Below are 115,343 nucleotides of genomic sequence, written 5' to 3'. Positions count from 1 at the left end.
ACCGCCTTGAGCGTCATGCCGTAGGTGCACAGGCCGTGCAGGATGGGCCGGTCGAACCCGGCGCGGGCGGCGAAGTCGGGGTCGGCGTGCAGCGGGTTCCAGTCGCCGGAGAGCCGGTAGAGCAGCGCCTGGTCGTCGCGGACGGTCCGCTCGACGACCTTCGCGGGCTCGGTGTCGGGCGCCGGGAGCCGGTTCGAAGGGCCCCGGTCACCTCCCCATCCGCCCTCTCCGCGGATGAAGATCTGCGCGTCACTCGTCCACAACGGCCCCTCGGCGTCGGCGACTTCGGTGCGCATGACGAGGATCGCCGCGTTGCCCTTGTCGTACACGGCGGCGATGCTCCCGGTGGCGCGCGCTCTGCCCTCGACCGGGATCGGGCGGTGCAGCTCGATGCTCTGGCCGCCGTGCAGGACATGGGCGAGGTCGACGTCGACACCGGGCATGGAGAGGCCGCTGATCACGTCCGGGGAGTCGTTGCCGGCGACGGTGGCGAAGCTGGGCAGGACGTGCAGCCGGGATTCGAGGGTGTAGCGCAGCTCGCCGGGGTCGGTCGCTGGGACGCCGGCGCCGATGCCGAGGTGGTAGAGCTGGACGTCCTTGCGGCCCCAGGCGATCTCGGTGGACCGGGGTTCGGCGGCGACGGCCTTGGCGGCGTCAATGGGCATGGGGCTCCTGATCAGCTGGCAGTACGGACGACTGGCGGTAGGAACGACTGGCGGCAATCTCGCGGGACTGAGACCTCGGTACGACCGTCCGCACCGTCGGCCGCACCGAGGTCGATACGGGCCGATCTAGAACGCGTTCCAGTCCGGCGCCCCCTGTTGTATAGCCGAGCGGTCCCGAGTTGTGAATACTCCTGACGATGCGTCAGCTGTGCGATCCCGGGTTGGACGGCACGCCGGGCCGGGACATTTGTCCTGCCGGAGTCCGTACATCGGCATCTGCCCGGGGTGCCCCTCGCTTCGTACGCTGTGGTGCATGTTCTGGATGCGAGAGACCGCCTGCCAGGTGGGCGAGTGGCGGGCCGAGCGGGCGCGCTGGCGGGCGGACATGGCGCGGTACAAGGCCGCCCGGCGGGCCGCCCGGAAGTCGGGCGGCCGGATGCCGGAGCCGGAGAACCCGGGCCCGCCGCCCACCGGATTCGCCCTGCTGCCCTGGCTGCTGATGGGCCTGGGCTCCTTCTCCAACCTCCTCCAGGGCCGGACCCCGTTGCCCTGGATCGGCGCCCTGGGCCTGCTCACCTTCAACTCCCTCTACATCTACGTCACGTTCCGCGCCTTCTCGAAGAAGACGCGGGACGCCAGGTCGACGCGGGTGGCACTCGTCGTGATGGGTGCGGTGACCTGCGCGCTGGCGATCGTCTACGGCGGCAGCTGGCTGTACTTCTTCCCGCTGCTCGGGCTGGCCACGGGCGCGGTGATGCGGGGCCCGTGGCTGGGCAGCACCGGGCTCGCGCTCACCGCCCTCGCGGCGACGGTCTCCTCGGTCCGGGAAGGCTGGGACGCGCTGAACGTGGCGTACGGGACCTTCCTGTCGACGATGGTGACGGCGGCGATCCTGTCCCTGACCGAGGCTGTACGTGAACTGCGGGCGGCGCGTGAGGAGTTGGCGCGCCGCGCGGTCGAGGAGGAACGGCTGCGTTTCTCCCGCGACCTGCACGATCTGCTGGGCCACACCCTGTCGGTGATCGTGGTGAAGTCGGAGGCGGCCCGACGGCTGGCGCCCCGGGACATGGACGCGGCCCTGCTGCAGATCACGGACATCGAGTCGGTGGGCCGCCAGGCCCTGACGGAGATCCGCGAGGCGGTCACCGGCTACCGGCAGGGCAGTCTGGCCACGGAGCTGGACCGGGCGGACTCGGTCCTGACGGCGGCGGCCGTCACCACGGTGATCCACAGCTCGGGCCCGCCCCTGCCGTCGCCGACGGAGGCGCTGTTGGGCTGGGTGGTACGGGAGGCGGTCACGAACGTCCTGCGGCACAGCGGTGCCACCCGCTGCGAGATCACGGTGAAGGGCACGGGTGTGGAGGGCACCGAGGCCGGGGGGCCGCGAGCGGAGGGCACGGGCGGGCGGGTGCGGCTGACCGTCGCGGACAACGGGACGGGCGTGACGCCGCCCACCGGGGCCACGCAGAGGGGTGTCGGCGGTACGGGGCTCAAGGGGCTGACGGAGCGCCTGGCGGCGGCTGGAGGCTCGCTGTCGGCGGGTCCGATGCCGCGGGGCGGGTTCCTGGTGACGGCCGAACTGCCCGGCCTGGCGACCGAAACACCTTCCCCCGCATCTCCTTCAACACCTCCTTCCTCCCCCTCCCCCTCTCTCCCTCCCTCTCCTTCGACCGGTTCTTCCCAGGTCAGCCCCCGCATCCGTCCTACTCTTACCCCGTGAACGAGATGCCCCGGGAACACCGTCCCTCGAAGTCCATCAGGGTCCTCCTCGCCGAGGACCAGCAGATGATGCGAGGTGCCCTCGCCCTGTTGCTCGGGATGGAGCCGGACATCACCGTCGTCGCCCAGGTCGCGGCCGGTGACGCGATCGTCGACGCGGCACTGCTGCATCGCCCGGACGTGGCGCTCCTCGACATCGAGCTGCCCGGCATGAGCGGGCTGGACGCCGCGGCCCAACTCCGCGACGAGGCCCCGGACTGCCGGGTGCTGATCCTGACCACCTTCGGCCGCCCCGGCTATCTGCGCCGGGCCATGGAGGCGGGGGCCGCCGGTTTCCTCGTCAAGGACGGACCCGTGGAGGAACTGGCGGCGGCGATCCGCCGCGTGCTCACCGGGGAGACGGTCATCGACCCGGCCCTCGCCGCCGCCGCGCTCAGCGCCGGGCCCAATCCGCTCACGGCTCGCGAGTGCGAGGTCCTGAAGGCGTCGGTGGACGGGGCGACGGTCGCCGATGTCGCCGGCAGGCTTCACCTCTCCGAGTCGACGGTCCGTAACTACCTCTCGGCGGCCATCGGGAAGACCGGGACCCGCAACCGGATGGAGGCGGTGCGGGAGGCTCGGCAGCAGGGGTGGCTGTAGGGGGGCGGTCCGACGGTTTTCGCCCCCGGAACGCCCAGCGGCCGTCGGCCCTGGCGATGCGGTCGCCGGTGCCGGGCAGCTCCTCACGCGTGACGGAAGATCAGATTCCCATGGGCAGGTCAAGGATTAGTTAGTACGCCAAAACATCGGAATAGTTGCCCAGGCACACGGGTTCATCTCACACGTACCCCCGTCCGGACCCGCCTGGAGGCCCCACCCCATGACGCACACGACGACCGACCGGCTCGCCGGTGGAACCGGCAGAACGGGCGGGGCCATCGTCCCGGTGCTCGCCTTCGCGGGCATTGTTGTCGCGGTCATGCAGACCCTGCTCGTCCCCGTCATCAAGGATCTGCCCCAACTGCTGAGCACCTCGCCCAGCAACGCCACCTGGGTGCTGACCTCGACGCTCCTCTCCGGAGCCGTGGCCACGCCGATCATGGGGCGGCTCGGTGACCTGTACGGCAAGCGGCGTCTGCTGATCGCGAGCCTCTCCATCATGGTGGTCGGCGCCCTCGTCAGCGCGCTCACCAGCGACCTGCTGACCATGATCGCGGGCCGTACGCTCCAGGGCTTCGCCATGGGCGCCATCCCCCTCGGCATCGGTCTGATGCGCGACCTGCTGCCCCGCGAGAAGCTTCCCTCGGCGATGGCCCTGATGAGCTCCTCCATCGGCGTCGGCGGCGGCCTCGCCCTCCCCCTCGCCGCGCTGATCGCCCAGCACTCCGACTGGCACGCCCTCTTCTACGGCGCGGCCGGCGTCGGCGCCCTCGCCATCGTCCTCACCCTGCTCGTCGTACCCGAGTCCGACATGCGCGCCGAGGGCACCTTCGACGTCCTCGGAGCCATCGGGCTCTCCGTCGGCCTCGTGCTCTTCCTGCTGCCGATCACCAAGGGCAGCGACTGGGGCTGGACCTCCGGCACCACGCTCGGCCTGTTCGGCGCGTCCGCCCTCGTACTCCTCCTGTGGGGCGTGCTGGAGCTGCGGCTGAAGGCCCCGCTGGTGGACCTGCGGACCACCGCCCGGCCCGCCGTCCTCTTCACCAACCTCGCCTCGATCATGGTCGGCGTCTCCTTCTTCGTCGTCTCGCTCGTCCTGCCCCAGCTCCTCCAGCTGCCCACCTCGACCGGCTACGGCCTCGGCCAGTCGATGGTCATGGCAGGCCTGATCGTGGCGCCCCTCGGCCTGACGATGATGTTCACGGCGCCCGTCTACGCCCGCCTCTCCGCCAGGTACGGGCCCAAGGTCACCCTCATCCTCGGCCTGCTGATCATCGCGATCGGCTACGGCGCCGGCCTCGGCCTGATGAGCGCCGCGTGGCAGTCCGTGGTCATCGCGGTGGTGCTGGGCGCCGGTATCGGCCTCGCCTACTCCTCGCTCCCCGCCCTGATCGTCGGCGCGGTCCCGGCCTCCGAGACCGGCGCGGCCAACGGCCTGAACACCCTCATGCGCTCCATCGGTACGTCCGTGTCCAGCGCCGTCATCGGCATGGTGCTCGCCAACACCGCGGACCATGTGGGCGGCGTCGCGATCCCGACGATGCACGGCTTCCGCGTCTCCTTCCTGATCGCCACGGGCGCGGTGCTGGTCGGCCTGCTGCTGGCCCTGTTCCTGCCGGGGCGTCGCCCGGTGAACAAGCCGCAACTGCGGGCGAGCAGCGAGGAGGTCGCCACGCTCGGCTCCGGGTTCCGTGGACGGGTGCTGGGTGCCGACGGCAGCCCGGTCGCGCGCGCCAAGGTCACGCTGATCGACCGGCGCGGGCGTCAGGCGGGCGCGACCCTGTCGGGGGACGACGGCAGCTACGCGCTCGCCGTCCCCACGCAGGGTGCGTACGTCCTGGCCGCGCGGGCCACCGGCCATGGGCCGCTCGCGTCGTCCGCGACCCATGCGGGTGAGGCGGGGACGGTCGATCTCGACCTGTCCCTGCCGGGGGAGACCGTCAGCGCGTAGGCGCTGCGCTCGCCGGGGCGTGGGTTGCGTTTTGGCTGCGGGCCGGCTGCGGCTCGCGCGGTTCCCCGCGCCCCTGAAAGGGACAATGCCAGGCGCTGCGCGCCGGGCGCGGGGGTTGTGTTCTGGCTGCGGGCCCGCCGTGGCTGGTCGCGCGGTTCCCCGCGCGCCCCTACAGGGCGCCCCCCGTTGTCAATATCACCGGGGTTGTACGGCAGCATGAGGCTCCCGCACGCTCGTACGACCGAAAGGACCCCCATGACCGCGGCAGCGCCCAAGCCCGAGATTCTGGCCGCTTTCGAGGCGGCCAAGGGGTTCATGCCCGTCGGCGAGGGGCTCGCGCTGTACGGGGCCGCCGTCGAGGCGGGGGCGCTCGGGCTGCCGTTGCTGGAGGTCGGGACGTACTGCGGGCGTTCCACGATCCTGCTCGCCGACGCGGCCCGCGCGGCCGGGGTCACGGCGGTCACCGTCGATCATCACCGGGGCAGCGAGGAGCAGCAGCCGGGGTGGGACTACCACGACCCGGAGACCGTCGACCCGGAACTCGGTGTCATGGACACCCTTCCGCTCTTCCGGCGCACCCTCCACACCGCGGACCTGGAGGACCACGTGATCGCGGTCGTCGGGCGTTCGCCGCAGGTGGCGCGGATCTGGAACTCGCCGCTCGGCCTCGTCTTCATCGACGGCGGACACACCGACGAGCACGCCACCGCCGACTACGAGGGCTGGGCCCCGCACGTCGCCGAGGGCGGCCTCCTCCTCATCCACGACGTGTATCCCGACCCCGAGGACGAGTTCACCGGCCAGGCGCCCTACCGCGTCTACCTCCGCGCCCTCGCCTCCGGCGCCTTCACCGAGGTCTCCGCGACCGACTCGCTGCGCGTCCTGCGGCGAACGGAAGCCGGAGTCCGAGCCCACGATTAGAGTCGCTCCCGTGTCCTACGCAGGCCCCGGCTTCGAGCCGCCCCCGCCCCCTCGTCCCTTTCTGCGCCGTCCACTGGCCGTCGCCCTCGCCGTGCTGGTGCTGGGCGGGACAGGCGGGTGGTTCGTCTGGGGGGCCGTCGCCGACGACGGGGGCGACGGCAAGGGCCGGGCCGAGTCCGGCGGCGTGTATCCGTCCCTGTCGCCGATCGAACCGCCCGACTTCTCCACCGCCGGCCAGCCCGCGACTCCCCTTGAGGGCAAGGTCGTCGTCATCGACCCCGGCCACAATCCCGGCAACTTCAAGCACACCGCCGAGATCGCCCGCAAGGTGAACATCGGTACGAACTCGAAGGAGTGCGACACCACCGGTACCGCCACCAACAGCGGCTACACGGAGGCCGAGTTCACCCTCGATGTCGCGCGGCGGCTGCGGACGGTCCTCGAACGGGAGGGCGCCACCGTGAAGTTCACCCAGGACGGCGACCGGTCCGACTACGCCTTCGGGCCCTGCGTGGACGACCGCGCCCGGATCGGGAACGCCGCGCACGCCGACGCCGTCGTCTCCATCCATGCCGACGGGAGCGCGCAGGGCGACCGCGGGTTCCATGTGATCCTTCCGGGGGCGGTGCACGAAGGGGCCGCGGACACCCGGCCGATCGTCGCCTCCTCCCGGGTGCTCGGCGAGGACGTCAAGGCCGGGTTCCACCGCGTGACGGGCTCAGCGCCCTCCAACTACATCGGTGGCGGTACCGGTCTGGACACCCGCACGGACCTCGGCGGTCTCAATCTGTCAACGGTTCCGAAGGTGTTCATCGAGTGCGGCAACATGCGCGACAGCAAGGACGCGGCCCTGCTGACCAGCGGAACCTGGCGTCAGGAGGCCGCACAGGGGATCTCTGAGGGAATAGTGAGTTTTCTGCGCGGGTCGTGATCAACGTGTGCATCCCGGCGGACAGTCCACACGGACGGACGATAATGTCGTGCCCCTACGCACGATCGATCGACGGCCGCCCGAACCCGGATGGCCGGCCGACCGAATGATGATGACGACGACGACACGACCTACGAAGGACCTGAGGACCTGAAGTGAATATCCGCTCCCTCACTCGAGGCGACGGCGTGGTGATCGGAGCAGCGGTATTGCTGTTCATCGCGTCGTTCCTCGACATCTACTCCGCCGACGGCGCCACGGGCGTCGACATGCCGAGCGCCTGGGCCAGCGGACCGCTCCTGATGGGCGTCGTCCTGGCGGGCCTCATCGGTGCCGCGCTCGTCGTGGTGTCGCACGGTCTGCCGCAGGTGCCCAAGGTCGCGGGCATCGAGCTCGGCCAGTTCGGTGTCGCCTTCACCGTCTTCGCCGCCTGGAGCGCGCTGGGCAACGTCTTCGACCCGGCGGGCGGCATCGACAACGTCGGCAGCAACGCCGGTTCGGGCCCGGACGCCGGCACCGGCCTGATCCTCTCCCTCGTCGCGACGGTCGTCATGGCCGCCGCCGCCGTCGCCACCCCGCTGGTCCCGGCCCTGAAGGGCGCCCTGGTCGGCGCCCCCAAGCCGGCCGCCCCGCAGCCGTACGGCGGCGGCCAGCCCTTCCCCGGCGGCCAGCCCCAGGGCAGCTACGGCTACCCGGGCGCCGACGCCCAGCAGCCGCCGTACGGCGGTCAGCCGCAGACCGGTCAGCCCTTCGGCGCCGGCCCGGGTGCGGGTGCGGGTCAGCCGCAGCAGCAGGCGCAGCCGCCGGCCCCGGAGTTCTCCCCGTTCTGGTTCGCCGTGCCGGTGCCGCGTGCGCTGTTCGCGGAGGACGGCTCCGCGACGGCGATCGCCGAACTGGCCCCCGGTACCTGGTACCTGGCCGTCGAGCAGCGCGGCCAGGGCCTCATCGCCCAGACACAGGACGGCCGCCGGGGCGTCCTCCAGGACACCTCCGGCATCCAGCGCGGATAGCACCGACTGCGGGATACGCGGGCTGCGGCCCCTTGCCCTTCCGGGCGAGGGGCCGTTGTCGTACAGTCACGGCCGGCGCTCTCGGAACTGACGTCCCGTCAGGAGGCAGGCATGCGGCTCGGTCTCGCGCTCGGCTACTGGGGTCGTGGCCCCTCCCCGGATCATGTACCGCTCGCCCAGGAGGCCGAACGGCTCGGCTACGACTCCGTGTGGACCGCCGAGTCCTGGGGCTCGGACGCGTTCACCCCACTGACGTGGATCGCGGCGCAGACGTCAAGGATCAAGCTGGGTACGGCGGTTGCCCAGATGGCGGCCCGCTCGCCGACGACCACCGCGATGCACGCCCTCACCCTCGACCACCTCTCCGGTGGACGCGTCATGCTCGGGCTCGGCCTGTCCGGCCCGCAGGTCGTCGAGGGCTGGTACGGGCGCCCGTTCCCGAGGTCGCCGCTCACCGCGACCCGGGAGTACGTGGATGTCGTACGCCAAGTCCTCAGGCGCGAGGCCCCCGCCCAGCTGGAGGGGCGCTTCCACCCTCTGCCGTACACCGGGCAGGACGGCACGGGCATCGGCAAGCCGCTGAAGTCGATCACCCATCCCCTGCGCGCCGAACTCCCCATCCTGCTCGGGGCCGAGGGGCCGAAGAACATCGCCCAGACGGCCCGGATCGCCGACGGCTGGCTGCCCCTGTACTGGTCCCCGCTGCGGGCCGGGGTGTACGAGGAGCCGCTGCGCGGCGCGCCAGAGAGGTTCCTCGTCGCGCCGATGGCGCAGGCCCGCGTCTGCGCCGACGTCTCGGAGGGGCTGCTGCCCGTCAAGACGATGCTCGGCTTCTACATCGGCGGGATGGGGCACGCGGCCCGTAACTTCCACGCCGATCTGATGGCGCGCATGGGGTACGAGGAGGAGGCCCGGCGGATCCAGGAGCTGTTCCTCGCCGGGCGGCGGGAGGAGGCCGTGCTCGCCGTGCCGGACGCCTTCGCGGACGAGATCTCCCTCGTCGGACCGCGTGAACGCATCGCGGAGCGGCTGGAGTTGTGGCGCAAGGGGCCGGTGACCGACCTCCTCGTCCTCTCCCCCGACCCGCACACTTTGCGTGTACTGGCGGAGCTGAACTCCTGACGGGGCCGAGCTCCTGACGGAAAGCTGCCGGAAGTTGGTTTCATCCGGGATTCCCGGGCAATCCGCAGGACATGTCCCCTGCATATCGCCGTGGTAGCAATCAGGCCGGGTCTATCGTCGCGATCATCGCCGACATCATGGCCTTCATTCTCGGCCTCTGGATCCTGATGTACTTGCTGGACGCCAACCGTGCGAACGACTTCGTGCAGTTCGTCCATAACGCGGCCACCTGGCTGGCGGGCTGGTCGCACGACCTGTTCACGTTCGACGAGCAGTGGGCGCGGGTCGTCGCCGGGTACGGACTGGCCGCCATCGTCTATCTGTTCGTTGGCCACGCGATCGCCAACCGCATCAACCGTCACTGAACACCGGCCAACCGCTGGACCCCGGCTACCGCATCCGCTATCGGCAGCAGTCGGGGTCCAGCCCTGTCGGCAGCAGTTCGCCGCCGAACACCGCGCAGGTCGCCTCGTGGCCGCCGAGTGCGGCGACCGCGAGGAGCAGTGAGCCCGCCGTCCAGGTGGTGAGTTCGCGCGGCCAGATCGCCTTGGCGTCGAACACGTACCCCGTCCAGTAGAGGCCGCTCTCCGCGTCGCGCAGATGCCGGATCGACTGGAGGATCTCCAGGGCCCGGTCGGACTCCCCAACAGCCCAGAGTGCCAAGGCGAGTTCAGCCGACTCGCCGCCCGTCACCCACGGGTTGGGCACGACACAGCGCACCCCGAGTCCGGGGACGACGAAGCGCTCCCAGCCCTCCTCGATACGGGACTTGGCCTCCGTACCCGTCAACGCGCCGCCCAGGACCGGGTAGTACCAGTCCATCGAGTAGCGGCCCTTGTCGAGGAACCGCTCCGGGTGCCGACGGATCGCGTGCCGCAGCGCGCCCACCGCCAACTCCCAGTCGGGCTGCGGCTCTTCGCGTGCCTCGGCGATGGCGAGCGCGCAGCGCAGCGCGTGGTGGACCGACGAACTGCCGGTCAGCAGCGCGTCCTTGATCTCCGTGCCGTCGTCCTCGCGCTTCCACCCGATCTCACCGCCGGGCTGCTGCAACCGGAGGACGAACTCGACGGCCGCGAAGACCGTCGGCCACATCCGGTCCAGGAAGGCGTCGTCGCCCGTGGACAGGTAGTGGTGCCAGACGCCGACGGCTATGTAGGCGACGAAGTTGGTCTCCCGGCCCCGGTCGGTGACGGCGGCGGCGTCCCCGTCGGCGTACGCGGCGTACCAGGAGCCGTCCTGGAGCTGGTGGGCGGCCAGCCACAGGTACGCGCGCTCGGCGGCCTCGTGCTCTCCTGCCGCGTCCAGGGCCATCGCGGACTCGGTGTGGTCCCACGGGTCGAGATGGTGCCCCCGGAACCACGGAATCGCCCCGTCCTCCCGCTGCTCCAGGAGGATCCCGTGGACGGTGACGGCGGCCTGCTCGGCGGTGAGGACCCCGGGCAGGACGAGGTGTTCTGTCCGGGGGGTCGTCACTTCGCGGCCACCTCGGCTTCGGACTTGACGTCGGACTTCGAAAGGCTCGGGAGGTGCGGCTTGGTCGCGTACGCCACGAAGCTCTTTCCGATCAACGGGTTCAGCGCCTGCTCGGCGACCCGGGTGACCAGCGGCTTCTTCATGATGTCCCAGACCAGCAGCTGGTGGTAGGCGCGCACCGGCAGCACCTTGTCGTTGTCCACGCCGAACGCGCACTTCAGCCACCAGTACGGGGAGTGCAGGGCGTGGGCGTGGTGCGTGCCGTAGGGCTTCAGTCCCGCTTCCCTGATCTTCGCGAGCAACTCGTCCGCCTTGTAGATGCGGATGTGGCCGCCCTCGACCTCGTGGTAGGCGTCGGACAGGGACCAGCAGACCTTCTCGGGCCCGTAGCGCGGCACGGTGATCGCGATCCGGCCGCCGGGCTTCAACACCCGCACCATCTCCGCGAGTACGCCCTTGTCGTCCGGAATGTGCTCCATGACCTCGGAGATGATCACGACGTCGAAGGACTCGTCGGGGAACGGCAGCGCCAGGGCGTTGCCCTCCATCGCCGTCGCGGTCGCCCCCGCGGGTGCCTCGCCCGCCTCCTTCATCGCCGCGAACCACTTGGCGACCTCGCGGATCTCCTCACCGTTCTGGTCGAGCGCCACGACCTGGGCGCCGCGCCGGTAGCACTCGAACGCGTGCCGGCCGGCTCCGCAGCCGAGGTCCAGGACGCGGTCGCCCGGGGCGAGCGGGAACCGGGTGAAGTCGACGGTCAGCACGAAGTCCTGCTTTCGCGGTCGGGGGTCACGTGGGGGGCGGGCATGGACGTGGGTGCGGACGCGGGCGCGGAGCGGGCGATCGCCTCCCGGTAGTGGGCCGCCGTGCCCGCCGCGGCCCGGGCCCAGGTGAAGCGGGTCAGCACGCGCTCGCGGCCGGCCCGGCCCAGTCGCGCCCTCAGTTCCGGGTCGGCGAGGAGGGTGGCCAGGGCCGCGCCCAGGGCTCCCGGGTCGCCCGGTGGGACCGCCAGGCAGGTTTCGCCGTCGGGGCCCGCCACCTCCGGGATCGCTCCGCCGGTGGTGGCGACCAGGGGCGTGCCGGTGGCCATCGCCTCCGCCGCCGGGAGGGAGAAGCCCTCGTACAGGGACGGTACGCAGGCGATCTCCGCCGAGCGGACCAGGTCGACGAGTTCCGCGTCCGAGATGCCCTTCACGAACTCGACGGCACCTTCGAGGCCGTACCGCTCGATCGCCTGCGCGACGGGCCCGTCCTCGGCGCGCTTGCCGACGACCACGAGGTGGGCGGCGGGATGTTCCGTACGTACCTTCGCCAGCGCCTCCACGAGGAACACCAGCCCCTTGAGGGGAACGTCCGCACTGGACGTGGTCACGATGCGGCCCGGTATCCGGCGGACCGCCGGGTCGGGTGAGAAGAGGTCGGTGTCCGCTCCGATGTGCACGACGTGGATGCGCTCGTCCCGTACGCCGAGATGGTCGACGATCTCCTGGCGCGACGTGCCCGAGACGGTGAGCACCGAGGGCAGGCGGCGTGCCACGCGCCTCTGCATGCGCGTGAAGCCGTACCAGCGCCGTACGGATATCCGGCGGCGCATGCCCTCGGCAGCGTCCAGCTCCAACTGCCGGTCCACGGTGATGGGGTGGTGGATGGTGGTGACGAGCGGGGCGCCGATGTCGCCCAACAGGCCGTATCCGAGCGTCTGGTTGTCGTGCACGACGTCGAACTCGCCGCTCCGGGCGCGCAGTTGGCGGCGGGCACGGAGGGAGAAGGTGAGCGGTTCGGGGAAGCCGCCGGTCCACATGGTGGCGACTTCGAGCGCGTCGATCCAGTCGCGGTACTCGGCACGCCCCGGAGTGCGGAAGGGGTCCGGGTGGCGGTACAGGTCGAGGCTGGGCAGCTCGGTGAGGACGGGGTCGGGACCGAGGCCGGAACCGGCTTCGAACCCGGCTTCGGAACCGTCGCGGCCGTCGAGGACGTCCAGCACGGGGTACGGCTGGGAGCCGATGACCTCGACGCGGTGACCGAGCCGGGCGAGTTCGCGCGACAGATGGCGTACGTAGACGCCCTGGCCGCCGCAGAACGGGTTCCCCTTGTAGGTCAGAAGTGCGATGTTGAGCGGTCGCTCGCCGTCCGCTGCAGGTTCCCCCGGAGGGCCTGCCTCGCTGGCCTCGGCCGTCACTCCTGGCCCCCTTCTCCCCACGGTTTCCCGCGAGACTACGACGGGACGCTAATCTAGAACAAGTTTCAGACTTGATCGTTCAGGAGGCTCCGAATCTACCGGCAGGTACCTCGGCTGTGAGCGGTGGATCAGGTGATTCGCGCCACGGCGGCCGCACGACGCTGGCGTGCCATGCTGACTGTTCGCTGACATATGACTGCCAGATCGCTGTCTGATCGCCGCCTGATCTCCGCCCGATCGTCACGCGATCACCGACTGTCACGGAACGGGACCCATGCCTGCCGACGCGAAGGTGGAAGCACATACGGCGCGACCGAGTTCGCCGTCCGGTTCGACGTCGCGTTCGGCGTCCGGTTCGGCGTCCGGTTCGGCGGCGTCCGGTTCGGCGGCGTCCGGTTCGCTGCCGGCCGCGGTGCCGCCGTCCGCTCCGCTCACCGAGCGGCAGCAGGCCCGGCGGCGGCGGATCCTGCACGCGAGCGCGCAGTTGGCGAGCCGGGGCGGTTTCGACGCGGTGCAGATGCGGGAGGTCGCGGAGTCCTCGCAGGTCGCGCTCGGCACGCTCTACCGGTACTTCCCGTCCAAGATCCATCTGCTGGTCGCCACCATGCAGGACCAGTTGGAACACATGCACGGCACGCTGCGCAAGAAGCCGCCCACGAGTGAGACGGCCGCGGAGCGGGTGGCGGAGACCCTGATGCGCGCCTTCCGCGCGCTCCAGCGTGAGCCGCATCTGGCGGATGCGATGGTGCGGGCGCTGACGTTCGCGGACCGCAGCGTTTCGCCGGAGGTCGACCAGGTCTCCCGTCAGACGACGGCGATCATCCTGGACTCGATGGGGCTGGGCGAGCCGGGGCAGGGGCACCCGACGCCCGAGCAGCTTTCGGCGGTTCGTGTCATCGAGCACACGTGGCACTCGGCGCTGATCACGTGGCTGTCGGGCCGGGCCTCGATCGCGCAGGTGAAGATCGACATCGAGACGGTGTGCCGGTTGATCGACCTGACGGACCCCTCCGGGGAGGAGCGGTAGGTTTCTCGCCCCCGCCGCCCCTACCCGTCCCGTCCCTGGGGGCGCCGCCCCCAGACCCCCGCTGTCGGCCCTGAACGGGCCTCGTCCTCAAACTCCCCCAGAGGGGGGACCCCCCAGACGGGCTGGAGAAGCGGGCCGGTGCTGGAGGGGCGCGAGACCGCGCGGGAGAGGTGCCGGACAGTGCTGGAGGAGTACGGACCCGCGGAGGAGGCGCCGGGCGGCATCGAGTAGTTCAACGGCGCCCGGTGATCATGCCGAGACGGGCGGGTGGGTGGGAAACAGGGCCCGGGCCGCACCCACCCCACCCGCACTACTCCTCCGGCGGAAACACCACCTCCCCACCCCCCACCAACGTGATCATGATCGCCTCCACCGGACAGTTCTCCGCCGCCGCCAACACCTTCTCGTTCGCGTCCGTGTCCGGTAGGACCGGGTGGGACTGCATCCCGGTGTCGAGGCGGAAACCGTCCGGGGCCCGGTGGACGCACTGGGCCGAGCCGATGCACAGCGAGCGGTCGACCTCCACGTGCCAGCGGTCACCCATGGCCCCTACCCCTCCCAGCCGGCCGGCAGGTGGATCATCTTGTGCTCCAGGTACTCACTGAACCCCTCCGGCCCGAACTCCCGCCCCAGCCCCGAGTTCTTGTAACCGCCGAACGGGCCGAGCATGTCGAGGCTGAAGGTGTTCACCGAGTACGTGCCGGTACGGACCTGCCGGGCGACCTCGATGCCACGGGCGACGTCGGCCGTCCACACGCTGCCGGAGAGCCCGTAGTCGGAGTCGTTCGCGATCTTCACCGCCTCGGACTCGTCGCCGTACGGGATCAGGCAGATGACCGGGCCGAAGATCTCCTCGCGGGCGATGCGCATCGAGTTGTCGACATCGCCGAAGAGGGTCGGTTCGACGTACCAGCCGCGGTCGAGGCCGGCGGGACGTCCGCCGCCGGTGAGGATCTTCGCGCCCTCCTCCTGGCCGATGCGGATGTAGTCGAGGTTGCGCTGCTGCTGCCGCCGCGCGACCAACGGGCCGACCTGGGTCGCCGGGTCGAGCGGGTCGCCGACCACCAGCGCGCTCGCGGCCTGGGTGAAGGCGTCCGCGAACTCGTCGTAGCGGGAGCGTGGGAGGAGGATGCGGGTCTGGGCCACGCACGCCTGACCGTTGTTCATCCAGGCGGCGGAGACGATGCCGGGCACGGCGGTGTCGAGGTCGGCGTCGGGGAGGACGACCGCCGCCGACTTTCCTCCCAACTCCAGCGTAACGCGGGTGAGTTGACGGGAGGCGACCTCCATCACGCGTTTGCCCGCCGCGACCGAGCCGGTGAAGGAGACCTTGTCGACGCCGGGGTGTCCGACGAGGTACTCGCTGACCTCGCGGTCGGCCGGGAGGATGGAGAGAACGCCGGGCGGCAGTCCGGCCTCCTTCGTGATCTCCCCGAGGATGTACGCGTCGAGGGGCGACTCGGGCGACGGCTTCAGGACCACCGTGCAGCCGGTGAGCAGCGCGGGCGCGAGCTTGGCCGCCGCGACGAACTGCGGGACGTTCCAGGGGGCTATGGCCGCGACCACGCCCACCGGCTCGCGCCTGACGAGGATGCGGCCGAGGGCTCCGTCGCGTGTCTCCTCGTACGTGAAGCCGCGGGCGACCGTGATCGCCGCGTCCCACACCATCATCGCGCCGAGGGCCTGGGCGAGGACGCTCCAGGAGTACGGGGAGCCGTTCTCGGAGGAGATGACGCGGCCGATCTCCTCGTACCGTGCGGCGATCCCGTCCTTGATGCGGGTGACGACGGCGATCCGCTCGTCGAGGGTCAGCCGCGGCCAGGGTCCCTCGTCGAAGGCGGTGCGCGCGGAGGCGACGGCCCGGTCGACGTCGGCCGTCGAGGCGTGCGGCACGCGGCCGATGACCTCTTCGGTGTGCGGGGAGATGACCTCGATGACGTCCTTGCCGAGGGGGTCGGTCAACTCCCCGCCGATGAACAGCTGTCCGTGTTCCACGAGCTCGGTCATGGCCGACTGCCTCTCGCCGACTGCCTTTCCGGGTACCGTCTCTGACGGATCGTCAGATAGATACGGAGACAGTTACCAGTTCCCTCCGGAGGAGTCCACAGCTCTGGCACCACTACGCGGTAAGTGACTTGGGCTCCCATTGAAACCGGTTCTAGTTATAGTTGCTGGCAGCCCAGCCACAGGGGAGCCCATGACACAGGTGTCGACGCAGGTGACCGATCATGGCGGGGGCGTACGGTCCCTGCGGGTCCCCATTCCGAACAACCCCCTCGGATACACGCTGGTGTACGTCGTCGACACCGACAGCGGACCCGTGCTCGTCGACACCGGCTGGGACGACCCGCTGTCCTGGGACGCGCTCGCCGAGGGCCTGTTGGCGTGCGGCACGTCGGCAGGCGAGATCCACGGCATGGTGATCACCCACCACCACCCGGACCACCACGGCCTGTCGGGCCAGGTCCGCGAGGCGTCCGGGGCGTGGATCGCGATGCACGAGGCCGACATCGCGCTCGTACGGCGCACGCGCGACAACCGTGCCGAGCGCTGGTACACGTACATGGTCGCGAAGCTGGCGGCGGCCGGTGCGCCCGCCGACCACGTGGCGACCCTGACCAGGACCCCCGTCGGCATGCTGCCCGGCTTCTCGCCGGCGCTCCCCGACCGCGAGATCGTCCCCGGCGAACTCCTCGACCTCCCGGGCCGCCGCCTGCGCGCGATCTGGACGCCGGGCCACACCCCGGGCCACGTCTGCCTCCACCTGGAGGAGGCCCACCCGGCCCAACTCCCGGGCAACGGCCGCCTGTTCTCCGGCGACCACCTGCTCCCCGGGATCACCCCGCACATCGGCCTGTACGAGGACCCGGACGATACGACGGTCGCCGACCCCCTCGGCGACTACCTCGACTCCCTGGAGCGCATCGGCCGCCTGGCCCCGGCGGAGGTGCTCCCGGCCCACCGCCACGCCTTCCCCGACGCGACCCTCCGCGTACAGGAACTCCTCGACCACCACGACGACCGCCTCGTCGGCCTCCGCACCCTCCTCACCACTCCCCTCACCGCCTGGCAACTGGCGGAACGCATGGAGTGGAACCGCCCCTGGTCCGAAATCCCCCCGGGCTCACGGAACATCGCGGTCTCGGAGGCGGAGGCCCATGTACGCCGCCTGGTCAAACTGGGCCAGGCGGAGGCGGTGACCGGCAGCGAGCCGGTGACGTACGTGGCAGTGTGACGCGTGGCCCGGATCGACCCGACGGGCCGCCTTCACGGAAGTAGCGTACGGATCAACTCCTCTGCTGCTCGCAGCAGTTCGACCTCGTCCGGACTCATCGTCGGGTTCGCCGCCCGTCGCCGGCGGGCCTCCGGCAGCCCCTCCGCCGTCCGGCCCGCCTCCGGCACGGCGGACGGGGCTGTCAGCATGGCGGTCAGCATCGCGCGGGCCGGTTCGGCCAAGGGCTCGGCGGATACCGCGACCTGGGCCAGGATCACGGCGGACATCGCCCGGTCCAGGCCCGGCGGCCCCTCCTCCGCGTTGGCCCAGTCGATGACCCGGGGGCCGTCGGGAGTGAGCATCACGTTCTCCGGATGCAGGTCGAGGTGGAGGACGCGGGTCCCGGGGGCAGGAGCCAAATCTCGGGGCGGGATGGCGTGCAGACTGTGCAGGAGCGCCGCCAACATCTCGCCGCTCGCTCGCGCGTCCAGCAGCCCTGCCACGAACGCCTCCAGCATCGTCGGACCGGACAGCCGCTCCAGGACCAGGTCGGTCCGGGTCGCCGCGCGCACCTCGGGCACCGGGTAACCGTGACCTCGTACGTGCTCCATCACAGCGGCCTCCGCCGCCGGGTCCCCGTATCCGTCACGGTAGCGGCGCAGCGCCCATGCCGGCTCGTCGAGTTCGTAGATGTCAGCCGTGCGTCCCGAGCCAAGCAGCCTCCCCATTCGCATGCGGTGAAGTTACAGGGGGTCTCCTGATCGCCGCCAAGATGGTGCGCCGGGCCGCCTTCGAGAGCCAGGTCACTTTCGACGCGCCCGGCGCGTGAAGCGGCCCACAGGACGCAGATCACCTACGAGGCGGATTAGTAGATCGAACTCCGTGTCATGCCCACACAGAAACCACTCCTGACCTGCACGTTGAGAGCCACGTCACACAGTGCACTGACCACCCACATACGAACACAACTAGCAAAAGGGGTGATTGCGGACGACCGTCGGGTTTGTTTCTCTGGAGCAGTCGCACGGCGCCGACGAACCCTCACGGGTCGCGGCGCCGCCGCATGTCACCGCCACACACGCAGCAAGCGCAGGACGTGGCACCGGCTTGCCCGCGACCGCCCTGACCCCGAAGAAAAGGTTCTCCGTGTTCGTCTCCCGTATCGCCCGCACCATCGCCTCCCCCAAGAAGGCCCTCACCACCGCCGCCGTGGCCGCCGCCACCGCCGGTATGGTGCTGGCCGCGGCTCCCGCGGAGGCGGCGACCACCGCCTCCGCGTCCAACGCCAAGGCGATCGCGCAGAAGCTGATCCCGAACGACGCGCAGTACAACGCCTTCAGCAAGATCGTCGAGCACGAGAGCGGCTGGGACGTCGACGCCACCAACGCCTCCTCCGGCGCGTACGGCCTGGTCCAGGCTCTCCCCGGCTCGAAGATGGCCTCGGCCGGCTCCGACTGGAAGACCAGCGCGGCCACCCAGATCAAGTGGGGCCTGGACTACATGAACGACCGCTACGGCAGCCCGGTCGGAGCCTGGAACTTCTGGCAGGCCCACCACTGGTACTGAGCCGGCCCAGCAGGACACGGCCACGAAGGCGCCGGCCCCCGATCACTTCGGGAGCCGGCGCCTTCGTACATATGTCCCCGGACATTCATGGTGGACTGACCCGATGAGCACAGGGGCAACCGACCCGGTCCAGTCGTCGTCGCACGATCCCGAATCGCGCGGTCTGCGTCTGGTGGCCGTGCTGCTGGTGCTGACGGTGGTCAGCGGGTTGATCGACGCCGTCAGCTATCTCGGACTCGGCCATGTGTTCACCGCGAACATGACCGGAAACGTCGTCGTGCTGGGCTTCGCCGCCGCCGGGGCACCGGGGTTCTCCGTACCGCACACCCTGGTGTCGCTGTGTTCGTTCCTGGTGGGCGCGGTGGCCGGCGGGCGCGTCGCGGGGCGGCTGGGCGGCGGCTCACGCCGGCGGTGGGCCCGGATCACCCTCGCCGTCGAGGCGGTGTTCCTGGGCGTGTCCTCGGCGGTCGCCTTCGCGGCGCCGGACGCGCCGGCCACCGTCTACACGCTGATCGCGGTCACGGCCTTCGCGATGGGTCTGCGCAACGCCACCGTACGCAGGCTGGGCGTCGCCGACCTGACGACCACCGTCCTGACGATGACCCTCACCGGTCTCGCCGCCGACTCCCGCGCGGCCGGGGGCACGGGCAGGCACTCTCCGCGCCGCTCGGCGTCGGTCGCGGCGATGGCGGTGGGCGCGCTGCTCGGCGCGTGGCTGGTGATCCATCACGGCCTGGGAATTCCGCTCCTCGTCGCGGCTGTCGTGGTGGCCGTGTTGGCGGTGAGTACGTCGGGGAGGGAGTGATCGGGGCTCGCGGCATGCCGTTCGGGTGCTGTTCGGGACCGCGAAAGTGGCTACCGATTCATAACTCTTCGCGATCATGCTGCCTGTGGCCGGACCGTCCGACGGGCCTCCGCAGGGGCTCGTTCCGGCCCTCCAAACCCCGCGTGACCTGCACGATCCGCTTCGGCGAGGGGGCTTTCCCCGGTCCCCGCGCGCGTATACGCGGACCGGGCGCGGGTGTGGCCCGCGAGAGTCGGGGGTACCCATCGGGCCCACGACGGGCCCGCGCGGAGCATACTGGAGTCAATGACAAAGACAGCGGTAACGCGGGCCCATCTGGCCACCAGCCCCTTCAAAGCCCCTGTGGCACCTCCTACCAAGCTGTTCGCGGTAGGCGACCGAGTCACTCACGACGTCTTCGGCCTCGGCCGGGTGACCACCGTGGAGGACGGCATCGCAGTACTCGTCGACTTCGGCGGGCGTCAGGAACGGATCATCAGTCCCTACGCCAAGCTGACTGTTCTCTGAGTTCCGCAGCGCCGTCTCGAGGATCAGGAGACCTTCCATCGAGCTGACATCTCTGTTCTCCGCGCCGGAACCGACAGCGTTCCAAGCGAGGACCGATTCGCCGACCCCGGATATCGACCCCTTCCAGGCGCCGGCCTTCCGGGAGGGCACTCCCGGCGCCTCCGCCACCCTGGCCGAGGACTCCGCCAGCTGGGAGCAGCTCTGAGCCGCGCCAGCACGTCCGTGTGACCGCCGACCGAATCGCCCAGTAGCGGGTCGCGGGCTCCCGGGTGCCTTCAGGACCGAGGCACCGGAAGCGCGTACACCCTGTCGAAGTGCTGGGCGATCAGCGGATGATCCGTGCCGCCGTCGGCGTCACAGGAGAGCTGCCAGTCGTTGATGCCCGTGTCCCGGCCGTCGGTGAAGTTCCACAGCAGCTCGCCCCGCCGGGCGTCGATCGCGTAGAAGCCGTCCTTGTTGGCCTCGGCCGTGACGAACACCGCGCCGCCGCCCGCGACAAGGGGGTTCCCCAGGTTCAGCCGGGGGGTTTCGCAGAACCAGCGCCGGGACCCGTCGGTGGCGTCGAACGCCTCGACGCCGTGCGGGCTGCTCGTCGTGCAGTACACCGTGCCGTCCGCCACCGCGACAGAGGCGAAGCCGCTCTTCTCCCCCCTCACCCGCCAGCGCAGCGCCCCGGTCTCCAGATCCACGGCGACGAGCTCGCCGTCGGCGGCGAACACGGTCCCGTCCACCACCACCGGGGCCGACCGGCTTTCCGAGTCGGACGCCATGCGCCGGCTCCACAGCACGTCGCTGCGGCCGTCGGTGCCCCGGGCCGTGAGACGGTGCAGCCCGTCCAGGTAGACGAAGTGGCTGGAATCGATGAACGGTTTCAGTTCGAGGCCGATGTCCTGCGGGCTGATGGGGATGACCTGGGCCAGACGCGCCCCCAGATTCGTACCGAGGACGACGTTCGTCGAGGTGGCCGAACCCCGTGACCCGTCCGGGTTGTCCGGGCGGTCGAACCGCAGTCCGACGATGGTGACCGTGCCGGTGGCCCCGCTGCCGAGCAGCGTGTCGAACCGGAAGTCCTCCCCGAAGTCCAGCGAGTACCGCTCCGCGCCCGTGACCGGGTCGACGCCCAGTACGGTCGCGCCGGTGCCGAGGGCGACGACGACGTCCGAGACGATCAGGGGCGGGGTGGGCGACTGACTGATGCCCCGGTAGGTCCACCGGGGACTGGCGCCGTCGGCGAGGCCGAGGCAGAACAGGGTGCCGGACTGGGTCTTCAGCAGGGTCGTGCCGTTGTAGAAGACCGCCGGTGCCTGGACGAGCGGGTCGCTGCGGTACGTCCACAGGGGTTCCGGCGCCGGGCCGGCCGGCGTCGCCGCACCGCTCTGCCCGGCGTCCTTCGCTCCGTGGAGCAGCGCGGCGCCCCCGGTACCGAGGGCGAGCGCGGCGATCGTGAGGATCCCTCGGCGGGAGGGGGCCGGCCGCGACGAGCGCCGGGCGCGGTGGGTGCCCCGGTCGGGCGACGGCTCGGGCGGCTGCTGTTGCGGGGACCACGCGCGCGTCGGGCCGGGCTCCGGCCGGCCGGGGAGTACGTCGAGTTCGCCGAGTTCGCCGGATTCGGGGGTTTCGGGGGTTTCGGGGAGTTCCGGGAAGACGACGCGGTGGGGGCTGCTCGGGCGTCCCGTGACCAGTCTTCGGGTGGCCGCCAGGCGCGGGTCGACTCGGAGAACGCCGGAGCCGGGGGCGGCTGCCACGGCGGCAGGGGCGGGCTTCCGCCCGAGGACGTCCGCCTTCGCGTCGGCGGCGAGGTCCAGATCCATGAGGTCGGCGGCCTGGCGCCCTATCGCGGAGAGAACGGCTTCGGGCAGCCAGCCGTCCCAGTCCAGCGCGTCGACGCCCCCGGGCGCGCACGCCGCCGACACCCGGTCCGGGCTGGGCCGGGCCGCCGGGGACTTCTCGAGACACAACCGCATGATCGTGTCCAGCGGTTCCTGGACGCCCGTCAGGTCCGGCGTGCCGTGCACCACCTGGTACAGCAGGGTGGCCGCCGACGCGCCGTCGAAGGGCGCCTTCCCGGTGGCCGCGTAGGCCAGGACCGAGCCGAGGCAGAACACGTCGCCGGCCGGGCCCATCGGGTCCCCGGTGGCGTGCTCCGGGCACATGTACCGCGGTGATCCCAACAGCACGCCGGACAGGGTGAGTTCGTAGCCGTCGGTGGCGCGGACGATGCCGAAGTCGATGACACGCGGGCCCTCGGCGGAGAGCAGCACGTTGGAGGGTTTGAGGTCGCGGTGCACCAGCCCCGCGGAGTGCACGGCGATCAGCGCCTCGGCGAGTCCGGCGCCGAGGGCCAGTACGGATCTCGGCGGCAGCGGCCCGTACGCCTCGATCGCGTCGGCCAGCGTCGGACCGAGGATGTGCGTGGTGGCCAGCCAGGGGACGGGACCGTCCGGGTCGGCGTCCACGACGGACGCCGTGTAGGTGCCGCTGACCGCCCGCGCCGCGTCCACCTCACGGCGGAACCGGTCGCGGAAGGCCCGGCCCGAGGCAAGCTCCGGACGGATGACTTTGACCGCCACGGTCCGTTGCCGGTCGTCCTTGGCGAGGAAGACCTCGCCCATCCCTCCGGCCCCGAGTCGCGCGACAGGACGGTACGGCCCCAACCGCTCCGGATCTGTGGGACGAAGTGGCTCCATGGTCCTCAGCTCGCCTGTTCCCCGTCTGTCCCCCGTCGAATGGTTTTGGAGGGAGGTTAGGTGCTGGAGGGACGGATGGCGTACGCAATCGAGCAACTCGTGGCCAATACTTGAGACTTCAGGCAGGGATGCTCCGGACGTTACTCGTGACGACAGGGCGAATCGGACACGTGTACGACCCTCACTTTGTTGTCGCGTACACGATGAGGTTGTCGACCGGGTGCCCCTGCGCGTCGAAGTCGCCGTCGCACGTGATGAGCCGTAGAGCACGCTCCTTGGTCGGCCCGTAGACCTTCTCCGTCGGGAAGGCGGTCTTGCTGACGCTCTCCGTGGCCGTGACGGTGAAGTGGCGGGCCTTTCCCGTCGCGTCGGTGACGGTGATGTCCGCACCCACCTCGATCTTCCTGAGGTCGTGGAAGACGGCCTTGCCGAAGCGGGTGTCGTTGTGGCCGATGATGACGGCCGCGCCGACCGCACCGGGCACGGCACCGCCCGTGTACCAGCCGGCGGTCATCCCCTTCTCGGCCGGCGGGACCTCGACCGTCCCGTCCGTGTCGAGGCCCAGCTCCATCAGCGGACTGGTGATCCCCACGGAGGGGACGGCGACCTCGGCAGGGGCGGCCGGAGCCGCCGGAGCGTCGGGGGCCGCGGGCTGCTCGGACTTCGGGGCGCCGGGTGCGGCGGCGGAGGCGGTGGGGACGACCCGCACCGTCGGGTCGGGGCTTGACGAACAGCCGGTGAGCAGCGTGACGAGGGTCAGCAGGGTGAGGGTCGCGAGGCGGGCCCGGGACAGGGCCGGACGGTGTGCAGGGGGCAACGCGGGCTCCAGAACAGGGTGCGGGGGTTCACCGGAACGCACAGGGCGCCGCCTGGTGAAGGGCGGCGCCGCCGTTCGTACGAGAGGTGGTGCTGCCGGGTCAGCCCTCGCGGCGGGCGGTGGTGCGGCGGCGCAGTACGTAGGTGCCGGCGCCCGCGAGCAGCAGCGCGCCCGTGGCCGAGCCGATGAGCGTGCCGGTGTTGTCGTCCTGGGCGGGGGCCTCGCCCGCGGCGACACCGCCACGCGGGTAGCCTTTGCCTCCGGTCTTCTGGGCTTCGGCGGCCTTCCGGGCCTCGGCCTCCTTGAGCGTCCTGGCGTCCTCGGCCTTCTTCTTCGCCAGGGCCTCCTTGTCGGCCGGGGTCGAGTCGGTCGCGCCCGGCGTCGGAGTCGAGTCGGCGAAGGCCGCGGTGGCCGGGACGAGCAGTGCGCCGGCCGCGACGCCGGTCAGGACGGCGAGACGCAGCGGGCGCAGGGTGAGACGGCGGGACATGTAAGGGCTCCAGTTCCAGCCCGGCTTGGTCGTTCCCGGTGCGGATCCGCACCAGGTTCCGGGCATGGCCCCACCCTGACGGCCACTTGTGAGGAACCTGTCAGAGCGCTGTCGTCATCCCATCAGGGTCGGTGGCGGACCTCACCGGCAGCCGCAGGGTGAAGGTGGCCCCCTCCCCCTCCGTGCTCGTCACGTCCACCGTGCCGCCGTGGGCCTCCGCGAGCTTGAGGACGATCGCCAGGCCCAGGCCGCTGCCGCCGGTGCTGCGGTTGCGGGACTTCTCCGCCCGCCAGAAACGGTCGAACACGTACGGGAGATCGCCCGCCGGGATGCCGCTGCCGGTGTCGGACACCTCGACGGCGAGCTCGTCCCCCGCGTCGGTGACGTACGAGCGCAGGGTCACCGTGCCGCCGGCCGGGGTGTGCCGTACCGCGTTGGAGAGCAGGTTGCTGACGGTCTGGCGCAGCCGTACGGGGTCGGCGTCGAGGAGCGGTGGGCGAGGGGTGCCCGGCGGGGCCGGCAGGACGGTGAGGGTGACGCCCGCAGTCTCGGCCGGCACCTGGTGTGCGGAGGCGACCTGGCCGAGCAGCTCGTCGATCCGTACCGGCTTGCGGTGCAGCCGCAGGGCGCCCGCGTCGGCCGCGCCGAGGTCCTGGAGGTCGTTGATGAGGTGCTGGAGCTGCACCGCCTCCTCCAGGAGCGAGGAGACGAACGCCGGGTCCGGCACGGCCAGTCCGTCGTGGGCCGCCTCCAGCCAGCCCCGGATGTTGCTCAGTGGTGTCCGCAGCTCATGGGCGACATCGCTGACCATCACCTTGCGCTGCTCCTCCAAGCGGGCCCGGTGCGCGGCCATGTCGTTGAAGGCCGCCGTCAGCCGCCCGATCTCGTTGTCGGAGACGACGGGCACGGGCACCGGAGTCGCGTCCAGGCCCTCCCGCATCCGCTGGGCGGCGCCGGTGAGCGCTTGCAGCGGGCGTACGAGCCTGGCTCCCGCGAGTACCGAGGCGCCGACGGTGAGGGCGAGGACCAGGGCGGTGACGCCGGCGATGCGTGCGGTGTTGGCCCGGGAGAGGTCGAAGCCGGGTACGCCGGCGGCGCCGGGGCCGTCGATGAACAGCAGTGCGCGCGCGGCGACATAGCCCGTGAGCTGTTCCCGGCGGGCGCTGCCGACACAGTCGGCCACGGCCCGGTCGTAGGCGCTGTCGCGGATCTCGGCGGGGGTGTAGTCGAGTGCGCCGCCGGAGGCCGCCTTGCGTTGGGCCGTCGCGGCGTCCTCCGCCTTCTTGGCGGCCAGGGCCTTCGCCTCCCGAGCGCTGAGGCCTTTCTCGGCGTAGTCGAGCGCGTCGTCCCGCCCGTACACGTAACTCCGGTCCCAGGACAGGTCCAGGTTCAGTTTCACGGCGGTGCGGCCCTGCCGTTTCAGGCAGGCGTCGGCCAGTTGGTTGAGGGCGCTCAGGGCCTTCCGCTCGGTCGCGGTGGGACCGACCGAGTAGGACGCCAGGCACTTGGCCTCCAGGTCACGGTCGGTCACGCTGTCGGTCCCACCCTCTGTCTCGTCGCTCACGAACCGGACGCGAGGCCGTCCGCCCGGGCTCTCGACGACGTCGGCGGCGATACCCATCTGGCTGAGGCACTTCACCCTCCCCTCGGAGGCCTTCCGCAGTGCGGTGCGTTCCTTCGCGGGCAGCCGGAAGGGCCCCACGGCCCGTGGATCGACGCTGTCCGAGCCGGCCTTGGCCGCGTCGGGCACCAGCACGGTGTCGACGGCGAGGGGGTCCACGACCGCCGAGGGCTGCGGTGCGAGCGCAGCCGACGTGGAACTGCCGCCCGCCGAGCGCGAGTCGGCCGAGGCGGCCGAGTCCACGAACGGGCGCCGGTCCCGCGTGGTCAGCACGATCCGGCGCCCGGACTTACCGGCCAGTTCTCGCACGGTGGTGTCGACGCCCCCCCAGTTGGGGTGGGTGGCCGCGTATCCGAGGAGGGTGTCGTAGATCTTCGCGTCGGACTTGAGGGTCTGCCCCTGCTCCTGGCGGATCGCGACGGAGGTCGTCTGCACGGCCAGCCAGGCGGTCGCGGCGACCGAGCACGAGGCGACCAGCGCCGACACGGTCAGCAGCCGCCCCGCCAGGCTCTTGCGGAGCGGCAGCCTGGCCCCCGCCGGGCCCCTCCTGTCAGGACGACGCATGGCGTACGTTCCTCGCCGGGTCCGTCAGTTTGTAGCCGACGCCGAAGACGGTGATGAGACGGGCCGGCCGTCGTGGGGCGCGCTCGATCTTCTTGCGCAGGTTCATGACGTGCACGTCGACGGTCCGGCCGCTGATGTACTTGTCGAAGCCGTGCAGTTCGTCCAGAAGCCGCGCCCTGGTGAAGACCCGGCCGGGCTCGGCCGCCATCGCCGCGAGGATACGGAACTCACCGGGCGTGCACTCGACGGGCGTACCGGCGACCGACACCTCGTGCCGGGCGGGATCGACCCTGAGCGCGCCGACCGCCAACACCTTCCCGTCCGGGGTCACTTCGGGCTCCGGGGCGGGAGCGGGGACAGGGACGGGGAGGGACACGGTCGCGGGAGCCGGGTCGGCGCCGCGCCGGTTGCGGCGCAGCAACGTCCTTACCCGGGCCGTCAGTTCGCGCGGGCTGAACGGCTTGGTCATGTAGTCGTCGGCGCCGAGGTCGAGGCCGAGCAGCATGTCGTCCTCGGTGCTGCGGGCCGTCAGCATCAGCACCGGCACCTCCCGGCGTTCGGCGCGCAGGATCCGTACGACGTCGAGGCCGTCGGCTCTCGGCATCATCACGTCGAGGACGACCAGGTCGGGTTCCTGGTGCCGGACCGTCTCCAGAGCCGTCCGGCCGTCCTCGACGACCGTGACGGTGTGACCCTCGTGCTCCAGGTAGCGGCGCACCAGTTCGGCCTGCTTCGCGTCGTCTTCGGCGACCACAATGTTTGCGCACACGCCGCAGATCGTAGCGACCGCCGGCGCCGGGAGAGCGGAAGTGCCCTTACTGTGAAGGCGGTTCGGTGATGGACAGGCGTGGGTGCAGGCGCGCCGTCGAGCGTCCCGTGAGGTCGAGGAGCAGCTCGGCGAAGAGGGCGTCGCCCCAGCCGAACCAGGGGCGGGTGAAGGTCGCGGGGTCGTCGACGTGGAAGCTCTCGTGCACGGACCCGGTGCCCCCGTCGGTGCGCAGCAGCAGCTCGGCGAGGCGGGTCCGCTCGGCCTCGTCGTCGCTGGTCAGGGCCTGCATGGTGAGGGAGAGCGGCCAGACGTGGTCGGGCGGGGTGTGCGGGCTGCCGATGCCGGCGGCCGAACCGCCCGCGTAGTAGAAGGGGTTGGCGTCGCTGAGGACGAACTCGCGGGTGCGCAGGTAGAGCTGGTCGCCCGGGTCGCACCAGCCGAGGTAGGGCAGTGAGAGCAGGCTCGGGATGTTGGCGTCGTCCATCAGCAACTGCCCGCCGAGACCGTCGACTTCGTACGCGTACACCCCAGGGTCTGCCCCTGCGGTCACCCCGTGCGTACGCACCCCGGTGGCGATCTCGCCGGACAGCGCGGTGGCGTCGGCGGCCAGGGCGGGGTCGCCGATCGCCGCCGCCAGTTCGGCGAGGCCGGCGAGGGCGACGGCCGCCATGGCGTTGGCCGAGACCAGATAGCCGTACTGGCAGCGGTCGTCGCTGGGGCGGAAGCCGGACCAGGTCATGCCGGTGGGCGCGGTGGGCGCGCCCCGGCCGCCGCGCGGCAGCGTGTCGTACTCGTAGTCGCCGAGGCGCCGGAACCCGTACGGCGAGCGGTTCTCGTGGTCCTGCTCGATCCGCCACAGGGCGATGACGCGGCGGGCGGCGCGGACGAAGCGGTCGTCGGCGGTGAGGTGGCCGAGGCTGCCGGTGGCCCGCCAGATGCCGTAGGCCAGCTGGAGCGGGGCGCAGAGCGAGTCGATCTCGTACTTCTGCTCCCAGACCAGCGGGTCGGGGGTCGGCTCGTCGATGTGACCGGCGCCGGAGCCGTCGGGTTCGGCGTTGAAGGCGTTGGCGTACGGGTCGGCGAGGACGTACCGCAGCTGGCGGCGCAGGACGCCGGTGAGCGCGGTGGCGACGGCGGGGTCGTCGGCGGCGAGGAGGTAGGGGCGGACCTGGGCGGTGCTGTCGCGCAGCCACATCGCGGGGATGTCGCCGGTGAGGACGAAGACCTCGCCGTCGGGGAGCGGGCGCATGGCCCTGCCCCAGGTGTCGGTCAGCAGCCGGGTGAAGCGGTCGGCGGCGCGCGGGTCGAGGGAGCGCAGCTCGCGGTGCACGTCGGCGCGCAGGGCGCGGAGGCCTTCCGGCAGCCCGGCCTCCGGGTCACTGACAGGCAGCATGATCATCCTCCCGCGTACTTCTCACAGCACTTCTCAACACTTCTTCACAGCACTTCTCAACGCTTCTCAACGCTGCCGGTCCACCGAGACAACGTTGTTCCGAAACAACGTTGTCGGAGCGTACGTACCGACCCCCGCACCGCGCAAGGGCAAGCAAAATCCCTGTTCCAATCCATTGACAACGTTGTTTCACGGAGGTTTGCTGTGCGGCACGCAGCGACACCCAAGTGACCCTTTTCGGAGTGATGCCGGACATGCGAACGCCCACCATGCGGGAGGTCGCCGCCCTTGCCGGGGTGTCGATCAAGACCGTCTCCCGGTTCGTCAACGGTGACGAGACGGTCTCCTCCGCGATCGCGGAGCGGGTGCGCGCTGCCATAGACGAGACCGGCTACCGCCGTAACGACCTCGCCCGGAGCCTGCGCCCCGGCCAGCGCAGCACCACGCTCGCGCTGCTGGTCGGCGACCTGACCAACCCGTTCTACGGCTCGATCGCCAACGGTGTCATGGGCGTGGCCCGCGCCCACGGCCACAACGTGGTGCTGGCCAGCTCGGACGAGGACCCCGAGGCCGAGCGCCGGGGCATCGACGACCTGCTCGGGCAGCGCGTCGCCGGGCTGCTGATCGTGCCGGGAGCGATGGACTACGGCTATCTCGGCCGTGAGGTAGCCCAGGGCACCCCGGTGGTCTTCCTGGACCGGCCCGCGCTGGGCCTGGACGCGGACACCGTGCTGCTGGACAACCGCGGGGGCGCCCGCAAGGCCACCGAGCATCTGATCGCCGCCGGTCACCGGCGGATCGGCGTCCTGGTGGCGGCCAGCTACTACACGACCGGACGCCGTCTCGACGGCTACGTGGACGCCGTACGCGCCGCCTTCGGCGAGGTCGACGAGACCCTGGTCGCGAGGCTGGAGCACGGCACCCGGGCGGAGGCCGAGCAGGCCGCCGCCGAGCTGCTGGCGCTGCCCCCGGACCGGCGCCCCACGGCGCTGTTCACCACCACCAACTTCCTGACCCACGGCGCCCTGCGCGCCATGGGCCCGGGGCAGGGCCTGGCCCTGGTCGGCTTCGACGACTTCCCGTTCGCCGACCTGCTGCCGACTCCCGTGACGGTGGTGTCCGGGGACGCCTACGAGATGGGCCGCGAGGCCGCCCGACTGCTGCTGGCCCGGATCGCGGGCGAGAGCGGACCACCCCGCCGGGTCGAGCTCGGCACCGTACTGACCCCCCGTGGAAGCGGAGAGCAGAAGCCATGAGCATCCCCACTCCGGCCACCCCGACTCCGGGGTACGCCGGCCCGACACCGCACGGGGCCACCGCCGCCGCCACCCCGGTCCTCGAACTGTCCGGCATCGTCAAGAGCTACGGCCAGGTGCAGGCGCTGCGCGGTGCCGCGCTCACCGTCTACCCGGGCGAGGTGGTCGCGCTGGTCGGCGACAACGGCGCGGGCAAGAGCACCACGATCAAGGTCATCTCCGGGGTGATCCAGCCCGACGCGGGGGAGATCAGGGTCGACGGCAAGCCGGTGAGCATCCCGGACCCGATCGCCGCCCGCCGCCTGGGCATCGAGACCGTCTACCAGGACCTGGCCCTCGCGCCCGACCTGGACCCCGCCGAGAACCTGTTCCTGGGCCGCGAGATCATGCGCCCCGGTCTGCTCGGCAGGCTCGGCTTCCTGGACCGGAAGGCCATGCGGACCAAGGCCGACGAGGCGTTCGGCTCGCTCGGGGTCGGCATCCAGGACACCGCCGCGCAGGTCGTCACGATGTCCGGCGGCCAGCGCCAGGGCATCGCGGTCGGCCGGGCAGTGAACTGGGCGGACCGGGTGCTGCTGATGGACGAACCCACGGCCGCGCTGGGCGTCGTCCAGACGGAACGGGTCGGACAGCTGATCCAGCGGGTCCGGTCCTCAGGCGTGGCGGTGGTCCTGATCAGCCACAACCTGCCGTTCGTCTTCGAGTACGCGGACCGTATCGAGGTGCTGCGGCTCGGCCAGCGGGTGGCCCGGCTGTCGGGCGCGACGGCCACCAGCGAGAACGTCCTCGGCGCCATGACGGGCGCGCTCACCTTCGAGGACGCCTCGGATCCCGCCCTCAATCCGTCGGACAGCGAGGACCAGTCATGACCCCCACCACCGAGGTGAAGTCCGCCGCCGCCGGACCGGACGAGGACGCCCCCCGTTCCCTGCGCTCGGCGGCCCTCGCCGCCGCCTGGCGCAACATGAAGGGCACCCGGAGCCTGGCCCTGGTGGTTCTGCTGGTGCTGGTGGCGGTGTTCGGCGCCATGTACCCCGACAACTTCCTCACCGCGTACAACCTGCGCAGCGTCGCCATCGAGGCCGCCTCCTACTGTGTGCTGGCCATCGGGATGACGTTCGTGATGACCACCGGGGGCATCGACCTGTCGGTCGGCTCGGTGCTGATCTTCTCCGGGGTCGTGGGCGTGAAGGTGATGTCGGCACTGGGCGGCGACGGCCCGCTGACCCTGCTGGCGGGCCTGGTGACAACGATGGCGACGGGCCTCGCCTGGGGCGTCCTGAACGGTCTCCTGGTCACCAAGGCCAAACTCCCGCCGCTGATCGCCACGCTGGCCACCCTCTCGGCGGCGGGCGGCGGCGCCCTGGTCCTCACCAACGGCCTGGACCTGCGCGGAGTCCCCGACTCCCTGGTCAGCGGCCTCGGCTTCGGCCGCTTCCTGGGCATCCCGTACACGGTGTGGCTGGCCATCGGCCTGACCATCGGCGGCGCGATCGTCCTCGGCCTGACCCGCTTCGGCACCTACACCCGCACGATCGGCTCCAATGTCGAGGCCGCCCGCCGCGCCGGAGTCGCCGTCGACCGCCACCTCATCAAGGTGTACGCGCTCTGCGGGCTCCTCGCGGGAATCGCCGCGTACGTCAACCTGGCCCGCTTCTCCACCACCACCGTCGGTGGCCACACCGGGGACAACCTCCAGGCGATCGTCGCCACCGTGCTCGGCGGCACCAGCCTCTTCGGTGGTGTGGGCAGCGTCCTGGGCACCGCCTTCGGCTCCCTCATCCCGGCCGTGCTCAGCAACGGCCTGGTCATCATCGGCCTCCAGCCGTTCTGGCAGCAGGTCGCGGTCGGCGCGGTTTTGGCGGGGGTCGTGTACGTCGACCACGTCAACCGGCGCCGCCGCACGCTCCGTTAGGACCGCCTCCGCCCTCTCGAACGCCCCCCGCTCAACGCCCCGTCGCACCAATGGAGTTGCACCATGAAGACCGCCCACCTCACCCTCAGAGGCGCTGCCCTCGCCACCGTCATCGTCCTCGGGGCCACCGCCTGCGGGTCCGGCGATTCCTCCTCCACCTCGAATCCCAAGGTGACCGTCATCCTCGGCACCGCCTCCGACTCCTTCTACAACACCCTCGGTTGCGGGGCGAAGGCCGAGGGCAAGAAGCTCGGCGCCACCGTGGACGTCCAGGGTGCGACGACCTTCGACCCGGCCACCCAGACGCCGATCCTGACCAGCACGGTGGCCAAGAAGCCGAACGCCATCGTCATCGCGCCGACGGACTCGAAGGCGCTGGGTACGCCGTTGAAGCAGGCCAACGAGGCCGGCATCAAGATCGTGACGGCGGACACGGGCCTCGACGACACGAGCTTCGTGTCCTCCGCGGTCTCCTCCAACAACGTGGAGGGCGGCGCCGAGGCGGCCCGCACGCTGGCCAAGCTCGTCGGCGAGAAGGGCAAGGTCGTCATCATCGGCGGCACCCCGGGTGTCACCACGGCCGACCAGCGGATCAAGGGCTTCGAGGACGAGATCAAGAAGTACCCGAACATCTCCTTCGTCGGCGTCCAGCCCTCCACGCCCAGCGGCGGCGTCGTCGAGGCCGCCCGCCTCACCGCCGCGTCCCTCTCCAAGGACCCCGATTTGGCGGGCATCTTCTCCATCAGCACCCCGGCCAGCGACGGCGCCAACAACGCCATCAAGGACGCCGGCAAGGTCGGCAAGATCAAGGTCGTCGGCTTCGACGCGGGCCCCGCGCAGGTCGAGCAGCTGAAGAAGGGCACGGTCCAGGCGCTGATCGCCCAGAAGGCGGAGGAGATCGGCGCGCAGGCGGTGCGGGAGGCGGTGAACGCGATCCAGGGGAAGAAGGTGACGAAGTCGATCGGCACGTCGTTCGTGTCGATCACGGCGGCCAACCTGGGCGACGCGAACGTGAGCAAGTACGTGTACAGGTCGACCTGCTGACGCCTCGTCAGGGTCGTTCGTACGCTGTTCCGGCGCCAACCGCCGGGTGACTCCGTCCCGTTACCCGGGCGGAGTCACTTGGACGCCCGCAGGTTGTCCCAGGTCACCCGCTTCACGATGCCGTCGATGGCAAGTCCCTTGTCGGACTGGAATCTCTCCATCGCGGCCTCCAGTCCCTCCCCGAACACGCCGTCCACGCCGGTGCCGCCGATGTCGTACCCACGCAGCATGAGGATGCACTGGACCTGCTTGACGCGCTTCCCGGTGTCGCCGACGGCCGTGCGGGCCTTGCCCGCGTAGTACGTGCAGTCGGTGACCCAGGGTGCCGAGGCGGGCTCGGTCGTGGAGGTGACCGGAGACGGCGTGGGGGTGGGAGTGGTGCCGGTGCCGCCGTCCGTCCCGGGGTCGGGGTCGGTGCCCGTACCCACGGTCGGGTCCGTGCCCGTGGGGGTGTCGGGGTCCGTGGGGTCGTTCCCGGCGTTGCCGTCGGTGTTGTCGGTGTCGTCGGTGTCGTCGGAGACCTGTGAGGGGTCGGCGGGGCCGTCGGCGGTCTCGGTGCCGTTGCCGGACGTGCTCGGGACCGACTTCCCGTTCGAGGCACCCGGCTTCGGCAGGGCGCCGCCCGCCTCGGCGGCGGTGTCGGCGGAGGCCGTCGGGCCGGCCCCGGGCTGCGAGGCGGTCGCCCGGTCCTCCGGGCTGGCGAGCACGAAGGCCAGCCCGGCCAGGGCACAGAGGGCGAGGGCCGCCGCAGCGGCCGGTACCGGTCTTCTGCGCGCCCAGGCGACAGCTCCCTTAGGGCGCCGCCGCCCCGGGGACGTCTCGTCGGACGCCACGACCGGGACGGCCGGATCAGCCGCCGGGACGAGCGCCGCGTCCTTCGCCGGCACCGGTAGCGCCGGGTTCGGGCGGTGGCCCTGGAGGCGCAGCTCCGCCGCCCGCGCCACGGGGACGCGGTACAGGACGTCGTACGCCCGCTGCCGCTCCAGCACCCTGCCGAGCAGCGGTTCCGGCCACCTGGACGCCTCCGGGGACTCGCCGGCACACTCACGCGCCGCCTGGACCAGCGCCCTCGGCGTCGGCCGCCGCTCGGGTTCCTTGGCGAGGCAGGCGGCCAGCAGCGCGCCCAGCGCCGGGTCGATGGCCGTGATCTCGCCGATCACCTCGGCGTCGGGCTCCTCGAAGGCGACCCGGTGCATCACGTCGACGCCGGTGCCGTCGCCGAAGGGGGCCCGGCCGACCGCCGCGTAGATCAGTGTCCCGGCGAGCGAGAACACGTCGGACGTCGCGTCGCAGTGGCCGGTCCGCAGATACTCCGGGGACATGTAGGCGGGCGTTCCGACCCGGTTGCCGGTACCGGTGATCGCGCTCGCGTCGGCGGCCTTGGAGATGCCGAAGTCGATGACGTGGGCGCCCCGGAGCGACAGCAGCACGTTGGAAGGCTTCAGGTCCCGGTGCACGATCCCCGTGGCGGCGAGGTCGGCGAGCGCCTGCCCCAACTCCGCCACCAACCGCCAGACGGCGCCCCGCTCCAGGGCACCGTCCTCCCGTACGGCTTCCGTGAGGTCGAGCGCGGCGAGGTACTCCGTGGCCATCCACAGCAACTCGTCCTGGAACCCCGTACCGCACAGCCTCGGCGCGCGCGGCGAACGGACCCGGCCGTGCACCAACGCCTCCTGCTCGAAGCGGCGCCGGAACGTCGGGTCCTCGGCGTACTCCGGGCGGATCACCTTGACCGCGAACAGGCCGGGACCGTCGTCCGAGGGGCGCGCCAGATAGACCCGCCCCATGCCACCGCTGCCGAGCAACGCCAACGGCACGTAGGGGCCGATGTGTTCAGGGTCTGCGGGACGCAGGGGGGCCGCGCCGGCCTGCCGCAGGGCGGCAGATTCGTCCGTCACAAAACCCCCGAAGTGATGTTCTACATACGCCAGTTCGCCTCACTGGCAGAACGAGGCTAACTCAGCTCGCGCGTACGTACAGGGTTTCGATCAGTTCCGCAGGGTGGTTACGAAAACTGCCCAGGCGCCGGCGGGGAACACGAGAGCGGGACCGTGCGGGTTCTTGGAGTCACGGACGGGCACGACGGGGAGGTTGTCGGCGACTTCGAGGCACGCGCCGCCGTCGGGGTTGCTGTAGCTGCTCTTGCGCCAGGAGGCAGCCGCCAGGAAGTCGTCGGAAACCTCGACGCACTCGCCGCCGTCCGAGTTGCTGTAACTGCTCTTGCGCCACGTCACAGCTGTCAGGTCGATGGATCGCACGGTGTTTCCTCCAGCATCTGCCCGATGAACTTCCGCGACTCGGCGAGGGACAGGGCCAGGTCGCGCATCGCATCGTATGCGAGTTGCAGCCGGTCGAGTGAGGTGTGCTCCTGGATGAGTTCACCTCGGTGGGCGGTCTCCGTGTAAGCCACGGTACGGCCGTCAGGCAGCCTCAGGAACATCACATGCGTGCCGTCCAGGCTGCACGGCCCGGCGCTGAACGGCAGCACCTGAATCGTGACGTACGGGTGCTCGGAGACCTTCAACAGGTACTCCAGCTGCTCCCGCCAAGCCCCCTTTTCGCGCAGCGCCACGCGCAGGACGGCCTCGTACAGGATGGTGCGGAAGTGCGGGCCGCCCTCCCGGGTCAGCAACTCGGCTCGGCCGAGCCGCGCCCCGACCTGCTGGGCGAGCTCCTCTCCCCGGATGTCGCCCGCCTCAAGCACCTCGGTCGCGTACCCGCGCGTCTGGAGCACGCCCGGAATCCTGGTGACCCCGAAGTGCCACAGGCTCACCGCCTCGGACTCCAGCTGCATGTACTCGCGGTACTGCTCCTTGAACTCGGCCTTGCCCCCGAGCGCCAGTTCCCACAACGTCACCAGCAACGTGCCCGTGTCGTAGTACTGGTCGAGCGCCACGACCACATCCCCGCTGCCGAGCGTGTGGCCGTTCTCCATCTTGCCGAAGAGCGAGGAGTCCCAGCCCAGCTTGTCGGCCAGCTGCCGCAGGCTCTCGCCGCTCGCCCCGCGCAACGCCTTCAGCTCCTCGGCGAACCGCTGGCGCGGCTCCTGGCTGCGACTCGTCACAGGACGTCGTTGCGGCATCGCACCCTCCCCCTACAACACCCATGGATTCTCACGCACCGTAATCCACGGGCTACGCAGGGCACGGGCAAACGCCGGACGGCCCCCTGTACGAGTGAGCCGCAGCCACCACCGCGACCACCTTCACAACCGCTGGATGATCGTCCCCGTCGCCAGAGCCCCGCCCGCGCACATGGTGATCAGCGCGAACTCCTTGTCCACCCGCTCCAGTTCATGCAGCGCCGTGGCGATCAGCCGCGCCCCGGTCGCGCCCACCGGATGCCCGAGGGCGATGGCCCCGCCGTTCACGTTCACCTTGTCCAGGTCCTGCTCGAAGACCTGCGACCAGCTCAACACCACCGACGCGAACGCCTCGTTGATCTCGATCAGGTCGATGTCCTTCAGCGTCATGCCCGCCTTGCCGAGCACCGCCCGGGTCGCGTCGATCGGACCGTCCAGGTGGAAGTGCGGGTCGGAGCCCACCAGCGCCTGGGCCACGATCCGCGCCCTCGGGCGCAGCTTCAGCGCCCGCGCCATCCGCTTCGACGCCCACAGCAGCGCCGCCGAACCGTCGCTGATCTGGGAGGAGTTGCCCGCCGTATGGACAGCGGTCGGCATGATCGGCTTGAGGGAGGCCAGCGCGTCGGCCGACGTGTCCCGCAGCCCCTCGTCCCGGTCGACGAGCCGCCACATGCCCTGCCCGGCGCCCTGCTCCTCCTCCGTCGTGGGCACCTGGACGGCGAACGTCTCCCGCTTGAACCGCTCCTCCGCCCAGGCGACCGCCGCCCGCTCCTGCGAGACAAGACCCAGCGCGTCCACGTTCTCCCTGGTCAGCCCGCGCCGCCGGGCGATCCGCTCCGCCGCCTCGAACTGGTTGGGCAGATCCACGTTCCACTCCTCCGGGAACGGCTTCCCGGGGCCGTGCTTGGACGCCGAGCCCAGCGGCACCCGCGACATGGCCTCCACCCCGCAGCTGATGCCGACGTCGATGACGCCCGCCGAGATCATGTTGGCGACCATGTGCGAGGCCTGCTGGGAGGAGCCGCACTGGGCGTTGACAGTGGTCGCCGCGGTCTCATACGGCAGGCCCATGGTCAGCCAGGCGGTGCGGGCGGGGTTGGCGGACTGTTCGCCGGCCTGGGTGACCGCGCCGCCGACGATCTGCTCGACGCAGTCGGCGGGGATGCCGGTACGGCCCAGCAGTTCGCGGTAGGTCTCGCCCAGGAGGTAGGCGGGGTGCAGGTTGGCGAGGGCGCCGCCGCGCCTGCCGATGGGGGTGCGTACGGCTTCGACGATCACGGGTTCCGCGGCCATGATGGGGAGTTCCTCTCCTCAGGTCACCCGCGCGGCGCGGGCGTCCCGGCCACCCGCCACGCAGAACTAGTACGCGTTCTAGTTCTGCTTGCAGTCTGCTGACGGCCCGTCCGACACCGCAACCCCCTTGCAGCGCCCGATAGCACAAGCGGTGCCCGGAATTGGTGGCGTCGCACCCCTTGCCTCTTCTGGAACCCGTTACTACCTTCGCGACACCCACCCATTCCTGATGGACCGTCAGATACTGGTCAGATGACGGGAGTTTCCGATGGCGTCCTGTCCCGCGCTGCCTGAAGGGTTCGACTTCACCGACCCCGACCTGCTCCAAGACCGCGTACCTCTTCCGGAGTTCGCCGAGCTGCGCGCCACCGAGCCGGTCCACTGGGTGCCCCAGCACCCCGGCATCGCGGGCTTCGCCGACGAGGGCTACTGGGCCGTCGCCCGGCACGCGGACGTCAAGTACGTTTCCACGCACCCGGAGTTGTTCTCGTCCAACACCAACACGGCGATCATCCGCTTCAACGAGCACATCGAGCGCGACGCGATCGACGCCCAGCGGCTGTTCATGCTCAACATGGACCCGCCCGAGCACACCCGGGTCCGCCAGATCGTCCAGCGCGGCTTCACCCCGCGCGCGATCCGCGGTCTGGAGGACAACCTGCGCAGCCGCGCGCTCGCCATCGCCGCGAGCGCCGCCGCCCGTGGCGGCTCCTTCGACTTCGTCACGGAGGTCGCCTGCGAACTGCCTCTCCAGGCCATCGCGGAGCTGATCGGCATCCCCCAGGAGGACCGCCTCAGGATCTTCGAGTGGTCCAACAGGATGATCTCGTACGACGATCCGGAGTTCGCGATCACCGCGGAGGTCGGCCAGCAGTCGGCGATGGAACTCATCGCGTACGCCATGAACATGTCCGCCGAGCGCAAGCAGTGCCCGGCGAAGGACATCGTCACCACGCTGGTGGCCGCCACGGACGAGGGCAACCTCGCCTCGGACGAGTTCGGCTTCTTCGTGCTGATGCTGGCCGTGGCGGGCAACGAGACGACCCGCAACGCCATCACCCACGGCATGCACGCCTTCCTCACCCATCCCGACCAGTGGGAGCTGTACAAGCGCGAACGCCCGGAAACCACCGCCGAGGAGATCGTGCGCTGGGCCACCCCGATCATGTCCTTCCAGCGAACGGCCACCCAGGACACCGAGTTGGGCGGCCAGAAGATCAAAGAGGGCGACCGCGTCGGCATGTTCTACTCCTCCGCCAACCGCGACCCCGAGGTCTTCGACTCCCCGAACGTGTTCGACATCACCCGCGACCCCAATCCGCACCTCGGCTTCGGCGGTGGAGGCCCGCACTTCTGCCTCGGCAAGTCCCTGGCCGTCATGGAGATCAACCTGATCTTCAACGCCCTCGCCGACGCCATGCCGGGCCTCACCCTGACCGGAGACCCGCGCCGACTGCGCTCGGCCTGGGTCAACGGCGTCAAGGAACTCCAGGTGAGCGCGGGCTAGCCACAGCCACGCGAGAAGGCCGCGAGACTCGGGCCGGCGGCCTCCCGGCGTCGCCGGCCCGTCCCGACGTGAGGCAGGGGCACATCCCACGCCCCGCCCCTGCCTCCGCCCACCACCGGTCGTAGACTGCGAAGGCAAACGCAACTACGACGGTGAGGCGTGCCGGTGCGATCCTGGCAACGTTGTCTGGACGCGGCGGGAGTGACCAGCGGCAGTGACCGCGCCGCCTATCTGAAGGCCAAGCAGTTCATGCTGAGCCGGGAACCCGCCGGCCATGTGGCGGTGCGGCTGCTGATGCCCGCCCGTCTCCAGCCCCACACCCTGGCCGGATACGCGTTCGCGTCGTTCACCGACGACCTCTGCGACCGGGGCACCGTGGCGGAGCGGACGCGCCGCTACGAGAGCTGGGCCGGGCAGGTGCGCACAGCGCTGGACACCGGAACCGCCCGCCATCCCCTGCTGCGGGCCTTCCTGCACACCGCCGAGGCACGTGAACTGCCGCGCTCCTGGGTGGACTCGTATCTCGTCGGGGCCGAAATCGACCTGGACTTCGGCGGGTTCACGACCGAGGACGACTACCAGGCGTACATCGACAAGCTGACCTGGCCGTTCCTCATGATCACCTCGGGCCTGTCGATGCCGGGCGGCGGCAGCCGGGCCTACGCGGACAGCTGCCGGCTGCTCGCCGACGCCTGCCAGCGCACCGACTTCCTCACCGACCTGGCCGAGGACCTGCGCGACGGACGCCTCTACCTCCCCACCGACGACCTGGAAAAACACGGTGCCGTACGGGCCGACCTGGAGCAAGGCCGGGACCTCCCCGGTGTCCGTTCCCTGCTCTCCGCCACGGCGGCGACGGCCCACGCCACGCTCCGCGAGGCGACCCGGATCGTCGCCGAACTCCCGGCGGAGCAGCGCACGTTGACCCGCTTCGTCATCCTCCTGCACGACCAGCGTCTGCGCCGGGCAGCCACCATGGGCGCCACGGTCACCCGCCGCCCCGTCCGCGACAACCCGGTCACCTGCCTCCGTCTGCTGGCCCGCTCGCACCGCCCGGACCTCGACCTGCCCCCGCTACGGGCCGGTTCCTAGGGCTGTCCGGCACACGCTCTCAACTACGCTTTCAGCCAAGCAGGTTCAAGCCTGTCGGCGCTCTGTCAACGAGTATGTGACGGGTACGGGCCAGGTGAATGGTGACAGGGGTGCGGACACGATGATCGGGACGGCGTTCCGGAGTGAGGACGTGGCGGCGGAGGACCGGTTCGAATACTGGCGGGAGTTGGTCGGCCGGACGCACGCCCCCAGCGACATGAGCAGCGAGTACGCCGACGACTTCTGGGCGGAACAGCGGCTGTTGCAGCTGGGACCCGTGACGGTGTGGCCGGGGTCGTTCCGGCCGATGCGGTTCCGGCGGACCACACGGATGATCCGGCAGTCGGACCCGGAGTTCTACCACGTCTCGCTGGTGCTCGGCGGCGGGCTGGGAGTCGACCAGGCCGGGCGGATGGACACCCACGGCCCGCAGGACCTGTACGTGGTCGACACCTCGCAGCCGTACGACGTACGGCCCCCGGCGGACAAGGACCGTTGTGTGGTCACGGGGGTGGGCGTCGAGTTCCCCAAGGTCCTGGTACCGATATCACCGGACCGGGTCGCGGACCTGCTGGCCAGACGGCTGTCGGCGCAGGAGGGAGTGGGCGCCCTGCTGTCCGGCTTCCTCACCGGCGTGGCCGAGCAGGCCGACTCCCTCCAGCCGTCCGACGCGCCACGCCTGGGCACCGTGGTGCTCGACCTGCTGCTGGCCTGGTTCGCGCAGGAACTCGACAGTGAGACGGCCCTGACCCCGGAAACCCGCCGGCGCACCCTCACCGCGCACATACGGGCCTTCGTCCGGCGCAACCTCCACGACCCGGACCTCTCCCCGCCCGTGATCGCCGCCGCCCACCACATCTCCCTCAGCTATCTGCACCGTCTCTTCCAGCAGGAGACGCGCGGCGAAACGGTCGCGGGCTGGATCCGCGTCCAGCGGCTGGAAGGCGCCCGCCGCGACCTGGCGGACCCCGCCCTGCGCGCCACGCCCGTCCACACCATCGCAGCCCGCTGGGGCCTGAGCCGCCCCGCCGAGTTCAGCCGGGCCTTCCGCAACGCCTATGGCGTGCCGCCCACCGAATACCGACTCCAGGCGGCGGCGCCCACCACACCACAGGACATCGCGAAGAGGTCCGCCGGCGGACGGGTGGTTCGGGTGCCGGGCGGGAAATGAGACCGACCGGCACATGAGGGGTGGGAGAAGGAACGGGGCTGGGTGCGTGCGGCTGCAAGGCGGAGGATTGAGGCATGGCGGAGCCATGGTGATTGACGACAACGCGGCAGATGCGCGTGCCCGGGCCCGCGACGCCGCCCCCCGTTTGCCGGTCGGTCTAAGGTCTCGTCATCGACTTGACGCGAGGGAGCGACCGGGGATGCTGGCAGAGGCGATGATCGCGGCTGCCGCCGCGGCGGGCACGACGGTTGTACAGAGCGCGAGTTCGGATCTGTGGACCGCGTTCCGGGACCGGTGCGCCCGGCTCGTCGGCCGCGGCGATCCCGAGCGGGAGAGCGACGCTCTGGAGCGGCTCGACCAGACCGCCGCCGTACTGGACGCCGCCGGCGAGGACGAGGCCGGGCGGGTCCGGGACCTTCAGGTCGGCCTCTGGCAGGGGCGGTTCGAGGCGTTGCTGGAGAGCCTGGAGCAGCCCGAACGTGAACGCCTCGTCGCCGAACTCCGCGCGCTGGCCGAGGAGTCGACAGCTGTGCAGGCCGGCCGGGGTGTGGTGTCCGGCAACACCTTCCACGGCCCCACGGCGGTCCAGGTCGGCGACCACAACCACCAGGACGTCCACTTCGGACCCGGCGGACCCACCGGATGACCGACAGCGGCCCGGACGGCCCGACCGAGGTACCCGACAAGCCGGACAGCCCAAAGGAATTAGGGGAATCGAGGGAGTCAGGGGAGTTGAAGGGCAACACCTTCCACGGTCCCACCGCCCTCCAGGTCGGCACCGGCAACACCATGAACGTCCGCTACGACGTCACCGCGCCCTCTCCCCTCGACGCGGCGGCCGACGAACTGGCCGCCGCCGTGCGCCGTCAGTGGGAGCGGGAGGCCGGACTCCGCAGGCTCCTCGACCCCGCCCCGCTGCCCGTCCGCTGGCAGGTGAGCGACCGCAGGATGACCGGCCGGGTCAGCGGCGCCACCGCCGAGGGCGCCCGCGCCCGCTTCGCCCCGCTGCCGGGGCTCGTCCCCGCCACCCGCGACGGGCTGCGCCGGGGTGGCGGTCCGGGTGAACTGCACGCCGCTTACGGCGGGTTGGCCTCCGGGCGGCTTCTCCTCGTCGGCCCGCCCGCGGTGGGCAAGACGGCCGCCGCCGTGCTCCTGCTTCTCGACGCGCTCCGGTACCGCGCGAACACCGCCTCGGCCGACCTGCGCCGTCTCGTGCCCGTGCCGGTGCTGCTGTCGCTGCACGGCTGGGACCCGGCCGCCGAGAGCCCGGCCGACTGGGCGGCGACCCGGCTGTCCCGCGAGTACACCCTGTTCCGGGGCCGCAACGGCCGTGCCCGTGCGCTCGAACTGCTGGAGTCCGGCCGCGTCGCGCTGTTTCTGGACGCCCTGGACGAGGTCGGCGGCAAGCTGCGTACGGCCATGGTGAGCGCGTTGGAGTCCGCCGACTTCCGCCTCGTACTCGTGTCCCGCTCGAAGGAGGCCGTTCTCACCTCCCGGCGGGCCCGGCTGAGCGGTGCCGTGGCGCTGGAGATCCTCCCCGTGCGCCCCGCCGACGCCGCCGCGTATCTCCTCGGCCCGCTCCCCGAGCCGTCGCCGCCCGCCTGGGAGGCACTCGCGCACACGCTCCTGCGGACACCCGACAGCTCCGTCGCCCGCGCCCTCTCCAGTCCCCTCGCCGTCGGCCTCCTGCGTGACGTCTACGGCGACGCCGACCCGGTCGACGAACTCCTCGACCCCGTCCGCTTCCCCACCCCGCGTGCCGTCGAGGACCATCTCCTCGACCACGCCGTCACCGCCGCGTACACCGCGCGGCCGGGACGCCCGCGCCCCCGGCACTCCCCCGAGGCGGCCGACCGGGCCCTGCGTCACCTGGCCGTCCGCCTCACCGAGCAGGGCACGCGCGACCTGCTCTGGTGGCACATCCCCAGCTGGGCGGACCGCCGGCCACGGGCGGTCGCCGTCGGAGCCGTCGTCGGTCTCCTGTACGGCGTGAGCTGCTTCTTCCTGACCCTGCGGGGGTCCGGTCCCGTGTGGGCGGGCGTGCTGGGGCCCGGATCCGCGATCACGGCCGGGGTCGCGGCCGGGCACATGAGTTTCCGCAGCGGTGACCCGCAGCCGTTGCCGAGCGCCGGGTGGCGGGACATCTTCAGCCGGTCGGCCGTCCGGGCGGGCGTCGTCCAATGGCTGGTGACGGCGGTCGGCGTCTGGCTGGTCTTCGGGACCGGAACGCTGACGGACGTCGATCTGCCCGCCTGGCTCTGCTTCCTCTCCACGATTCCGGTCGGCTTCGGCACGACGCTGGTCTACGGCCGCGGCTACGAACTCGTCGCCGGAACCTTCATCGGCCACGGCTCGGGGCGCTGGTTCGACAGGGTCAGGGAGGAGCACACCAACCCGCCCGTGGCGGACAGCCGGTCCGTCGGGCCCCGGGACGTGTGGCTGCACCACATAAGGCTGCGGCTCTTCCTCGGTCTCCTGGTCGGCCTCACGGTCGCCCTGCTCGTCGTGCCCGCCGCCACCTGGGGGCACGACTTCTGGACCAGTGCCCCGCTCGGCCTCGGCGCGGGCCTGTGGGCCGGCCTCACGGCGGGTCCCGTGACCAACCTGGGAGTCGCCACGGCCATGACCGCCGTACAGCTCTCCGCCGCCGAGGGCACCCCCGTACGCCTGATGTCCTTCCTGGAGGACGCCCGCCGCCGCAACCTGCTGCGGGCGACGGGCCCGGTGTACCAGTTCCGCCACGCCAGACTCCAGGAACGGCTGGCCCGGCCGCGCTCCCGGTGACACCGGGACACCTGTTGCCGGTCAGGTGCGGGTTTTCGCCGCCCAGGCCGGGCGCGGCAGGCCGTCGTCGTCCTCCGCCGCTGCCGCCACGACCGTACGGGCACGCGGGCCCATGAACACGTACGACAGTCCGAACCCGGCGAGGACCACCGCCGCCCCGCCCACCGCGTCCAGCACCCAGTGGTTGCCGGTCGCGACGATCGCGGAGACGGTGAAGAACGGATGCAGCATCCCCAGCGCCTTCATCCACCACTTCGGCGCGACGATCGCGATGACGAGCCCGCACCACAGCGACCACCCGAAGTGCAGCGAGGGCATCGCCGCGTACTGGTTGGTCAGGGCGGTGAGCGTGCCGTAGTCCGGCTTGGAGAAGTCCTGGACGCCGTGCACGGTGTCGATGATGCCGAGGCCCGGCATCAGACGCGGCGGGGCCAGCGGGTAGAGCCAGAAGCCGACGAGGGCGAGCAGGGTGGCGAAGCCGAGGGAGGCGCGGGCCCAGCGGTAGTCGACCGGGCGGCGCCAGTAGAGGACGCCGAGGACGGTCAGGGGCACGAAGAAGTGGAACGACGTGTAGTAGAAGTCGAAGAAGTCCCGCATCCAGCCGATCTTCACGACCGTGTGGTTGACCCAGTGCTCGACGTCGATGTGCAGGAACTTCTCGATGTCGTGGACCTGGTGGCCGTGCGCCTCGGCGGTGGACCGGCCGCCCGTGGTCGTCCCGCCGGTCGCGGCGAGCCGGACCTTCTGGTAGGCGGCGTACGTGACCCGGATCAGCAGCAGTTCGAGGAGCAGGTTCGGGCGGGTGAGCACCCGGCGCAGGAAGGGCGTGAGCGGGACGCGCCCGAAGCGGGCGGGGACCGGCGCCGCGTAGTCCGTGGGGACCGGTGAGCGGTAGTGCTCGGAGGTCCGGGACAGGAACGGTACGACGGTGGCGGCGGCGATCGCGGCCAGCAGCACGATGTTGTCGCGGACCGGGTAGAGGGCGCCCATGTTCGGGATGACCATCTTGGCGGGCAGTGTCATCACGATGATGACGGCGATCGGCCACATGTAGCGGTCGGAGGCGCGCCTGCCGACCCGGCCGACGACCGCGAGCAGCACCCACAGCAGCTGGTGCTGCCAGGTCGTGGGAGACACCGCGATGGCCGCGCAACCGGTGATCGCGACGGCCAGCAGCAGCTGGCCGTCCTGGGCGTAGCGCACCGCCCGGCGCAGGCCGAGGGCGGCGACGCCCGCGCCGAGCACCAGGAACAGGGTGATCTCGAGGGGTCCTTCGAAGCCCAGCCGCAGCAGGGCGCCGTGCAGGGACTGGTTGGCGAGGTCGTCGGCGGCGCCGCCGAGCCCGACCCCGCCCATGTGGTGGACCCAGTAGGTGTACGAGTCGTCGGCCATCGCGATCCACGCGAGCGCGGTGCAGGCGGCGAAGGTGATCCCGGCACAGACTGCGGCCCGTCGCCGGCCGGTGAACCACAGCAGCGGCGCGAACAGCAGCACAGTGGGCTGGAGAGCCGCGGCGAGGCCGATGAGGGCGCCGGCCGCCCGTTCCTCGCGTGCGACGAAGCAGCCGAGCAGGACCAGCAGGACGGGGATGATGCTGGTCTGGCCGAGGTAGAGGGTGTTGCGCACGGGCAGCGACAGCATCAGCAGGCTGATCGCGACGGGCGCGGCGAGCAGCGAGGTGCGGCGGCTCACCGGCGTCGGGAGGGCGCGGGCGGCGACCACACCGAGCGCGACGACCAGCAGCAGCGTGCCGAAGGTCCAGCCCCAGCCGAGGGCCTGTTCGGCGGCCCGGGTGAGCGGCTTGAGGACGAGTCCGCCGAAGGGCGTGCCGGTGAACTGCGTCGAGTCGTAGAGCGAGCCCTTCACATGCAGGACGCCGTCGGGGCCCACCCAGGTCTCCAGGTCGGTCAGCCGGTCCGCCTTCGGGGTGCCGAGGACGACGGCCACCTGTCTGACCGCGAGAACGGCGACGACGAGCCAGAGCGCCGCACGGGCCAGTTTCAGCCGTGCCCGCGCCGTCCCGGCGGCGCCCGCTCCGAAGGCACCTCCCGCTCCACCACCGTGCTCTGCGTTCGCCACGCCGTGCAGGCCTCCTGCCCTGTCTGCCCCGTATGCACCATGGGCACGATTTGCCCCACGCGTATCATCCTGTACGAATCCCCCGGGGATCGCACCGCCCCTGATGGGGGACGCGAGCAACCCCCAATTCACCTGAGGGACCCCGGCCATTCGTCCGGCCTTTTGTCCGGTCGACGATAGTCGGCTCGGGGTACGGTTCCGCCCCCGGCCACGACGCGGACCGCGCGGAGGCGCGAAACCGGCCGCTTTCAGGCCGGAACGGACAAGGTCCGCCCGAAGCCGACCGTGGCCTGTCGTGGCCCGGAGTAGCGTCGCCGGGATGCGGATACTCCATCTCTCCGACATCCACATCAACCACGCCGGCGCGCCCAACCGCCACGGCGTCGACACCACCGGGTCACTGCGCGGGATGCTCGCCGCCGCCGGGCATCTCCCGGGCCTCGGGGCCGTCGTCGCCAGCGGGGACCTCGCGGACAGCGGGGCACCCGAGGAGTACGCGGTCGTACGGGACCTCGTGGGCACGTTCGCCCGGGAGCGGGGCATCCCGGTGTTCTGCACGACCGGCAACCACGACGAGCGCGGCGCCTTCGCGAAGGCACTGGGCAGCGGCCATCTGGACCCGGCGGGCGGGGACCGCGCCGACTCCCGGCTCATTTCCGCCGTGGGCGAGTTGGCGGCGTCGAGCACGGTGGGCGGGCATCGGATCGTCACGCTCGACTCGCTCGTCCCGGGCAAGGTGTACGGATACCTCGGCGCCGCCCAACTGGACTGGCTGCGCGAGCTGTTGCGCACCCCGGCGCCGCACGGCACGACCGTCGTCCTGCACCATCCGCCGGTCACCCTCGACAACGCGCTCCAGCGGGCGCTGGGGCTGGGCAACCCGGCGGACCTGGCCGACGCGGTCCGGGGCAGCGACGTACGGCTGATCCTGTGCGGCCACTTCCACCTCCAGATCATGGGGTACCTGGAGTCGGTGCCGGTGTGGGTGACGCCGGGAGTGTTCAACCGGATCGACCTGACCGGCCCGGCGGGCACGGAACGGGCGGTGCGCGGGGCCTCGGCCACGCTCGTCGACCTGGGCTCGCCGCACGGCCCGCTGTTCCACACGCTGCACGCCCGCGATCCCCGGGCCGGCGAGACGGTCTACGAGATCGACGAGGCGCGGATCGCCGACGTCATCGCCCGTGAGGGCTACAAATAGGCGCGCCACAACCCACAGGGCTACGAAAGACTCGGCACGCACTCGCACGCACTTCGTACCCGGCCACGACGGAAGGCACAGCCCACATGAGTGAGTCCCAGCACTGGGAAGACGTCGACGACTACTTCACCAACCTCCTGGCCCCGGCCGACGAGGCCCTGGAGGCGGCGCTGCGCGACAGCGACGCGGAGGGGCTGCCGCACATCAACGTCGCCCCGAACCAGGGCAAGCTGCTCCAGCTCCTCGCCCAGGTCCAGGGCGCCCGCCGCATCCTGGAGATCGGCACGCTCGGCGGCTACAGCACCATCTGGCTGGCCCGCGCGCTCCCGGCCGACGGCCGGCTGATCACCCTGGAGTACGACGCGAAGCACGCCGACGTCGCCCGCCGCAACCTCGCGCGGGCCGGCCTCGACGGCATCACCGAGGTGCGGACGGGCCCCGCCCTGGAGACGCTGCCCAAGCTGGCCGACGAGAACCCCGGCCCGTTCGACCTGGTCTTCATCGACGCCGACAAGGCCAACAACCCGCACTACGTGGAGTGGGCCCTGCGGCTGACCACCACGGGCAGCCTGATCATCGTCGACAACGTGGTGCGCGGCGGCGCGGTGACCGACGCGGACTCCACCGACCCGAGCGTCCGGGGCACCCGCGCCGCCCTCCAGCTCATCGCCGAGCACCCGAGGCTGAGCGGGACGGCGGTGCAGACGGTGGGCAGCAAGGGGTACGACGGCTTCGCGCTGGCGAGGGTCGTGGCGTAGCCGGGGCCCCTCCCCTGGCCTCAACCCTCGGGGGCCTCAACCCTCGTGGTAGAAGCCGACGTTGACGCTGCGCGGCCCGGTGCGGTCCTGGACGATGATCTCGCCGGAGCCGCCCCGGGGCAGCGGCACGCTTCCTCCGTACGGCACGGTCTGGGCGTACTCGCCGACCACCAGCCGGACTTCGGAGGACGGGTCGGGCTGGGAGCCCTGCAGCCAGGAGAGGTGCCAGGTGCTGTCGGGGCCGCACAGGAACTCCAGGTGGACCCGGGAGACGAACAGCCAGTCGTCCGGGGTCACGAGACGGCACACCGCCTTGTCCCGGCCCACCCGCATGATGGCCCCCGGTTCGCTGGGCGCCTCGGCCATGAGCATGCCGGCCGTGGCGCCGGCGTCCGTCCCGGAGACGGTGGCCATGGTGAGTTCGAGCACGTGCGCTCCTTCTGAACGGTCACCGAGGGTGACCCGACCGGTCCTCGCGGAACAGTCGTTGCTGAACAGTCCCTGTACGGCAGCCATGTTGCCGTACGACGCCGCATGATAAATCGCCCCATCGTCGGGTTGGGCGAGGTCCGGCACAATGGACACATGACCGAACGCAAGCCACCCGGTGTGGGTTTCGAGTCCTGGGTCGACCGGCAGATCCGCGAGGCGGAGGCGCGCGGGGAGTTCGCCGGGCTGCCCGGTGCGGGCAGGCCGCTGGCCGACGGTCCTGACACGTCGTACGACGAACTGTGGTGGATCAAGCAGAAAATGGCCCGCGAGGGGCTGTCGGTCCTGCCGCCGACGCTGGCCCTGCGCAAGGAGGCGGAGGACGCGCTGGCGGCGGCGCGAAAAGCCCCCTCCGAGGGGGCGGTCCGCCGGATCGTGACGGAGATCAACGTCAAGATCCGCGACATGATGTTCAGGCCGCCGCCCGGCCCCCCGCTGGGTCTCAAGCCGTACGACGTCGACGACCTCGTACGGGAGTGGCGGGAGGCGCGGGCGGGTCAGGCGGAGTAGCCGTGCGGTACGCAGGCCTCAGCGGTGTGCCGGGGCCTCAGCTGCGCAGCAGCCGGTCCGCCAGTTCGCGGTAGTCCCGCAGCGCGAGCCGGAGCCGCTCGGTCTCGCCGCCGCCGTTGTCGTTGGCGCCGGTGGCCTGCAGGGTCGCGCGGACGGTACGGCGGCTGCGCGCCACCGCCTCCGTGAAACGCTCGGTGATCTCCTCCAGTACGCGGTCGGCCTCCTCGACGGACTCCTGGGGGCCGTCCACGAACCCGGTGACGGCGTGCTGGAGCCGCAGGGTGAGCTTGTCCCGCTCGTCCTGGGCGAGCAGTGCGACCCCGTGGGACGACTGCCCCTCGTGGGAACGGGTGGCAGCGGGCGCGGAGCCGGGCGGCCGTACGGCGGCACCGTCGACCGGATTCCTGCCGTCCGACCTCTCGGCGGCCGGCCGTTCACCGGCCGACTTCCTGGCATCGGACCTCGCGGTGGCCGACCGATCGCCGGCCAGCCCCTCACGGCCCGCCCTCTCGCCGGTCAGCCTTCCACCGTTCGACTTCTCGGCGGTCGGCTTCTCGCCTACGGCCCTGTCGCCGGACAGTCGTTCGCCGGTCGCACTCGTGGTGCCCGACGTCCCGGCAGCGGACCTGTCGCCGGACACGCCGTCGCCGGTCGGCCCCTGGCCGCCCGGCCTTTCGCCGACGGCCCTCTCGCCGGACAGGCTTCCGCCGGCCGTACTCGTGGCGTCCGACCTCTCGGCGGCCGACCGTTCGCCGACCTGCCGCTCGGCGCCCGCCCTCTCGCCGACGGCCCTCTCGGTACCCGACCTGTCGGTGCCCGACCTGTCGCCGGTCGCCTTCTCATCTGTCGCCCGCTCGGCGGCCGACCTCTCCGCGGCCAACTTCTCCGGATCGAGCCTCGCGGTGTCCGGCTTCGTCGTGTCCCGGTTGCTGTTGTCCGTCATGTCCGTCAACTTCCCTTCAGCTGAAGCTTGTTGAGTCGCGACTTCGACGTCGGCCGGGGCCGCTCCCTCTCGTCGACCAGGTCGTCGAAGAAGGCGCGGGCCTCGATCATCGCCGTGCGCATCTCCTCCGTGTCGGCCCGCTCCTCGTGGGCCGCGCTGTGCACGCGCCGGTAGCCGTGCACATGCTCGGCGTGGTGCACCGAGAGCGCGGCGACCTGCTCCTCGTACTCGCCGCCGACGGGGAAGCCACGGGCACCGGCCAGCTCACTGAGGAGCAGGTCGGCATCGGCGACCGCCTGGTGCGGCGACTCGACGAACTGTTCCTGGGCGGCCGTCCAGCGGGCCGTGAACCGTTCGCGCTCGGCGGGCTCCAGCGGGCGTTCCCGCAGGTCACCGTGGCGCTGGAGGCGCTCGGCGAGTTCGTGGTCGGCTGCCTTGGTGTCGCCGTCGTGCCGGGCGAGGACCCGGTCGTACTCGGGTCCGAAGTGCCGTTTCAGGTTGCGTGGGCCGTGTGCTCCGGCGGCCCGCCGGTTCAGGGCGACCGCGCCTATGACGACGGCCGCGACAATGAGCACGATCAGAACGATGAGCACTCCTGTGGACATGAATGCCTTCCGGATTTCTCGACCGACTTGTCGACCGACCCGACCGACGGTCCGAACAGGGCGGTCACAGTCCCGAGTTGCCCGGAAGTCGCTTCCCAAACAGGCCGGCGCGGGACTCGCAGGTCACGCGTATCCGGTTGCGCACCCGCCGGGGCGGTTCCCGAGAATGCCGGTCATGACCTGGACCATCGCCCCGGAACCCTTCGACTCCCCTGCCGCCACCGCACTTTGGCGGGCGTACTACACGGAGGTCAGCGACCGCTGGTACCTCCTGCACCAGGGCCGGCGTACGGAGCCCGGTGAGCTGGAACGCGGGATCGCGGCCAACTTGGGCGCCGAACTGGCCCCGCCGCACGGACAGTTGCTTGTCGCCCGGTACGACGGTGAGCCGGCCGGCAGCGCGGGCGTACGGCTCCTCGACGCCACGACCGGTGAACTGACCCGGGTCTTCGTGTACGAGGGGATGCGCGGCAAGGGCGGCGCATCCCTCCTCGTGGCCGCGGCTCAGGACGCGGCACGGGCCCTCGGCGCCCGGCAGCTGGTCCTGGACACCCGCTCCGACCTGGTCGAGGCACGCGCCCTGTACGCGCGCCTGGGCTACACGGAGACCGGGCCCCACAACGACGACAAGTACGCCGAGCACTGGTTCCAGAAGAGCCTGGAGAAGAGCCTGGAGGGGCCGGGCAGCCTCAACTGAGCCTGTCCGCCGAGCCGTTGTGCGGCTGTTCCGCGTCCGAGCCGCACAGCTCCTCGTTCAGCAGCCTCACCAGCTGGACCAGGTCGGTGGGCCGGTCCGGGCCCCACCAGTCGCCCAGCAGCTCGGCCAGGGACTCCTCACGGGCCCGCGCCAGCCGCTCGGCGGCCTCGCGGCCCTCGTCGGTGAGGATCATGTCGAGGCCCTCGCGTACGGCGAGCCCGCGTTCCTCGACCTGCCGGGCGGCCTTGATGATCACGGCCGGCGGTACGAGGCTGCGCTCGGCCAGCACCGCGGGCTCCGCCCACCCGTGCCGCCGGATGCGCAGCAGCAGCCAGCTCGCCGCCGGGTACAGGTCGAGGCCGGCCCGTGCCGTGATCGTCCGGTAGATCTCGCGGCGCCCCTCGCGGGTGCCGAGCACGGACAGCGCGCGGCACACCTCGTCGTACGACGACCGCTGGACCGGGTTGCTGGCCAGGGTCTCCGTGACGTCGGGCGCGGTCACCGAGCCGCGCAGCCGGTCCTCGCGCAGGAACCAGGCGAGGACGAAGCCGAGAACGGCGACCGGAGCGGCGTACAGGAAGACGTCGGTGATGGCGGACGCGTAGGCGTGCAGCGCGGGCGGGCGCAGGGCCTCGGGGAGGGCGGCGATGCCGCGCGGGTCGGACTCCAGCGCGTCCGCCGACACCCCGGCGGGCAGTTGTACCCCCCGGAAGGCGTCCGTGAGCTTGTCACCGAGGCGGCCGGCGAAGACCGTACCGAAGACGGCCACGCCGAAGGAGGCGCCGATGGAGCGGAAGAAGGTGGCGCCGGAGGTGGCGACGCCCAGATCCTCGTACGAGACCGCGTTCTGCACGATCAGCACCAGGACCTGCATGACCAGGCCGAGTCCCAGGCCGAAGACGAGGAAGTAGGCGCTCATCTCGCCGGTGGAGCTGTGCTCGTCGAGCCGGTGGAGCAGCAGGAGGCCGAGGGCGGTGACGCCGGTGCCCGCGACGGGGAACACCTTCCAGCGGCCCGTGCGGCTGACGATCTGTCCGGAGACGGTGGAGGCAAGCAGTAGTCCGAACACCATGGGCAGCATGTGCACGCCGGACATGGTCGGGGAGACGCCCTGGACAACCTGGAGGAACGTCGGCAGATAGGTCATCGCGCCGAACATGGCGAAGCCGACGATGAAGCTGATGACGGCGGCGAGGGTGAAGGTGCGCAGCCGGAACAGCTTGAGCGGGAGGACGGGTTCGGCCGCCCGTCGCTCGACGAGGACGAAGGCGCAGGCGAGTGCGACGCCGAGTACCGCGAGACCCACGATCCGCGCCGAACCCCAGCCCCAGGAGGCGCCGAGGGAGGTGACGAGGATCAGGCAGGTGGCGACGGAGGCGATGAGCAGGGTGCCCAGGTAGTCGATGACGTGCCGTGCGGACCGGCGCGGGATGCGCAGGACGGTCGCGATCACGGCGAGGGCGACGGCGCCGACGGGAAGGTTGACGTAGAACACCCAGCGCCAGCTGAGGTGTTCGGTGAAGAGCCCGCCGAGCAGCGGCCCGAGCACACTGGTCGCGCCGAAGACGGCGCCGAACAGGCCCTGGTAGCGGCCCCGTTCACGCGGCGGGACCAGATCCCCCACGATCGCCATCGACAGCACCATCAGCCCGCCGCCGCCGAGCCCCTGCAACGCCCGGAACCCGATCAGCTGGGGCATGTTCTGCGCCATGCCGCACAGCGCGGAACCGATCAGGAAGATCACGATCGCGGCCTGGAACAGGCGCTTGCGGCCGTACTGGTCGCCGAGCTTGCCCCAGAGGGGGGTCGCGGCGGTCGACGCGAGCAGATAGGCGGTGACCACCCACGACAGGTGATCCATTCCGCCCAGATCGCTGACGATGGTCGGCAGCGCGGTCGACACGATGGTCTGGTCGAGGGCGGCGAGCAGCATCCCGAGCAGCAGGGCGCCGATGGGGACGAGGACGTTCCCGGGCACGTGTTCGGGCCCACGAGCCGCCGGTCGCTCCTCCGCGACATCCCCCGTCCTGCCGTGCGCTTCCCCGGCCATGCGGTCCTCCTGTGAAGTCCTCCTGTGACTCTTGTGACACCCCCATCGTGGTCGGTGTGACCGGTTATGGCCTGTCGAATCCTCACGGGATTCGATGGAAGCCCGGATTCCGGGGGCGTCCGGGAGAAGGTGTGACGAGGCTTTGGATAACCTCTGAGATTCGTACGGGGGTTCGTACGCGGAAGGAACCGACGCGCAGTGAACGATCCGAAGGGGCATGTGTGTCCGGAGTGCGGCGCGCCCCGGGGAGCCGACAACACGCCCTCCTGCGCCTGCACCGAACGCGCCGCCGACGCCCACCTCGAGGCCCGTACGGCGGAGGCCGCGGCGGCGGAGGACTTCGACCCCCTGCGCATACGCCCGTACGTGGAACTGACGCCGGACAACCCCGCGCCGTCCGAGCACCCGGCCCCTGACCAGGCAGCCGAGGCGACGATGCCGATGCCGGCGGTCCAGGCGTCCGGCTGGGGGGCGGACGAAGCCGCGACCACAGCGATACCGGCCGTACGGCACCCCTCGGACAGCCCCGCCCACCCCGAGCCCTTCGCCGGGGACGAGCAGCCGAGCGTTTCGGGCCGCCGCCCCCGGGTCCTTCTCCTCAGCGCCGCCGGAGCGGTCGTCGTCGTACTGGCGGCGGGCGGACTCGCGGGCGGGATGTTCACGTACGACAAGCCGGACCGGAACAACACGGCGGCCCAGGACGTCCGGGAGAGTGTGCCGGCGGCGACGACCAGCGCGGCGTCCCCGACCCCGTCCGGCAGTCCCACGCCGTCGGCGTCGCCGTCACCCACCCCCACCCCGTCCCGCAGCGCGACCCCGACCCTCTCGCCCACACCGACGGCTCCCTCGGCGACCCCGTCCAGGTCGGCCACCCCGACCCAGGCACCGACGACCGCCCAGGCCACCGGCACGATCACCCCGGCTCCCGGCGGCGACGACAAGGAGACCCCGCCTGTTCTGCGCCTCGGCGACCAGGGTGACGAGGTCCTCGAACTCCAGCTGCGGTTACGTCAGTTGGCCATCTACCTCAACGACACCGATGGCGTCTACGACGACAACGTCGTGACCGCGGTGACCACGTACCAGACGACGCGAGGCATCGACGCGGCGGAACCGGGCGTGTACGACCGCACCACGCGCGCACGGCTGGAGTCGGAAACGACAGAACCGTAGGGCGGCTGCGCAGGCTTCGGGCGGCCCCCGGTGGCGTTCACATGAACGCCACCGGGGGCCTCGCCCCCAGACCCCCGCATCGGCCCTGAAGGGGCCGCGCCCTCAAACTCCCCCAGAGGGGGGACCCTCAGACGGGCCGGAGGGCGCTCAGACCACGCCCGCCCCGAAACTCACCCGCAGTTCCCCGTCCCCCGCACGCTCGACCCGTACCCCCGCCAGATCCGGCACCACCACATCCGGCCGGTGGAAGTGGGCCCGCGGCCCGACCCCCACCACACGCATCCCTGCCGCACGCCCCGCCGAGATCCCGGCCCCCGAGTCCTCGAAAACGACACAGTCGGCGGGGTCGACCCCCAACTCGGCCGCACCCTTCAGAAACCCCTCGGGATCCGGCTTGCTCGCGCCGACGGACTCCGCGGTGACGCGAACATCGGGCAGCCCCAGCCCCGCCGCCCCCATCCGCGCGGTCGACAGCGCGACGTCGGCAGAGGTCACCAGCGCGTGCGGAAGCCCGTGCAGGGACGCCAGAAACTCGAAGGCACCCGGTATCGCGACGACACCGTCCAGGTCAGCCGTCTCCTCCGCGAGCATCCGCGCGTTGTCGGCGTAGTTCTGCTCCATGGGCCGTCCGGGCAGCAGCACCGCCATGGAGGCGTACCCCTGCCGCCCGTGCACCACCTTCATGACCTCGTCCCCGTCCAGCCCGTGCCGGTCCGCCCACCGGCGCCAGACACGCTCGACGACGGCATCCGAGTTGACGAGGGTGCCGTCCATGTCGAGGAGAAGGGCACGGGCGGTGAGCACGGCGGTGGCCGTCATCGGCAGGCTCCAAGGCGCGGGTACGGGACCAAGGCGGCCCCGCCCGCCGGTCAGGGAAAACGGGCGGGAGCCACTTTGTTCCTACACGGTACAAAATAAACCGCGCCTCCCGCTACCGCCTTGGCCAATCGTTCACCGACCGGTCACCTCCCGGGCGACCCCGCCCACCACCCACCTGGCGCTCACGCGGTCACCGCCTCCCACAGACTCCACGCCCCGAGCCCCAGCATCAGCACCGCCGCGACCTTCGTGATCAGCTCCAGCGGCACCCGCTTCATCAGCGCCCGGCCCCCCACGATCCCGAGCCCGGCCACCGCCCACAGCGCGAGCACCGCACCGAAGCCGACCGAGAGCGGATCGTCGTATCGGGCGGCGAGGTTGGCCGTCATGATCTGCGTGAGATCGCCGAACTCGGCGACGAGGACGATCATGAAGCCGGCCCCGGACACCTTCCAGAAGGACTGGTCCCCGGGCCGCCGCACCTCCGCGTCGCCATCGGCCGGCCCCTTCTGCAGCAGCAGCACGGCGGCCCCGCCCAGAAAGAGCACACCGGTGAGCGCGTGGAGGAGCTGCTGCGGCAGCAGCGTGAGGACGCTGCCCGCCGCGACGGCCAGCACGACATGGACGGCGAAGGCGGCTGCGACGCCCGCGAAGACGTACGAGGCGCGATAGCGGGTGCCGAGGACGAGCCCGGCGAGGGCGGTCTTGTCCGGGAGTTCGGCCAGGAAGACGACGCCGAAGACGAGCGCCGTCACGGTGAAGCTGATCAAGATTCCTCAATCGGTCGGGGCTGCCCCACCGAGAGTGTTACTGGGAAACGACACCTCGGCACGGCAGCACACAGTCAGTGCACTACTGGCCGAAGGTCTCGCTGGCAGGTCACAGGTGACCTGCCTCCGGGCGCCGGCTCAGACGAGCTGAGCAGTATGTCGACGGTCCGGCGAAGAGCTACTCCCCTTCTGCACCAACCACGATAACCGACCCCGCAGGGTTGTTATGTCATGCCCACGTCACTAACTTCTTACCGGTAGCACATCTCACGGCAATCAAGCGACGCGACGATTCACTCGCTCGCGCTCAACACCCCCATCCCCCGAGGGAGTTCGCATGCCGAAGTTCTACGCGCGTCGACGGCTCAGCATACTCGCGGCGCTCACCGGGCTCATAGCCTCGGTCGGACTTTTCAACGGTCCGACCGCCTCCGCCGCTCTCCCCACCCCGGTCAGCGCCGCCACCGCCCGCACCTACCTCGCCGCGCTCACCGTGAAGACCGAGAACCGCACCGGTTACGACCGCGACCTGTTCCCCACCTGGATCACCATCAGCGGCACGTGCAACACGCGTGAGTACATCCTCAAGCGGGACGGTACGAACGTCGTCACCAACTCCGCCTGCACCGCCACCAGCGGCAGCTGGTTCTCCCCGTACGACGGCGCCACCTGGACCGCCGCGTCCGACCTCGACATCGACCACCTGGTCCCGCTCGCCGAGGCCTGGGACTCCGGGGCCAGCGCCTGGACCACCGCCCAGCGCCAGGGCTTCGCCAACGACGTCACCCGGCCGCAGCTCATCGCCGTCACGGACAACGTGAACCAGTCCAAGAGCGACCAGGACCCGGCCGAGTGGATGCCGTCCGTCACCTCGTACCGCTGCACCTACGTCCGCGCCTGGGTCCAGGTCAAGTACTACTACGACCTCTCCGTCGACTCGGCCGAGAAGACCGCGCTCACCAGCTACCTCTCCGGCTGCTGATCGACCGCTCGCCGGCCCCTGACCACCCGGAAACCGCCCGCGGATCGACCGCGGACCGACGCGAATCGACCGCGAATCACCGGTAAAACGTTTGCATCATGCACGGAACCTCCCCGCCCTCCTCCGTCGTCCGTACCGTACGGTGCTACGGAGGAGGGTGATCACGTGGCGACACTTCGCCTGGGACCGCTGCTGAGGTATGCCGACAGTTCGTCCGCGACCATCTGGGTCGAGGCGAGCCGTCCCTGCGTCGCCGAGGCGCGCTGCGCGGACGGCGTGGGTGGTGAGACCCGCACCTTCCAGGTCGCGGGGCACCACTACGCGCTGATCCCGGTGACCGGCCTCACCCCGGGCACGACGACTCCGTACGAGGTGCTGCTGGACGGCGTCCGCGTGTGGCCGCTGCCCGACTCGCCCTTCCCGCCCTCCGTCATCCGCACCCCCGAGGAAGAAGCAGGCGAAGGAACGGGTGCGGGAAAAGGTGACCCGTTCCGGGTCGCCTTCGGTTCCTGCCGCTGGGCGGCGCCGGCCGCCGACGAGAAGGACCCGGTGGGCGCGGACGCCCTGGACACCCTGGCGGCGCGTATCGCGGCCGACCCCACGGCCGAACGCCCGGACGTCCTCCTCCTGTTGGGCGACCAGGTGTACGCCGACGAGGTGTCCGACGCCACCCGCGACTGGCTGGCCGCCCGCCGCGACCTGTCCGAACCGCCGGGTGCCGAGGTCGCGGACTACGAGGAGTACACCCACCTCTACTACGAGTCCTGGCTCGACCCCGAGGTCCGCTGGCTCCTCTCCACCGTCCCCAGTTGCATGATCTTCGACGACCACGACGTCATCGACGACTGGAACACCAGCGCCGCCTGGCTGGCCGACATGCGGGAGACCACGTGGTGGCGGGAGCGGCTGCTGAGCGGCCTGATGTCGTACTGGGTGCACCAGCACCTGGGCAACCTCGCCCCGGCCGAGCTCGCCACCGACCCGCTGTACGCGGCCGTACGCGAGAGTGCCGACGGTACGGACGCCGTGCGCGACTTCGCCTCCCGGGCGGACGCCGACCCGGCCTCGGTCCGCTGGAGCTACCGGCGCGACTTCGGCCGCACACGTCTGCTGATGGTGGACAGCAGGGCGGCCCGGGTCCTCGACGAGGACGAGCGCGCGATGCTGGACCCGGGCGAGGAGGCCTGGGTGCGGGAACAGGCGCTGGCCGATCCCGGCTCGTACGACCACCTTCTCATCGGCACCTCGCTCCCCTGGCTGCTGCCGCACCTCGTGCACGACGCCGAGGCGTGGGACGAGGCCCTGTGCCGAGGTGAACGGGGCGCGCGCTGGGCCCGGTTCGGGGAGAAGCTGCGCCGTGGGGCCGACCTCGAACACTGGGCGGCCTTCAGTACCTCGTTCACCGCCCTGGCCGACCTGATCGCGGAGGCCGGCTCGGGCCCCGGGGCGCCCGCGACGGTCCTGGTCCTGTCGGGAGACGTCCACCACGCGTACGCGGCCGAGCCCACCTGGCCCGAAGGCTCCCGCCCGGACGCCCGCGTCCTCCAACTGACCTGCTCCCCCGTCCACAACGCCATCCCCCTCTACATCAAGGTCGGCTTCCGCCTGGGGTGGAGCGGCCTGGGCCGCGCCGTGGGCCGCCGCCTCGCCCGGCACGGCCGGGTCCCGCGTCCACCGGTCACCTGGCGCAAGACGGACGGCGGCCCCTGGTTCGGCAACATGCTGATGACCCTGACCCTGCACGGCCGTTCGGCCCGGCTGCGGCTGGAACGGGCGCAGGGGCAGAAGGACAGCGCCCAGCTGGAGACGGTCATGGAGTCGAAGCTGAGCGGGTGAACCATCCCACACCGGCGACGAGCCCCGTCTCCGGTGCTCGTTTCCTGATGCATCGTCAAGAGCGGCCGCACGCAAGGAGGTTGGCGTTCGGCATGCCCGCGGAAGGCGTGCATGGGGTGACCGCGGCCGGGACCCCGCCCTGACGTAGATTCGGTCACACTTTCGGACGCGGACGCGGTCGCGCGGGCGGTGCCGCAGATGCCCCCAACAGCCGCTCCACGTGCGGGAATCGGCGAATCGGAACGGCAAGCGGAGGCTCATCAGGAGGCAAAGCGGTGGCCAAATGTTGAACTTGCAAGCGTTGATTGGGCGCCCCTACGGTGGACTACCCGCTCGGTTCCGCCCCCCGGACCGATCCGTCCACGGTTCCCGAAATTTTTCGGACGGAACGATCCCGACCGAAGGAGACATCCCCACATGTCCGCTCGCCTCAACAACGCCCAGCCCTACGCCATCGGCCTCTTCCGGATCGTGGTCGGCCTGCTCTTCGCCTGCCACGGCGCCCGTTCGCTCTTCGGCGTCCTCGGCGGCGAGGAGACCGTCGCGGCCGGCACCTGGCCCGGCTGGTACGCGGCAGTGATCGAGCTGGTCGGCGGCACCCTGGTCCTGCTGGGCCTCGGCACCCGCGCCGCCTCGTTCATCGCCTCGGGAGCGATGGCGTACGCGTACTTCGACGTCCACCAGCCGAACGCCCTCATGCCGATCCAGAACCAGGGCGAACTGGCCGCCGCCTTCTGCTGGGCGTTCTTCCTGCTCGTCTTCACCGGCTCCGGCGCCTTCGGCCTGGACCGGTTCCTCGCGAAGCGCTCGTCGGGCACGACGAAGGAGTCGCGGGAGAAGACCCCGGTAGCCGCCTGATCCAACCGATCCAGCTGATCCATCGCTCGTTCGTACGCCGGTGCCCGTCCCCGCATCCCGGGGACGGGCACCGGCGTACGTCAGGGTGAACCTCGCGTGCCGAACACATGCGCCCCCGTGGATCTCCTGCCAGACCCCCCACGTACGCTGTATGGCTGTCACACGCCGCCCGCCGCTCCCCCGCGAGGTAGCGGCACGGATCGGGCCGACGGGGGAGTTTCGGGGAGTCTGCGGTGCTTGAGAGTGTGGGGTCCCTGACCGGGACCCCGTGGATCTACGCCCTGGTGGGTGTGTCCGTCCTGTTCGACGTCCTGGTGCCGGTGCTGCCGAGCGGTGTCCTGGTCATCACGGCCGCCACGGCAGCCGCCGCCGGTTCGGGCGCGGCCACCGGGCAGGTACCGCAGGAAGTCCCCGACATCCTCGCGCTCACCCTGTGCGCGGCCACGGCGTCGGTCCTCGGCGACCTGGTGGCGTACCGGCTGGCCTGGCACGGCGGGGCCCGCCTGGACCGCGCGATCGCCCGCTCCCGGCGCCTGACCAACGCGCAGGAACGTCTCGGCCAGGCCCTCGCGCACAGCGGCGGCATCCTGGTCGTCGTGGCCCGCTTCGCCCCGGCCGGCCGCTCGGTCGTCTCCCTCGGCGCGGGCGCCGCCCACCGCCGGGTCGGCGAGTTCCTCCCCTGGTCGATCGTGGCCGGCCTGGCCTGGGCCGCGTACAGCGTCGCCCTCGGCTACTTCGGCGGCCAGTGGCTGGGCGCGACGTGGCTGGCGACAGGCGTATCCGTGGCCGCCCTCTTCGGAGCGGGCGCGGGGGCGGCCTTCCTGATGCGCCGGCCCCGGGTGAGCGGCACCTGATACCAGGGGTTCGGACGGACGCGCCCCGCCTTGAGGGGCGCGGGCCGCCGCCCGACCGACAGCAGCAAGGCGCTCGACCCCGAACCCGCCCACCGGCTCAGCCGAAGAGGCATGCTCGGTGTGACCGCCGCCGCTCCCCTCGGCGCCGCATCCCCCGCCACGGCGGCCACCTCGACGCAGACCGCCACCGCAGGCCGAAGAAGCCAGAGCGACCCCCCTCGACAACACCGCCACGCCCGAAGGGCATGCTCGGCGTGGCCGCCGGAGCCCCCCGCCGCTCTCCTCGGCGCCGCCACCCCCGCCATCGCGGCCACCTCGGCGCAGACCGCCGCCGCGGGCCGGGGTCGTCCCGTCCTGCCGCCCGGCCGGCTCGGCATCCAGCCGTACAGCCTGCGCGACGGGTCTCCACGCTTCATTTGCGGCTCCGCCGCGGGCGCGACAAGCCACGCCGCACCCGCACCCGCACCCGCACCCGCCACACAACAGAGCTCCCGAGCCCACAGGCACCCCACCCCGCAATTCCCGCCCGAAATCCGCCGGTTGGGAAATCCACTCCTGCCACACCCGTTGACTTAACCCTCTCCTCGCTCTAATTTCAGCCCGCCCCCCTCGTTCGGTTCGCCGATCGCGGTTCGAAATATCGACCAACTCTCCGGGAATCGCAACGCCGCGACCCCGGAAAGGAGCCGCATGTATCCCCCGCCGCGCTCGTCCCTCTTCAGGCGCACCGCCATCCGCGCCCTCGCCCTGGCCACCGCGGCGACCGCCGCCCTCCTCTTCGCCCAGCCGCAGGCCGAAGAAGCCCGAGCGACCCCCCTCGACAACACCGCCCCCGTCGCCGCCTCCACGCGCCAGATACCGGTCCCCACCGCCCCCATGGGCTGGGCCTCCTGGAACAGCTTCGCGGCGGCGATCGACTACAACGTGATCAAGGGCCAGGTCGACGCGTTCGTCGCCTCCGGGCTGCCCGCGGCCGGCTACAAGTACATCAACATCGACGAGGGCTGGTGGCAGGGAACCCGGGACAGCGCCGGCAACATCACGGTCGACGAGTCCGAGTGGCCCGGCGGCATGAAGGCCATCGCCGACTACATCCACAGCAAGGGCCTCAAGGCCGGTATCTACACCGACGCGGGCAAGGACGGCTGCGGCTACTACTTCCCGACGGGCCGCCCCGCCGCCCCGGGCAGCGGCAGCGAGGGCCACTACGCGCAGGACATGCTCCAGTTCTCCACGTGGGGCTTCGACTTCGTCAAGGTCGACTGGTGCGGTGGTGACGTCGAGGGCCTCGACGCGGCGACCACGTACAAGTCGATCAGCGACGCGGTGGCGACCGCGTCCGCCACCACCGGGCGCCCGCTCACCCTCTCCATCTGCAACTGGGGCTACCAGAACACCTGGAACTGGGCCCCGGGCCTCGCTCCCCTGTTCCGGACCAGCACCGACATCGTCTACTGGGGCAACAACCCCTCGATGACGAACATGCTGTCCAACTTCGACCAGGGCCTGCACCCCACCGCCCAGCACACCGGCTACTACAACGACCCGGACATGCTGATGGTCGGCATGACCGGCCTCACCGCCGCCCAGAACCGCACCCACATGGGCCTGTGGGCCATCTCCGGCGCCCCTCTGCTCGCCGGCAACAACCTCTCGACGATGACCGCCGAGTCCGCCGCGATCCTCAAGAACCCCGAGGTCATCGCCGTGGACCAGGACCCGCGCGGCCTTCAGGGCGTCAAGGTCGCCGAGGACACCACGGGCGCACAGGTGTACGGCAAGGTGCTGGCCGGCACGGGCAAGCGTGCCGTCGTGCTCCTCAACCGCACCTCCTCCGCCCAGAACATCACCGTCCGCTGGGCCGACCTCGGCCTGACGAACGCGTCCGCGACCGTCCGCGACCTGTGGAGCCGCACGAACATCGGCTCGTACGCCACCGGCTACACCACCAGCGTCCCGGCCGGCGGCTCGGTCATGTTGACGATCACCGGCGGCACGGAGGCGGCGAGCAGCGCGTACGAGCCCGCCTCAGCCGGCAGCTACACCGCCGTGAGCGCGGCGAACACAGGTGTCGCGGTAGCCGACTTCACGTACACGAACAACACGAGCACCGCCCGTACGGCGACCCTCAAGGTCAACGGCCAGACGGCCACCACGGTGTCGTTCCCGCCGACCGGCTCGACCCCGGGGACCGTCTCCGTCCAGGTCGCCCTGTCCAAGGGCGCCGCCAACACGCTCACCGTCACCAATGGCCCGACCCTGGGCACGCTGACCGTCCAGCCGGTCCCCGGCACGAACGGCAACCTGATCGTCGGCAAGCAGTCCGGACGCTGCCTGGACCTCTTCAACAGCACGATCACCAACGGCACCCAGGCCGAGCTGTGGGACTGCAACGGCGGCTCGAACCAGGCGTGGACGTACACCTCCCGCAAGGAACTCGTGGTGTACGGCAACAAGTGCCTGGACGCCTACGACAGCGGCAAGACCAACGGCACGAAGGTCGTCATCTGGGACTGCCACGGCGCCAACAACCAGAAGTGGAACGTCAACACCGACGGCACGATCACGAACGTCAACGCGGGCCTCTGCCTGGACGCGTACGGCGCGGCCACGGCCAACGGCACGCAGCTGGTGCTGTGGGCCTGCGGCACGGGCGACAACCAGAAGTGGACGGTCAGTTAGAGGTTCGGTGGCTTGGAGGTTCGGTGGCTTGGAGGTTCGGTGGCTCGGCCAATAACCTCGCAGCTCAGCCCAGTCCGGCGCGCGTCCTCAGGACGCGTGCCGGGCTGTCGTCGTACTACCGCCCCCGCCCCCACCTCCGCCGCGCACCTCGATGCCGGCGAGCAGTTCGGCCGTGGCCGCCGCGATGACGTCGACGGCGTGTTCGAAAACCTCACGGTTGTGGGCGGCCGGTGCCCGGAAGCCGGAGACCTTGCGGACGTACTGAAGGGCGGCGGCCCGGACCTCCTCCTCGGTGGCCTCTTCGGGGAGTACGGGCGGGCGAAGGGTCTTGATGCTTCGGCACATACCTCCAGTCTCGCGCGTACCCGGCGATCCGCGCCGCCCGCATGCTGAAATGGGGAGTGCCCTACGTCAGTACCGGCTGCGATCATGCTCAGAAGCTGTTGTCTTTCCCATTCGAACCGGGGCGGTTCAGTTACTGACGCGCCGGCTCCCGCGATGTTGGCGCCCTGGCTCGCGAGTTCCTCGACTGAAACAACACCGCGGCATGCCCCCATCACTGATCTGCAGCTGAGAAACTGCATCCTCCGTCATCATGTCAGGGATGGAGCGACTGAACCGCTGGTTGCGTCCCCTGTTTCGTCAACGAAAGTCAATATTCCGTGTATATGACGCAAGGGGTAGGAGCTCGCCTCGCGGAGCCAATCCGGCTCGCGCGTACAAAAAAGGTATGAGTGCGGTCCCACTGGCGCGAACAATTGTTTCGGCGTCAGTCTGGCTTAGCTCGGTAATTCGAGTATGGGCATGCTCAAGAACCCCCACAAGGGAAACCAGCTCTTGAGCGGTAATGGGGATGGCTTCCGGCGGCGTCGTCAATGTCGTGGACTTTTGAGGCTGGTCCCGATGGCGTCGGCGCATCAACAAACGCTCCTAGAGGGCCCGTGTCAGGCCGCCCCTGAAGGATCCGACCATCCCGCAACGAACTCGGCTGGAATTTTATGTGTGCTGCAGTGCAGCACAAGGTTGCCAGCCGATAGGTTCAGCATAGCGAAAGCCCTTTCCTTGTCGAGTCAATCAGTCAGCCTTTACTTTGACCTGTCCCTATTTTTGCTGTCAGCATTGTCGACATGTCCCGCTTGCGTGATCAGTCGACTATGTGCCGTATGGCAAGCCTGCCCTGAAAGACGCGATGTCTCCGCGGTGGTGCGCTCAGTTTCTATCGACGGCTGCGAGTTGCGTGGCACCGACGGTTGCCCTTTCGCAGCACTCGACCCCGCCGAGCCGAAACTCGGCGGGGTCGAGAAGAGCCTGCCCTCTAATGACCAACAGCGTCAGAGAAGGTTTCCTCCGGGGTTGCCTGTTACCGTGCGCAATATTCCGCTACATGGCCATTCGGCGGTTTCTAAGGTTCCGTCCAGGCCGCTCCGCTATCTCGTTCTCCGCGGTTTGCGTATCGCGATCGCGATAGCTGTCCCGACGATAATTCCAGGGATGACCAGGATGCCGAGTGCCACTTTTGGCACCGCAAGATGAGCCAGATAGAGGCTGCTCACGCTTGTGAGGGAAGCGATGAGAGGCCCGACGCGGTCAGGCTTGCGATCAGGAGAGCGCATTTATGTTGCCTCCGATTTCAGTTCCATGCGTAGCCCCACATTCCACCTCCACATCCGCCGGCGAAAGCCAATCCGGACGCGCCCCAGGCGAATTCTCCAGTCCACCATCCCCACGCCGCTACTGGCGCGGCCGCACTGCTGCCCCACACTGTGCAGGCTCTGACGTAGTGATTGCGCGACACGCGGCCGCCCCAGTGCGCAATCCCATAATAGGCGTGACGCACAAACCGGTGATGGCTCACCCAGTGACTGATCCGTCGGTGCACACGGTGCCAATAGTGGTGCCCCCACCACCAGCGTCCGTCGAGGTCGTAGTGGTTGAGCGGGTCTCCGTTGCCGTAGTCGTAGGCGCTGCCGCCGGGGACGGGGTCGACGGACAGGAAGCGTCCGGTGGTGGGGTCGTAGAGGCGGACGCCCATGAGGGTCACGCCGTTGGGGGTTTCGGTGGAGCGTTGTTTGCCGCCGAGCCAGCCGTAGCGGGTTGGGTCGGTGCCGGGTAGGAGGTTGCCGTATTCGTCGTAGGTGTTGACCACCGGGGTGGTGTTGTCCACGAGTGGGATCTGGGTGGTGATGTCGCCGTGGAGGTTGGCGAGTTGCAGGACCGCGTCACCGGTCGCGCTGGTGGTGGCGATCAGGCTGCCGGTCAGGTCCTCCAGGCTTCGGCTGACGGCGCCGTTGCTCTGTGCGGTCCAGTCCGGACTGTCGCCGTCGCCCCCGTAGTGGCTGGTCTGGGTGGTGTCCGTGCTCCAGGTAGCGTCCTCGGCCTGCTTTTCGGTGGTGGAGGAGGCGAGTCGACCGGACGCGTCCAGGTTCCAGGTCGTGCGCCTGGAGTTGGCTGTGATCTGGCGGGCGAGGTCGTTGGCGTAGTAGGCGTTCTGGGCGCCGTTGGCCTGTGCGGTGGTGCGGCCGAAGGCGTCGTAGACGGTGCCGGTGGCGATCAGCCGGTCGGCGCTGTCGTAGGTGGAGTTGACGGTGTTGGTGGTGGGGGCGCCTCCGTCGACGTCGTCGACCGTGGTGGTCAGCGAGTTGCGGTTGGTGTTGTCGTCGAACGCGTAGGCCCGATGGGTGGTGACGCCGGCTTCGGAGTCGTCGACCTTGGTCAGGCGGCCCGCAGCGTCGTAGCTGTAGTCCTGGTAGGCGCCGCCGCTGGTGTAGACGGTGCGGCTGACGACCTGGTCGTGGATGTTCTCACTGGTGGATTCGCCCTGGACGGTCCAGCCGGATTCCCAGTGCCAGTAGCGGGATGTTTCATTGCCGGTGGGGTCGAGGTCGAACTCGACGTTCATGTTCCACGGCAGCACCTCCTTGTACAGGCGGCCGTCGGAGTCGTAGGAGCCGGTGACGTCACCGATGGTGCCCATCACCGAGTCGTGGATTCGGCTGGGCAGGCCGGCGGGGTTGTCGTAGTCGTAGGTGACGGTCGACGGCGCCGAGTCGGTGACCCGGATCCTGCGGTCGCGGTTGTCGTACTCGGTGTGCGTGACGTTGCCCGCGCCGTCGTCGTAGGCGATCTCCCGGCCGAGTTGGTCGGTGGTGTGGGTGACGGTGGCGGTGCCGTTGGAGACGGTTGCCACGTCACCGCTCGTCGAGTCGTAGGTGGTGGTCTGGGCCGGAACCGCGGTGCCGACTCCGCCAGTGATCTGGGTCTGCTTCAAGCGGCCTGCGGCATCGTAGGTGCTGGTCGTGGTGCGGGTGACGCTGTTGGCTGTCTCGGTGACCTTGGCGGGGTTGCCCCAGCGGTCGTACTCCATGGTCTTGACCGGCAGTTCGGTGGGGTTGGAGCCGCCCCCGGTGATCGCGGCGGCCGGCCCCGTGGAGCAGACGAGGTCCGCCCATTCCGGGCGCCCGGCGCATGTGCCGGTTCCGGTGGCTGACCAGTAACTGGTCACCGTGGCCCCGGCGTCGGTTCCGGTGGACTTGGGCAGCGTGGATTTGATCGTCCGGCCCTGGGCGTCGTAGCTGGTGGTCTTGGTCAGCTTCAGCCCGTTCGGGTCGGTGACGACGCTGGTGGGCAAGCCCTTGACCCAGTCGTAGGCGGTAGCAGTGGTGAGCACGTCACCGTCCGTCGGGTAGCCGTCGATCGTGGCGCCCACCTTGGTGGTGGTCACCTGGTCGGTCACCGTGGCGGTGCCGTCGGTGGGGCGGCCTTCGTCGTAGCTGTTGACGGTGTGCTCACGCGCCGCGACCTGGACTCCGGCCGGAAGGTCGGGGCTGTCCGCGTCGCCGGTGAGGGCCTTGGTGAGGGTGACCAGGTGCAGTGGCCCGAACTCCTCCAGCTGCCGCTTGCCGTCGGTCGAGTAGACCGAGACGGTGCCCAGCTGGCGGGCCCGCTCAGATGTGGAGTCGGACAGGATGCCGAGTTCGCTCTGTGTGTTGACCTGGTAGTCCGCGCTGCCCAGGGCCAGTTCACGGTTGGTTGCGGTCAGGTCGAAGACGGTGTTGCCGAACCGGTCGTACTGCTTGGTGGTCAGATGCCGGCCTGGCAGGCCGGTGTTGACCTCGCGACCGGAGGCATCGGTGTAGGTGACGGTCGCCTTGTCGTAATCGGCCGCGCCCAGATCGCTTCCAGTATGGGAGGAGGGAACCTGGTCGGCGGGGAAAATGGCAGCGGCGTCCGTGGGTGCGTCCGTCTGGCCCCACGTGGTGGCGTCGCCGGGCGAGACCTGGTTGGGGGCCTTGTCGCCGGACAGCGGCACGTCGTAGACGACGGAGGTCGTAGCCTTGCCGCCGTCCTGCTCGTCGATCACGCCGGCCGTCGGCTCCGCGTCCCGCCCTTCTCTCCAGCGGATCCTCGATCGCAGCCGGTCGTGGAACTCCTTGACCAGCACGTGGTCGCGCCGGCGGTGGAAGAACACGTAGACGCGGTCCCACGGCGGGAAGTCGGCGGGCATGGCCCGCCACTTGATGCCGTTGTCGACCAGGTAGCGAATCGCGTCCAGGATCGCCCAGTGGCAGTACGCCTCCGGCTGCCCTCCCAGGCCGCGCAGCAGCCGGGCATCAGCAGCCGCGGGCGGACCACGGCCCACTCCGCGTCCGTCATGTCCGAGGGATAACGCCGAACACGTTCTGGGTGATCGGCCGCGTTTCCGAACCGGTGAGCGACACAATCACACGTCGGTGCAGTCGAATTGAACTCCACCGGCGTGAGCACGTACAACTGCGACACCAGGGTCCCTCCCGGACCTCGGTTGGCTTCGCAACCCCGAGCTACCGAGAGGCCCTGCGTTCATGCCTGCAGCCGACGGCGACCACCCGGCCGAGACTCCCGTTCTGCACGCACCCCTCAAGATCGGAACGACAACAGCTACTCAGCGAAGCGGCCACCTGTCAGGGGCCGACCGAGGAGAGGTTCGATCAGCCATGCGGACGGACACACCCACAGGCGTACGCCCGGACACGCTCACCTTTGCCGTACTCGGCCCCGGAGGCGTCGGCGGCCTCCTCGCCGCCCTGCTCTCCCGCGCCGGCCACCGCGTGCTCTGCCTGGCCGGGGACGACACCGCGCGGACGCTGCGCGAGGGCGGAATCCACGTCCGCAGCGGCCGGTTCGGCGAGTTCACGGCGAAGGTGGACGCGGCGAGCGAGCTGCCGGAGGCATCGGGCCCCGCCGGCACGATGGACGCCGTCAACGCCGTCGACGCCGTTCTCGTCGCCGTCAAGCACACGAACCTCGACGCGGCCCTGGCCCGCGTCCCGGCGAAGGCGCTGGGCGACGCCCTGGTCGTACCGTTCCTGAACGGCGTCGAACACCCGGCCGCACTGCGCGCCCGCTACGGCGCCGACCGCGTCGCCCCGGCCGTGATCCGCGTCGAGTCGACCCGTACGGCACCCGGCGTGATCGAACACGCGAGCCCCTTCGTGGAGATCGACCTGGCCGGCGACCCGGTTCCGCGCGAGCGTCTCGACGCGCTGGCCGCCGCCTTCACGGCCGCCGGACCGGCCACCCGCGTCCTGCCCGACGAGGTGGCGGCACTGTGGGCGAAGATGTCGTTCCTCGCCCCCTTCGCCCTGCTGACCACCCTGTTCGGGCTCCCGCTGGGCGACGTCCGCACCCGCCACCGCGACGAGTTGACCGCCCTGGTCGAGGAGACGGCGGCGGTGAGCCTGGCCTGCGGCGGACCGGCGGACCCCGCCCAGGCTCTGGCCCGCTACGACACCTTCCCCGCGGCCACCAGGTCGTCGATGCAGCGCGACGCCGAGGCGGGCCGCCCGCTGGAGCTGGACGCGATCGGCGGAGCCCTGCTGCGCGCGGCCGAACGGCACGGTGTGGACGTACCGGTGGCCACGCGGGTGGTGCGGGAGCTGGCGGCCGGGGGCCGCTGACCGCGCGCTCACCGGCAGAGTCCGGCACAGTCACTCGTTCGCGTGAAGACAGGGAGGAAGTCCCCGGAGGAACTCGCATCCCAAAATCGAACAGGCGTACCATTACCGCGTGGCGACGACCTATGACTTCCCGAGTGACCTCCTGGCCGGTCAGGAGGAGCTGCATCAGGTCCGGGCCGAGCTGTCCGCCCTTCTGAAGCGGCTCCCCTGGTCGGTCGAGCCGCTGGACGGTTTCAGTGACACCGGCGGCTGGCGCAAGGTGGAGCGCCCCGCGTCACCGGGCTGGTCCGCCGACGAACAGGCCGAGGTGGAGAAGCTGCGGCGGCGGGAGCACGAGCTCGCGGTGTTCGTGAGCGGCCACCGCTTCTGGGCCGAGGTCACGGGAGCGGACCGGGTGGACGCGCGTACGCGGCTCAAGCACGCGCACGAAGACACGGACGAGGAGCTTGAGGCCTAAGGCGACCCGGGGGTCAGGACGTGGAGGTGACGCGGAAACCTTCCCGCACCCGGTCGAAGACCGGCCGGTAGGTGTCCCACTGCGCCTCGGGCGCCGAGACATAGATGTCGTACTCCCGGCCGCCCTCCTGCCCGAAGCCGAGGTTGACGGCGTGGAAGACACGCGCCCGGCCCTCGATGGTGAACTGCCAGATGGCGGCTTTCTGGCCCCGGTACGTCGTGCGCTGCATGTAGAGCTTGCGGTACTTGTCCCCGGGGTAGTTGAGCTTCGTGTTCGCCTCGATGTCCTTGAAGTGCGCCAAGGTGTCGCCGGCCGGGTCCACCATGCCGATGCTGAGGCTGACCAGGCGGGTCTCGTCGATATAGACGACCCCGTCGGACTTCCGTCTGCTCAGCTTCCAGCCGTCCGGCACCGGGAAGGCGACGCCGAGCGCCTTCTCCGTGACCAGGTGGTAGCCGTCGGGGACGGGCGAGGGCGCGTAGGTCGTCGGAGTGGGACTCGTCCCAGAGCCCGCGCTCCGCGTGTCCTCGCCGGACGAGTTCACGTAGTAGAGGCCGCCCGCGGTGCCCCCGGCGACCAGGATCACCGCGAGCGCGCTCCAGAGGACGGTACGACGCCCACGCCCGCCGCGAGACGGTACGGGAGCCGTCTTCCCCGTGCCGGTCCGCCTCCGCGTGCCGCCGGTACGGTCGGGATCCGGCGCCCGTCCCCGTGTCGCCGTCGGAACGGACGCCGTCCACGCGCGCGGCTCCGTGTCCTCGGTCACCGCCCGCAGCGCCAGTTCCGCCTCCTCCGCCGAGGGCCGCTCGGCGGGGTCCTTGGCCAGCAGGGCCGTGATCAGCGGCTCCAGCGGGCCGGCCTGCTTCATCGGCTCCAGGGGCGCGGTGACGATGGAGTACGCCGTCTCGACGGGCGTGAGCCTGCGGAACGGCGGCTGCCCCTCCACCGCCTGGTAGAGGGTCGCGCCGAGCGCCCAGAGGTCGGAGGCGGGGCCGGGGGTGTCGCCCTGGATGCGCTCCGGTGCCATGAAGTCGATGGAGCCGACGATCTCGCCGGTCCGGGTGAGGGTGCTGGTGCCGGTCGCCGTGGCGATGCCGAAGTCGGTGAGGACGACCCGGCCGCCCTCGGTGAGCAGGACGTTGCCCGGCTTGACGTCACGGTGCAGTACGCCGGCCTCGTGGGCGGCCCGCAGTGCCCCGACCATGCCCCGGCCGACACGGGCGGCCTCCACGGGAGAAACGGTTCCGCCGCTCTTGAGCAGGGCGCCCAGCGTGGTGGAGGGCACGTACTCCATGACGATGCACGGCAGCCCGTCGTCCTCGACGACGTCATGGACGACGACCACGTTCGGGTGCGCGATCCGGGCCGCGCTCTGCGCCTCGCGGCGGGTGCGCTCGTACATCAGGGCCAGTTCGTCGTCGGCGAACCGCGAGTCCTCGTGCAGACGCTTGAGCGCGACCCGACGGTTGAGCATCTCGTCGGCGGCCAGCCAGACCGTGCCCATACCGCCGCGGCCGATCTGCTCGGTCAGCCGGTACCGCCCGGCGATGAGCCGTCCCTCGTCCGACACGTGCGACACGTCCGACCTCTCTGCTCCCACCGGCACTGCCGCTCACGATATCCGGCACGCGTAAGAGGCCGATCCGAAGGTCGCGCTCACCACGCTTCACCCCTCGTCACCTTGCGGACGCCTTGTGGGCTCCGGCCAGGCCGGATCACTCAACCGCAGGGAGTCCGTTTCCCCCCTCGTCCGTCAGTGCGGCGCGTACGTTCCGCCGAAGGCCCGCCACCGCGCGGGCCCTCGGCATCCCACCCCCACCGCATCGGGTCACAGAAGCGCAGAGTTGTCCCATCGTCTTCACACGCCTCATGTGTCGCCTAGATTCTCCCCACGCGAATCACGCCAAGGGGGACATATGAGCCAGCAACACCCACAACAGCCCGGATGGGGCACACCACAACAGGGACCAGGCTGGGGCGCACCCCCACCACCGCCGGAGAAGAAGTCCTCGTTCGGCAAGATCCTCGGCTTCGGATGCCTCGGCATTGTCGCCCTCTTGGTCATCGTCGGCGTCTTCGGAGCGGCACTCGGCGGCGGCAGCTCCAGCGACAACAGCAGCAAGGACAAGGCCGTCTCCGCTGAGGCCGGGAAGCCCGCGAAGGAATCGGTCGCGCAGAAGTCCCAAGCCGCGCAGTTCAAGGACTGCGTCGCCAAGTCCGGCACGGCCACCGAGAAGACGGCCGTCAAGCACGTCACCAAGGTGACCGGCGTCGACAAGAGCAACGACATCCTGGACGCGGCCGAGGTGTTCACCGACTACAGCGGCGGCCTCCTCGGCACGCACGGCTCGGACGGGAAGCTGATCGCGTCCGCCTTCGCATCCTGCTACGAGTCGAAGAACGGCCTGGTGACCGTGTACGACAAGGACGGCGAGATCCTCTCCAACGGCAACTACTGACCTACCGCCGACCGGCCCGGCTCACGCGAGCGCGTGACGGGCTTTCGCACGCCCGGTCGCAGGAGAGGCCTCCCAGGGATTCCCCGGGAGGCCTCTGATCTGCTAACTAGCCCTGGTGGGCGCGGACGGTTTCGAACCGCCGACATCCGCCTTGTAAGGGCGGCGCTCTACCACTGAGCTACGCGCCCAGGACGAGTGGTCAGCCTACATTGCCCGGGGCACTGCCTCGCAAACCCGTATCCGCCCCGGAGATCACCGGCTCCGGATTCGGGGGTTTTCCCCACCCTGGATCGGGGAGCGTCCCGGATGCCCCGGCCGACGCCGGCTCCGTACGGTCGAAGAGTGTCGCAGGGCCGGCTCCACCGATCGCCGATCACCGGTCCCGTGTCGCCTCAGGGGGAGTAGGACCATGGCCCGATCAGCGTCAGTATCAGCATTTCCGCGCACCCGTGTCATCGCTGTCACGGGTGTGGTCGTCGCTCTCGTCGCCACCGCGTCGGCCTGTGCCTCCGCCGGGGACGACAAGGATCCGGAGCACCGGTCCTTCGCGATGCGGGGGCGCACGCTCACCGTCGACTCGAACGAGTCAGGGCTCGACATCGTCGCCTCGGACTCGAACAAGTCGGGCCGGATCGAGGTCACGCGCTGGTTCCAGGGGTCCGTCACCATGGGCAAGGATCCCAAGGTGACCTGGTCCATGGAGGACGACCGGCTCAAGCTGCGCGTGAAGTGCTCGGGCGTGGTCGCCGACTGTGCCGCCAAGCACCGGATCGAGGTACCGCGCGGTGTCTCCGTCGTCGTACGGACCGGGGACGGGAGCGTCACCGCGCGCGGCTTCGACCAGGCCCTCGACATTCGCTCCGAGGACGGCTCCGTCACCGTCGAGGACTCCACCGGCCCGCTGAAGCTGCACACCGACGACGGTTCGATCCGCGCCCTCGGTGTGCGCTCCCAGCAGGTGCGGGCGCACTCCCAGGACGGCTCGGTGCGGCTCGAACTCGCCTCCGTGCCGGACCTGGTCGAGTCGAGCAGCGACGACGGCTCACTCACGATCGAGCTGCCCCGGGAGACGTACCGCGTGACGGCGGACTCCGACGACGGGTCCGTGAAGGTGTCCGTGCCGCGCGCCGACCGCAGTAAGCATGTGGTGTCGGCGAAGACGCAGGACGGGAGCATACGGGTGCGGGTCGCCGGGGAGTGAGCCTCGCGGTGGCCCGGTGTGCGATCCGGCGGGTGACCGGGTACGCGCAGCGCGAACCGACCGGGCCGTGTGTTCGTCCTCTACCGGTGGGAGAATGAACCGGGCAGGGCAGATCACAGCACGGGAGAGGGAAGTGACGGCGACCAATTCTGAGCCGTACACGCCGAATGCGCCGCGCGCGCACCAGCCACCTCGCCGTTCGCCGCACCGCCCACCCGAGACCTCTCGCACGGGCGTGCGCGCCGCGGCCCGGGACGCGCTGACGCTCGTACTGCTCCCGTTGCCGCTGCTCCTCGCCCTGCCCGCCGCCTTCGCCGGTGGCGGTACGCGGCGGTGGTTCGGTGGGCGGGCCGAGAGCCAGCGTGCCGAGGCGCAGGCCGCGAAGGACGCCGCCGCTGCCGCCTTCTACGAACTGGACACCGCCCAGCGGGATCTGCGGATCTCGATAGAGACCATCAAGGCTGTCGACGACACCCCCGCCGCCCGGCGGGCGGTCGCCGACTTCGAGGGGCTCGGGCGTCGGATCGACGAGGCCAGCGGCCAGTACATCACCGCCATCGACGCCCACGACCTCGAACGCGACGACCTGGAGGCCTCGGCCGCCACCCACGCCCGCTCCGAGCTGACCCGGGCCAAGGAGGAGCTGGGGCGGGTCAAGCAGGACCTGGACCGCTTCGCGGCGGGGCTCGGGCCGCTGCTTGGCAAGGCCGAGACGCAGTTGGCCCGGCTCGCGCCCTCCGTGGAGCGCGCCCGCCAGTCGCTGCTGGCCGCGTCGAACGCCCTGGACGCGGTACGGGGATCGGGGCTGCGGGCGGACGACCTGGCCGCCCGGCTCGCCGCCCTCGGGCCCGAGCTGACCCGGCTCAACCAGGGCGCCGGGCAGCACGGCGTGCCGGAGACACTGGAGCGGGCCGACCGGGTCGCGCGTGAGGCGGAGGCGGTGCGGGCGGAGGCGGCGCGGCTGCCCGAGCGGGCCGCGGAGATCGATCACCGGCTGGTGTCACTGCGTACCCGCGCCGAGGCGCTGACCACCCGGTCCGGGCAGGTGGAGCCGCTGCTGAGCGAGCTGCGCCGACGGTTCTCGGCGGCGTGCTGGCAGGATCTGCAGCACGTACCGGAGCAGGCGGGCGACCATGTGCGGCAGGCCGAGGCCAAGCTCAAGGAGGCGCAGGCCGCCCGGGACGCCCAGCGCTGGCCGGATGCGACGGCGCTGCTGTCGGCGGTGCGGGCGCTGCTGAACACCACCGACGAGGCGGTGTCGGCGGCCGGGGACCGGCTGCGGCGGCTGAACGCGGTACAGAAGGACCCGCGGGGCGAGATCGACCGGACGCGTTTCGCGATCCGGGACGCGCAGCGGCTGGCCATGTCGGGGCGCAACACCCCGGACCCGCGGGACGCTCGTCCGCTGGACGAGTCGGTGGCCCGGCTGGACCGTGCGATCGCCGGACTGGAGGGCCGCCATCCCGACTACTGGCATTTCCTGACGGAGGCGGAGGCGGTACGGCACACGGTGGCCGGTGTGGTCACCCGTATCCGCGAGGAGCGCGGCATGACCGCGCACTGAGCGCGCATCCCTCCGGCGGGTCCGGGGCGATCAGGTGCGGTAGGCGTAGTAGTAGGCGTTCGGTTCCGAGGCAATGATGCTCGCCACCGACCTGCGGTAGGTGTTGGCGGAGTGGTACGTCAGGTACGGCACGCCCTGGGCGCTGCGGTACGTGACGATCATCGTGTGGTCCTTGGACCCGTCCTTGTTGAAGTCCATCTGGAGCACGTCACCGACGTCGAGCTGGTAGACGTAGGCGAGGCTCGTGGTGCGCTTGGAGTTCTGGGCGAACCAGGACCACTCGTTGACGCCGACGAAGGAGTCCGACTGGATGTCGGCGTTGCCGAACCAGCGGGTGTAGTCGTAGACGTAGCCGGAGACGTGCTTCCAGCCGCCGGCCTTCAGGGACTGGCTGACGAAGTTGGTGCAGTCGCCGCCGGCGCCGTGCCCGTTGAAGTTCGGGTAGGCCTTGTTGTAGGTGCTCCAGTACTTCTCCGCGTACGTGGCCATGGCCTTGTAGTCGAAGGCGCCGGTGGTGAGGTTCTTGGCCTTGGCCGGTGCCGTGCGAGTGGTGGCGGCGCGGGGGGCGTTGGGCGTGGTGCCGGCGGCCACCCTGGCGACGCGGGCGGCGGCGGACGGCTCGGCCGGTTGGTTGACAGCGATGTCGGCGGCCAGGTCGGTGTTCCGGATGCCCGTCAGCTGCCAGTGGCCGCGCGCGTCGGCGGTGAACGTCAGCGCGTGGTGGGCCTGGAACCCGGTGGTCCCCGGCTCGTCGCCGCGGACCTTCTGGTAGGTCAGGGTCGTGGTCTCGGTGACCGCGACCTCGGCCTTGGCGCCCCGGAGGCGGGTGCTGTCCAGGGTGACGACGGTGTTGGCCTTGCTGTACTTCTCGCCGAGCGCCGCGAGGCGGTCCTTGCGGCGGTCCAGCGAGGTCAGTGCGGCGTTCTCGCTGCGGGTCAGTGCGGCGGACAGCTTGACATCACCGGAGAAGCCGTGGGTCAGTGGCTTCTTCCGGTCGCCCTGCGCGCCGTCGACCAGCGCGTCCGTGCGGTCGGTGAGGACCGCGTCGGCCAGGCGCTGGAAGGTGGCCCTGGTCTGCTGGTCCACGATCGGGGCGGCGGAGCGCGCGGTCGCCGCGCTCGCGCTTGCGGCCGGCAGCAGTGCCGCTCCCGCGGCGACCGAGGCTGCGGCCGCGACGACTATGGCGGCGCGACCGCGCGTACGGCCGATGTTCCTTGACTTCACGAATGTTTCCCCTCTTGCCCCGGCGATGGGGGATGCCGGGTTGTGGAATTTTTGCATGCCATGTGGAGCCCCCGTGAACGGGGATACCCTTTGCCGACAAGGAAATTGACGGACCGTCACATATTGGTCGTCACATACCGGCTGTCACTTCACGACCGTCGACCAGTCCGGCGACTGTGCCGGGTCCAGGCCGCGCAGCCGCTCCAGCGTCGCCGGGGTCTGCACGTCGAGCCAGTCGGCGAGTTCCTTGAAGGAGACGCACTTGACGTCCTTTTTCGTGCACATGGTCGCCACGACCTCGTCGACGGCCTTCATGTAGATGCCGCCGTTCCAGTCCTCGAAGTGGTTGCCGATGAACAGCGGGGCGCGGCTGCCGTAGTACACCCGGTCGAAGCCGGCCATGTATGAGGCGACGGTCTCCTGCTGCCACTGCGGGTAGTTGGCCGCGGCCCCGTCGGTCTCTCCCTCGGACTGGTTGTAGAGGAAGTTGAAGTCCATGGAGAGGCCCTGGTAGTCGCCGCCCTCGTACGGAAGCATCTGCAGCGGGAAGTCCCAGATGCCCTTCTTCTTCGTCGGCCAGATCTGGAAGTCGCCCGCGGAACTCGCGTCGTAGCGCCAGCCGTAGCTCTCCGCGGCCTTCAACAGGTTCGCCTGGCCCTCCAGACAGGGGGCACGACCGCCGGTGACCTCCTTCTTGATGTCGAACGGCAGCGGGTCCAGGTCGGTGTAGCCGGTGTTGGTCTTCCACTTCTGCACGAAGTCGAAGAACTGGTCGATCTCGCTCTTCCACTCGGCGACGCTCCAGTCGCCGCCGCCCTTCTCGCCGCAGAAGTGGCCGTTGAAGTGGGTGCCGATCTCGTTGCCCTCCTGCCACGCCTTGCCGAGCTCCTCGAGGGTGGTGCGGATGTGCTCGTCGGTGGCGTAGCTGATCGCCGCCGACCCCTCGGGGTGCTGCGGGGGCTTGTAGAGGTTCGCCTTGCTCTTGGGCAGCAGGTAGATGCCCGTGAGGAAGTACGTCATATGGGCGTTGTACTTCGCGGACAACTCCCGGTAGTGCGCGAAGAGTTCGTCGTCGCCGGCCAATGCGCCGTCCCAGGAGAAGACGACGAACTGGGGCGGTTTCTCACCGGGCTTGAGCGGTACCGGCTTCAACCGGCCCTGCTGCGGGCCGGTGTACGAGGTGGAGCCGTCCCCCAGGACCTTGGTCCTGCCGTCCCAGTTCGGTTCGCCGGTGGCCTGCGCGGGGGCTTTCACGGTTCCCCCGGACCCCACGGAGGCTGTCGGCGCGGTGCGGTCGGCGCGGCCCAGCGTCAGGTATCCGGCGGTCGCGGACGCCATGGTCAGGGACGCGACGACGAGGTACGCCGCGATCCGCGGGCGGCGGCTGACGGGGGGAGTCGTTGCCGGGGCCTTGCGACGGCGGCCCGACGCTTGTCTCATGTGCTGCTCATTTCGAGGGGGGTGGGGGCCCCGTCCGGTGGTCAGCCGAGCGGGCTCATGGCACCCGACCAGATGCCGTACGGAACGCTGTCGTCGGCGGTGCCTGCGAGGCCCTTCAACGGCAGCGGTTCGAGGCTCTTGGCCAGGTCGATGCGGTAGACGACGACAGCCGTGGACACGAACCTGTTCGTGCCGACGAACCAGGAGGCGGTGTCGTCCGGGGTGGTCCCCGCCTTGCCGGCCACCTTCCCGTCGGCGGACGCGGCCGCGACGGGGTGGGCGGTGCTGAAGGCGTCGGTGAGCGCCGAGGTGACCTCCTCGGCCACGTCGGCGCCGATCGCGCGGGTCAGGGTGGGGGTGTCCAGGGTGATGCCGGCTCCGTTGCGGGTGATCCTGCGCACCGAGTAGGGCTCGGTGCGCCTGCCGCCGGCGATGAACGTGGTGTAGCCGCCGGCCATCCGGATCGCGCTGGGCGTGGAGGTACCCGTCGACAGGGTGGGCACCTGTGCCCCGATGCTGGCGGGCAGCAGGCCGGCGGCCTCGGCGGTCGCGCGGACGTTGTCCAGGCCGGTGTCCATGCCGAGCTGCATGAACGGCGTGTTCACCGACAGCTGCAGCGCCCGGTGCAGGGAGATCTGTCCGTAGGACAGGTCACCGTCGTTGCTGGCGGCCACCTTCTTGCCGCTGCGGTCCCAGTAGGGGCCCTCGGGCGTGGTCACCGGCACGTCGTCGTTGCCGTTGTACAAGGTCTCCCCCGTGACACGTGTCGCCTCGTCGTCGCGGCTCTCGTGGACGCCGTGCTCCAGGCCGGCGGCGTAGACGAACGGCAGGAAGGCCGAACCGGCGGGGACGGTGGTGGAGTTGGACTCGTTGTAACCCTGCGTACGGTGGTCGGGGCCGCCGTAGACGGCGAGGATCCGGCCGTCGGCGGTCACCGAGGCGGCGCCGTAGTGCGCGGTCTTCGCGGCCTTCGGATCGTCCTTCAGCGCCTGCTTGCGGGCCTTGGCCACGGCATCGGCGAGCTTGCGCTCCCGGGTGCGGTCGAACGTCGTGTAGACCTGGTAGCCGCCGAGGTCGAAGTCCTTGTCGGAGATCCCCCCGGCCTTCTTGGCGTACTGCGAGGCCACCTCCACCAGATAGTCGGTCTGCTCACCGGTGTCGTACAGCGGGCTGCTCTTCAGCGGCTCGGGGAACTTCGTGTACGTGGCCCGCTCGGCCTTCGTCAGCCTGCCGATGTCGACCATCCGGTCGAGGGTCCAGGACCAGCGCTCCACGGCGCGGGCACGGTTCGCGCTGCTCAGGGTCGGGTCGTACAGGCCCGCGCCCTTGAGGAGGGAGGCGAGGAACGCGCCCTCGCCGGCGTCGAGTTCGCTGACGTCCTTGCCGTAGTAGGCCTGGGCGGCACGCTGGATGCCGTAGCAGCCGCGACCGAACCAGCTGGTGTTGAGATAGCCCTCGAGGATGTCGTCCTTGCTCATCCGGTTGTCGAGCTTGAGGGAGATCATCGCCTCGGTGAACTTGCGGCTGATCGTCTGGTTCTGGTTGAGATAGACGTTTTTGACGTACTGCTGGGTGATGGTGGATCCACCCTGGGTGTCGCCCTGGCCGAGGGTACGGAAAAGGGCGCGACTGATGCCCTTGACGGAAATGCCGGAATCGCTGTAGAAACTCGCGTTCTCGGCAGCGAGCACCGCCCAGCGGACGTCCTCCGGAATCTCCTCCAGCGGCATCGCCTGCCGCTGCACCCAGCCGGTGCGGGCCATGGGCGTCCCGTCGGCCCAGAAGTACACGTTGTCCTGCTGGGTGGCGTACGTGTTGAGGTTGTCGGGGATGCCGGTGGCCGCGTAGGCGATGCCCAGGAGCAGGCAGCTCAGCCCCATGGTGGCCAGCACGCCCCCCAGCCACTGGCGCCAGGAGGGTATCCAGCGCCGCCAGCCGAGGCGGCCGGGCCGCGGGTACCTCGGCGCGTGGGACGCGGCGAAGGCGCCGACACGGGCCCGGAGCAGCGGAAGGGAAATTCGGCGCGCTTTACGTGCTAATCGGGCTTTACGCCTGTTTCCCGGTGCGATGGTTGCCGGCACCACGGTTCCCGGCGCGGGCGATCCCCTCCCGTCGTCGGGAATATCCAGATCCGATATCCGCAAATGCAGAGTGGCGTCCGATTCATCCGGTTCCTGGGTCACGACACACCCCTCCGCACTCCGTGCAATCCCTGAATTCCCCGACCTCACGGCTCATCGCGGCATACACAAATTACCAGCGACCTTCGCAGCTTCTCCACATGGGGAATGAACAGTAAGGATCGCCATCGAAACCGCCGGCCTCCGCACGGCGAGCAATTGGGGACTAATCTGTCCGCATGCCTCGCTACGAGTACCGCTGCCGCACGTGCGGCGACACCTTCGAACTGAGCCGCCCGATGGCCGAGTCGGCCGCCCCCGCGGACTGTCCCGCCGGTCATGACGACACCGTGAAGCTGCTGTCGACGGTCGCCGTCGGCGGCTCGGCGTCCGCACCGGCGTCGGCGCCGCGCGCGAGCGGCGGGGGCGGGGGCGGTTGCTGCGGTGGGGGCTGCTGCGGCTGAGGGCCCCCACCGCGGGGCGGTCCAGGGGTTCTTCAGGCTGGGTTCAGGTGGGGTTTCCTAGCGTGGCCGTATGACAGCCACGACGGCCGCACCCGCATGGGTCACCGACCTCATGGACACACTGGGCGCCCCCGGCGCGGGCCTCGCCATCGCGCTGGAGAACCTCTTCCCGCCGCTGCCGAGCGAGGTGATCCTGCCGCTCGCCGGTTTCGCGGCGAGCACCGGACAGATGAGCCTGCCGGCCGCGCTGCTCTGGACCACGGCCGGCTCGGTCGTCGGCGCGCTCGCCCTGTACGGGGTCGGCGCGCTGCTCGGCCGTGACCGCACCGTCGCGCTCGCCGGCCGGCTGCCGCTGGTCAGGGTGGCGGACATCGAGAAGACCGAGGCGTGGTTTCTGCGGCACGGCACGAAGGCGGTGTTCTTCGGGCGGATGATCCCCGTCTTCCGCAGCCTGATCTCCGTGCCGGCCGGCGTCGAACGCATGCCCCTGCCCGTATTCCTCGGCCTGACCACCCTCGGCAGCGCCCTGTGGAACACCGCCTTCGTGTGCGCGGGCTATCTGCTGGGCGACAACTGGGCCGAGGTCACGACCGTCGTCTCCGCGTACTCGAAGGTGGTGCTCGCCGGAGCGGCGGTGGCGGTGGTCGCCTTCGTCGCCGTACGGGTCGTACGGCGACGGGCGCGGGGACGGCGACGGGAAACCCCGGAGACCCCTAGCGGGCCCCCGGAGTCCCCCACGTCTCGCGTGCCTCTCTCGTCTCCCGCAGGAACTCGCGCAGGATCCGCTCCCCCGCCGCGACCCCCCGTTCGGGAAGGGCGTTGACCGTGTCGGCCGTCCACTCGGTCTCCGCCAGTTCGCCGTGGCCGGGGCGCCAGCCCCGGTCGGCGGCGAGGAGGAGGTCTGCGTCGAGGAGAGAGTCACCGGCGGCGAGAGTGAGCGTCGCGCCGGTGCGGCGGGCGACCTCGCGCATGGCCGCGCTCTTGGTGAGCGGCTTCGGCACCGCGTAGATCTTGCGGCCCTGGAGGGAGACCGTCCAGCCGCGGGCCTCCGCCCAGACGGCGAGCTCCTTCACCCACTCCTCGGGGAGCAGTTCGCGCTCGACGACGAGGTAGGCGAAGAAGTCCTCGGCGATACGGTGCTTGCGCACCCAGAGCGGATCGGCGGTGGCCGCGAGATGGTCCCGGACCTCGTCCAGGGACGCGCACTCGTCCGCGAGCCGTGCCTGCACCCCGTCGTGCCAGTCCTGGTCGGCGACACCGTCGACGAGGATGTGACCGCCGTTCGCGCAGATCGCGTACTTCGGCGCCGGGCCCGGCAGGTTGATGCGCAGGTACTGCTTGCGGGTCCGGGTGGTCGTCGGCACGAAGACGGCGGCGTCGCCGAGTTCGGTGAGCAGTCCGGCGGCCACCTCCGTCATGTACGACAGCGGCCGGGTCTCGTGCACCTCGACGCAGAGCAGCCGGGGCGCGCGGGCGTCCGGCATGGTCAGCGCGAGGGCCGCGGCGGAGTAGATCAGCGTACGGTCGAGATCGCTGGCGACCAGGACGGGGCTCATACCGACACCGCCTTGCCGTCGGCGCCGGTCGCGCCCCGCGTGTACTTGGGGTGGATCAACCCCACGCAGGTGTACGGGAGTTCGGCGACCTCCTCGACGGGTACGCCCCGCTGCTCGGCGAGCAGGCGTACGTGGTCGAGGTCGGCGCCCGCTCCGGCGCGGGCCAGGATCTTCCAGGGGACGCGGCGCAGCAGCACCCGGGTGGTCTCGCCGACGCCGGGCTTGACGAGGTTCACGTCGTGGATCTCGTACTCCTCGCTGATCCGCTCGACTGCCGCCCAGCCCTCCCACGTCGGGGAACGGTCGGCGGCGAGCAGCTCCTTGACCGTGGTGTCGACGGCGTCCGCGACCTCGGGGAAGCGGGCGGCGACGGCGTCGAGGAAGTCCACCGAGACGTCGGCGCCGGCGAGTTCGCGGTAGAACTTGGCGCCGTGGAAGTCGTTCGGGCCGACCAGGTCGGTGCGCAGGACGGTCCTCGAAATCAGGCCGGACACCGTGGAGTTGAGGCAGGCGGAGGGGATGAGGAAGTCCTCGCGGGTGCCGTACGTACGGACACAGGAGCCCGGGTCGGCCAGGACCGCGATCTCCGGGTCGAAGCCGGCGATGCCGTCGGAGACTTCGAACTCCTTGATGGCGTCGGCGAGTTCGCGGGTGATGGCGCCCTTGCCGGTCCAGCCGTCGACGAACACGACGTCGGCGGGGTCGTGGTGGGCGGCCAGCCAGCGCAGCGCGTTGGCGTCGATGCCCCGGCCCCGGACGATCGACACGGCGTAGTGGGGCAGTTCGAGCCCGTGGCGGTGCTTGGCCCAGCGGCGCATCAGCGCCCCGACCGGCGTCCCGGCGCGGGCCAGCGACACCAGCACCGGACGCGGCGAGCGTTCGGTGAGCACCAACTCCGTTACGGCGCCCACGGCTTGGGCGATACGGGCGGCGGAGGTGTCGAGGGCCGCACGGAACAGCTCCTGGTACTGGTCGCTGGGCTGGTACTCGACCGGCAGCGACTCGGCGTAGTGGGCGCCGCCCGCCTGGATCGCCTCCTCGCGCTCCTCGGTGGGCGCCTCCAGGCTGACGTCCGAGAGATCCCGCAGCAGCCAGCCGACCTCGTCCGGTGGATACGAGGAGAACGCGGGACCGCGGAGGGGCTCGGGCAGCATGCGGGGCCTTTCGGGTACGTGCGAAGGTGCGGGTACGTAACTGGGGACGACGGCGAGGACGACGTTCGGCGTGTGCGCGGCGAGCGTGGCCAACAGGCCGTCGGGGGCGTGCAGTTCGGGCGTGTCGGCGGCGGAGTCCACGACCGCGACAACGGCGTCGAAGCCGGCGCCGGCCACGTTGTAGACGTAGCGCTCGCCGGGCCCGTCGGCCGGGTAGTCGTGGGCCGGGAAGACGAGGCGGCTGCGGATCGCGTACCCCGGGTCGTCCACGGCGAGGACGGGTGACCGGGTGGTCGTCGAGGAACGGACCTCGGCGCCCTCCAGGACCTGTTCCAGCTCGCGGGCGAGGCGCAGCGGGGCGTACATCAGCTCCTCGAAGCCGAGGACGAGCACGCGCCGGGCCGTGTCGGGCAGCGCGTCGGCGACCCGGGCGGCCATGGCGGGCAGCGCGCCCTCCAGCCGTATTCGGTGCCCGGGCGTGAACCCGTGCCGTCCGCCGTCGGGCAGCCGGGCGGGCCAGCGCAGCTCGACGCGGGACACGCTCCCGCCGGCGGCACGCGGCTGGACGGGCGGTACGGCACCCTCGTACCGCTCGACGAGCTCCTGGCCCTTCGCCAGCACGCCCTCCGGCAGGCGAACCGTTCCGTCGGCCGTGGTGACCAGGTCGACGCGGGCGCCGATCTCGTCGGCGAACACGTCCAGGCGGCCGGCGTCGGCGGCGGAGCGCATGTCGACGAGCGCGACGATGACGTACCGCTCGCGCGGATAGCGCTCGTGCAGGGCGCGGATGGTGTTGAGGACGGTGTTGCCGGTGGAGAACTCGTCGTCGACGAGGACCAGGGGGCCGGGGCCGGCCAGCAGCGCGGGGTTCTCCGGGAGGAGAAGGTGGGAGGTGGCGTGCGAGTGGGACTCCTCGAAGCCGCCCGCCCGCTCGACTCCGTCGACCGGGCGCCGGGTGGAGTGGAGGTACGGCGCGAGGCCCACGCCGTCGGCGACGCAGTGGCCGAGCCCGGTGGCCGTCTCGGCGTACCCGAGGACGACGGCGCGCCGGGACTCGTCGGCGCCCAGCAGCTCGCGCACCCGCTTGCCGAGGGCGAAGCCGTGGCCGTAGACGACTGCGGGCGACTGCGGGACGTGCTTGCCGAGCACGTTCGACACCAGCAGGTGCGCCCGCTTGGGGTTGCGGCGCAGGGCGAGACCGAGCAGCTCGCGCAGGTCGTCACCGCCGACCAGCTCGACCCCGAGCCGCTCGGCGACCCAGGTGCCGGACCAGACCCCGTTGTGCACAGCGTTGTTCATGAATCCCTATGTCTGTTCGTCGGGGGGTGCCAGGTCGGTCATGCCGGCCGCACAGGCGATCGAAGGCGGATTTCGGTCGGAGATCGGCCGGGGATCAGTCGGGGATACCGGCGGTGAGCAGCTCCACGAAGCCGATGTCCTCGTTGGCGACGCCGAAGACCTCGGCGCGCAGCAGCGTCCGCTCGGCCCAGGCGCGGTGCGGCTTCACCTCGTTCATCTTGTTCGTGTACGCCGACCGCAGGACGCCTCCGCCGCAGCGCTCGGGGCGCAGGATGTCCTGGGCGTCGCTGAACTCCTCGTGGCTGACCACGGACAGGGTGTGCACCGGCAGTACGTGCGAGGGGTGGATGCAGGTCTTGCCGAGCAGCCCGTTGGCCTGGTCGAGGCTGATCTCACGGAGCAGCCCGTCCATGGCGTGCTCGATCAGCGTCTCACGCAGTTCCTCGGCCTGGCCGTCCAGGAAGGGGCTGCGGCGCAGCTGCGGCTTGAACATGCGCTCCTGGACCCGGAAGTACTCCCAGACGGGCCCGGTGACGGTGAACCCGGTGCCGTCGGCCCGTCCCATCATGTTGACGACGTCGGCGATGACGGAGGCGACGACGTGGACGTCGTACGCGGTCATGTCCGGGGCTCTGCGCAGCCCGTACGAGGAGCAGAAGTCGGTGACGCCGAGGCGCAGGGCGAGGACGCGGTCGCGGTACTTGTCGACGGCGCGGGAGATGCCCTCCAGGGTTTCTACGCGCGTCTCCCGGTACATCAGCTCGGGGGATTCGAGCACCGGCATGCCGAACAGACGGTGGCCGCTCGTGGCCTCGGCGTCGGCGAGGGCCTCCAGGAACGGCATCCCGCGTTCCTCGGTGAACTTCGGCATCACGAACCCGGAGAGCAGCCTGACGGTGGGCCCGAGGCGCCGTACGAGGTCGGGGATCTGTTCCGGTGTACGGACCCGGATGAACAGCAGCGGCAGCCCGGTGGTGGCGTCGGGGCGCTCGTCGAGCACGCCGAACTCCCGCACCAGGTTCTCCTCGGCGTCCTCGACCTCGGAGTCGTCGATCGAGTCCTCCAGGCACAGCACCATCGAGACGACACCGCGGGCGACCTGCTTGACGATGGCGTCGGCCAGGCGCGGGCGGGTGGCCGGGCTGTACAGGGTGGCCCCCAGGGCCGTGGCGAGCAGCCGGGCCGGGGAGTCGGCGGTGAACTCGCACGGCTCCTGGTGGAACAGGCGCTGCCGTACCTCAGGCGCGATGTGCCCGAAATGACGCATGAAATTCCCCCGTGGCGGCTGGACGGCCGGTCGAGTGGTGATCGATTGTCGGTCGAGTGTTGATGGGTGGCCGGTAATAGTACGTAGGGATCCATGTCAGGGGTTCCCATTGAGAATGAAGTTCAGGTAACGCGGACACGCAGAATCGATGCCCCCGCGTTGTCGTGACCAGGACCGAGAAGGCAGGATGACCGCATGACGCACGCCATGCTGAAGGGGTCGAACGTCCCGCTCGAAGCCACGACGGTGCGGGCCGTGCTGCGCTGGACGCCCGGGCAGGGGGTTCCGGATGTCGACGCCTCGGCGCTGCTCCTCGGCCCCGACGGTCGTGTGCGCTCCGACGAGGACTTCGTCTTCTACAACCAGCCCCGCCACCCCTCGGGCAAGGTCTGGCGCCTCGGCAAGAAGCGGGTGGCCGAGGGCCTGACCGACACGATCCAGACGGATCTGACCGGTGTCGAGTCAGGAGTCGGACAGATTCTGCTGATCGCCTCGGCGGACGGCGTGCCCTTCGACCGCGTACGGTCCCTGCGCATCGTGCTGTACGACGGTGCCGTCGCGGACGGGGAACCGCTGGCGTACTTCGACGTCAAACCGGAGACGGGCGAGGAAACGGCGCTGATCTGCGGCGAGCTGTACCGGCGTGGGGAGGGCTGGAAGTTCCGCGCCCTGGGCGAGGGCTATTCGAACGGCCTGGAGGGCCTGGCCACGGACTTCGGTATCTCGGTGGAGGACCAGCCGGCCGAGGAACCGTTCCCGGACACCACGGACGCCCCGCCCACGGACACCTCGGCGGTCACCACGGTCCAGCATCCGCCCACTCTCCCTCCACAGCCGACCTACGGTTACCCGCAGCCCACCAGCCCGAACGCGAACCAGCCGGCGTACGGGTACCCGCAACCGGTGGGAACATCCCCGTCCCCGGACTTCCACCTGCCGCCGCAGGGGCCACAGTTCATCGGACGCTGACCACCGAGCCTCAGCGCTCAGCCTTCGTCTTGTAGCCCCTGCCCCACTGCAGCCCCCACCCGTACAACCGGTCGAGCTCCGCCTGGAACCCGTAGACGAACTTCACTTCCCGCCGGACGATCAGCTCGTTCTTCACGTTCTCGATCAGCACCACCGCACACGACCGGGCCTGCGAGTGCCGCTCGTCGAGGCCTATCTCGATACGCGGCCCGTTGCTCGGGTAGAGCGTCACGATCGCGTGGGTCCGGTCGAACGCCGGCGTCTGGTCGTAGATGTACACGAACACGAGCAGCCGCTTGATCTCGTCCCGGTGATCAAGATTGACGTACGCCGTCTCCCCGGACGCCGACCCGAACCGGTCGTCACCGCTGAGCTTGACGTACGGCGGCGCGTTCGTGTCGCCGAGGAACCCGCCCAGCGGCTGTACGACCCCCTTCGTGCCGTCGGCCAGCTCGTACAGGATGCCCAGGTCGAGGTCGACGTTCACCATGCTCTGGGTGTGGCCCTTGACCTCCTCCGGCCGCAGGGCCTGGAAGGGGTGTCGCCACAGGCTCTGGCGTTTGGGGGCGCCGATGTCCGACGTACGCATCCGCCAGGACAGATTGATGCGCAGGTGGCCGGTCGCGGCGCCCTGCTTGGTGAGCGAGACCCGCTGGTGCCGCTTGGTCAGCTCGATGGAGTTGCTTGCCGCGCTGCCGGCGTCGAACTCCATCGACCGGCCGCGCCACAGGTCGTCCCAGAAACTCATCCCGCCCCCACCCGTCCAGCCCCCGCACATTCGTCCATGCCGTCGGTCCACCGCCCGCAAAGCCGCGGGGCGGCCGCCGAGGACGATTCCTCGTAGCCGCCCCGCTCAGAGCGTTCCTCACTGCGGAGGGTGTCACACCCCGGACGAGACCTCAGTCTTCTCGTCCGAGCCCGCCGCTTTTCCCTCTGCCGCTGCCAGTTTGGTGTTGCGGCGCACGGAGGACCAGAAGGACCAGCCGATCAGGACGACACCGACGAGGCCGGTGATGACCTCGTGGATCTGGTACTGGATGGTGACGAGCAGGATGGCGGCGAGGGCGCCGATCGCGTAGTGCGCGCCGTGCTCCAGGTAGACGTAGTCGTCGAGGGTGCCCTGGCGGACCAGGTAGACGGTCAGCGAACGGACGTACATCGCGCCGATACCGAGGCCCAGGGCCATCAGCACGATGTCGTTGGTGATGGCGAACGCGCCGATGACACCGTCGAAGGAGAAGGACGCGTCCAGCACTTCGAGGTAGAGGAACATGAAGAACGCGGCCTGGCCGGCGAGGACGATGGCCGGCCTCTTCTTGCCGGTGCGCTCGGCCTCTTCGTCGGCCTCGTGCTCGCGCTCCTCCTCTTCCTCGAGTTTGTCCTCGAAGTAGCCGGAGAGTCCGCCGACGATCATGTACGTGATCAGACCGGCGATGCCGGAGATGAGCACCGTCTGCGCCTTGTCGACGTGGGCGCCACCGTGCTGGTGGGCGTTGGTCGCGAAGGTCATGGCGGAGACCATGAGCACGATCAGGGCGATGCAGACCGACAGCATGTCGACCTTGCCCAGCTTGGCGAGCGGGCGTTCCAGCCAGCCGAGCCACTTGATGTCACGGTCCTCGAAGATGAAGTCGAGGAAGATCATCAACAGGAACATGCCACCGAAGGCGGCGATCGCCGGGTGGGCGTCGGTGACCAGCTGCTGGTAGCGGTCCTTGTTGTTGAGCGCGAGGTCGACGGCGTCGATCGGACCGATCTTGGCGCTGATGGCCACGATCACGACGGGGAAGACGAGCCGCATACCGAAGACGGCGATGAGGACACCGACGGTGAGGAAGATCTTCTGCCAGAAGGCACTCATCTTCTTCAGGATTCCGGCGTTGACCACCGCGTTGTCGAAGGACAGCGAGATCTCGAGGATGGTGAGGATCGCCACGATCCCGAAGCCGGTCCACCCCCCGTAGAGGACGGCGGCGACCAGGCCGAGCGCGGTGACCGCGAACGACCAGCCGAAGGTTTTCAGAATCACTGGCTACCCAATCGTGTGTTCACGGGCTCCCCCGCTGCCGTACCCGGCTTTACGAAACGTTGACTCCGAAGTCTAGAGCGATGCCCTTCAGACCTGACGCGTACCCCTGTCCAACCGCACGGAACTTCCACTCGCCCTGATAGCGGTACAACTCCCCGAAGATCATGGCGGTCTCCGTCGACGCGTCCTCGCTCAGGTCGTAACGCGCCAGTTCCTGGCCGTCGGCCTCGTTGACGACCCGGATGAAGGCGTTGCCGACCTGGCCGAAGGTCTGGCCCCGGTTGTCCGCGTCGTGGATCGAGACCGGAAAGATGATTTTGTCGCAGGCGGCCGGCACCTGGGGGAGATCGACGATCAGTGACTCGTCGTCGCCCTCGCCCTCACCGGTGAGGTTGTCGCCGGTGTGCCTGACCGAGCCCTCGGGGCTGGTGAGCTGGTTGTAGAAGACGAAGTACTCGTCGCCGAGCACGCGCCCGCCCCCGCACAGCAGCGCGCTGGCGTCGAGGTCGAAGGGCGCGCCGGTGGTGGAACGCGCGTCCCAGCCGAGCCCGACCAACACCTGGGTGAGATTCGGTGCGGCTTTGGAGAGGGAGACATTGCCCCCCTTGGCAAGCGTGACGCCCATAGTGCTGGTCCTCCCCGAGGTGATGCGAACAGATGTGCCGAGCGCGTCCGGCGCCGCACTCTGGAGTGCGGCGCCGGACGGCGGAGCCGGAGGAAGTCCGGCTCAGACGTTCACGCCGAAGTCCTGCGCGATGCCGCGCAGGCCGGACGCGTATCCCTGGCCGATGGCGCGGAACTTCCACTCCGTGCCGTGCCGGTATAGCTCGCCGAAGACCATGGCGGTCTCCGTCGAGGCGTCCTCGGAGAGGTCGTAGCGCGCGAGCTCCGCCTCGCCGGCCTGGTTCACGACGCGGATGAAGGCGTTGCGCACCTGCCCGAAGGACTGCTGGCGGTTCTCGGCGTCGTAGATCGAGACCGGGAAGACGATCTTGTCGATGTCGGCCGGGACCGCCGCGAGGTTGACCTTGATCTGCTCGTCGTCGCCCTCGCCCTCACCGGTGGTGTTGTCACCGGTGTGCTCGACGGAGCCGTCCGGGCTCTTGAGGTTGTTGAAGAACACGAAGTTGGCGTCGGAACTGACCTTGCCGTCCGCGTTCGTCAGGATCGCGCTGGCGTCGAGGTCGAAGTCGGTGCCGGTGGTGGAACGCGCGTCCCACCCCAGACCAACGATGACCGCGGTGAGACCCGGGGCCTCCTTGGTCAGCGATACGTTGCCGCCCTTGCTGAGGCTGACTCCCACGAGTCCTCCATTGGTGTCTCGTCTGCGTCCGGGGGCGGTGTGCCCCGTCGTGCGCCGGTATCGGATCAACGTGTCGATCCTAGTAACGGGTTCCCGCCCCACGCAGGGCCGGAACCGGAGAATCACAGGGTGTCGAGAGCCTTCACGTACTCGTTCAGGTCACGCGCGTCCGGCAGGCCGTTGACGACCGTCCACCGCACGACGCCCTCCTTGTCGATGATGAAGGTCCCGCGCACCGCACAACCCTTGTCCTCGTCGAAGACGCCGTACGCGCGCGAGATGTTGCCGTGCGGCCAGAAGTCGGACAGCAGGGGGTAGTCGAAGCCCTCCTGCTCGCCGAAGACGCGCAGGGTGTGGATGGAGTCGTTGGAGACGGCGAGCACCTGGGTGTCCCGGTCGGAGAACCTCGGCAGGTTGTCCCGCAGGTCGCAGAGTTCGCCGGTGCACACACCGGTGAAGGCGAAGGGATAGAAGAGCAGCACCACGTTCTTCGCGCCGCGGAAGTCCGAGAGCCGCACGGTGGCGCCGTGGTTGTCCTTGAGCTCGAAGTCCGGGGCCTTGTCGCCGACCTCGATCGCCATGATCCTGCATCCCTTCGATGGGCTGTTCGGGTGAGAACACCCTAGTGACCACCGATCCGAGGGGAGGGAACAGGCTGCGGTGTTTCTTCGGCGCCGCCCGCGTTTCCAGCCCGATCGAGGACGAGGCCGTTCAGGCCGAAGCGGGGGTCTGGGGGCTGCAAGTCCCCGGGACGAGGCCCACTTCGGCCAACGGTCACTTCTTTGGGCTACTTCTTGGACTTCGCCGCCTTGGGCGTCGCCAGACGACTCCCACTCCAGTCCTTGCCCACGCTGACGCTCTTCGTCGCCGACAGACCCGCCGTCGTCGCGGCTTCAGAGATGTCGCTCGGCTCCACGTAGCCGTCACGGCCCGTCTTGGGCGTGAGGAGCAGGATCGCGCCGCCTTCTTCGATGAACGTGGTGGCGTCCACCAGCGAATCGGTCAGGTCGCCGTCATCGTCGCGGAACCAGAGCACCACGGCATCTGCGACGTCGTCGTACTCCTCGTCAACGAGATCGCTGCCGATGACTTCCTCAATGGCCTCGCGGAGCTCCTGGTCGACGTCGTCGTCGTAGCCGATCTCCTGGACCACCTGCTCGGGCTGGAACCCCAGCCTTGCGGCAGGGTTAGTCCGCTCCTCCGCGTGGTCCGCGGTCGCGCTCACGGGTTGCCTCCTGATCATGTTTCGAGAATTGTCCAGCCACGCGCGTGCGCGAAGCATTGGCCGTAGTCCACACGGGCGGGGCGGATCGCGCAAGTACCCGGCCGTCGAGACCGCCGAAACGGTGACGATCCTGGCGGTGTCGCCCCAACTTCAGACAGCGACTTCCGAGAACTAGTGACGCACACCACACCATTCTGCCCGCTTTGCGGTTTTGCTGCTCCCGAGTGACTCCCGAACCTCTCACACATGCGTACGAGATCCGAATCGCTTTACGGAACACGTCACGGACTGGGCGTATCGTTGCGATTTGGCTGCGGACACCCCGCCCGGCGATCTTCACCGGGACTACTTCTGAGTAGAGGTGACGTACCCGGCCTCGGGGTACACGATGGGGCCAGTGCATTCGCAGCCCCGGGGCACGCTCACGGCGCGCCCCGGATCAAGCCCTCCGAGAGCGAAGGAACAGCGTGGCTTCCGGATCAGATCGCAACCCGATCATCATTGGCGGCCTTCCGAGTCAGGTTCCTGACTTCGATCCCGAAGAAACCCAGGAATGGCTCGACTCCCTCGACGCCGCCGTTGACGAGCGCGGCCGGGAGCGGGCGCGCTATCTGATGCTGCGGCTGATCGAGCGGGCCCGTGAGAAGCGCGTGGCCGTGCCCGAGATGCGGAGCACGGACTACGTCAACACGATCGCGACGAAGGACGAGCCCTTCTTCCCCGGCAACGAGGAGATCGAGCGCCGCATCCTCAACGCGACCCGCTGGAACGCGGCAGTGATGGTCTCGCGCGCCCAGCGGCCCGGGATCGGCGTCGGCGGCCACATCGCGACCTTCGCCTCCTCCGCCTCCCTCTACGACGTGGGCTTCAACCACTTCTTCCGGGGCAAGGACGAGGGCGACGGCGGCGACCAGATCTTCTTCCAGGGCCACGCCTCCCCCGGTATCTACGCCCGTGCGTTCCTGCTCGACCGGCTGAGCGAGCAGCAGCTCGACGCGTTCCGCCAGGAGAAGTCGAAGGCGCCGTACGGGCTGTCCTCGTACCCGCACCCGCGGCTGATGCCGGACTTCTGGGAGTTCCCGACCGTCTCGATGGGCCTCGGCCCGCTCGGCGCGATCTTCCAGGCGCGGATGAACCGCTACATGGAGGCACGCGGGATCGCGGACACCTCCAAGTCGCACGTGTGGGCGTTCCTCGGTGACGGCGAGATGGACGAGCCGGAGTCGCTCGGCCAGCTGTCGATCGCCGCGCGTGAGGGCCTCGACAACCTGACCTTCGTCGTCAACTGCAACCTCCAGCGGCTCGACGGCCCGGTGCGCGGCAACGGCAAGATCATCCAGGAGCTGGAGTCGCAGTTCCGGGGCGCCGGCTGGAACGTCGTCAAGCTCGTGTGGGACCGCAGCTGGGACCCGCTGCTCGCGCAGGACCGGGACGGCGTGCTCGTCAACAAGATGAACACGACCCCCGACGGTCAGTTCCAGACGTACGCCACCGAGACCGGCGAGTACATCCGCGACCACTTCTTCGGGGACGACACCCGGCTGCGCGCGATGGTCGAGAACATGACCGACGACCAGGTCCTGCACCTGGGCCGCGGCGGCCACGACCACAAGAAGATCTTCGCGGCGTTCGCGGCGGCCAAGGCGCACAAGGGCCAGCCGACCGTCATCCTCGCCAAGACCGTCAAGGGCTGGACGCTCGGACCCAACTTCGAGGGCCGCAACGCCACGCACCAGATGAAGAAGCTGACCGTCGCCGACCTCAAGGGCTTCCGCGACCGGCTCCATCTGCCCATCTCCGACAAGGAGCTGGAGGGCGGGGCGCCGCCGTACTTCCACCCGGGCCGGAACTCGGAAGAGATCCAGTACATGCACGACCGCCGCAACGCGCTCGGCGGTTACGTCCCGACCCGCGTCGTCCGCGCCAAGCCGCTGACGCTGCCGCCGGAGAAGACGTACGCGAGTGTGAAGAAGGGTTCGGGTCAGCAGTCGATCGCCACGACCATGGCGTTCGTCCGGCTGCTCAAGGACCTCATGCGGGACAAGGAGATCGGCAAGCGGTTCGTGCTGATCGCGCCGGACGAGTACCGCACGTTCGGCATGGACTCGTTCTTCCCGAGCGCGAAGATCTACAACCCGCTCGGCCAGCAGTACGAATCGGTCGACCGTGAACTGCTCCTCGCGTACAAGGAGTCCCCGACCGGCCAGATGCTGCACGACGGCATCTCGGAGGCGGGTTGCACGGCCTCGCTGATCGCGGCGGGTTCGGCGTACGCCACGCACGGCGAGCCGTTGATCCCCGTCTACGTCTTCTACTCGATGTTCGGTTTCCAGCGCACCGGCGACCAGTTCTGGCAGATGGCCGACCAGTTGGCGCGCGGTTTCGTACTGGGTGCGACCGCCGGCCGTACGACGCTGACCGGTGAGGGTCTGCAGCACGCCGACGGCCACTCGCAGCTGCTCGCCTCGACGAACCCGGGCTGTGTGGCGTACGACCCGGCGTACTCGTACGAGATCGCGCACATCGTGCAGGACGGTCTGCGCCGGATGTACGGCCCCGACAGCGAGGACGTCTTCTACTACCTCACCGTCTACAACGAGCCGATCCAGCACCCGGCCGAGCCCGAGAACGTCGATGTCGACGGCATCCTCAAGGGCATCCACCGCGTGGGCGAAGCGACTTCGGGCACCATCCCGGCCCAGGTCATCGCGTCCGGTGTCGCGGTGCCGTGGGCGCTCGAGGCGCAGCGGATCCTCGCCGAGGACTGGAACGTACGGGCGGACGTCTGGTCGGCGACCTCCTGGAACGAGCTGCGGCGCGAGGCGGTCGCGGTGGAGCAGCACAACCTGCTGCACCCGGAGGAGGAGCAGCGCGTCCCGTACGTGACGCGGAAGCTCGGCTCGGCCGAGGGACCGTTCGTGGCCGTGTCCGACTGGATGCGTTCGGTTCCGGACCAGATCTCGCGGTGGGTCCCGGGGACGTACCAGTCGCTGGGCGCGGACGGCTTCGGCTTCGCGGACACGCGGGGCGCGGCGCGGCGGTTCTTCCACATCGACGCGCAGTCGATCGTGGTGGCGGTGCTGACCGAGCTGGCCAGGGAGGGCAAGGTGGACCGCTCGGTGCTGAAGCAGGCGATCGACCGGTACCAGCTGCTCGACGTGGCGTCGGCCGACCCGGGCGCCGCGGGCGGCGACGCGTAGGCGCTCCGCCGGGCAGACGGTGACCGGGGCTGTGGTTGTCCGAGGGGCGCGGGGAGCTGGTCGCACGGTTCCCCGCGCCCCTTACGGGCGCTCCGGTGCCTACGATGCGCACATGAAGGAACCGTCGGCACAGGCCCGTTGGGAGCGGCACACCCAGCGGCCCCTGATGGGGCTCGCGATCGTGTTCACCGTCGCCTACGCGGTGCCCATCGTGGACAGCCCCGCCAGCCGCTCCGTCTCGGTCGCGTGCACGGTCGCGGAGTGGACGGTGTGGGGCGCGTTCGCGGTCGACTATCTCGTCCGGATCGCTCTCGCCGACCAGCGCCGGGAGTACGTACGACGGCACTGGCTGGACCTCTTCGCCGTGCTGCTGCCGCTGCTCCAGCCGCTGCGGCTGCTGCGGGTCGTCTCCACGCTGATGCTGGTGGGCCGACGGGCTCAGATGGCGTCCCAGGTCCGGCTGACGACGTACGTCGGCGGTGCCGTGGTGGGGCTGCTGATGTTCGGTTCGCTGGCCGTGCTGTCGGTGGAGCGCGCGTCACCGGAAGGGAACATCCGCACGCTGGATGACGCGCTGTGGTGGTCGTTCACGACGATGACGACCGTGGGGTACGGGGACCACGCGCCGACGACCGGAGTGGGCCGGATGCTCGCGGTCGGACTGATGCTCTCCGGGATCGCGCTGCTCGGACTCGTCACCGCGAACATCGCCGCCTGGTTCATCTCCCGGTTCGAGATGGACGATGTGGAGGAGAGGCGCCAGACGGCGGCGATCGCGGCACTGACGGACGAGGTACGGGCGCTGCGGGCCGAGGTGGCCGCACTTTCCGTCACCAGGGAACGGGTGAGCGAGGAGCAGCCCCGTTGAGGGGGCCCGCGTCAGAGGTCCGTTGTCAGAGGTCCCTCGTCACCCCGACGGTCAGAAGATGCCGGTCGTGGGGCCGGTGGCGCTCGCCAGCCAGATGATGGCCAGGAGGGTGTCGATCGCACCCAGGACCACGGCCACCAGGGGTATCGGCTGCGGGCCCCTCCAGGTCCGGCCCATCGCCAGCCAGCCGCAGATGATGGCCACCGGGCCCAGGACGATGCCGAGGACGAAGAAGCCCGCGACGGCGCAGACGAGTCCGATGATTCCCAGCGTCGTGCTGTCCGGGGTGGTGCGCTGCCCGCTCCTGCTGCGTGCGCCGGAGTTCCCGCTGGTGGAGTGCTGCCGTCCGAAGGCCGCCATGTTTCATCAACTCCCTGGAACGTGTCGGTAGTTCGGGGTCGTTGACGCGGGTACCCCCGCAGCGGGGTTCTAGCCGTCCCGTCCTTCGGCGGGCCCGCCGGCGCGCTGTCCCCCTCCGGCAGCGCGCCGCGGCCCGGCCGTCCTCCCCACGCTGTCGTGCAGACCATGTCGTGCGGAGGACTTGACTAACTGTGACCTGTCCCGTGGGCCGAAGGGGAGGAATCTTTAGCGGAGTCACCCTGATGAGGGAACTCTCCGGCCCGGACCATAGATATATGCGCGATATATGAGCCTCAGATGTGCGCCGTCACCGGACAGACCGGACTCACGCCCGCCAAGAACTCGCCGTGCACGTTCTTCGAGACCGTGGAGTCCGTCGTACCGGCGGAGTTGCAGATGCGTATTCACTGCCCGGCCGGGTCGACGGGAGCGTGGCGGCGATGCGCGAGCCGACCAGCACTTACCTCGACGCGATGGGGGCCGGCACTGGCGGGGAACTGGCGTACGGAACAGCCGTGACGCCCCGTATCGGCGTGCGCACGGAGCGACTTACCCGGCGCTGGTTATCGAAACGTGATCCCCGTCACTCGGTTAACGCGAGACCCTCTCGTTCTCCTAGTGTGTCCTTTCAGTGACTTCCTTCGACACCTCCCCGCAACTGAACGTCTGGCGCGCACTGCTCGCGCTGGCCGTGGTCTTCGTGATGCTGGCGACGACCGGCTGGACCGCTGTCCGCAGCCATCGCACACCGTCGCCGCTCCAGGCGTCGCTCTCCGCGTGGGAGCACGGACGGATCGGCGGCCACGCGCTGCCCGACCCGGACGAGACGCCCGCCCGGCTGGCCCGGTTCTTCGCCTCGCTCACCGACCGCCAGCGCGACCGGCTCGTCCGGCGCTACCCGCTGGCGCTCGGCAACATGAACGGAGCGCCCGTCGTACTGCGCTATCGCGCCAACCGCGTCGCGCTGTACACGGCCCGCGAGACCGAACGGGCACGTATGCACGACGACCGGCTGTCGGCCGTCGGACAGTACGCGGCGGGGCGGCGCATGCACCGCTACGAGGCGCTGCTGGAGACCGGCCGCCAGATCCTGGCGTTCAACCCCGAGGGCGCGGGCCGGGTCGCCGAGGTCTTCGGCGACCTCGACAGGGCGCGGCGCGTCTCGGTCGTGGTCCCCGGCGTGGACACCGACCTCCTCACCTTCCAGCGCACCAACCGCAGGTACTCGGCGCCCGTCGGCATGGCCTCGGCGCTGTACCGCGCGGAGTGGGAGACGAGCCCCACGACCCGTACCGCCGTGATCGCCTGGGCCGACTACACCGCGCCCAGCGGGGTCGGCATGGACGCGGCGACGGCGATGCGCGCCAACTCCGGGGCGCTGCGGCTGAACGCGCTGGTGCGCGGGCTGCCCGGCCGGGCACAGGTCGCCCTGTACTGCCACAGCTACGGCTCGGTGGTGTGCGGCGTCGCCGCGCACGCGCTGCCGCGCCGGGTGACCGACATCGCGGTGGCCGGCAGCCCCGGTATGCGGGTCGAGAACGCCGTGGGGCTGCACACCGACGCCCGGGTGTGGGCGATGCGGGACGCCGACGACTGGATCCAGGACGTGCCGTACCTGGAGGTCGGCGGCCTCGGACACGGCGCCGATCCGGTGTCGTCGGGCTTCGGCGCACGCGTGCTGTCCGCGCGGGGCGCGAAAGGGCACGGCGGCTATTTCGAGCCGGGTACGGAGAGTCTGCACAACTTCGCGGAGATCGGCGTCGGCGCGTATGGCGCCGTGCGGTGCGCTCGGCGGGATCAGAACGAACAGCAGGACCGCAAGGATGACGTGTGTCTGAAGGGTTTGTCCGACGGGGCTATGGCCGGACGCGCGTAGAGGACGCAGAATTCACGGTGTGCCCGGGGAGGGGACTATGAAGCTCGCGCCGCATACGATGAGCCGCATGGGTGACGTACTGGCCGGATTTCATGCCGCCTGGGAGTTCGAGTCCGACTCCGTGCTCATCCGCTTCGAACGGGGTATCCGCACGCCGAAGCTGTTCCAGGCGCTCGGCGAACGCCGTATCCCCCTGGAGGCGATCTCGGGGGTGACACTGACCCCGGGCAAGCGCGGAACGGTGGTCCTGCGCGCCGAACCCCGCCCGGGCGCCGACCCGTTGATGGAGGCGGCCGACGGCCAGCTCAAGGACGCCTGCGATCCGTACCGGCTGGTGCTGCCGGCCGAGCGGGAGACGCTCGCCGAGTACTACGCGGACGAGCTGCGGGCCCGGCTGACCCACGAGGGGCCTGCTGAAAGGTTCCTGGTGGATGCCCCCGAGGTGCCGCGGGCGTTCAAGGCGTACGACGCGAAGGCGTCCTTCGACGGGCGGGCCGTGTCCTTCCGGTGGTTCTGGACGGGCGCGTCGTCGGCCAAGTGGAAGGCCGGCGACCAGACGTTTCCGGTCGCCGACCTGAGCGGGGTGGAGTGGCGGTCGCCCGAGGTGTTCGAGGGTCATCTGCGACTGCTGAGGCGTACCGATTCTTCTGTCACGCCGGTCGACCAGGACCCCGCCTCGGTGGTGTTCGGGCTCGGGTACGGGCCTGTGCACGAGTCACTGCCGTTCGCGGCGGCGGTGTTGGCCGCCGTACGGCGTTCCTCCGGAGGTTCGGCGGGGGTGGGTGTGAACTCCGTTCGGCGTGATCCGGCGGATGTCGCCGAACGGATTCGGCATCTCGGGGAGCTGTACGAGGCCGGGTTGGTGACGGAGGAGGAGTTCTCGGTGAAGAAGGCCGAGTTGCTGGCGGAGTTGTAGCGCCTGCCCCCTAGGGGGTTTCCCTGCCCGCCGAGGTGAAGGTCATGTCGGCGTAGCGGGCCCCCGCGACCTGCGCCGCGATCGGTTCCAGCAGAGCCAGGTCCTTCTCGGCCAGCACGATGCGGGTCGCCGCCGTGTTCTCCTCCACCCTGGAACGCCTGCGGGTGCCGGGGATCGGGACGACCGGGAGGTTGTGGACGGTCGTCTGCTGCTGGACCCAGGCCAGGGCGATCTGGCCGACGGAAGCGCCGTGGGCTTCCGCGACCGTTCTGATGGGGGCCAGCAGAGCCGCGTTCGCGGTGGCGTTCTCGCCCGTGAAGCGGGGCTGCGTACGGCGGTAGTCGCCCTCGGTCAGTTCCTGGTCGGCGTCGGTGAAGGAGCCGGTCAGGAAGCCTCGGCCGAGCGGGGAGTACGGGACCAGGGTGACGCCCAGTTCGCGGGCCACCGGGACCACGCCCGCCTCGATGTCCCGGCTGAACAGGGACCACTCCGACTGGAGGGCGGCGATCGGGTGCACGGCCTGGGCCGCGCGCAGCTCCGGGCCGGTGACCTCGCTCAGGCCCAGCTGCCTGACCTTGCCCTCGCGCACCAGCTCGGCCATGACCCCGACCGACTCCTCGATCGGGACGTTCACATCGCGCCGGTGCATGTAGTAGAGGTCGATGACGTCCAGCTCGAGACGCTTGAGGCTGGCCTCCACGGCCTGGCGTATGTAGGGGGCGTCGTTGCGGATGATCCGCCGGGTCGGCTCGCCGGGCGGGATCGCCAGGGCGAACTTCGTCGCGACGACGACCTCGTCGCGGTGGGCGCGGAAGAACGGGGACAGGAAACGTTCGTTCTCCCCTTCGGCGTAGGCGTCCGCCGTGTCGTAGAGGGTCACGCCCAGTTCGAGTGCGCGTTCCAGCGTGGCGCGGGCCTCGTCGGCGTCCGTGGGGCCGTACGCGAAGCTCATGCCCATGCAGCCGAGGCCCTGTACGCCGACCTCGGGGCCGCCGGTGCCCAGCGGGGCCGTGGTGAGCCTGCCGGCGGTGTCGTCGTTCGTCATCGAACCCTCTCCATCTCACGGACCACGCGGACAAGGCCCGCGTCCTGGTCCGCTTCCGCGTAGAAACTGATCTTCCGGTCGAGTACCGCGAGCGTGTCCTGGAGTTCGGCTATCCGGTCCAGGACGGCCCGGCGGGTCGATTCGAGCAGTTCGAACCGCTCGCCGTACGTGTGGTCGCCCTCGCGCACGAGTTCGGCGTACCGCACCATGTCCGCGACCGGCATACCGGTGAGCCGGAGCTTGCCGACGAGGTCGAGCCAGTCGAGGTCGCGGTTGCGGTAGCGGCGCTGACCGGTGTGCGAACGGTCGATGTGCGGCATCAGCCCGATGCGCTCGTACCAGCGCAGGGTGTGCGCGGTCAGCCCGGTGAAGACGACGACCTCGCTGATCGTGTAGTGGTCCTGTCCGTCCGGGCGCCGGTCGGGCCGCCGCGGCCCCGCACAGCCGTCGGCCGTGGCGGGATCTGTGGTGGTGTCCGTGGTGGGGTCTGTGGTCTCCAGCACCGTCATGACCCCCACGCTAAAACCCTGGAGTGCACTCCAAGCAAGCGGATACCTCGATATTGCGGAGACTTGGCCGGTCCGGGCTCATTACCGTACGGATCATGACTCTCGTACGCCGTGCCACACCCGAGGACGCCGGAGAACTGCTGCGGCTGCGCCAGGTGATGATCGACTCGATGACCGGGGCGAACACCGACGCCCACTGGCAGTCCGCGTCCCTGGCCACCGTGACCGCGCGGCTGGCCGATCCGGCCGGGACCTTCGCCGCGTTCGTCGTCGACCATCCGGAGCGGTCCGGCTCGCTGGCCGCGCTGGTCGTGGGGACCGTCGAGTACCGGATCGGGCGTGCGGGCAATCCGCACGGGCGGATCGGGTACGTCTTCAGCGTCGCCACCGATCCCGACGCGCGCCGCCGGGGGTACGCGCGGGCCTGTATGGAGGCGTTGGTGGACTGGTTCCGGGAGCGGGGCGTCGGCCAGATCGACCTCACCGCGTCCGCGGACGCGGTGCCGCTGTACGAGTCGCTGGGCTTCGTCCGGCAACCGGACCCCTTCATGCGGCTGCGGCTGTGAGCCTCCTAAGCTCGGCACCATGTCGTCGAAGTCGTTGAAGAGCCTCGCGCTGGTCGAGAACTGGCCCGTGCCCACCGCCGCCGCTGCCGTCGTACGGGCGGACGGTGCCGTTCTCGGCGGCCACGGCCCCCTCGACCACCGGTTCCGCCTCGCCTCGGTCACCAAGCCGCTCGCCGCGTACGCCGCCCTCGTCGCGTACGAGGAGGGTGCGATCGAGCTCGACGAGCCGGCCGGGCCGCCCGGGTCGACGGTCCGCCATCTCCTCGCGCACACCTCGGGGCTCGCCTTCGACGAGCACCGGGTGACGGCTCCGCCCGGGGAGCGGCGGCTGTACTCCAACGCCGGGTTCGAGGTGCTCGGGGACCACGTGGCGAAGGCGACGGAGATGCCGTTCGCGGAGTATGTGCGGCAGGGGGTGCTGGAGCCGCTCGGGATGACGTCGACGGGGGTGGAGGGTTCGCCCGCGAAGGACGGCGTGTCGACCGTCGGGGATCTGCTGCGGTTCGCCGCCGAGGTGCAGGCTCCTCGGCTGCTCGATCCGCGTACGGTCGCGGAGGCGATGAGCGTGCAGTATCCGGGGACGAAGGGTGTTCTGCCGGGGTACGGCCATCAGAACCCCAACGACTGGGGGCTCGGGTTCGAGATCCGGGGCGTGAAGTCGCCGCACTGGACGGGGAGTTCGTCGTCGGCCCGGACGTTCGGGCATTTCGGGCAGTCCGGTACGTTTCTATGGGTCGATCCGGTGCTGGGGGTGGCGTGTGTCGCGCTGACCGATCGGGCGTTCGGGGCGTGGGCGGTGGAGGTGTGGCCGGGGTTCACGGACGCGGTGGTGGCGGAGGTGGGGGGCTGACCTCCCGTACCTGGGGGCTGCGCCCCCAGACCCCCCTTTCGCGCTGAACGCGCTCGTCCTCAAACGCCGGACGGGCTGAATTGCGGACGCTCCCGTCAGGCTGTCATCTCCCACAGCAGCAGCTCCGCCGACGTCACCCCTACCGCCTCCACGCCCTCCGCCGCCGTGATCCGCGCCGCGTCGCCCGGGCCCAGTTGTTCCGGGCCCAGGCGCACCTCGCCCCGTACGACATGGACGTACACATACGCCGCGTCCGGCACCGCCGTCCGCTCCCCCGCCGCCAGCCTGCGTACGTGCAGCATCGCGCCCGCCTCCGGGACCGCGTACGGCGTGGAGTCCGCGATGCCGTGGACCGTCTCGTAGGACGGGGTGCCGCCGGGGGTGAGCGGGGCCAGCCAGGTCTGGATGAAGGTCAGGGGAGACGCACCCTCGTTGCGCTCCACATGGCGTACGCCCGCCGCCGCGCTCAGGCGTTGCACGTCCCCCGGGACCACCACCGTCTCGTGGCCCGTCGAGTCGCGGTGGGTGAGTGCCCCCTCCGTCACCCACGTCACGATCTCCGTGTGGCTGTGCGGGTGTTCGTCGAAGCCGGCGCCGGGGGCCAGGCGTTCCTCGTTGCAGGCGATCATCGCGCCGAAGCGGAGGTTGTCAGGGTCGTAGTGGGGGCCGAAGGAGAAGGCGTGCCGGGATTCGACACCGGCTGCCTGGTCGCCCCCTGGATAGCGCTCGTGCGCGCGCCGTACGTCCATCACGCACACCACCGTAGCCCCGAGGCCGCACGCTGCCGTCCTGATAAGGCAGTCTTGTTCCGTGCCCGAACCCGAATCCCACCGCCCCGAGCCCACCGCACGTCCCGCGCACCCGCATCCGGCGACTCTGAAGCGGCTGGAGAAGTCGTCCGGGAGTCTCGCCGCGCAGGCGATCACGCGTATGGACGAGACGCTGTCGTGGTACCGGGCCATGCCCCCGGAGAACCGTTCCTGGATCGGGCTGGTGGCCCAGGCCGGTATCGCCGCCTTCACCGAGTGGTTCCGGCATCCCGACGCCCCGCAGGCCATCTCCACGGATGTCTTCGGTACCGCTCCCCGCGAGCTGACCAGGGCGATCACCCTGCGCCAGACCGTCGAGATGGTCCGTACGACCATCGAGGTCATGGAGAGCGCCATCGACGAGGTGGCCGCTCCCGGCGACGAGTCCGTGCTGCGCGAGGCGCTGCTCGTCTACGCCCGCGAGATCGCCTTCGCCACCGCACAGGTGTACGCGCAGGCCGCCGAGGCACGGGGTGCCTGGGACGCCCGGCTGGAGTCGCTCGTCGTCAACGCCGTGCTGAGCGGGGAGGCCGACGAAGGGGCCGTTTCGCGGGCCGCCGCGCTCGGCTGGAACTCGCCCGACCATGTGTGCGTGGTGCTGGGCACCGCGCCCGACGGGGACAGCGAGCTGACCGTCGAGGCGATCCGGCGGGCCGCGCGGCACGCCAAGCTGCAGGTGCTGACCGGGGTGCTGGGCGATCGGCTCGTCGTCATCGCGGGGGGCAACGACAATCCGCTCGCCGTCGCCAAGTCGCTGATCGGGCCTTATGCCGCCGGGCCCGTGGTCGCGGGGCCGATCGTGCCCGATCTGCTCGCCGCCACCCGGTCCGCGCAGGCCGCCGCCGCGGGGCTCAAGGCGTGTTTCGCCTGGCAGGACGCACCGCGTCCGGTGCTGTCGGACGATCTCCTTCCGGAGCGCGCGATCGCCGGTGACCCGGGGGCGCGCGACCAGTTGGTGGAGGAGATCTACAGACCGCTGGAGGAGGCCGGATCCGCGCTCCTGGAAACTCTCGCCGTCTATCTGGAGCAGGCGAGCAGTCTCGAGGGCGCGGCTCGTATGCTCTTCGTTCACCCCAACACCGTGCGCTACCGGCTTCGACGTGTGACTGACGTCACCGGATGGTCACCTTCAGATGTACGATCCGCATTCACACTTCGGATCGCGCTGATCCTGGGGCGCCTGGCCGACGGGGATCACCAGCCCTAGGGTTTTGTCGGGGGTCTACAAAACCCCCTCCTGTTCTTCGTCCCTGTCCCCACGGGCGGCCGTGCCCGTACCCAAGAGAGAGTGTGAGAGTGCTCGTACTCGTCGCTCCCGGCCAAGGCGCTCAGACGCCCGGCTTCCTGACTCCCTGGCTCGAACTGCCCGGTGCCGCCGAGCGCGTCGCCGCGTGGTCCGACGCCATCGGGCTCGACCTCGCCCACTACGGCACCGAGGCCGACGCCGACGCGATCCGCGACACCGCCGTGGCCCAGCCGCTGCTGGTCGCGGCCGGGATACTGTCCGCCTCGGCACTGGGTGCCATGGGCGGTGACTTCACGCCCGGCGCGGTCGCCGGTCACAGCGTCGGTGAGATCACCGCCGCCGCCTTCGCGGGCGTACTCGACGACACGGCCGCCCTGACCCTCGTACGCAAGCGCGGGCTGGCCATGGCCGAGGCCGCGGCCGTCACGAGGACCGGGATGGCGGCGCTCCTCGGGGGCGACCCCGAGGTGACCGTGCCCCACCTGGAGAAGCTGGGGCTGACCCCGGCGAACGTGAACGGCGCAGGGCAGATCGTCGCCGCGGGTACGGTCGAGCAGATCGAGGCCCTCGTCGAGGACAAGCCCGAAGGCGTGCGCAAGGTCGTCACGCTGAAGGTGGCCGGCGCCTTCCACACGCACCACATGGCCCCCGCCGTCGACGTCCTCGCCTCCGCTGCCGCGTCGCTGACGCCCGGCGACCCGAAGATCACGTACGTCTCGAACAAGGACGGGCGGACGGTCTCGGGCGGCTCCGAGGTGCTCGCCCGGCTGGTCGGGCAGGTCGCCAACCCGGTGCGCTGGGACCTGTGCATGGAGACGTTCAAGGCGCTGGGTGTGACCGCGTTCATCGAGGTGTGCCCGGGCGGCACCCTCACCGGTCTCGCCAAGCGCGCGCTGCCCGGGGTGAAGACCCTGGCCCTGAAGACCCCCGCCGACCTCGACGCCGCTCGTGAGCTCATCGCCGAGTCGCTGACCTCGACCTCTGCCGCTGACGCGGCGGGCGCCTGAAAGGAGCCCGAGCAATGTCGAAGATCAAGCCCAGCAAGGGCGCCCCGTACGCGCGCATCCTGGGTGTGGGCGGGTACCGGCCGGTCAGGGTCGTGCCCAACGACGTGATCCTGGAGACGATCGACTCGTCCGACGAGTGGATCCGCTCCCGCTCCGGCATCGAGACCCGGCACTGGGCCTCCGACGAGGAGACCGTCGCCGCGATGTCCCTGGAGGCGTCCGGCAAGGCCATCGCCGACGCGGGGATCACCGCCCAGCAGATCGGCGGCGTGATCGTCGCCACCGTCTCGCACTTCAAGCAGACCCCGGCCGTGGCCACCGAGATCGCCGACAAGCTCGGCACGGCCAAGGCCGCCGCGTTCGACATCTCGGCCGGCTGCGCGGGCTTCGGCTACGGCCTGACCCTGGCCAAGGGCATGGTCGTCGAGGGTTCGGCGGAGTACGTACTCGTCATCGGCGTCGAGCGGCTGTCCGACCTGACCGACCTGGAGGACCGGGCGACCGCCTTCCTGTTCGGCGACGGCGCGGGCGCGGTCGTCGTGGGCCCCTCGCAGGAACCGCACATCGGTCCGACCGTGTGGGGCTCCGAGGGCGACAAGTCGGACACGATCAAACAGACCGTACCGTGGAACGAGTACGACAGTTCCGGCAAGTTTCCTGCGATCACGCAGGAGGGCCAAGCGGTGTTCCGCTGGGCCGTGTTCGAGATGGCGAAGGTCGCCCAGCAGGCGCTGGACGCGGCCGGGATCACCCCGGACGACCTGGACGTCTTCATTCCCCACCAGGCCAACGAGCGGATCATCGACTCGATGGTGAAGACACTGAGACTGCCGGAGCACGTCACGGTCGCACGCGACGTGCGCACCACCGGCAACACGTCGGCAGCCTCGATTCCGCTCGCGATGGAGCGGCTTCTGGCCACCGGCGAGGCGAAGAGCGGCGACACCGCGCTCGTCATCGGCTTCGGGGCGGGTCTCGTGTACGCCGCGACGGTCGTTACCCTCCCCTAGGCACCTCGCACCGGATCCTCGGACCCGGGACGGGGACAACCGCCAATCCTCTCTGGATAGATACACAAGAAGGAGCGCCTGCCATGGCCGCCACTCAGGAAGAGATCGTCGCCGGTCTCGCCGAAATCGTGAACGAGATCGCCGGCATCCCGGTTGAGGACGTCCAGCTGGACAAGTCCTTCACCGACGACCTGGACGTCGACTCGCTGTCCATGGTCGAGGTCGTCGTCGCCGCCGAAGAGCGCTTCGACGTCAAGATCCCCGACGAGGACGTCAAGAACCTCAAGACGGTCGGCGACGCCACCGAGTACATCCTCAAGAACCAGGCCTGACCAACGGGGCCGGCCCTTCGGCCGGCCCCCCAGCCCCGCCTCCCGGCGGTGGCGCCGTTCTCCCCGCCTGTGCGGGGGTTGTCCTCCCGTACCAGTTGGAGAAGGAATTCCCGTGAGCCCGACCAATCGCACCGTGGTCGTCACCGGTATCGGCGCAACCACACCGCTGGGTGGCGACGCGGCCTCTACCTGGGAGGGTCTGGTCGCCGGCAAGTCCGGTGTCCGTCCCCTGGAGCAGGAGTGGGCGGCCGAGCAGGCCGTCCGTATCGCCGCGCAGATCGCTGTGGAACCGTCCGAGGTCATCCCGCGGCCCCAGGCCCGCCGCCTGGACCGGTCTGCGCAGTTCGCGCTGATCGCCGCCAAGGAGGCGTGGGCCGACGCGGGCTTCACCGACCGGGCGGGCGAGGGCGAGGGCCCGGCCGTCGACCCGGACCGGCTCGGTGCCGTCATCGCCTCGGGCATCGGCGGCGTCACGACGCTGCTCGACCAGTACGACGTGATGAAGGAGAAGGGCGTACGCCGTGTCTCCCCGCACACCGTCCCGATGCTGATGCCCAACAGCCCCTCCGCCAACGTGGGCCTGCTCGTCGGCGCCCGCGCCGGTGTGCACACCCCGGTCTCCGCCTGCGCGTCGGGCGCCGAGGCCATCGGCTACGCCATCGAGATGATCCGCACCGGCCGCGCCGACGTCGTCATCGCCGGTGGCACGGAGGCGGCCATCCATCCGCTGCCCATCGCCGCGTTCGGCAACATGATGGCGATGTCCAAGAACAACGAGAACCCGCAGGGTGCGTCCCGTCCCTACGACACGGGCCGCGACGGCTTCGTGATGGGCGAGGGCTCCGGTGTGGTCGTCCTGGAGTCCGCCGAGCACGCCGCCGCGCGCGGTGCGCGTGTCTACGCGGAGGCGGTCGGCCAGGGCATCTCGGCCGACGCCCACGACATCGTGCAGCCGGAGCCGGCGGGGCGCGGTATCTCGGCGGCCCTGCGGAACCTGCTGGCCAACAACGACCTGGATCCGACGGAGATCGTGCACGTCAACGCGCACGCGACGTCGACGCCGGCGGGTGACGTGGCCGAACTCAAGGCGCTGCGCAATGTGTTCGGCGCGGATGTCGACCACATGGCCGTGTCGGCGACGAAGTCGATGACCGGGCATCTGCTCGGTGGGGCCGGCGGGGTCGAGACGGTGGCTACGGTGCTCGCGCTGTATCACCGGGTCGCGCCGCCGACGATCAACGTCGAGAACCTCGATCCCGAGGCCGATGCCGACATCGTGCGTGGCGAGGCCCGCAAGCTGCCGGTCGAGGGCCGTATCGCCGCCCTGAACGACTCGTTCGGGTTCGGCGGGCACAACGTGGTGCTGGCGTTCCGGTCGGTCTGACGGACACCGGTACAGAGGTGAGTACGGCGAAGGCCCCCACCATTGGTGGGGGCCTTCGCCTGCGGAAGTCACACCACCTGGTGCAGCCATCTCACCGGGGCGCCCTCGCCCGCGTATCTGAAGGGTTCGAGTTCGTCGTCCCAGGGTTTGCCCAGGAGTTTGGCCAGCTCGGCCTCCAGGTCCGTCTCGCCTTGCTGGGAGCGGGTGAGGGCGGCGCGGAGGCGGTCCTCGGGGATGAGGATGTCGCCGTGGATGCCGGTGACGGCGTGGTAGATGCCGAGGTCAGGGGTGCAGCTGTAGCGCTCGCCCTCGGCGGTGGCGCAGGGTTCCGCGGTGACCTCGAAGCGGAGCAACTGCCAGCCGCGCAGGGCCGACGCGAGCTTGGACGCGGTGCCGACCTGGCCCTTCCAGGAGAACTCGGAGCGCCAGGTGCCCGGTGCGGCGGGCTGGCGGATCCAGTCGAGACTGACGCGCGTGCCGAGGACTCCGGCGACGGCCCACTCGACGTGCGGGCACAGCGCGCGCGGCGCGGAGTGCACGTACAGAACTCCACGTGTCGTCACTGCAACCTCCGGACAGAGCGGGACGTCTTGCGAACTGACTGGGCGGCGGTGGCGGGCAGCCGCGTTGATGGCGAGGCTACCGTGCGACGGCGCAAGGAGTGTGACGTACCGTCGGTCCCGATGCCATGAAAAGCCCGCCATTCACCCAGGGGGACGCTTGTACGGGTGTGCGACGTTGCAGTGTTTGGGGCATTAGTTGTTTTCGGTTCGGGAACTGTCGTGCGTTGTCAAGGACGAGAGCCGTCGCACGCCGACCGAGGGGACCCGAAGGATGCGGAAACGAAGTCACCGTTCGCGGGCCGTCGCCGCCGTGGTGTCGGCGGCCCTGCTGGGCGTCGCCGGGTGTGACGCCGCCGGTGGCACGTCTCCGGCTCCGGACGGCACGCGAACGAAGGCGAAGCCGTCCGCCCGCCCGACGCCCGCCTGGGACAGCAGCCCGGCCTCCATGGCCGCCGTGGGCGATTCCATCACGCGCGGTTTCGACGCCTGTTCGGTGCTGTCCGACTGTCCCGAGGTGTCCTGGGCGACCGGCGGCGACAAGGACGTGAACAGTCTGGCCGTACGGCTGCTGGGGGCGTCCGGGGCTGCCGCGCGGAGCTGGAACTACGCGGTCAGCGGGTCCCGGATGGCCGATCTGCCCGCCCAGATGACGAAGGCCGCCGCCCGGAAGCCCGCGCTGGTGACGGTGATGACGGGGGCCAACGACGCGTGCCGGCCGTCGGTGACGGAGATGACGTCGGTGGCCGGCTTCCGGTCGTCGTTCGAGGAGGCGCTGCGGACCCTGCGTACGACCGCGCCCAGGAGCCAGGTGTACGTGGCGAGCGTGCCGGATCTCAAGCGGCTCTGGTCGCAGGGGCGGACCAACGAGATGGGCAAGGCGGTGTGGAAGCTGGGGATCTGCCAGTCGATGCTGGCCGACCCCGACGCGGTCGACGCGGCGGCGACCACACGCCGGGACGAGGTGCGGGACCGCGTGGAGGCGTACAACTCGGTGCTCAAGGAGGTGTGCGCCACGCATCGGCTCTGCCGGTACGACGAGGGCGCAGTCTTCGGCTTCGACTTCGGGACGCGGCAGCTGAGCCCCTGGGACTGGTTCCATCCGAGCCGCGACGGGCAGGCGCGGCTGGCCGAGATGGCGTACCGCGGGGTCACGGGCAGGAAGGCGGTGACCTAGGGTTTTCCGCATGGCCCACAAATATGAACTCTTCGGCACACTTTCCGACGGCACCCCCGTGCACCGCTGGACGCTGGAGCGGGCCGGGGTCCGGGTGCGTGTGCTGACGTACGGCGGGATCGTGCAGTCGGTCGAGGTTCCGGACCGGGCCGGGCGGCTGGTGGACGTGGTGCTGGGGTTCCCGGACCTGGCCGGTTATCTGTCGCACCCGGAGCCGTACTTCGGCGCGCTGGTGGGCCGGTACGCGAACCGCCTCGCGGGCGGTGTCTTCACGCTGGACGGACAGAGGTACCGGCTCGCGCGGAACAACGCGCCCAACTGCCTGCACGGGGGCGTCCAGGGCTTCGACAAGCGGGTGTGGGACGCGGAGCCGGTCGAACACGGGGTGCGGCTGTCCCGGGTGAGCCCGGACGGCGAGGAGGGGTTCCCGGGGCGCCTGGAGATCTCGGCGACGTACACGCTGGACTCGGCCGGGGCGCTGCGGATCGCGTACGAGGCGGTCACGGACGCGCCGACGGTGATCAACCTGACGAACCACACGTACTGGAACCTGTCCGGCCCGGCTTCCGGCAGCACGGGCGGGCACGCCCTGCGCATCGACGCCTCGCGGTACACGCCGGTGGACGCGGACCTGATCCCGACGGGCGTCGAGCCGGTGGCGGGCACCCGCTTCGACTTCCGTACGGAGCGGAAGGTGGGCGTCGAGTACGACCACAACCTCGTCCTCGACAAGGGACGGACAGTGGAGCCGGTGGCGGTCGCCGAGTTGTACGACCCGGCCTCGGGGCGGGTCGTGACCGTGGCGACGACCGAGCCCGGCCTTCAGCTCTACACCGCCGACCACCTGGGCGAGCCGTTCGGGCCCGGGCACGGTGTCGCCCTGGAGACGCAGCACTTCCCCGACTCGCCGAACCGGCCCGAGTTCCCGAGCACGGAGCTGCGGCCGGGTGACACGTTCCGCTCGGAGACGGTGTTCGGGTTCGGGGTACGGGGCTGACGGGCGCGGCGTTCGGGGTGCGCGGTCCGTACGGGCCGCCGGCGAGCCCCGGTCCGGGGGTCAGGTCCCGGGCCGGGGCCGGCTGGTGGGGCGGACTGCCCTCGGCTAGACCGTAATCGGCGCGGTGAGCCTGCGGTCGGTGATCGAGCGACCCACCTGGATTTCGTACGAACCCTTCACAAAGGCCCACCCGTTGGCGGACTCGTCCCAGATCTCGAAGACGCGGCGCGGGAGTTCGAGGGCTACTTCCACTGTTTCGCCGGGGACGGCCTCGATCCCGGCGAAGGCGGCGAGCCAGCGGGCCGGACGGTCGGGGGCCGGGGATTCCGCAAGGGTCGGTGCGAGATACGCCTGGACGACCTCGCGGCCCGGGCGCGCGCCCGAGTTGGTGACCCGGACGGTGACCGTCACCCCGTCGGTCCGACTCCCCTCCGCCTCGGCCGTCTCGTACGTCCAGTCGGTGTAGCCGAGGCCGTGGCCGAAGGGGTACGAGGGTGTCCTGCCCTCCTTCTCCCAGGCGCGGTAGCCGATGAACACGCCCTCGGAGTAAGGGAGTTCACCGTCGGTCGGGGTGACCCGGGTGACCGGGGCGTCGGTGAGCGCACCCCAGGTGGTGGGGAGCCGGCCGCCGGGTTCCCGGGCCCCGGTGAGTACGTCCGCCAGGGCCGCGCCGCCCTCCTGGCCGGGGAACCAGCTCAGCAGTACGGCGGCGACCTCGTCGCGCCAGGGCAGTTCCACCGGGGAGCCGGAGTTGACCACCACGACGGTGTTCGGGTTGGCGGCGGCGACGGCTCGCACCAGGTCGTCCTGGCGGCCGGGCAGTTGGAGGTCGGAGCGGTCGAAGCCCTCGGACTCGACGCGGTCGGTGGTGGCGACCACGACGACGGCGGTGTCGGCGGCGCGGGCGGCCTCGGCGGCCTCGGCGATCAGTTCGTCGGGGTCGCGCCGCGGTTCCTGGTGGCACAGGCTGAAGCCGACGGACTTCATCGCGGCGCCGTCGGGGAAGGTGACGGTGTAGGTGAGGGACACCTCGACCGGTGTGTCCGCGGTGAGCCGGACCTCGGCTCGGGGTTCGGGGTCGCCGAAGAACGAGATGAAGGGGTCGTCGCTGTCGGTGGTCTGGACGCTGTCGTAGTACGTCGTGCCGTCGACGGTGAGGACGAAGGCGCCGAGGCCCTTGATGCCGAAGGTGTGCGCGCCGGTGCCACGCGGAGTGAAGGTGCCGGTGAGTTCGACGGTGTGGAGTTGGTCGTAGGTGACGCCGTCGGGGAGGTCCGCGCCCATCCAGTTGATCTGGCCGCTGGGCGCGGAGCCGGTGCCGAGGACCGTGCCGGCGCTGTCGCGGCAGACGGCGCGCAGCACGAACCCCTTGTCGGCGACGGCGAGTTCGGTGTTCGGGTCGGCGCCGACGGCGTACGTCAGGACGCTCTCGGGGAGGGCGGCGGTGAGACCGTCGAGCGGGGAGACGACGCGGGCCGGGAAGACGGTGGCCGAGCCGCCGCCGAGGACGCGGGCGTCGCGGGCGGCGGCTCCGATGAGGGCGACCGTGCGTCCTGCGGGCAGTGGGAGGGCGCCCTCGTTGCGGACCAGGACGAAGGAGCGGTGGGCGATCTCGCGGGCCAGGGCCTCGCCGTCGACCGGTGCGGGGAGGTCGGTCTCGGCGACGACGGGTTCGGCGCCCGCCAGGATGCCGACGCGGGCGGCGAGACGCAGCACGTTGCGTACGGCGCCGTCGAGGGTGGCCTCGGCCACCTGTCCGTCCCGTACGGCCCGGGCGAGGGGGGCGCCGTAGACCGTTTTCGGGCCGGGCATGGCGACATCGAGGCCGCCGTCGATCGCGCCGGTGGTGGAGCGGGCGGCCGTCCAGTCGGAGACGTTGTAGCCGTCGAAGCCCCATTCGCCGCGCAGGACCTCGTTGACCAGGTAGCGGTGCTCGCTCATCGTCGTGCCGTTGACCGTGTTGTAGGCGGTCATGATGCCCCAGGGGTGGGCGTTCTCGACGATGGCCTCGAAGGGGGCCAGGTACAGCTCGCGCAGGGCGCGTTCGGAGACCAGGTTGTCCACGGTGAAGCGGTCGGTCTCGGCGTCGTTGGCGACGAAGTGCTTGACGGTGGTGCCGACGCCACCGGACTGGACGCCGTTCACATAGCCGGCGCCGATCCGCCCGGTGAGGTACGGGTCCTCGCTGTACGCCTCGAAGTGCCGGCCGCCGAGCGGGGAGCGGTGCAGGTTGACGGTGGGCGCGAGGAGCACGTGGACGCCCTTGCGACGGGCCTCCTGGGCCAGCAACACCCCTGCCCTGTGGGCGAGTTCGGGGTCCCAGGTGGCGGCGAGCGCGGTCGGGGAGGGCAGCGCGACGGAGGGGTCGTCGGCGGTCCAGCGGGTGCCGCGGACGCCGATCGGGCCGTCGGACATGACCAGGGATTTCAGCCCGATCTCGGGCAGCTCGGGCAGCGACCACATGTCCTGCCCGGCCAGCAGCCGGGCCTTGGCGTCCAGGTCGAGCTTGCCGAGAGCCGCTTCCACGGCGGCCTCACGTGCCTTGTCGTCCGGTACCTGAGATACCGGCGGTGCCTGGGGTACCTGCGGTGTCTCCGTCACGTGGGCGCCTCCTCGTCGAAGTGCATGAACGTCTCCCCGCCTCCCACTATGGCGTAGACCACTTCCGGCACGCGATACTGCGGCCGTCCGGCAGCACCCCACTGCTGTGTCCCCGCGGCGACGGAAGGCTGAACTCCCTTGAACTCCCCACGTGTTCGGATCGGCATACTCGGGCTCGCGCTGCTGGCGGGGCTCTCGGCGCCCGCCACCGCCTCGGCGGCCGACACCTCGGTCGCGCCCACGGTCGAGGAGCTGCGGCTCGACCGGGCGGCGCCGCAGGAGATCCTCCGGCGTTCCGGGTTCGGCACCGTGGCCCCGGCGTTCGCCCGGGCGCTCGGCGGCGCACGCTCGTACGCGGAGGCCCGCGGACTCGTCGTACGCCGGGGAGCCGCACTGTGGCAGCGGGCCGTAGACCGGGCGCAGGGGCGCGGGCCGGCCGGCGGCGACCTGAGCCGGGACGACGACCGGCCGCTGTACTGGGCGCGGCTCGGGATGACCCGTGAACTGCGGTTGTGGGAGCCGTCGTTCGGGGTGAGTGCCGCGCAACGGGCCGCGCTTCTGCATGAGTTGGAGCGGAACTCGCGCGGGCAGACGTCGATCCGCTATCCGTGCGGCGGGGCGCTGAAGCGGGTGCTCGTCACCGGGTTCGATCCGTTCACGCTCGACCGGGACATACGGATCTCCAACCCGTCCGGTGCCACCGCGCTCGCCCTCGACGGCACGGTGATCGAGACGGCGGAGGGCCGGGTCAGGGTCGAGACCGCGGTGTTCCCGGTGCGCTGGCAGGACTTCGCGGACGGAACGGTGGAGCGGGCGCTGAAGCCGGTCCTGCCGAAGGTCGATCTGTTCGCCACCGTGAGTCAGGGGCGGGTCGGGCGGTTCGACGTGGAGCGGACCAACGGGGCCTGGCGGGGCGGCTTCCCGGACAACGAGAACATCGGTCGGACGGAGACCGTGCCGGTCGGCGACCCCGCCTCGCAGCCGCAGTGGACGTCAACGACCCTGCCCTACACGGCGATTGTCGCCGCGAACACCGGGCGTTTCCCCGTGTACGACAACACGAGTGTGACCGAGATCCCGGCGGGAGGCACCGAGCCCGTCGTACGGGCGGACGGGCCCACCGACGGGTCGACGGCGCGGGCCGGGGGCGGCGGGAACTACCTGTCCAACGAGATCGCCTACCGGGCAACCCTGTTGCGCGACCGGCTCGGTCTGGGTGCCACGCTTCCCGGCGGGCATGTGCACACGCCGGTGCTGCAGTTCGGGACGGGCAACACCGATCCGGCGACCGGGGCCGTGACCGACCCCGAGTTCGTGCGGAACAGGCTGGACATCATCGCCCAGGTGCGGTCGATCCTGACCGTGGCCGTGGACGCGTCCGGTCAGGGTGCCGAGGCCGACGTCTCCTGATCGTCGAAGTCCTCGTCATCCGAGGAATCCCGGGACTCCCCGGACTCCCGGGTCTGCTCGCCGAGCAGGTCGCGGGCCATCATCGTGGCGCCCGCGACCGCGCCCGGCATCAGGAAGACGGCGACGAAGGGCACCAGGAAGGCCACCCCGAGCGGCGTACCGAAGCCCCACACGAGCGTCTTGCGGGAGCGCAACAGGGCGAGCCGCTCACGGAGTTCGACCCGGCGCCGCTGGAGGGCGACTCCGGTCAGCTCCTCGGTGAGGAAGAAGCCGGTGACGACGACGCCGATCACGGGTACGACGGTCTGCCCGACGACCGGGACGAAGCCGAGGGCGAAGAGGAGCAGCGCCCAGCACAGGGCCCGTACGAGGACCCGGAGGCTGTCGCGGGCCGAGATCCACAACTCCTTGAGCAGCGGCAGGCCCGACTGGGGGGCCGTGCCGTCGGGGGACACGTCCCGGTCGACCTTCTCGGAGAGGTTCTCGTAGAAGGGCTGGCCTATGAGGAGGGTCATCGCGGTGAAGGTGAGGACCGAGAGGAGCAGGGCCAGGACGAAGAGGAGCCCGGTGAGGAAGCCGCGGAAGATGCCCTGCCAGGGGCTCGACCAGTCGTCGGCGAAGGGCGTGGCCCAGGTGGTGAGGTCGGTGCCCCACAGGGCGAGGGCGGTCAGGGCGGCGAGGTAGAGGACAAGGGTGAGGAGACCGGGGAGCAGCCCGAAACCGTACTGCTTGCCGTGTCCGGCGACCCAGCGCTGGCCCTTCAGGAGGTAGCGGAAACCTGTCGCGAGATCGCTCATGGGGGAACTCTATCCGGGGCGCGTGATCCGTCCGGGGGACGCGTGGCGCGAAGGCCCTCTTGTTGGCATTGAGTCGGGAAGGTACATCTCGCGTACCGATCCCAGGAAGCATGTGGAGGAGCCAAGCGTGCGTCTCACAAGACCCGTTCCGCCGACATCGGTTCAACGGCCTGTTCTGCTCGCCGCCCTCGCCGCCACCACGGCGGGCTCGCTCCTGCTCACCCCCCTCACCGCCACCGCCGACCGCAAGCCCGTCACCCGTGAGGCGGCGGACAGCGAACGGTCCGCCACCAGCCCGGCCGGCGCCGCCACCCGCGCCCTCACCGCGCCCGTCACCGGCCTCGCCGACAAGGGGCGCGGCTACCCCCGCGAGCAGACCCTGTCCCCCGACCCGGAGAACCCGGCCGACAAGTCCATCAAGCTGGGCCTGACGCCGTATCACGCCATCGCGCCGAAGCTGAACGCCCTCCAGAGGCTGGGTGACCGGGTGAGCGTCGAGGTCGCCGGGCGTTCGGCGGGCGGGCACCGGCTGTATCTCGTCACGGTCACCGCGCCGGAGAGCGCGGCCCAGACGCGTGCCCAGGAGGGCATGCGTGAGCTGATCGAGAACGCGCCCTCGGTGGCCGCCAGGAGCCAGGCGGTCAAACGGAGTTACAAGGCGCCCGTGTTCGTCAACAACAACATCCACGGCAACGAGTGGGAAGGCACCGACGCCTCCCTGAAGATCGTCGAGCGGCTCGCGACCGCCACCGACGCCAGGACACGGGACCTGCTCGCGCACAGCCGGCTCTACTTCAACATCACCGCCAACCCGGACGGCCGTATCGCCGGCACCCGTGCCAACGCCAACGGGTTCGATCTGAACCGGGACTTCGTCACCTCCTCGCAGCCCGAGGGGCGGGCGATGCGGCAGATCGAGATCGACAAGCAGCCGACCGTCATGCTCGACCTGCACGGATACGTCAACGGCACCCTCATCGAGCCCACCACTCCCCCGCACGGCGAGAACTACGAGTACGACCTCTTCCTGAAGAACACCTACGCCAACGCCCTCGGTATGGAGGCCGCGGTCAACGGCCTCGGCTACACACCGGCGAAGGACGGCGTCGAGCCCGCCCAGATCCCGTTCCGTGATCAGGAGGAGGGCTGGGACGACTGGCCGCCGATCTTCACCCCGCAGTACGCGGCCTTCCACGGCACGGTCGCCGCGCACACCGTCGAGATCCCCATGACGGTCAACAACCGCGCCTACGACACCCTGCCGGTCGAGGAGTTGCGCCGCCGCTCCGCGATCAACGTCGCCGTGGCCGGCGCGGCCATCACGGCGACCCTCGACTACGTCCAGGATCACCGGACCTCGCTGGTCGCCGACCAGATCGAGGTCTTCCGGCGCGGCGCTTCGGGGGCCGCCCAGGTTCCGGTGTCGGCGGCGACCGTCCCGGGGGTGCCGGGTATCGGGCCGGAGGACGTCTACACGACCACCTTCCCCCGTGCGTACGTCATTCCGGCCGGCGCCCCGGCCCAGCGCTCCGCGCCCGCCGCCGCCCGGCTGGTCGACCACCTGCTCGCCAACGACATCAGGGTCACCCGCGCGAGCCAGGCCTTCCGGCTCGGCGGACGGACGTACGCGAAGGGG

Annotated in this window: 100 protein-coding genes, 1 tRNA gene and 1 pseudogene (2 of these 102 only partly in view); 55 read left to right on the top strand and 47 right to left on the bottom strand. The window is 70.4% G+C overall.

Translation table 11 applies throughout. From position 1 onward, the window contains the following. Positions 1–665 carry the 5' portion of a MaoC/PaaZ C-terminal domain-containing protein gene (locus ACW4TU_RS32720; protein ID WP_457419075.1) on the bottom strand. Its footprint begins 196 nt before the window's first position, so 665 of the gene's 861 nt are visible here — the first part of the coding sequence; it begins with the start codon at positions 663–665; its stop codon lies off the left edge, out of view. A 313-nt stretch (positions 666–978) separates the two neighbouring features. Here ACW4TU_RS32720 and ACW4TU_RS32715 point away from each other — a divergent pair, with 313 nt between their 5' ends. From ACW4TU_RS32715 to ACW4TU_RS32680, 8 genes are all read left to right on the top strand, one after another. Then, a complete protein-coding gene (locus tag ACW4TU_RS32715) occupies positions 979–2,385 on the top strand; it encodes a sensor histidine kinase (RefSeq protein ID WP_457419073.1) in 1,407 nt (468 codons plus the stop codon). A 5-nt stretch (positions 2,386–2,390) separates the two neighbouring features. Then, a complete protein-coding gene (locus tag ACW4TU_RS32710) occupies positions 2,391–3,023 on the top strand; it encodes a response regulator (RefSeq protein WP_457430441.1) in 633 nt (210 codons plus the stop codon). A 220-nt stretch (positions 3,024–3,243) separates the two neighbouring features. Then, positions 3,244–4,974, top strand: coding sequence for an MFS transporter (locus ACW4TU_RS32705; protein WP_457419071.1), 1,731 nt, complete (start codon positions 3,244–3,246; stop codon positions 4,972–4,974). 255 nt (positions 4,975–5,229) lie between these two features. Then, the gene (locus ACW4TU_RS32700; RefSeq protein WP_457419069.1) at positions 5,230–5,895 is read left to right on the top strand and encodes a class I SAM-dependent methyltransferase; all 666 of its coding nucleotides are present in this window, start codon (positions 5,230–5,232) and stop codon (positions 5,893–5,895) included. Positions 5,896–5,905: 10 nt separating this feature from the next. Next, entirely contained in the window at positions 5,906–6,826 is a 921-nt protein-coding gene (locus ACW4TU_RS32695) for an N-acetylmuramoyl-L-alanine amidase (protein ID WP_457419067.1), read from the top strand. 155 nt (positions 6,827–6,981) lie between these two features. Then, positions 6,982–7,836 carry a hypothetical protein gene (locus tag ACW4TU_RS32690; protein ID WP_457419065.1) on the top strand — a complete coding sequence of 285 codons (855 nt, stop codon included), beginning with the start codon at positions 6,982–6,984 and terminating at the stop codon, positions 7,834–7,836. Between the two features lie 111 nt (positions 7,837–7,947). After that, positions 7,948–8,958: an LLM class F420-dependent oxidoreductase gene (locus ACW4TU_RS32685; RefSeq protein ID WP_457419063.1), complete on the top strand. Its 1,011-nt coding sequence runs from the start codon at positions 7,948–7,950 to the stop codon at positions 8,956–8,958. Between the two features lie 71 nt (positions 8,959–9,029). After that, positions 9,030–9,323: a hypothetical protein gene (locus tag ACW4TU_RS32680; protein WP_457419061.1), complete on the top strand. Its 294-nt coding sequence runs from the start codon at positions 9,030–9,032 to the stop codon at positions 9,321–9,323. 37 nt (positions 9,324–9,360) lie between these two features. Here the strand turns inward: ACW4TU_RS32680 and ACW4TU_RS32675 are convergent, their stop codons facing one another. The 3 genes from ACW4TU_RS32675 to ACW4TU_RS32665 are packed head-to-tail and all read right to left on the bottom strand — an operon-like array spanning position 9,361 to position 12,610. Further along, complete coding sequence (locus ACW4TU_RS32675) at positions 9,361–10,431, bottom strand: prenyltransferase/squalene oxidase repeat-containing protein (protein ID WP_457419059.1); 1,071 nt, start codon at positions 10,429–10,431, stop codon at positions 9,361–9,363. Continuing rightward, positions 10,428–11,195 (bottom strand): class I SAM-dependent methyltransferase, encoded by a 768-nt coding sequence (locus ACW4TU_RS32670; RefSeq protein WP_457419057.1) that lies wholly within the window; start codon positions 11,193–11,195, stop codon positions 10,428–10,430. The genes ACW4TU_RS32675 and ACW4TU_RS32670 overlap by 4 nt, the downstream gene beginning before the upstream one ends. Then, positions 11,189–12,610 (bottom strand): glycosyltransferase family 4 protein, encoded by a 1,422-nt coding sequence (locus ACW4TU_RS32665; RefSeq protein WP_457419055.1) that lies wholly within the window; start codon positions 12,608–12,610, stop codon positions 11,189–11,191. Before ACW4TU_RS32665 ends, ACW4TU_RS32670 begins: the two co-directional genes overlap by 7 nt. Before the next feature lie 274 nt (positions 12,611–12,884). On the opposite strand from ACW4TU_RS32665, the gene ACW4TU_RS32660 reads away from it, so the two are divergent. Beyond that, positions 12,885–13,637: a TetR family transcriptional regulator gene (locus tag ACW4TU_RS32660; RefSeq protein WP_457419053.1), complete on the top strand. Its 753-nt coding sequence runs from the start codon at positions 12,885–12,887 to the stop codon at positions 13,635–13,637. A 310-nt stretch (positions 13,638–13,947) separates the two neighbouring features. On the opposite strand, the gene ACW4TU_RS32655 is transcribed toward ACW4TU_RS32660, so the two are convergent. Then, on the bottom strand, positions 13,948–14,181 hold the full coding sequence (locus tag ACW4TU_RS32655) for a ferredoxin (RefSeq protein ID WP_457419051.1): 234 nt from the start codon (positions 14,179–14,181) through the stop codon (positions 13,948–13,950). A 5-nt stretch (positions 14,182–14,186) separates the two neighbouring features. Further along, positions 14,187–15,644: an aldehyde dehydrogenase gene (locus ACW4TU_RS32650; protein WP_457419049.1), complete on the bottom strand. Its 1,458-nt coding sequence runs from the start codon at positions 15,642–15,644 to the stop codon at positions 14,187–14,189. A 190-nt stretch (positions 15,645–15,834) separates the two neighbouring features. Between ACW4TU_RS32650 and ACW4TU_RS32645 the strand changes: the two genes are divergently transcribed. Further along, positions 15,835–16,872, top strand: coding sequence for an MBL fold metallo-hydrolase (locus tag ACW4TU_RS32645; protein WP_457419047.1), 1,038 nt, complete (start codon positions 15,835–15,837; stop codon positions 16,870–16,872). A 32-nt stretch (positions 16,873–16,904) separates the two neighbouring features. On the opposite strand, the gene ACW4TU_RS32640 is transcribed toward ACW4TU_RS32645, so the two are convergent. Next, a complete protein-coding gene (locus ACW4TU_RS32640; RefSeq protein ID WP_457419045.1) occupies positions 16,905–17,585 on the bottom strand; it encodes a phosphotransferase in 681 nt (226 codons plus the stop codon). 412 nt (positions 17,586–17,997) lie between these two features. On the opposite strand from ACW4TU_RS32640, the gene ACW4TU_RS32635 reads away from it, so the two are divergent. The 3 genes from ACW4TU_RS32635 to ACW4TU_RS32625 all read left to right on the top strand — a co-directional run bounded on the left by ACW4TU_RS32635 (position 17,998) and on the right by ACW4TU_RS32625 (position 19,729). After that, positions 17,998–18,417, top strand: coding sequence for an aggregation-promoting factor C-terminal-like domain-containing protein (locus ACW4TU_RS32635; RefSeq protein ID WP_457430439.1), 420 nt, complete (start codon positions 17,998–18,000; stop codon positions 18,415–18,417). Between the two features lie 103 nt (positions 18,418–18,520). Further along, positions 18,521–19,222: a YoaK family protein gene (locus tag ACW4TU_RS32630; protein WP_457419043.1), complete on the top strand. Its 702-nt coding sequence runs from the start codon at positions 18,521–18,523 to the stop codon at positions 19,220–19,222. Positions 19,223–19,507: 285 nt separating this feature from the next. Beyond that, positions 19,508–19,729: a hypothetical protein gene (locus tag ACW4TU_RS32625; RefSeq protein ID WP_044473203.1), complete on the top strand. Its 222-nt coding sequence runs from the start codon at positions 19,508–19,510 to the stop codon at positions 19,727–19,729. Positions 19,730–20,004: 275 nt separating this feature from the next. Here the strand turns inward: ACW4TU_RS32625 and ACW4TU_RS32620 are convergent, their stop codons facing one another. The 6 genes from ACW4TU_RS32620 to ACW4TU_RS32595 all read right to left on the bottom strand — a co-directional run bounded on the left by ACW4TU_RS32620 (position 20,005) and on the right by ACW4TU_RS32595 (position 28,070). Next, positions 20,005–22,341 carry a protein kinase domain-containing protein gene (locus ACW4TU_RS32620; protein ID WP_457419041.1) on the bottom strand — a complete coding sequence of 779 codons (2,337 nt, stop codon included), beginning with the start codon at positions 22,339–22,341 and terminating at the stop codon, positions 20,005–20,007. Positions 22,342–22,597: 256 nt separating this feature from the next. Next, positions 22,598–23,233 (bottom strand): class F sortase, encoded by a 636-nt coding sequence (locus ACW4TU_RS32615; RefSeq protein ID WP_457419039.1) that lies wholly within the window; start codon positions 23,231–23,233, stop codon positions 22,598–22,600. Positions 23,234–23,333: 100 nt separating this feature from the next. Continuing rightward, positions 23,334–23,723 (bottom strand): hypothetical protein, encoded by a 390-nt coding sequence (locus ACW4TU_RS32610; protein WP_457430437.1) that lies wholly within the window; start codon positions 23,721–23,723, stop codon positions 23,334–23,336. A gap of 100 nt (positions 23,724–23,823) precedes the next feature. Then, positions 23,824–25,908: a sensor histidine kinase gene (locus ACW4TU_RS32605; protein WP_457419037.1), complete on the bottom strand. Its 2,085-nt coding sequence runs from the start codon at positions 25,906–25,908 to the stop codon at positions 23,824–23,826. Beyond that, positions 25,895–26,677, bottom strand: a complete 783-nt coding sequence (locus ACW4TU_RS32600; RefSeq protein WP_457419035.1) for a response regulator transcription factor — start codon at positions 26,675–26,677, stop codon at positions 25,895–25,897. The genes ACW4TU_RS32605 and ACW4TU_RS32600 overlap by 14 nt, the downstream gene beginning before the upstream one ends. Positions 26,678–26,723: 46 nt before the next feature. Then, complete coding sequence (locus ACW4TU_RS32595) at positions 26,724–28,070, bottom strand: glycoside hydrolase family 125 protein (protein ID WP_457419033.1); 1,347 nt, start codon at positions 28,068–28,070, stop codon at positions 26,724–26,726. A 254-nt stretch (positions 28,071–28,324) separates the two neighbouring features. On the opposite strand from ACW4TU_RS32595, the gene ACW4TU_RS32590 reads away from it, so the two are divergent. From ACW4TU_RS32590 to ACW4TU_RS32575, 4 genes are all read left to right on the top strand, one after another. Next, on the top strand, positions 28,325–29,326 hold the full coding sequence (locus tag ACW4TU_RS32590; RefSeq protein WP_457419031.1) for a LacI family DNA-binding transcriptional regulator: 1,002 nt from the start codon (positions 28,325–28,327) through the stop codon (positions 29,324–29,326). Then, the gene (locus ACW4TU_RS32585; protein ID WP_457419029.1) at positions 29,323–30,195 is read left to right on the top strand and encodes an ATP-binding cassette domain-containing protein; all 873 of its coding nucleotides are present in this window, start codon (positions 29,323–29,325) and stop codon (positions 30,193–30,195) included. The genes ACW4TU_RS32590 and ACW4TU_RS32585 overlap by 4 nt, the downstream gene beginning before the upstream one ends. Beyond that, a complete protein-coding gene (locus ACW4TU_RS32580; protein ID WP_457419027.1) occupies positions 30,192–31,241 on the top strand; it encodes an ABC transporter permease in 1,050 nt (349 codons plus the stop codon). The genes ACW4TU_RS32585 and ACW4TU_RS32580 overlap by 4 nt, the downstream gene beginning before the upstream one ends. A gap of 63 nt (positions 31,242–31,304) precedes the next feature. Beyond that, a complete protein-coding gene (locus ACW4TU_RS32575; RefSeq protein WP_457419025.1) occupies positions 31,305–32,285 on the top strand; it encodes an ABC transporter substrate-binding protein in 981 nt (326 codons plus the stop codon). Between the two features lie 74 nt (positions 32,286–32,359). Here the strand turns inward: ACW4TU_RS32575 and ACW4TU_RS32570 are convergent, their stop codons facing one another. From ACW4TU_RS32570 to ACW4TU_RS32555, 4 genes are all read right to left on the bottom strand, one after another. After that, the gene (locus tag ACW4TU_RS32570) at positions 32,360–34,183 is read right to left on the bottom strand and encodes a protein kinase domain-containing protein (protein ID WP_457419023.1); all 1,824 of its coding nucleotides are present in this window, start codon (positions 34,181–34,183) and stop codon (positions 32,360–32,362) included. A gap of 90 nt (positions 34,184–34,273) precedes the next feature. Further along, the gene (locus tag ACW4TU_RS32565) at positions 34,274–34,543 is read right to left on the bottom strand and encodes a DUF397 domain-containing protein (protein ID WP_457419021.1); all 270 of its coding nucleotides are present in this window, start codon (positions 34,541–34,543) and stop codon (positions 34,274–34,276) included. After that, the gene (locus ACW4TU_RS32560; RefSeq protein ID WP_457419019.1) at positions 34,525–35,367 is read right to left on the bottom strand and encodes a helix-turn-helix domain-containing protein; all 843 of its coding nucleotides are present in this window, start codon (positions 35,365–35,367) and stop codon (positions 34,525–34,527) included. Before ACW4TU_RS32560 ends, ACW4TU_RS32565 begins: the two co-directional genes overlap by 19 nt. 123 nt (positions 35,368–35,490) lie before the next feature. Continuing rightward, positions 35,491–36,660 (bottom strand): steroid 3-ketoacyl-CoA thiolase, encoded by a 1,170-nt coding sequence (locus ACW4TU_RS32555; RefSeq protein WP_457419017.1) that lies wholly within the window; start codon positions 36,658–36,660, stop codon positions 35,491–35,493. A gap of 268 nt (positions 36,661–36,928) precedes the next feature. Between ACW4TU_RS32555 and ACW4TU_RS32550 the strand changes: the two genes are divergently transcribed. The 5 genes from ACW4TU_RS32550 (at position 36,929) to ACW4TU_RS32530 (ending at position 43,214) form a co-directional block, all read left to right on the top strand. After that, positions 36,929–38,167: a cytochrome P450 gene (locus tag ACW4TU_RS32550; RefSeq protein WP_457419015.1), complete on the top strand. Its 1,239-nt coding sequence runs from the start codon at positions 36,929–36,931 to the stop codon at positions 38,165–38,167. Between the two features lie 201 nt (positions 38,168–38,368). Continuing rightward, a complete protein-coding gene (locus tag ACW4TU_RS32545; protein ID WP_457419013.1) occupies positions 38,369–39,259 on the top strand; it encodes a phytoene/squalene synthase family protein in 891 nt (296 codons plus the stop codon). A 121-nt stretch (positions 39,260–39,380) separates the two neighbouring features. After that, the gene (locus ACW4TU_RS32540; RefSeq protein ID WP_457419010.1) at positions 39,381–40,430 is read left to right on the top strand and encodes a helix-turn-helix transcriptional regulator; all 1,050 of its coding nucleotides are present in this window, start codon (positions 39,381–39,383) and stop codon (positions 40,428–40,430) included. Between the two features lie 199 nt (positions 40,431–40,629). Beyond that, positions 40,630–41,076 carry a heavy-metal-associated domain-containing protein gene (locus ACW4TU_RS32535; protein WP_457419008.1) on the top strand — a complete coding sequence of 149 codons (447 nt, stop codon included), beginning with the start codon at positions 40,630–40,632 and terminating at the stop codon, positions 41,074–41,076. 86 nt (positions 41,077–41,162) lie between these two features. After that, entirely contained in the window at positions 41,163–43,214 is a 2,052-nt protein-coding gene (locus tag ACW4TU_RS32530; RefSeq protein ID WP_457419006.1) for a hypothetical protein, read from the top strand. A gap of 21 nt (positions 43,215–43,235) precedes the next feature. Here the strand turns inward: ACW4TU_RS32530 and ACW4TU_RS32525 are convergent, their stop codons facing one another. Beyond that, positions 43,236–45,293, bottom strand: coding sequence for a bifunctional glycosyltransferase 87/phosphatase PAP2 family protein (locus ACW4TU_RS32525; protein WP_457419004.1), 2,058 nt, complete (start codon positions 45,291–45,293; stop codon positions 43,236–43,238). 319 nt (positions 45,294–45,612) lie between these two features. On the opposite strand from ACW4TU_RS32525, the gene ACW4TU_RS32520 reads away from it, so the two are divergent. Together ACW4TU_RS32520 and ACW4TU_RS32515 are read left to right on the top strand one after the other, a co-directional pair. Further along, positions 45,613–46,494: a metallophosphoesterase family protein gene (locus ACW4TU_RS32520; RefSeq protein WP_457419002.1), complete on the top strand. Its 882-nt coding sequence runs from the start codon at positions 45,613–45,615 to the stop codon at positions 46,492–46,494. An 86-nt stretch (positions 46,495–46,580) separates the two neighbouring features. Further along, the gene (locus tag ACW4TU_RS32515) at positions 46,581–47,252 is read left to right on the top strand and encodes an O-methyltransferase (protein ID WP_457419000.1); all 672 of its coding nucleotides are present in this window, start codon (positions 46,581–46,583) and stop codon (positions 47,250–47,252) included. A gap of 36 nt (positions 47,253–47,288) precedes the next feature. On the opposite strand, the gene ACW4TU_RS32510 is transcribed toward ACW4TU_RS32515, so the two are convergent. Next, a complete protein-coding gene (locus ACW4TU_RS32510) occupies positions 47,289–47,681 on the bottom strand; it encodes an FHA domain-containing protein (protein ID WP_164314267.1) in 393 nt (130 codons plus the stop codon). 156 nt (positions 47,682–47,837) lie between these two features. On the opposite strand from ACW4TU_RS32510, the gene ACW4TU_RS32505 reads away from it, so the two are divergent. After that, positions 47,838–48,251, top strand: coding sequence for a DnaJ family domain-containing protein (locus tag ACW4TU_RS32505; RefSeq protein ID WP_457418997.1), 414 nt, complete (start codon positions 47,838–47,840; stop codon positions 48,249–48,251). A 37-nt stretch (positions 48,252–48,288) separates the two neighbouring features. Here ACW4TU_RS32505 and ACW4TU_RS32500 read toward each other — a convergent pair whose 3' ends face one another. Together ACW4TU_RS32500 and ACW4TU_RS32495 are read right to left on the bottom strand one after the other, a co-directional pair. Next, on the bottom strand, positions 48,289–49,194 hold the full coding sequence (locus ACW4TU_RS32500) for a hypothetical protein (protein WP_457418995.1): 906 nt from the start codon (positions 49,192–49,194) through the stop codon (positions 48,289–48,291). 5 nt (positions 49,195–49,199) lie between these two features. Further along, complete coding sequence (locus ACW4TU_RS32495; protein ID WP_457418993.1) at positions 49,200–49,799, bottom strand: hypothetical protein; 600 nt, start codon at positions 49,797–49,799, stop codon at positions 49,200–49,202. Positions 49,800–49,965: 166 nt separating this feature from the next. On the opposite strand from ACW4TU_RS32495, the gene ACW4TU_RS32490 reads away from it, so the two are divergent. Next, positions 49,966–50,496 (top strand): GNAT family N-acetyltransferase, encoded by a 531-nt coding sequence (locus tag ACW4TU_RS32490; protein ID WP_457418991.1) that lies wholly within the window; start codon positions 49,966–49,968, stop codon positions 50,494–50,496. On the opposite strand, the gene ACW4TU_RS32485 is transcribed toward ACW4TU_RS32490, so the two are convergent. Further along, positions 50,489–52,546: an MFS transporter gene (locus ACW4TU_RS32485; RefSeq protein WP_457418990.1), complete on the bottom strand. Its 2,058-nt coding sequence runs from the start codon at positions 52,544–52,546 to the stop codon at positions 50,489–50,491. The two genes, ACW4TU_RS32490 and ACW4TU_RS32485, sit on opposite strands and share 8 nt — an antisense overlap. Positions 52,547–52,744: 198 nt before the next feature. Here ACW4TU_RS32485 and ACW4TU_RS32480 point away from each other — a divergent pair, with 198 nt between their 5' ends. Next, entirely contained in the window at positions 52,745–53,719 is a 975-nt protein-coding gene (locus ACW4TU_RS32480) for a peptidoglycan-binding domain-containing protein (RefSeq protein ID WP_457418989.1), read from the top strand. 147 nt (positions 53,720–53,866) lie between these two features. On the opposite strand, the gene ACW4TU_RS32475 is transcribed toward ACW4TU_RS32480, so the two are convergent. Together ACW4TU_RS32475 and ACW4TU_RS32470 are read right to left on the bottom strand one after the other, a co-directional pair. After that, positions 53,867–54,538, bottom strand: coding sequence for an HAD family hydrolase (locus ACW4TU_RS32475; protein WP_457418987.1), 672 nt, complete (start codon positions 54,536–54,538; stop codon positions 53,867–53,869). A 182-nt stretch (positions 54,539–54,720) separates the two neighbouring features. Continuing rightward, on the bottom strand, positions 54,721–55,308 hold the full coding sequence (locus ACW4TU_RS32470) for a TMEM165/GDT1 family protein (protein ID WP_457418985.1): 588 nt from the start codon (positions 55,306–55,308) through the stop codon (positions 54,721–54,723). 337 nt (positions 55,309–55,645) lie between these two features. Here ACW4TU_RS32470 and ACW4TU_RS32465 point away from each other — a divergent pair, with 337 nt between their 5' ends. From ACW4TU_RS32465 to ACW4TU_RS32445, 5 genes are all read left to right on the top strand, one after another. After that, complete coding sequence (locus tag ACW4TU_RS32465) at positions 55,646–56,290, top strand: HNH endonuclease family protein (RefSeq protein ID WP_457418982.1); 645 nt, start codon at positions 55,646–55,648, stop codon at positions 56,288–56,290. 165 nt (positions 56,291–56,455) lie between these two features. Next, positions 56,456–58,126, top strand: coding sequence for an alkaline phosphatase D family protein (locus ACW4TU_RS32460; protein ID WP_457418980.1), 1,671 nt, complete (start codon positions 56,456–56,458; stop codon positions 58,124–58,126). 417 nt (positions 58,127–58,543) lie between these two features. Beyond that, a complete protein-coding gene (locus ACW4TU_RS32455; protein WP_457418978.1) occupies positions 58,544–58,984 on the top strand; it encodes a DoxX family protein in 441 nt (146 codons plus the stop codon). A gap of 233 nt (positions 58,985–59,217) precedes the next feature. Beyond that, entirely contained in the window at positions 59,218–59,838 is a 621-nt protein-coding gene (locus ACW4TU_RS32450) for a DedA family protein (protein ID WP_457418976.1), read from the top strand. Between the two features lie 690 nt (positions 59,839–60,528). Then, positions 60,529–62,520, top strand: a complete 1,992-nt coding sequence (locus ACW4TU_RS32445; RefSeq protein WP_457418974.1) for a ricin-type beta-trefoil lectin domain protein — start codon at positions 60,529–60,531, stop codon at positions 62,518–62,520. Between the two features lie 87 nt (positions 62,521–62,607). Here ACW4TU_RS32445 and ACW4TU_RS32440 read toward each other — a convergent pair whose 3' ends face one another. Then, positions 62,608–62,865, bottom strand: coding sequence for a DUF2277 domain-containing protein (locus tag ACW4TU_RS32440; RefSeq protein WP_457418972.1), 258 nt, complete (start codon positions 62,863–62,865; stop codon positions 62,608–62,610). 1,285 nt (positions 62,866–64,150) lie between these two features. Continuing rightward, entirely contained in the window at positions 64,151–67,159 is a 3,009-nt protein-coding gene (locus ACW4TU_RS32435) for a transposase (RefSeq protein WP_457418970.1), read from the bottom strand. A gap of 334 nt (positions 67,160–67,493) precedes the next feature. Between ACW4TU_RS32435 and ACW4TU_RS32430 the strand changes: the two genes are divergently transcribed. Together ACW4TU_RS32430 and ACW4TU_RS32425 are read left to right on the top strand one after the other, a co-directional pair. Then, on the top strand, positions 67,494–68,456 hold the full coding sequence (locus ACW4TU_RS32430) for a ketopantoate reductase family protein (protein ID WP_457418968.1): 963 nt from the start codon (positions 67,494–67,496) through the stop codon (positions 68,454–68,456). A 109-nt stretch (positions 68,457–68,565) separates the two neighbouring features. Further along, a complete protein-coding gene (locus ACW4TU_RS32425; RefSeq protein ID WP_457418966.1) occupies positions 68,566–68,913 on the top strand; it encodes a hypothetical protein in 348 nt (115 codons plus the stop codon). A gap of 13 nt (positions 68,914–68,926) precedes the next feature. On the opposite strand, the gene ACW4TU_RS32420 is transcribed toward ACW4TU_RS32425, so the two are convergent. Next, complete coding sequence (locus ACW4TU_RS32420) at positions 68,927–70,492, bottom strand: serine/threonine-protein kinase (protein WP_457418964.1); 1,566 nt, start codon at positions 70,490–70,492, stop codon at positions 68,927–68,929. 337 nt (positions 70,493–70,829) lie between these two features. Between ACW4TU_RS32420 and ACW4TU_RS32415 the strand changes: the two genes are divergently transcribed. Beyond that, positions 70,830–71,372, top strand: coding sequence for a hypothetical protein (locus ACW4TU_RS32415; RefSeq protein ID WP_457418962.1), 543 nt, complete (start codon positions 70,830–70,832; stop codon positions 71,370–71,372). A 113-nt stretch (positions 71,373–71,485) separates the two neighbouring features. Here the strand turns inward: ACW4TU_RS32415 and ACW4TU_RS32410 are convergent. Further along, a tRNA-Val gene (locus ACW4TU_RS32410) sits at positions 71,486–71,560 on the bottom strand. Positions 71,561–71,781: 221 nt separating this feature from the next. Between ACW4TU_RS32410 and ACW4TU_RS32405 the strand changes: the two genes are divergently transcribed. Beyond that, on the top strand, positions 71,782–72,573 hold the full coding sequence (locus ACW4TU_RS32405) for a DUF4097 family beta strand repeat-containing protein (protein ID WP_457418960.1): 792 nt from the start codon (positions 71,782–71,784) through the stop codon (positions 72,571–72,573). A gap of 133 nt (positions 72,574–72,706) precedes the next feature. After that, a complete protein-coding gene (locus tag ACW4TU_RS32400; RefSeq protein WP_457418958.1) occupies positions 72,707–74,137 on the top strand; it encodes a hypothetical protein in 1,431 nt (476 codons plus the stop codon). Positions 74,138–74,167: 30 nt separating this feature from the next. On the opposite strand, the gene ACW4TU_RS32395 is transcribed toward ACW4TU_RS32400, so the two are convergent. The 3 genes from ACW4TU_RS32395 to ACW4TU_RS32385 form a co-directional block, all read right to left on the bottom strand. Continuing rightward, the gene (locus ACW4TU_RS32395) at positions 74,168–75,361 is read right to left on the bottom strand and encodes an amidase domain-containing protein (RefSeq protein WP_457418956.1); all 1,194 of its coding nucleotides are present in this window, start codon (positions 75,359–75,361) and stop codon (positions 74,168–74,170) included. A gap of 144 nt (positions 75,362–75,505) precedes the next feature. Continuing rightward, positions 75,506–76,801, bottom strand: a complete 1,296-nt coding sequence (locus ACW4TU_RS32390; RefSeq protein ID WP_457418954.1) for a polysaccharide deacetylase family protein — start codon at positions 76,799–76,801, stop codon at positions 75,506–75,508. A 41-nt stretch (positions 76,802–76,842) separates the two neighbouring features. Next, a complete protein-coding gene (locus ACW4TU_RS32385) occupies positions 76,843–78,819 on the bottom strand; it encodes a transglycosylase domain-containing protein (protein ID WP_457430435.1) in 1,977 nt (658 codons plus the stop codon). A gap of 341 nt (positions 78,820–79,160) precedes the next feature. Between ACW4TU_RS32385 and ACW4TU_RS32380 the strand changes: the two genes are divergently transcribed. Both ACW4TU_RS32380 and ACW4TU_RS32375 read left to right on the top strand, forming a co-directional pair. Continuing rightward, a complete protein-coding gene (locus tag ACW4TU_RS32380; protein WP_360800904.1) occupies positions 79,161–79,385 on the top strand; it encodes an FmdB family zinc ribbon protein in 225 nt (74 codons plus the stop codon). Between the two features lie 70 nt (positions 79,386–79,455). Beyond that, positions 79,456–80,208, top strand: a complete 753-nt coding sequence (locus tag ACW4TU_RS32375) for a DedA family protein (protein ID WP_457418952.1) — start codon at positions 79,456–79,458, stop codon at positions 80,206–80,208. Here the strand turns inward: ACW4TU_RS32375 and ACW4TU_RS32370 are convergent. From ACW4TU_RS32370 to ACW4TU_RS32360, 3 genes are all read right to left on the bottom strand, one after another. Further along, complete coding sequence (locus tag ACW4TU_RS32370) at positions 80,099–80,941, bottom strand: HAD family hydrolase (protein WP_457418950.1); 843 nt, start codon at positions 80,939–80,941, stop codon at positions 80,099–80,101. The genes ACW4TU_RS32375 and ACW4TU_RS32370 overlap by 110 nt on opposite strands. Then, a complete protein-coding gene (locus tag ACW4TU_RS32365; protein WP_457418948.1) occupies positions 80,938–83,394 on the bottom strand; it encodes a phosphoribosyltransferase in 2,457 nt (818 codons plus the stop codon). Before ACW4TU_RS32365 ends, ACW4TU_RS32370 begins: the two co-directional genes overlap by 4 nt. Before the next feature lie 94 nt (positions 83,395–83,488). Beyond that, positions 83,489–84,661 carry an HpcH/HpaI aldolase/citrate lyase family protein gene (locus ACW4TU_RS32360; RefSeq protein WP_457418946.1) on the bottom strand — a complete coding sequence of 391 codons (1,173 nt, stop codon included), beginning with the start codon at positions 84,659–84,661 and terminating at the stop codon, positions 83,489–83,491. Between the two features lie 195 nt (positions 84,662–84,856). Between ACW4TU_RS32360 and ACW4TU_RS32355 the strand changes: the two genes are divergently transcribed. After that, positions 84,857–85,630, top strand: coding sequence for a TerD family protein (locus tag ACW4TU_RS32355; RefSeq protein ID WP_457418944.1), 774 nt, complete (start codon positions 84,857–84,859; stop codon positions 85,628–85,630). A 10-nt stretch (positions 85,631–85,640) separates the two neighbouring features. Here the strand turns inward: ACW4TU_RS32355 and ACW4TU_RS32350 are convergent, their stop codons facing one another. The 6 genes from ACW4TU_RS32350 to ACW4TU_RS32325 form a co-directional block, all read right to left on the bottom strand. Beyond that, on the bottom strand, positions 85,641–86,378 hold the full coding sequence (locus ACW4TU_RS32350; protein WP_457418942.1) for a TerD family protein: 738 nt from the start codon (positions 86,376–86,378) through the stop codon (positions 85,641–85,643). A gap of 132 nt (positions 86,379–86,510) precedes the next feature. Then, positions 86,511–87,659, bottom strand: a complete 1,149-nt coding sequence (locus ACW4TU_RS32345; RefSeq protein ID WP_457418940.1) for a DUF475 domain-containing protein — start codon at positions 87,657–87,659, stop codon at positions 86,511–86,513. Positions 87,660–87,708: 49 nt separating this feature from the next. Continuing rightward, complete coding sequence (locus ACW4TU_RS32340) at positions 87,709–88,284, bottom strand: TerD family protein (protein ID WP_457418938.1); 576 nt, start codon at positions 88,282–88,284, stop codon at positions 87,709–87,711. Between the two features lie 102 nt (positions 88,285–88,386). Beyond that, a complete protein-coding gene (locus ACW4TU_RS32335) occupies positions 88,387–88,962 on the bottom strand; it encodes a TerD family protein (RefSeq protein ID WP_457418936.1) in 576 nt (191 codons plus the stop codon). 122 nt (positions 88,963–89,084) lie between these two features. Next, positions 89,085–89,543 carry a peroxiredoxin gene (locus ACW4TU_RS32330; protein WP_319205145.1) on the bottom strand — a complete coding sequence of 153 codons (459 nt, stop codon included), beginning with the start codon at positions 89,541–89,543 and terminating at the stop codon, positions 89,085–89,087. Between the two features lie 206 nt (positions 89,544–89,749). Then, positions 89,750–90,187 carry a DUF3052 domain-containing protein gene (locus ACW4TU_RS32325; RefSeq protein WP_189146705.1) on the bottom strand — a complete coding sequence of 146 codons (438 nt, stop codon included), beginning with the start codon at positions 90,185–90,187 and terminating at the stop codon, positions 89,750–89,752. A 467-nt stretch (positions 90,188–90,654) separates the two neighbouring features. Here ACW4TU_RS32325 and aceE point away from each other — a divergent pair, with 467 nt between their 5' ends. After that, the gene (gene aceE / locus ACW4TU_RS32320; protein WP_457418933.1) at positions 90,655–93,387 is read left to right on the top strand and encodes a pyruvate dehydrogenase (acetyl-transferring), homodimeric type; all 2,733 of its coding nucleotides are present in this window, start codon (positions 90,655–90,657) and stop codon (positions 93,385–93,387) included. Between the two features lie 112 nt (positions 93,388–93,499). Continuing rightward, positions 93,500–94,255: a potassium channel family protein gene (locus ACW4TU_RS32315; RefSeq protein ID WP_457418931.1), complete on the top strand. Its 756-nt coding sequence runs from the start codon at positions 93,500–93,502 to the stop codon at positions 94,253–94,255. 51 nt (positions 94,256–94,306) lie between these two features. Here ACW4TU_RS32315 and ACW4TU_RS32310 read toward each other — a convergent pair whose 3' ends face one another. Then, entirely contained in the window at positions 94,307–94,615 is a 309-nt protein-coding gene (locus tag ACW4TU_RS32310) for a small hydrophobic protein (RefSeq protein WP_457418929.1), read from the bottom strand. A 631-nt stretch (positions 94,616–95,246) separates the two neighbouring features. Between ACW4TU_RS32310 and ACW4TU_RS32305 the strand changes: the two genes are divergently transcribed. Then, positions 95,247–96,491: an alpha/beta hydrolase gene (locus tag ACW4TU_RS32305; RefSeq protein ID WP_457418927.1), complete on the top strand. Its 1,245-nt coding sequence runs from the start codon at positions 95,247–95,249 to the stop codon at positions 96,489–96,491. Between the two features lie 58 nt (positions 96,492–96,549). Continuing rightward, positions 96,550–97,407: a DUF4429 domain-containing protein gene (locus ACW4TU_RS32300; protein WP_457430433.1), complete on the top strand. Its 858-nt coding sequence runs from the start codon at positions 96,550–96,552 to the stop codon at positions 97,405–97,407. Between the two features lie 10 nt (positions 97,408–97,417). Here ACW4TU_RS32300 and ACW4TU_RS32295 read toward each other — a convergent pair whose 3' ends face one another. Together ACW4TU_RS32295 and ACW4TU_RS32290 are read right to left on the bottom strand one after the other, a co-directional pair. Beyond that, entirely contained in the window at positions 97,418–98,452 is a 1,035-nt protein-coding gene (locus ACW4TU_RS32295) for an aldo/keto reductase (RefSeq protein WP_457418925.1), read from the bottom strand. Beyond that, complete coding sequence (locus ACW4TU_RS32290; protein WP_457418923.1) at positions 98,449–98,961, bottom strand: MerR family transcriptional regulator; 513 nt, start codon at positions 98,959–98,961, stop codon at positions 98,449–98,451. The genes ACW4TU_RS32295 and ACW4TU_RS32290 overlap by 4 nt, the downstream gene beginning before the upstream one ends. Positions 98,962–99,056: 95 nt before the next feature. On the opposite strand from ACW4TU_RS32290, the gene ACW4TU_RS32285 reads away from it, so the two are divergent. Next, a complete protein-coding gene (locus ACW4TU_RS32285) occupies positions 99,057–99,527 on the top strand; it encodes a GNAT family N-acetyltransferase (RefSeq protein ID WP_457418921.1) in 471 nt (156 codons plus the stop codon). 19 nt (positions 99,528–99,546) lie between these two features. After that, on the top strand, positions 99,547–100,377 hold the full coding sequence (locus tag ACW4TU_RS32280; protein ID WP_457418919.1) for a serine hydrolase domain-containing protein: 831 nt from the start codon (positions 99,547–99,549) through the stop codon (positions 100,375–100,377). Between the two features lie 95 nt (positions 100,378–100,472). On the opposite strand, the gene ACW4TU_RS32275 is transcribed toward ACW4TU_RS32280, so the two are convergent. Next, a complete protein-coding gene (locus ACW4TU_RS32275; RefSeq protein WP_457430431.1) occupies positions 100,473–101,126 on the bottom strand; it encodes a pirin family protein in 654 nt (217 codons plus the stop codon). A 61-nt stretch (positions 101,127–101,187) separates the two neighbouring features. Here ACW4TU_RS32275 and ACW4TU_RS32270 point away from each other — a divergent pair, with 61 nt between their 5' ends. From ACW4TU_RS32270 to fabF, 5 genes are all read left to right on the top strand, one after another. Continuing rightward, positions 101,188–102,393, top strand: a complete 1,206-nt coding sequence (locus ACW4TU_RS32270) for a PucR family transcriptional regulator (RefSeq protein ID WP_457418917.1) — start codon at positions 101,188–101,190, stop codon at positions 102,391–102,393. 89 nt (positions 102,394–102,482) lie between these two features. Continuing rightward, on the top strand, positions 102,483–103,439 hold the full coding sequence (locus ACW4TU_RS32265; RefSeq protein ID WP_457418915.1) for an ACP S-malonyltransferase: 957 nt from the start codon (positions 102,483–102,485) through the stop codon (positions 103,437–103,439). Between the two features lie 14 nt (positions 103,440–103,453). After that, the gene (locus ACW4TU_RS32260) at positions 103,454–104,449 is read left to right on the top strand and encodes a ketoacyl-ACP synthase III (protein ID WP_457418913.1); all 996 of its coding nucleotides are present in this window, start codon (positions 103,454–103,456) and stop codon (positions 104,447–104,449) included. 83 nt (positions 104,450–104,532) lie between these two features. Then, positions 104,533–104,781: an acyl carrier protein gene (locus ACW4TU_RS32255; RefSeq protein ID WP_164407424.1), complete on the top strand. Its 249-nt coding sequence runs from the start codon at positions 104,533–104,535 to the stop codon at positions 104,779–104,781. Positions 104,782–104,893: 112 nt separating this feature from the next. Next, the gene (gene fabF, locus ACW4TU_RS32250) at positions 104,894–106,165 is read left to right on the top strand and encodes a beta-ketoacyl-ACP synthase II (protein ID WP_457418910.1); all 1,272 of its coding nucleotides are present in this window, start codon (positions 104,894–104,896) and stop codon (positions 106,163–106,165) included. Between the two features lie 68 nt (positions 106,166–106,233). On the opposite strand, the gene ACW4TU_RS32245 is transcribed toward fabF, so the two are convergent. Next, positions 106,234–106,728 carry a DUF3145 domain-containing protein gene (locus ACW4TU_RS32245; protein WP_457418908.1) on the bottom strand — a complete coding sequence of 165 codons (495 nt, stop codon included), beginning with the start codon at positions 106,726–106,728 and terminating at the stop codon, positions 106,234–106,236. Between the two features lie 271 nt (positions 106,729–106,999). Here ACW4TU_RS32245 and ACW4TU_RS32240 point away from each other — a divergent pair, with 271 nt between their 5' ends. After that, on the top strand, positions 107,000–107,902 hold the full coding sequence (locus ACW4TU_RS32240; protein ID WP_457418906.1) for an SGNH/GDSL hydrolase family protein: 903 nt from the start codon (positions 107,000–107,002) through the stop codon (positions 107,900–107,902). Between the two features lie 10 nt (positions 107,903–107,912). Continuing rightward, positions 107,913–108,899 (top strand): aldose epimerase family protein, encoded by a 987-nt coding sequence (locus ACW4TU_RS32235; protein ID WP_457418904.1) that lies wholly within the window; start codon positions 107,913–107,915, stop codon positions 108,897–108,899. A gap of 105 nt (positions 108,900–109,004) precedes the next feature. On the opposite strand, the gene ACW4TU_RS32230 is transcribed toward ACW4TU_RS32235, so the two are convergent. Further along, positions 109,005–111,500 (bottom strand): beta-glucosidase family protein, encoded by a 2,496-nt coding sequence (locus tag ACW4TU_RS32230; protein WP_457418902.1) that lies wholly within the window; start codon positions 111,498–111,500, stop codon positions 109,005–109,007. Positions 111,501–111,638: 138 nt separating this feature from the next. On the opposite strand from ACW4TU_RS32230, the gene ACW4TU_RS32225 reads away from it, so the two are divergent. After that, positions 111,639–112,910 carry a pyroglutamyl-peptidase I gene (locus tag ACW4TU_RS32225; RefSeq protein ID WP_457418900.1) on the top strand — a complete coding sequence of 424 codons (1,272 nt, stop codon included), beginning with the start codon at positions 111,639–111,641 and terminating at the stop codon, positions 112,908–112,910. On the opposite strand, the gene ACW4TU_RS32220 is transcribed toward ACW4TU_RS32225, so the two are convergent. After that, positions 112,883–113,707, bottom strand: a complete 825-nt coding sequence (locus ACW4TU_RS32220; RefSeq protein WP_457418898.1) for an EI24 domain-containing protein — start codon at positions 113,705–113,707, stop codon at positions 112,883–112,885. The genes ACW4TU_RS32225 and ACW4TU_RS32220 overlap by 28 nt on opposite strands. A gap of 127 nt (positions 113,708–113,834) precedes the next feature. On the opposite strand from ACW4TU_RS32220, the pseudogene ACW4TU_RS32215 reads away from it, so the two are divergent. Then, a pseudogene (locus ACW4TU_RS32215) lies at positions 113,835–115,343 on the top strand (M14 family zinc carboxypeptidase) (it continues 1,083 nt past the right edge of the window).

Source organism: Streptomyces kryoterrae (assembly GCF_054072135.1).
The sequence above is the reverse complement of the archived record's forward strand: the minus strand, read 5'-3'. Positions and strand labels throughout refer to the sequence as shown.

Coding starts and splice junctions, on each gene's coding strand:
- ACW4TU_RS32715 (WP_457419073.1), top strand. CDS start 979: ATGTTCTGGATGCGAGAGACCGCCTGCCAGGTGGGCGAGTGGCGGGCC.
- ACW4TU_RS32710 (WP_457430441.1), top strand. CDS start 2,391: ATGCCCCGGGAACACCGTCCCTCGAAGTCCATCAGGGTCCTCCTCGCC.
- ACW4TU_RS32705 (WP_457419071.1), top strand. CDS start 3,244: ATGACGCACACGACGACCGACCGGCTCGCCGGTGGAACCGGCAGAACG.
- ACW4TU_RS32700 (WP_457419069.1), top strand. CDS start 5,230: ATGACCGCGGCAGCGCCCAAGCCCGAGATTCTGGCCGCTTTCGAGGCG.
- ACW4TU_RS32685 (WP_457419063.1), top strand. CDS start 7,948: ATGCGGCTCGGTCTCGCGCTCGGCTACTGGGGTCGTGGCCCCTCCCCG.
- ACW4TU_RS32680 (WP_457419061.1), top strand. CDS start 9,030: ATGTCCCCTGCATATCGCCGTGGTAGCAATCAGGCCGGGTCTATCGTC.
- ACW4TU_RS32660 (WP_457419053.1), top strand. CDS start 12,885: ATGCCTGCCGACGCGAAGGTGGAAGCACATACGGCGCGACCGAGTTCG.
- ACW4TU_RS32655 (WP_457419051.1), bottom strand. CDS start 14,181: ATGGGTGACCGCTGGCACGTGGAGGTCGACCGCTCGCTGTGCATCGGC.
- ACW4TU_RS32650 (WP_457419049.1), bottom strand. CDS start 15,644: ATGACCGAGCTCGTGGAACACGGACAGCTGTTCATCGGCGGGGAGTTG.
- ACW4TU_RS32645 (WP_457419047.1), top strand. CDS start 15,835: ATGACACAGGTGTCGACGCAGGTGACCGATCATGGCGGGGGCGTACGG.
- ACW4TU_RS32640 (WP_457419045.1), bottom strand. CDS start 17,585: ATGCGAATGGGGAGGCTGCTTGGCTCGGGACGCACGGCTGACATCTAC.
- ACW4TU_RS32630 (WP_457419043.1), top strand. CDS start 18,521: ATGAGCACAGGGGCAACCGACCCGGTCCAGTCGTCGTCGCACGATCCC.
- ACW4TU_RS32625 (WP_044473203.1), top strand. CDS start 19,508: ATGACAAAGACAGCGGTAACGCGGGCCCATCTGGCCACCAGCCCCTTC.
- ACW4TU_RS32620 (WP_457419041.1), bottom strand. CDS start 22,341: ATGGGCGAGGTCTTCCTCGCCAAGGACGACCGGCAACGGACCGTGGCG.
- ACW4TU_RS32610 (WP_457430437.1), bottom strand. CDS start 23,723: ATGTCCCGCCGTCTCACCCTGCGCCCGCTGCGTCTCGCCGTCCTGACC.
- ACW4TU_RS32605 (WP_457419037.1), bottom strand. CDS start 25,908: ATGCGTCGTCCTGACAGGAGGGGCCCGGCGGGGGCCAGGCTGCCGCTC.
- ACW4TU_RS32595 (WP_457419033.1), bottom strand. CDS start 28,070: ATGCTGCCTGTCAGTGACCCGGAGGCCGGGCTGCCGGAAGGCCTCCGC.
- ACW4TU_RS32590 (WP_457419031.1), top strand. CDS start 28,325: ATGCGAACGCCCACCATGCGGGAGGTCGCCGCCCTTGCCGGGGTGTCG.
- ACW4TU_RS32585 (WP_457419029.1), top strand. CDS start 29,323: ATGAGCATCCCCACTCCGGCCACCCCGACTCCGGGGTACGCCGGCCCG.
- ACW4TU_RS32580 (WP_457419027.1), top strand. CDS start 30,192: ATGACCCCCACCACCGAGGTGAAGTCCGCCGCCGCCGGACCGGACGAG.
- ACW4TU_RS32575 (WP_457419025.1), top strand. CDS start 31,305: ATGAAGACCGCCCACCTCACCCTCAGAGGCGCTGCCCTCGCCACCGTC.
- ACW4TU_RS32560 (WP_457419019.1), bottom strand. CDS start 35,367: ATGCCGCAACGACGTCCTGTGACGAGTCGCAGCCAGGAGCCGCGCCAG.
- ACW4TU_RS32555 (WP_457419017.1), bottom strand. CDS start 36,660: ATGGCCGCGGAACCCGTGATCGTCGAAGCCGTACGCACCCCCATCGGC.
- ACW4TU_RS32550 (WP_457419015.1), top strand. CDS start 36,929: ATGGCGTCCTGTCCCGCGCTGCCTGAAGGGTTCGACTTCACCGACCCC.
- ACW4TU_RS32540 (WP_457419010.1), top strand. CDS start 39,381: ATGATCGGGACGGCGTTCCGGAGTGAGGACGTGGCGGCGGAGGACCGG.
- ACW4TU_RS32535 (WP_457419008.1), top strand. CDS start 40,630: ATGCTGGCAGAGGCGATGATCGCGGCTGCCGCCGCGGCGGGCACGACG.
- ACW4TU_RS32520 (WP_457419002.1), top strand. CDS start 45,613: ATGCGGATACTCCATCTCTCCGACATCCACATCAACCACGCCGGCGCG.
- ACW4TU_RS32515 (WP_457419000.1), top strand. CDS start 46,581: ATGAGTGAGTCCCAGCACTGGGAAGACGTCGACGACTACTTCACCAAC.
- ACW4TU_RS32505 (WP_457418997.1), top strand. CDS start 47,838: ATGACCGAACGCAAGCCACCCGGTGTGGGTTTCGAGTCCTGGGTCGAC.
- ACW4TU_RS32500 (WP_457418995.1), bottom strand. CDS start 49,194: ATGACGGACAACAGCAACCGGGACACGACGAAGCCGGACACCGCGAGG.
- ACW4TU_RS32495 (WP_457418993.1), bottom strand. CDS start 49,799: ATGTCCACAGGAGTGCTCATCGTTCTGATCGTGCTCATTGTCGCGGCC.
- ACW4TU_RS32490 (WP_457418991.1), top strand. CDS start 49,966: ATGCCGGTCATGACCTGGACCATCGCCCCGGAACCCTTCGACTCCCCT.
- ACW4TU_RS32485 (WP_457418990.1), bottom strand. CDS start 52,546: ATGGCCGGGGAAGCGCACGGCAGGACGGGGGATGTCGCGGAGGAGCGA.
- ACW4TU_RS32475 (WP_457418987.1), bottom strand. CDS start 54,538: ATGACGGCCACCGCCGTGCTCACCGCCCGTGCCCTTCTCCTCGACATG.
- ACW4TU_RS32465 (WP_457418982.1), top strand. CDS start 55,646: ATGCCGAAGTTCTACGCGCGTCGACGGCTCAGCATACTCGCGGCGCTC.
- ACW4TU_RS32455 (WP_457418978.1), top strand. CDS start 58,544: ATGTCCGCTCGCCTCAACAACGCCCAGCCCTACGCCATCGGCCTCTTC.
- ACW4TU_RS32445 (WP_457418974.1), top strand. CDS start 60,529: ATGTATCCCCCGCCGCGCTCGTCCCTCTTCAGGCGCACCGCCATCCGC.
- ACW4TU_RS32440 (WP_457418972.1), bottom strand. CDS start 62,865: ATGTGCCGAAGCATCAAGACCCTTCGCCCGCCCGTACTCCCCGAAGAG.
- ACW4TU_RS32430 (WP_457418968.1), top strand. CDS start 67,494: ATGCGGACGGACACACCCACAGGCGTACGCCCGGACACGCTCACCTTT.
- ACW4TU_RS32415 (WP_457418962.1), top strand. CDS start 70,830: ATGAGCCAGCAACACCCACAACAGCCCGGATGGGGCACACCACAACAG.
- ACW4TU_RS32405 (WP_457418960.1), top strand. CDS start 71,782: ATGGCCCGATCAGCGTCAGTATCAGCATTTCCGCGCACCCGTGTCATC.
- ACW4TU_RS32390 (WP_457418954.1), bottom strand. CDS start 76,801: ATGAGACAAGCGTCGGGCCGCCGTCGCAAGGCCCCGGCAACGACTCCC.
- ACW4TU_RS32380 (WP_360800904.1), top strand. CDS start 79,161: ATGCCTCGCTACGAGTACCGCTGCCGCACGTGCGGCGACACCTTCGAA.
- ACW4TU_RS32375 (WP_457418952.1), top strand. CDS start 79,456: ATGACAGCCACGACGGCCGCACCCGCATGGGTCACCGACCTCATGGAC.
- ACW4TU_RS32370 (WP_457418950.1), bottom strand. CDS start 80,941: ATGAGCCCCGTCCTGGTCGCCAGCGATCTCGACCGTACGCTGATCTAC.
- ACW4TU_RS32365 (WP_457418948.1), bottom strand. CDS start 83,394: ATGAACAACGCTGTGCACAACGGGGTCTGGTCCGGCACCTGGGTCGCC.
- ACW4TU_RS32360 (WP_457418946.1), bottom strand. CDS start 84,661: ATGCGTCATTTCGGGCACATCGCGCCTGAGGTACGGCAGCGCCTGTTC.
- ACW4TU_RS32355 (WP_457418944.1), top strand. CDS start 84,857: ATGACGCACGCCATGCTGAAGGGGTCGAACGTCCCGCTCGAAGCCACG.
- ACW4TU_RS32350 (WP_457418942.1), bottom strand. CDS start 86,378: ATGAGTTTCTGGGACGACCTGTGGCGCGGCCGGTCGATGGAGTTCGAC.
- ACW4TU_RS32340 (WP_457418938.1), bottom strand. CDS start 88,284: ATGGGCGTCACGCTTGCCAAGGGGGGCAATGTCTCCCTCTCCAAAGCC.
- ACW4TU_RS32330 (WP_319205145.1), bottom strand. CDS start 89,543: ATGGCGATCGAGGTCGGCGACAAGGCCCCGGACTTCGAGCTCAAGGAC.
- ACW4TU_RS32315 (WP_457418931.1), top strand. CDS start 93,500: ATGAAGGAACCGTCGGCACAGGCCCGTTGGGAGCGGCACACCCAGCGG.
- ACW4TU_RS32310 (WP_457418929.1), bottom strand. CDS start 94,615: ATGGCGGCCTTCGGACGGCAGCACTCCACCAGCGGGAACTCCGGCGCA.
- ACW4TU_RS32300 (WP_457430433.1), top strand. CDS start 96,550: ATGAGCCGCATGGGTGACGTACTGGCCGGATTTCATGCCGCCTGGGAG.
- ACW4TU_RS32295 (WP_457418925.1), bottom strand. CDS start 98,452: ATGACGAACGACGACACCGCCGGCAGGCTCACCACGGCCCCGCTGGGC.
- ACW4TU_RS32290 (WP_457418923.1), bottom strand. CDS start 98,961: ATGACGGTGCTGGAGACCACAGACCCCACCACGGACACCACCACAGAT.
- ACW4TU_RS32285 (WP_457418921.1), top strand. CDS start 99,057: ATGACTCTCGTACGCCGTGCCACACCCGAGGACGCCGGAGAACTGCTG.
- ACW4TU_RS32280 (WP_457418919.1), top strand. CDS start 99,547: ATGTCGTCGAAGTCGTTGAAGAGCCTCGCGCTGGTCGAGAACTGGCCC.
- ACW4TU_RS32275 (WP_457430431.1), bottom strand. CDS start 101,126: ATGGACGTACGGCGCGCGCACGAGCGCTATCCAGGGGGCGACCAGGCA.
- ACW4TU_RS32260 (WP_457418913.1), top strand. CDS start 103,454: ATGTCGAAGATCAAGCCCAGCAAGGGCGCCCCGTACGCGCGCATCCTG.
- ACW4TU_RS32255 (WP_164407424.1), top strand. CDS start 104,533: ATGGCCGCCACTCAGGAAGAGATCGTCGCCGGTCTCGCCGAAATCGTG.
- ACW4TU_RS32240 (WP_457418906.1), top strand. CDS start 107,000: ATGCGGAAACGAAGTCACCGTTCGCGGGCCGTCGCCGCCGTGGTGTCG.
- ACW4TU_RS32235 (WP_457418904.1), top strand. CDS start 107,913: ATGGCCCACAAATATGAACTCTTCGGCACACTTTCCGACGGCACCCCC.
- ACW4TU_RS32220 (WP_457418898.1), bottom strand. CDS start 113,707: ATGAGCGATCTCGCGACAGGTTTCCGCTACCTCCTGAAGGGCCAGCGC.